This is a genomic window from Streptomyces sp. NPDC101191 (assembly GCF_044767915.1).
Classification (GTDB): Bacteria; Actinomycetota; Actinomycetes; order Streptomycetales; family Streptomycetaceae; genus Streptomyces.
On record NZ_JBIWOU010000002.1, the window covers coordinates 850,750 to 966,092 of the forward strand.

Genomic DNA, 115,343 nt, shown 5'->3' on the forward strand with positions numbered 1-115,343 from the left:
GAGCGGCCCCGCGGCCCATCTGCACACCGCCGTCTCGTGGTTCGGGGTCCCGGTGGTGCCCACCGACCGGCTGTTCGCGCGGGCGCTGCCCGTCGACGGGGCCGGCACCACCCCGGGCGTCGCCCTGGTGAACGGCAGCCGCCCCGACTGGCTCGTCCCCTGCCCGGCCGACCGGCTGCGCATCTGGCTCGCCCACGCGCTGTTCCAGAACCTGACCCTCGACCTCTCCGAGCTGCTCGCCCTGCGCGCCCTGCTGAGCCCCGACACCGTCGCCGAGGCACACCGCGAGGCCGCCCGCGAGGGCTGGGCGTCCGGCAGCGGGCGGGCGCTGGAGGCGGCGCTCGCCGCGATGGCGCGGCTCGACCGGGGGGAGCCGGTGCCGCTGCCGCTGCCGCTGTCCGTGGGGACCTCCCTGCGGGTCGGTGCGGAGCACTCGGGTCATCTTCTCGGCCAGGGGCGGGTGCGGGTCGCGGCCCGCGAGGCGTCGCTGCGGGTACCGCTCGTGGTGGCCAAGCACGTTCGGAGGAGCGAGTCATGAGCCGCCCGATGAGTGGACGCGACACAGGCGCGCGGCGGGCGCCGCTGCTCGTGGCGGTCTCCGGACCCGACCACACCGGGAAGTCCTCGCTGGTGCGCGCCCTCTCCGGGCGGCTGCGCCGACGCGGGTTCGCGGTGGTGACGGTCCACTGTTACGGCTGTGTGTTCTGCCGCTGGTTCCCGGTTCCCCCACGGGTGAGGGAAGAGGGGGAACCGGGCGGGACGGGGGCGGGTGAGTGGGTACGGCGGTCCGCGCGTCCCGAGCGCCGGGGATCGTGGTTCCGCCGTGCCCACGCCGTCGTCGACGCGGGCGAGCTTGCGCTGCGGATCGGGGCCGCCCGGCTGGGCGTCACGGTCCTGGCCGGTGGCCGGCCCGCCGTCGTGGTGACCGACCGCGGTCCGCTGGACGGGCTGGTGAAGTTCGACCTGCCGCCGGGCCGCGGCGCCGCCGAGCGCTTCGCCCGGATCGCCGAGCGCTACGACCTGACACTCCTCCCGGAGACCCTGCCGGCCACGCTGAACGGGCGCGGCTGGGAGACCGCGGCGGGCTCGCCGGCCGCCTGGTGGGCGCGGCACCGTGCCTGGGCGGCCCGACTGCCCCGGGTGTCCCGGATCGACGGCGAGGGTCCGCCCGAGTCGGTCGCCGCGACGGCCCTGGAGCGCGTCCTCGCCGCCGTACCGCCGTCGCCGGAGGCCGCACGGCGCGGCTCATCGCGCTATCACGAGCGGGAACTCCCCCCGTCCACCGTCCCCGAGCGGCAGAAGCGGGTCGTCGTCTCCATCTACGACGACGCCGAGAACTCCGACTACCGCGGCGGCGGCGCGCTCGTCGTGGAGAAGCTGGCGCGGCGCCTCGCGGAGCACTACCAGGTGACCGTGGTGACGGCGGGCCGCAAGGCCGGCTCCGCGGAGCGCCACGGCATCCGTTACGTGACGCTGCCGGTGTGCCGGGCCGGGCCGCGCGCCGGGCAGCTGCTGTTCCTGGCGCTGCTGCCCCTGGTGGCCCGGCGGATCCGGCACGACGTGTGGCTGGAGAGCTTCACCCCGCCGTTCTCGACCAGCTTCCTTCCGCTGGTGTCCCGCTCCCCCGTCGTCGGCATCGACCAGGGCCGCAGCGCCGAGGCGCTCTGGCGCCGCTACCACCTGCCGTTCTTCCTGGTCGAGCGGATCGGGCTGCGCTGCTACCGGCACATCGTGGTGCTGAACGAGGCGGATGCCTCGGCGGTGCGCCGGCTCAGCCCGCGGGCCTCGGTGCACGTGATCGCCAACGGCGTGGAGCAGCGCCGTCTCGACGACGCCCGGCTCGGCAGCGGGGACTCCATCCTCTTCCTGGGGCGGATCGACACCTGGATCAAGGGACTCGATCTGCTCCTGGACGCCTACGGCAGCGCCCGGCCTCCGATGGAGCTCGTCCTGGCCGGCCGGGGCACCGCCACCGAGGAGCACCGGCTCGATCAGCTCCTGGCGGAGCGGGGCGACGGAGTGCGCTGGGTGGGGTACGCGGACGAGGAGCTGAAGCAGCGCCTGCTGCGGGACAGCGCCTTCCTGGTGGTGCCCTCGCGCCACGAGACCTTCGGCCTGGTCGCGCTGGAGGGCATGTCGTACGGGAAGCCGGTGCTCCACTTCGACCTGCCGGCGCTGCGCTGGATGCGCGGCGGCGGCGACGTGGCCGTACCGCCCTTCGACGCGGCGGCGTTCGGGGAGCGGATGACCGCGCTGGCCTCCGACCCGGTGCTGCGCGAACGTCTGGGGCGGCAGGCGGGGCTGGCCGCGCAGCACTACACGTGGGACGAGATGACGGGCGCCTATCTGGCACTGACCCGCCGCCTCGTCGACCGGCCGGCCGCGCGCCGGCGGCCGCGGAAGGACCGGAGAGTGCCATGGCAGTCGACCCGCTGACCGCGCTGTCCCGCTCCGGCGCGCTGCTGGTGCTCTCACCGCATCCGGACGACGCCGTGCTGTCCTGCGGCGCGCTGCTCGGACAGCTGCCCGACCGGTCGGCCGTGACGGTGATGACGGTCTTCACCGAGGCCGCGCCGCCGCCGCACACGCTGTCGGCCCGCCAGTTCCTGCGGCAGACGGGGGCGGCGAACGCCGAGGAGCTGTACGTGGAGCGACGGGCGGAGGACCAGGCGGTGCTCAAGCAGCTCGGCGTGGACCGCTTCCACGGCGGATTCGTGGACGGTCTGTTCCGCCGCCTGCCCGCGCCGAAGCGCTGCCGCCGGCTGGCGGCCCGGCTGCTCCCCGAGCTCGACCACGTCTATCCCACCTACCGGCTCCATCTGTCGCGCGGCCGGGTCTCGGCCCGGGACGCGGAGACCGTCCGGCAGGTGACCGACACCGTACGGGAGCTGCTGCCGCGCGGCCGCGGGCTGCTGCTGGCGCCGCTCGGGGTGGGCGGGCACGCCGATCACGTCCTGGTGCGTACGGCCGCCGCGCGCAGCGGACTGCCCGTCGTCTACTACAGCGACTTCCCCTACAACCTGCAGGCCGCCCCCGACCCGGACTTCACCACCGGACTCCGGGCGACCGAGGCGTCCTGGGACCGCGGCCTCGACACGAAGGCCGAACTGATCCGGGGCTACCGCACCCAGGTGAGCGCCCTCTTCCCCGACGGCGTGATCCCGCGCGTCCCCGAGGTGTACCTGCTGCCCGCCGGAGTGCCCGACGGCGCGGCCCGCCCGCCCGGAGGTGCGACATGACCGTCCCCGGCGCCTCCGTCGCGCCCGCGGCCGAACGGCCGGAGGAGCGGCCCGGCCCGGCGCGCCGCCTGTCGGTGGAGTCGGTGCCGACGGCGGCGTACGCCCTGGTCGCGGCGGTCCTGACGGTGCTTCTCCGACTGATCCAGGTGGGCCGGGCGAGCGACCTGTTCGTGGACGAACTGATCTACCAGGAGCTGGGGCGCAGCGCGGAGCGGGGCGGCTTCCCCAGCACGTCCGACGGTCTGTTCTTCCTGCATCCTCCCGGCTTCTTCTATCTGGAGGCCGGCTGGATGCGCCTGTTCGGCGAGCACCAGGACGTCATCGCGCAGGTCCACTCGCTGCGGGTGCTCAACGCGCTGCTCGCCGGGGTGACGGCGGCCCTCGTCGTGTTCCTGGTCGCGCGGGTGCGGTCGCGCACGGCCGGTCTGGTGGCCGGACTGGTCTTCGCGCTCGACCAGTTCTGCATCCGGCAGAACAACTGGGTGCTCCTGGAGACCGCGACGATGATGTGGGTGATCGCGGGCTTCCTGGTGCTGCTGCCCCTGTGCCGGGCGGAGCCGCCGGGCCGGCCGCGGCTGCGGGCGGTGGCCGGCGGGCTGCTGCTCGGCCTCGCGGTGCTGACGAAGGACCACTCGGCGCTGATCACGGTGCTGCCGCTGCTCCTGGCGCTGGCGCTGGGCTGGGGGCCGCCGCGCCGGCTGACCGCGCTCGCCGCATCGGCCGCCGTGGTGCCCTACACGGTGTACGTGACCCTCGTCGTGGGCTTCGGGCACTGGGAGTCGTTCTGGGACCAGAAGACGCACGGCCTGGACCGGCTGCTCGGCATCGTGCAGGAAACCGGCTTCAACGCACCGGGCCGGCCGTCGCTCGCGGGCCGGCTCACCGCGGAACTGCCCGAATTCGCCATCACCTACCTGCTGCTTCTGCTGACCCCGGTGGCGCTGTTCCTGCTGCTGCGCCGGAAGGAGCCGGTCTACCGGCTGCTGGCCCTCTTCGAGGCCTGCGCGATCGTCACGCTGGCCTACGCGCTCGGCATCGGCACCCTGGAGGAGCAGGCGCTGTACCTGTTGTTCGTGCCGAACCTGGTGGCGCTGGCCGTGACGGTACCGGTGCCCCGGCGGAGCCCCGCGCTGCGGGCGGGCGTCGTCGCCGTGCTCGTGGCGGTGCTCGCCGTGCCGGCGGGCGTCTACGCCCGGGACCGCGGGACCCCTGATGACGGGTTCGTCGGCATGCAGGCGTACCTGCGGCAGCACGTGCCCGCCGGCAGCGGCATCGTGACCGTCGACGGGCAGCGGACGGCCGGCGTCACCTACTGGACCTTCGAGGACGACTACCGGCTCGGCCACTGGGTCACGCCCGGTGAACGGGCCGCGCACCAGGCCCGCTACGTCATCGTGCCGTGGAAGGTGATCGAGGAGGGCTACGGCCGCTCGCCCCTGTCCGAGGTGCGCGACCTCATCCACGGCGCACGGCTGCTGTACGCCTTCCAGGGTCCCACGTACGGGACGCTGGCCCTGTACGAGCTGCCGCCGCCCCAGCCGTCGGCCGGCCCGCGATGAGCACCACCCCGCGCCGGCCGCGCGTCCTGCTCCTGACCAGCAGCCCGCTGGACGGGGCGGACGGGGCCGACGTACGGCTCGCCTCCGACGTGCTCGGAGCGCTGCCGGACATCGAGTTCACCTGGTTCACGCAATGGCCGCACCGGCGTGGCCGTCCGCCGCCGAACGGGCACGGCGGGCACGCGGTGCGCATCCTCTCCCGGGACGGGGTGCCGCACGTGTCCGAGCGGGTGCAGTCGGCGCTCGCCGGCGGGGTGCACGCACGCCGCTGCGACCTGGTGCACGCGTTCCTGACGATCGGGCGGACCTTCCCGGCCTTCTCGTGGCTGCGTCCGCTGCTGCTGGGGGCCCGCCCGGTGGTGCACACGGTGCCCGGGGTGATGGACGCGCGGCTGCTGCCGCGGACCCGGCCGCTGGGCACCACGATCGCCCTGTCGGAGTCGATGGCCCGCCGGCTGCGGGCGGCGCACTTCGGCGACGTACGGGTGATCCCGCCGATGATCCCGCTGGAGGAATGGCCGCCCCGGCCCCGTCCGCCGGGCCTGCCCGTGGTCCTCTATGCCGGGCACCACGACGCGCAGGGCGGGGCGGAGGCCGCGATCGACGCGGCGGCGGAGGCCGTGCGGGCGGGCGTCCGGTTCCGGCTGGTGCTGGCGATGCGCGGGCGGCCCGGGCAGGACCTGCACGCCCTGGAGGAGGCGCTGCGGGAGCGGGCCGCGGCGCAGGGTCTGGTCGACACCGAGGTCCTGGGCTACGTGGACGACATGCGGGCGCTGATCACCTCGGCGCACGTCTTCCTGTTCCCACCGTCGGCGATCGGCGGGAAGGCCGACATCCCCCTGACGGTCCTCCAGGCCCTCGCCACCGGCCGGCCGGTGATCCTCAGCGATCTGCCGCAGTTCGCCGACTTCGGCAACGCGGTGCTGCGGGCGCCCGCGGGGGACGCCCGCCGCACGGGTCAGCAACTGGTGTGGCTGCTGGGCCAGCCGCGCTCCTGGGACGTACTCGCCGAGCGGGGCCGGGCCACCGTGGAGAAGCAGTTCGGCCCCGAGCGGTTCGCCGCACAGTACGCGTCGCTGTACCGGGAGCTGCTGTCGTGAGGCCGGTCCGGCTGCCCGTGGTGCTCGGACTGCTCGCCGTACTGACCCTCGTGGCGGCCGCGTTCGGGCCCCTGCGCCCGGACGGACAGCCGCCGGCCCCGCTGTTCGGCACGCTCCAGACCGACCCGGAGCGGGCGGAGACGGAGTACGCGCACGGGCTGCGGATCGCCCATCTCCAGGTGGACTGGAGCCGGTTCGAGCCGGAGCAGGGACGGTACGACGAGGCGTACGCGCGGCAGGTGCGCGAGCGGCTGCAGTCGTTCCGGGACGCCGGCCTGCGGGTGGAGGCGGGACTGGGACTCAACCACCCGCCGGACTGGCTCCGGGACGCCTACCCCGAGTCGGTGTGGGAGAACCAGCACGGCGAGCGCTCCACGAGCACCCCGAACATCGTGTTCAGCGAACCGGTGCGGGCCGAGGTCGCCTCGTACGTGCGGCAGGTGAAGGAGCGGATCGGCCTGGACGACGTGTGGGCGGTCCGGCTCGGGATCGACGAGAACGGCGAGTTCGGCTATCCGCGGGCGGTCTCGGACGGGCGCGCCGGCGGCGAGTTCTGGGCGTACGACCGGCACGCCCAGGCGGCGAGCCCGTACCCCGGCTGGCGGCCCGGCGAGCACACGTACCGGGGCGCGCCGTTCACGGAACGCCAGGTGCGGCGCTGGTACGACTGGTACCTGGCCTCCCTCGCCGACGCGGTGAACTGGCAGATCGACCTGTACGCCGGGCTCGGCCACCGCGGCCCGCTGAAGGTGCTCGTACCGGGGGCCGGTTTCTATCCCTCCGACCGGGAGGCGGCCGTGGCCGCGTACCTGGACGGCCGCACGCGGGGGGCGCGCCTGATCGGCCAGGGCGTCGGCTTCTTCGCGACGCTCGGGCTCGTCCAGCACCGGGACCAGGTGCAGATCGTCACCACCGCCCTGGTCGACGGCACCGGGCGCCCCGTCGACAGTGGCTGCGCCTCCGGTGACGCGGGGAAGGTGGCCACCGCCCCCGACGCGACCCTGCGGTCCTGGTCGTCGGCCCGCTGGGTGGTCGCGGTGGCCCGGGCGGAGGGCTTCCGGCACGTGGCCGGGGAGAGCGCGGGCCCTCAGGTGGCGGCGTACCGGCCGGGCACTATGGAGGCGGCGTTCCGCCAGGTCGACACGTGCGGTCTGGAGGACCTGATGTGGGCCTTCGACCACCATCTCTACGACGGGACGCCCGGTTCCTCGCTCGAGACGTACGCGGAGCTGATCAGGGGCCGGGACGCCGGGCGGTGAGCAGCAGCACCCCGGTGTCCCCGTACTCGGGCAGGGTGCGGTCCTTGGCGAGGCGGGAGATCCGCAGGTCGGCGGTGCGGGGCCCGAAGACGGCGCGCAGCGCGGACTCGTCGACCGGGCAGGCCGGCCAGACCGGTCCGTGGCCGATGCGGTAGCTCGGCATGCGCTCCATGAAGGCGGCGACGAGCCCGCCGCCGGGCCGCACCGCGCGGGCGAAGGCCGCGCACAGGGCGGTGAACTCGCCGAAGTCCTCCGTGACGCTCTCCGCGACGAAGTTCATCGACGCCGCGTCGTAGTGCCCGTCGACGAGGTCGCCGGCGTCGCCCTGCACCACGTGGACCCGGGTGAGGGCCTCGGTGAGGGTGGGCGGCAGGCCCGGGTCGAGGGCGCGGGCCAGTGCGTAGAAGGGCTCCCAGCTGTCCTCGGGGCCGTAGGTCAGCTGGCGTCGCAGATAGGCACGACTGGCGGCCCCGGGTTCCAGGGCCTCGACGCGGCGGGCGGCGCCGGTGGCCAGCATCAGGGGGTAGAGGTTGGGGCCCGCGCCGAGTTCGAGGGTCCGGGCGAGGGAGCCCGGGGCGAACTGCCGGAAGAAGGCGCAGTGGTGGTGGATGACGCCTCGGTCGCACGGGTGCATCTGGCGGTAGTTCTCGGCCAGGTACTCCGCGACGGGCCACGCGTTCCAGTCCGCGTCACGGTTCCTGCGCACCGCCCGCCGGGTGGTGGCCATCATGCCTCCGGGGAGCGGCCGGCCGGGACGGCGCCGGGCTGGGCGGCGGTGCGGCGCTGAAGCGCGAAGCGCGCCGACAGGGCGGTGACCGTGTCGTTGAGCTGCTCGATCTCCTCGTCGGTGTTGGCGGCGGTGATCTGGACGCGGAAGCCCACCCGGTCGCGCGGCACGAGGGGATAACTGGCGAGCGTCACGTAGATGCCCCGGTCCCACAGGAACGCGGCGACCGCCTCCAGCTCCGAGGCGTCGCCGAGCGGGATCTCGATGATCGGCAGCCCGTCGGTGTTGGGGGTGGCGATGCCGAGGCCACGGACGTGGTCGAGGACGCGGGCGGTCTTGCGGTGCAGGTCGGCCCGGATGGCGTCGCCGCGCTCGTCGTTGACGTCGAGTCCGGCGAGGGCGGTGGCGAGCGAGGCGGTCGGCGAGGGGCCGGAGTAGAGGTAGGGGGCTGCCGCGACCTTGAGGTGGTCCTTGAGGCGGCTGGGCAGGGCGAGGAAGGCGAGCAGCGAGGAGTAGGCCTTGGAGAAGCCGCCGACGAGGACGATGCCGTCGTAGGTCTCGCCGAGGTGGCGCACGATGCTGTTGCCGCGGGAGCCGTACGGGCTGGTCTCCCCCGGTCCGCGTTCGCCGATGACGCCGAAGCCGTGGGCGTCGTCGATGTACAGCAGGGCGCCGTGCTCACGGCAGATCCGGGCGGTGGCGCGCAGGTCCGGGAAGTTGCCGGTCATGCTGTTGACACCGTCCATGCAGACGAGCCGGGCGCGGCCGCGGGGCGCCTCGCGCAGCAGCGTGTCGAGCTCCCAGGGCTCGTCGACCCGGAAGCGGTGCAGCTCCGCGCCCTGTCCCCGGGCGACGACGCAACCGTCGTAGATGGTGCGGTGGGCCTGGGACTCGACGAAGATCTGGCCGCCTGCGGCCAGCAGCGGGATGACCGACTGGTGGATGAGGGTGATGGTCGGCAGCAGCAGGGTGTCGGGGGCGCCGAGGAGTTCGGTGAGGCGTTCTTCGATGCGCGGGTAGAGCCGGGGGCTGCCGATGAGCCGGGACCAGCTGGGATGGGTGCCCCAGGTGCGCACCTGGGGATCGATGGCGGCCATGATCTCGGGGTCGAGGTCGAAGCCGAGGTAGTTGCAGGAGGCGAAGTCGATCAGCCAGTGGTCGTCGACGCGGAGCCTGCGGCCGTCGATCTCGTCGATGACGGCGTCGCACATGGGGCTGGTGCGCTTGAGCCGCTCCAGGTCCCGCCAGCGCATGTCGAGCTTGGAGGCGCGGGGGGCCCGGGGTTCCGTGGCGGGTGCGCCGGCGCGGGCGGCCCTGGCGGTGCGGACGGTCCTGGCGGTACGGGCCTGCCCGCCGGCCGGCCGGTGCAGGAAGGTCTCCGCCTGGTGCGCGGTGAGGGGGCGGGCGAACAGGTAGCCCTGACCGAAGCGGCAGCCCATGTCGGCGAGGAGGGCGCGCTGGTCCTCGTTCTCAATGCCCTCGGCGACGACCTGGAGCCCGAGGACGTCGGCGATGCGCACGATGCCCTCGACGAGGGCGACCTGCTGGCGGTCGGTGGTGATGTCATCGATGAACGACTTGTCGACCTTCAGCACGTCGATGGGGAACTCGCGCAGGTAGCTGAGGGAGGAGTACCCGGTGCCGAAGTCGTCGATGGCGATGGACACCCCGAGGTCCTTCAGGGCCCGCATGGTGGAGCCGATCTGCTCGTCGCCGTGCATGAGGACGGACTCGGTGAGCTCCAGGACCAGGGAGTCGGGGGCGAGCCCGGAGGAGCCCAGGGTGCGCCGGACCACGTCGAGCAGGCCGGGGTCGCGGAACTGGCGCGCGGAGACGTTGACGTTGGCGCACAGCGGCGGCGTCCGGCGGTGGGCGCGCTGCCAGCGGGAGATGTCATGGGCCGCGTGGTCGAGCACCCAGGCGCCGAGCGGCATGATGTGGCCGCTCTCCTCGGCGATGGTGATGAACTGTTCGGGCGGGACCATGCCCCGGCGCGCGTGCGGCCAGCGGATCAGGGCCTCGAAGCCGGCCAGAGAAGCGTCGTCGACCTCCACGATGGGCTGGTAGCGCACGGCGAAGGAGTGGTCGGCGATCGCGTTGTCCATGCCGGCCTGGAGCTCGTGGCGGGCGACGAGCCGGGAGTGCAGCTCGGGCCGGAAGCGCCGCCACCGCTTCTTGCCGGCGGCCTTGGCGGCGTACAGGGCGAGGTCGGCGTGGCCGAGGAGTTCCTCGGCGTGGGCGCTGTCGAGGACGGTGGCGACACCGACGCTGGTCGAGACGGACACGGCGCCGTCGGTGAGCTGGAAGGGCTGGCTGAGGGTGTTCACGATCTCGGCGGCCAGCACCTCGGCGTCGCCGGGCTCGCGCGCGCCCTCGATGAGCACGGCGAACTCGTCGCCGCCTAGCCTGGCGGCGGTGTCGGTGAGCCGGAGCACGGAGGTCAGCCGGCGGGCGACGGCGACGAGGAGCTCGTCGCCGACGGAGTGGCCCATGGTGTCGTTGACGACCTTGAAGTCGTCGAGGTCGACGAAGAGCATGCAGGTGAGGGTGGCCTCGCGGCGGCCGCGCAGCAGGGCCCGCTCGATCCGCTCCAGGAGCAGCACCCGGTTGGGCAGCCCGGTGAGCGAGTCGTGGAAGGCGCGGTGGGTGAGCTCCCGCTCCAGTTTGCGCTGTTCGGTGACGTCCCGGAGGGTCAGCACGAGGCCGTGGACGGTCTGCTCGTCCCGCAGGTTGCTGCACCGGACCTCGACCTCCAGGTCGGCGGCGCCGCCGTGCAGCAGCTTCCAGTCGTCGCGGGCGTCCACGTTCCCCCGGGCGCGGACCCCGGAGAGGATCCGCAGGGCGCTGACGGAGTCGCCCGGGGCGAGGAGTTCGGTCAGCGGGGTGCCGGGCAGCAGCGAGTGACCGAACATGCTCTCCGCGGACGGACTGGCGTATCGGATGGTGTCGTCGTCGTCGACGATGAGGATGACGTCGGACGTGTTGTGCACCAGGGTGCGGAAGTAGGCCTCGCTGGTGCGGCGACTGACCTCCTCGCTCAGACCGAAGCGTTCCAGGGCGAGCGCGGCCTGGGAGGCGAGGGACTGGGCGGGGGCTGAGATCTCGGACAGCTTCTTCTCCGTCCCGGCGAGGAGGAGCGCGCCGAGCAGCTGCTCGCCGGCGGCCGGTGCCTGGAGGGCGAGCGGGCAGAACAGGGCGTGCGTCTCGGGCGCGACCGCGGCCGCGACGGCGGGGTCGAGCGCGCCGACCGGGAGGAGTCGGCTGCCGTCGGCGAGGAGCTCGGGCCAGGGGACGCCGTCGGATCCGTTGGCCCCGGGCCCGGTGACCTCGACGGCCTGGAGGTTCCAGGGCCGGCGGCCGGTGGGCACCGCGGCCAGCCGGCCGCGGCGGTCACGGGTGAGGAGCATCGTGTGGTGCGGGGTGCCGGCGCCGAAGAGCGTGGCGGCGGCGGTCTCGACGGCGGCCGCGACCTCGCGCGGGCTCAGCGCCGCCACCAGGGACGCGGCCGCGACCCGCAGGCTGCGCTCGCGGGCCTCGGCCTTGCGGTGGTCGGCCATCATGCCCCACAGGCGGATCAGGACCAGCAGGAACATGAGTGCGGAGAAGATCGCGATGATGCCGATGTCCCGGTCGGGGTCCTGACGCAGCGACTGGAAGAGCAGCAGCGCCGGGGCGATGAGGGACGCCATGGCGAGGAGGAAGAGCCGCCGCTCGGCGATCCGCGGCGCGGGCTCGGGCGCGAGGTCGGTGAGCCCGGTCATCGAGGGGTGCAGGGCGGCGAGGCCCCAGGCGGTGAAGAAGACCACCCAGCCCAGGTCCCAGGGGGTGCCGACCTGCCAGGTGCCGTCCAGTTGCTTGACGCCGTAGACGACGTCGGAGAAGAGGATGCCGCAGGTGCCCAGGGTGAGCAGCTGGACGGAACGGGAGCGCAGCCCGCCGGGTACGAGCAACCGGGCCAGCATGGCCAGCATCAGGACGTCGCCCAGGGGGTACGCGATCGAGATGGCGCGCTCGACCCACGTCATGTCCGGGGAGACGGCGAGCGGATTGATCAGGTTGACCCAGGCCAGCAGCGCGAGGCCGGAGGTGAGGATCAGCGCGTCGAGCGCCACGGCCAGGTCGCGGCCCGCGGCCCGGCGGCGGATGAAGCCGTAGAGCCCGATCGCGAAGAGGGGGTACGTGACGAGGTAGAAGGCGTCGGCGAGGGAGGGGAACGGCCGGTTCTGGTGGAAGAAGGCCTCCAGCGCGTTGTACGTGGTGTCGCCCGCGACGAAGGTGAAGTTGGCGGCCGCGAGCACCAGCCAGGGCCAGCGGCGGGCGGGCCGGTGCAGGTGCACGCCGGTGAGGATGGCGGCGACGCCGCTGAGACCGATGAGCGCCCACAGGACCGTGTGGCGGGACGGCACTTCCAGATAGGCGACGGTGACACCGGCGACGAACAGCAGGTAAAGAAGAGTCCAGCGGCGCAGTGGCCCGGACAGCTGTCGCAGCGGCATCCTCGACCGCCCCCTCACGCACGTTCCGGGTATTCGTCCAGTCTGTCGGGTACACCGAGCCGTCGCACCCGCGCGTACCGGGGGTGAGGGGCTGGACACGAACGGCGCACGGAGGGGGCGACGGGGAGGGCTCCCTGGCCTGGTCGGCAGGGCTCCCGGAGGGTCGAGCGGGACCGGGGCGAGCGGGACCGGGGCGAGCGTGGCGGGGTCGAGCAGGACCGGGTCGAGCGGGACCGGGGCGAGCAGGACCGGGGCGAGCAGGACCGGGGCGAGCGGGACCCATCCGGGAAGCGGTCGACGGCGGGCGGTGGCCGCTAGCGGGCGAGTTCGCCCATCGGTCCCCAACCCTGCTGCGGCACCTCGACGTTGATGATCTCGGGCGTGGCGGCGATGGCCTCGCCCATGACCTCGAGACCGGCCTTGAAGTGGGCGGAGGCGACGTGCGCCGCCCCGGCCTCGGCGTCGGCGAAGGCCTCCAGGAGGACGTACTGACAGGGGTCGTCCACGCTGCGCGACCAGTCGAAGAAGAGGTTGCCGGGCTCCTCGCGGGTGGCGTTGGTGAAGTCGGCGACGCGGTCGAGCCAGGTGTCCGCGTACTCGGGGCGGGCGGTGAAACGCACGGCGATGAAGATCATGCGTCCACGGTGCGCCGGTCCGGGCGCGCGGGCCAGCCGGCCGGGTCAGGATTCCGGCAGGGTCGGAATCGGGACGGCGGCGGCCGTGAGAGCGGCGGCGCCGTCCGGCAGGGCCTCGGCGAGCAGCGGGAGGGCACGGGCGAGGGCGGCCCGGACCTCGCCGTGGCGCCGCCGGAAGTCGGTGGTCGGCAGGGAGACGGACAGCGCGTGCACGCTGCCGTCCCGGCGCCCCGGGAGCGCCGTCGCGAGGCAGGTGTACGCGGGGTCCGCCTCACCCACGGAGACGGCGAAGCCCCGGTCGCGCACCCGGGCCAGCTCGGCCTCGAAGAGCTCGGGGCTGGTGATCGTGCGGTCGGTGAACCGTGCCATGCCGTGGGTGTCCAGGTAGCGCCGGCGCAGCGCCCGGGGCAGCCCGGCGAGCAGGGCCTTGCCGTGGGCGGTCGCATGGGCGCGCGCCTCGGGCCCGGGGGCGAAGGGGTGGGCGGTGTCGGTGACCGGTGCGGTGGTGTCGACGACCGTGATCCGGCCGTCGCGGTAGGCGGTGAAGTAGGCCTCGGCGCCGGAGGCGCGCCGCAGCTGGGCGAGCAGTCCGGCCACGGGCGCGCCGAGCCCGTGGTGCCGTTGGTACGCACGGTGCAGCGCGGGCACGCGGGGGCCGGGGGCGTATCCCTCGGAGGTCCGTACGAGAAGGCCGCGGGTGATCAGCGGGCCGGTGAGGTGGTAGACGGTCGACAGGGCGCAGCCGAGCGTCCGGGCCAGCGCTTTCGCCCCGACGGGCCGGTCGGCGTCGGCCACGGCGTCGAGGAGGGCGAGCGCGCGGTCGACGGACCGGGGGCCCGCGGACCGGGAGTTCGCCTGCTCGGGATCTGCCTGCTCAGGGCCTGCCTGCTCAGGTCCTGCCTGCTCAGGACCCGATTGTCGAGGGCCCGCTTGTCGAGGGCCAGCCTGCGGGAGGTCTGCTTGCCGAGGGCCTGCCTGCGGGAGGTCTGCCTGCCGAGGGCCTGCCTGCGGGAGGTCTGCCTGCCGAGGCCGAGGGCCTGCACGCCGCGAGTCGGGGGAGGAAAGCGGCGTCTCAGGGGAGGACGGAGGCACCTGTGGGGAGGACGGGGACACCCGGTCACCTTAGTTCGCCGGGGATGAGAGGAGCGTCACCATATGAATAAAAGGGATCATCTGGAACTATCACCGCCATTCGGCGTAACGTCGAGGGATACCCCGTTCGACGGAGGGCACCGCCGCCCCCTCACGGGCGTCCTCTGACTCCTCACCGCCCTGGGAGGGTGTGTGCGCCGCTCCACGACCGACCACGCTGCCGCGGGCCCCCACGGGCGCCGCGGCCACATACGCAAGGCGGCGATCGCGACCGGTGCGGTCGCGGCCGTCGCGGGCGGACTGTACGTGGCAGGGCTCGTCGCCACCGGCGACGACATCTCCGACGGCACGCGCGTCAACGGCATCGACATCGGCGGCCTGAGCCGCGCCGAGGCCGCCGCCCGGCTCACCGCCGCGGCCCCCGCCTCCTGGAAGGACCCGGTGCGGGTCACGATCGGTGGCACGGCCACCACGGTCGACCCCGCCACGGCGGGGCTCACGGTCGACGTGGCGGCGACGGCGGACCGGGCGGCCGACCCCTCCCGCGACCCGTTCACGGTCATCGGCCGGCTGTTCTCGTCGGAGGACCGTGACATCGAGCCGGTCGTGTCCTTCGACGACGCCAAGGCACGCGCGGCGGTCGCCGCGCAGGCGAAGCAGCACGACCGTACGGCCCGCGAGGGCGCCGTGGCCTTCAAGAACGGCAGGACGGTCGTGACCGAGCCGCGCGACGGCCGGAAGCTGGACACGGCGAAGGCCGTCGACGCGCTGCGCGCCGCCTACCCCGGCACCGGCGGTGCGGGCCCCGTGGTGCTGCCGGTGTCCGTGACCCAGCCGACGGTGAAGGCGGCGGAGGTCGACCGCTTCGTGAAGGAGTTCGCGACCCCGGCCATGTCGGGCCCCGTCACGCTCACCTCGGGCGACAAGCGGCTCGCCATCCCGGCGGCGACCCTCGGCGAGCACCTGAACGTGAAGGCCCACGGCGGCCGGCTCACCTCCTCACTGGACGCCCGCACCCTGATGCACGACCCTGCGGTGTCCCGTCCGCTCGACTCGCTCAGCGGTGCGCCCGTCGAGGCGAGCCTCGGGGTCCGCGACGGCAAGGTCGTCGTGGAGCGCGACGGACGCCCCGGCCGCGAGGTGTCGCCCGACGCCCTCGGGCGCGCGGTGGAGCCGCTGCTCACCAAGCAGGGCGCGGCGGCCCGCACCGCGCCGGTGCCCGCCAAGCTGACCCAGCCGCAGCTGACGGCGGAGAGCCTGGCGGCGCTGGGGATCACCGAGCAGATGTCGACGTTCACGGTGCACTTCCCGGCCGCCCCGTACCGCACGACCAACATCGGCCGGGCCGTCGAGCTGATCAACGGCTCCGTGGTCCAGCCGGGCGCGGTGTGGAGCTTCAACCGCACGGTCGGCGAGCGCACCGAGGCGAACGGCTTCGTCGACGGCACGATGATCATGGACGGCCAGTACCAGAAGGCCCCGGGCGGCGGCGTGTCCGCGGTCGCCACCACGGTCTACAACGCGCTGTTCTTCGCCGGCGTCAAGCCGATCGAGCACGGCGCCCACTCGTTCTACATCGAGCGCTACCCGGCCGGCCGGGAGGCGACCGTGGCCTGGGGCACGCTCGACCTGCGCTTCCGCAACGACTCGGGCCACCCGATCTACATCAAGGCGAGCTCGACGGACTCGTCGGTGACCGTCAGCTTCCTCGGCACGAAGAAGTACGACACGGTCGAGGCGGTCGCCGGCCCGCGCACCAACATCACGCCGCCGAAGGAACGCAAGGACCCGAGCGACAAGTGCGAGGTCCAGGAGCCCCTGGAGGGCTTCGACATCAAGGTGGACCGGGTCTTCAAGAACGGCGGCGTCGAGGTGAAGCGCGAGACGTTCGGCACGCACTACACGCCACGGGACAAGGTGACGTGCGTGAAGCCCGAGCAGCCGGACGCGGGCCAGGACGGCGCGGCACGGTCGCGGTGACCCGGTAGCCCGGCCACCCCGGCGGTCCGCCGCTCCCTCGGCACGCGGAAGGGCCCCTCTCCTCGAGAGGGGCCCTTCCGCGTCCTGGTGTCCTTACGTGCTCACGCGTGGCGTGCGGGGCGGTGGTGCTGGGGTGTCTTACGTGCTCACGCGGGGCGGGGGGTGCGGGGAGCGACGGGATCAGACGTCGGCTCAGACGTCGGCGCGGACGGACGCGTCCACCGGAGCCGGGGCGGCGGTCTCCGCGACGTCGGAGAGGTCGCGGTGACGGGTCTCGCGGGCGCAGGCGATGGCGACGACCGTGAGGAGCGCGGCGGCGATGACGTAGAGGGCGATCGGGGTCGAGCTGTCGTAGTCGGCGAGCAGCGCGGTGGCGATGAGCGGCGCGGGGGCGCCGGCGGCGACCGAGGAGAACTGGGCGCCGATGGAGGCGCCGGAGTAGCGCATCCGGGTCGCGAACATCTCGGAGAAGAAGGCCGCCTGGGGGGCGTACATCGCGCCGTGCAGGACGAGGCCGACGGTGACGGCGAGCAGCAGGCTGCCGAAGGTCCCCTGGTCGATGAGGGCGAAGAAGGGGAACATCCAGAGCCCCACGCCGATCGCGCCGATCAGGTAGACGGGCCGGCGGCCGAGCCGGTCGGACAGCGCGCCCCAGAGGGGGATGACGGCGAAGTGGACGGCCGAGCCGACGAGGACGGCGTTGAGGGCGGTCTGCTTGGAGAGGCCGACCTGGGTGGTGGCGTACACGAGGATGAAGGCCGTGATGACGTAGTACGAGATGTTCTCGGCCATGCGGGCGCCCATGGCGACGAGAACGTCGCGCCAGTGGTTCTTGAGTACGGCGACCAGGGGCATCTTCTCGGCCTGGTCGGCGGTGGCCTTGCGCTCCTCGGCGGCGGCGAGGGCGGCCTTGAAGACGGGCGACTCGTCGACGGAGAGCCGGATCCACAGGCCGACCATTACGAGGACGCCGGACAACAGGAACGGGATCCGCCATCCCCAGGCCCCGAAGGCGGACTCGGAGAGCAGCGCGGTGAGTGCCGACAGCACACCGGTGGCGAGCAGCTGCCCGGCAGGCGCTCCGGTCTGCGGCCACGAGGCCCAGAACCCGCGCCGTTCGGCGTCCCCGTGCTCGGACACCAGCAGCACGGCGCCGCCCCACTCACCGCCCAGTGCGAAGCCCTGCACGAGCCGCAGCGCGGTCAGCAGCAGCGGAGCCGCGGACCCCACGGTCGCGTGCGTGGGCAGCAACCCGATGGCGAAGGTCGCCCCACCCATCAGCAGCAGGCTGAGCACCAGCAGCTTCTTCCGCCCGAGCCGGTCGCCGTAGTGTCCGAACACGAGCGCGCCCAGCGGCCGCGCGGCGAAGCCGACGGCATACGTCAGGAACGAGAGCAGCGTTCCGACCAGCGGATCCGACTCGGGAAAGAACAGCTTGTTGAACACCAGCGCGGCGGCCGACCCGTAGAGGAAGAAGTCGTACCACTCGATGGTGGTGCCGATGAGACTGGCGGCGACGATGCGCTTGAGGGAGCCGGGGGGCGTGGGAGCGTGTGTTGCGGCGGCCATGTGCACCACTTCCGAGCGGGTGAGGGGGACGTGTTCGTGTCGCCACACCGTAGGAACGGGCAGGTCAGGCGCGTATGTGGTGGGACACCATAGTTCGGGGCGCGGTCATCCGCCCGGTCACCATGTCAGGCAGGAGAGGGCCCGACAAGGGCCGCTGAACGCCCCCCACACGACAGAAACCTGGTCCGGGAGCTGACGCACCCGTCGCCTGGGGCGTTCTCGATGGTTCAGCACCCCGCGTGCCTACTCGGATTGACACCACGGGGTCAGGCTCGTTCCCCGCTCGACCCACTCCGCGAAGAACACGGGTCGACCGGCCCGTCTCAGGGGGAGGATCTGGTCGCAGGTGGCGCGGCCGTCGAACCACATTTCGCCGCGGTGAGGGCCCGTGACGACGAGGAGGGTGGAGAAGCCGCAGCCGCCCTCCTGGAGGTACACCGCACCGGCCGTCTTACGTTCCTCCAGAACCCCGCACTCGTCGTCCCACTCCTCCCATGCCTCCGTGTCCTCGCGGGGCGGCTCGCGCTCGTCGAGGTCGTCGTCGGCGGCGCGGTAGGAATCGGGGTGCGGGAACGGCTGGGTCAGTAGGTCGTAGTTGGTGTGGGTGTCGCCGTACCAGCCCCAGCCCTGCGGGCCGCGCCACAGCCGGTTGAACCCACTTTCGGGGTTTCCCTGCCGCAGGAGGTGCTCGCGGTACTCGGACGGAAACGTGATCCCCAGCTCCCCCTCCGCCTCCCGCAGGTCCGTCTCGCTGAGCCTTCGTTCCACCGGGAAACCGTCGCGCCGCATGACTTCCGGGTCGAAGAACCCCCGGCGACGGCCCCCCAGGAGGCGGAGGTACTCCGCCCTCCAGTCGATCTTCATGCCGCGAGTTTAGAGACCATGCGCGGGTGAGGACGGTCCCGCCCGGTTCAGCGGGTTCGTCACGGCCCGGATCTCTCCGTGTCGGACAGCCCTGAGCGCGAGAATCGGTCGACGCCCCCCGAGGCGGCCGGAGGCCGGCTGGCGGGTGCCCTCGCCGAGCCCTCCAGAAGGTGATCCGGGTCACTTCATGTCACAGGGGGCGGTGGTCCGGTGTCTTGTGTCCGATCGCCTGATGCTGAGGAGGAAGCCATGTCCGACAGGAACGGCACGAAGCACCGCGTCGTGGTTCTGGGCGCCGGTTACGCCGGGGCCTACGTCGCCGGGACCCTGGCGCGGCGGCTGGCGCCGTCGGAGGTCGAGGTCACCGTGGTGAACGCCGAGCCGGACTTCGTACAGCGGTTGCGGCTGCACCAGCTCGCGGCCGGCCAGGAGATCGCGACCCCGCGGCTCGCCGATGTCTTCGCGGGAACCGGGATCCGACTGCTCGTGGCCCACGTCACCGGCATCGAACCCGAGCGCCGGGTCGTCACGGTAACCAGCACCGACGGTGAGGTCGGCTACGACACGCTCGTCTACGCACTCGGCAGTCACGGCGGCGACCACGGTGTCCCCGGCGCCGCGGAGCACGCCTTCGACGTGGCCGCCCGGCCCTCCGCGCTGCGGCTGCGGGAGCGCCTGGACGGTCTGGAGGCGCGGGGTGAGGACGGGAAGGTGGTGGTCGTCGGCGACGGGCTGACCGGGATCGAGACCGCGACCGAGGTCGCCGAGTCCCGGCCCGGCCTGTCGGTGACGCTGATCGCCCGCGGCGAACTGGCCGCTCCTCTCTCCGCCGGGGCCCGCGACCACGTGCGCCGGGCCTGTTCCAGGCTCGGCGTCACCGTCCTGGAGCACACCAGCGTGCAATCCGTCGAAGCGGGGCGGGTCCTCTGCTCGGACGGCACCGTCCTGCCGTCCGACGCGACCGTGTGGACGGCCGGGTTCGCGGTCGCCCCGATCGCCGCCGCCGCCGGTCTTCAGGTCACCGACGACGGCCGGATCGTCGTCGACCGCACCATGCGCTCGGTGTCGCACCCGCACGTGTACGCCGTCGGCGACAGCGCCCACGCCCTCGGCGACAACGGCCTTCCCCTTCCCATGTCCTGTGCCTCCGCCGGCTACACCGGCCGACAGGCGACGGCCGCGATCGTGGCCCGCCTGACCGGCGGCAGGGTCAAGCAGACCGGGCTGGAGTACGTGGGCAACCACATCAGCCTGGGGCGGCGCGACGGCATCCTGCAGATGGTCGACCACAACGCCCAGGCGAAGCCCACGTACCTGGGCGGCCGGAAAGCCGCGCGGATCAAGGCCGGCATCCTCGGCATGTCGCTGTGGACCACCTCCCACCCCACCTTCGGCCTCCCCACCCGAAGGCGGCGCCTGCCCGGGACGCCGAAATCGAACGACCAGGCGACGACCCGTCCAGTAGGAAGCGGAGAAGCCGCCCGCGGCTGACCCGTCCCGTCATACCTGCCAGGAGACAGGCCCTGAGATGACCGACCACACCACCGACCTGGCGACGCAGGCGTTCACCGCCCACCGGAACCTGCTGTTCACCGTCGCCTACGAGATGCTCGGCTCGGCGGCCGACGCCGAGGACGTACTTCAGGAAACCTGGCTGCGCTGGGCCACCGTGGACCTCGGACGGGTGAGCGACCGGCGGGCCTACCTGGTGCGGATCACGACGCGCCAGGCACTCAACCGGCTGCGCACCGTGAAGCGACGCCGCGAGTCCTACGTCGGCCAGTGGCTGCCCGAGCCGCTGATCACCTCGTCGGACGTGACCGAGGACCTCGAACTCGCCGAGAGCATGTCGATGGCGATGATGCTCGTCCTGGAAAGCCTCGCTCCGACCGAGCGGGCGGTGTTCGTGCTGCGCGAGGTCTTCGAGGTCGGCTACGACGAGATCGCGGAGGCCGTCGACAAGAGCCCCGAAGCGGTCCGCCAGATCGCGCACCGCGCCCGCAAGCACGTCCAAGCCCGCCGCCCCCGCACCACGGCATCGCCCAGCGAGGCCCAGGCAGCACTGGAGTCGTTCCGGCGCGCCATCGAGACCGGCAACCCCCAGGACCTCCTGGATGTCCTCGCCCCCGACGTCGTACTGCTCAGCGACGGCGGCGGCCTCAAGAAGGCGGCCCTGCACCCGGTCGTCGGCGCCCAGAAGATCGTCCGCTTCTACCTCGGCGGCACGGCCAAGCTCCAGGCCGCCGTCGCCTGGGTACCCACCGTCGTCAACGGCAGCCCCGCGCTCGCCGCCTACCTGGACGGCGCACTCGACGGCGTCATGGCCGTCCGCGTCGAGAACACCCGCATCACCGGCCTCTACTTCGTCCGCAACCCCGAAAAGCTCACCCATCTCGACTCCGAGACCCCGCTCACCCGCTAGGGGCCGAACACCCCGGCGCCCCGCCGACCGCAGCACAGGCCCCGGCGCCTGTACGCGGACCGGCGCTGCGACTTCGCCAAGTACCGCCGCCTGCTGCGGAAGCGCGGCATTGAACCGCGCCCGACGCTGCGTCGCCCACCTTCCACGGGCAGAAGCCTCGGGCCGGCGGCTCCACTTCTCGCCTTCCGATACGCGGCCCGCTCGCTGAGCTTCCACCGGGATCCGGCGGGCCATGGGGAGCAGAGAAAGCAGGGATCGCCCTGATGCGACAGCCGTGGCCCCCCGACAGTGGGTGAGTGACCACAGCGGGGCTGGAACCTCGGGGCCCAGCTCGATCGGGAGGCCGGTCGCACCAGCCGGCTGGGGGCTATTCCTCCGCGGTGACGTCGGTGATGACCGCACCGCAGTGGCCCTCGATGACCGAGTCGAATCGAAGGTGAGAGATGCGGCTCTGAGCGGTGAAGGTATAGGTCGCCACTCTCCAGTTCGGGTTGGCCTTGTCGGGCGTGCCGGCGTTGATCAACCGCTCTGAATCCGGGCCCGCTCCGGAGACGGTGAAGCGCAGGCTCTTGGTCGTGTCACAGCCCGTCCACGTCTCCGTTCCGTAACGGAAAGTGACGGAGATGGCGCGTCCGGGAGTGGTCGGAAGAGCCTGGGAGATGCCTCCCATGCTGCTTCCGTTGAGGCTGACCGCCTGGGAGGCGGAGCCGGTCTTCGCCCACTCCGCGGACTCCACGTCCACCGTCCCGGTAACGGTCCACCCGGGGATGGTGGAACCCCCCGGGCCCACGCCCAGGTAGCCGCTCGCGAGCTGCGGCTGGTTGAACGAGGGGTTGGTCAGCGGCAGGTACTGGTGGTCGGGTGCGGCGTGAGCGGGAACCGCAGCGGTCGCTGTGAAGGCCGACGCAGCCGCGGCTGCGATGAGCCCGTGCTTGATGGTCTGGATGGACGGCATCAGTGTCTCTCCGTTCCCCCAGCTGTTCATCGCCACGATGGCGGCGCTGGGCACGTTCTGGGTGAGGCGGACGTATCCTTGCCACGTCGTCACCCTCCGTGAACGCGACAGGTCACGCTGTCATCCGAAAGAAGGCCTACCGCAAACGGTGCAGTCACCCGCCACCGTCTCCCCGCCCTCCACGTCTCCGCCTCCGCGGCTTCACCCCACCGCAGCCCCTCCTTCATCACCGGCTGAGTGATCACTTCGCAGCCGAGCCGGTGGGCCTGGGCTCAGTAGGCCGTTCCGTCGGCGTGCCGACCGGGCGAGCTGGTCAGCGAGCTGATGGTGTTGTGCTTGGCCCAGCCGCCGGTCGCCGAGCCGTCGGGGCTTCGGTTGATGGACACGCCGTCGGAGTTGGCCTGGCTTGAGGTATAGGTCATCGACTGGACCGTGGCTCCGGTCGGATCCCGAAGGATGACCTGGTCGCCGCCGTTGGACAGGTTGAGGTCGCCGGTGCTGGCTCCTACTGCCGTGATGCCGGCGGGGATCGCGGAGCTCGCGCCGAAGACGGTGATGGCCTTGCCGGGCTGCAGCGTCGTGCCGGCCGCGAACGTGTGCCGTACCGCCGAGCCGTCCCGGATCGTCCAGCCGGAGATGTCGGCTGCCGTGCCGCCGGTATTGACGATCTCTACGGCCTCGCCGGCGGTGCTGCTGCCGGGTTCGTTGGCCAGCACCTCGTTGACGATGACGTTGGCGTGTCCGCCGCCGCCGCCGGCGGTGACGGTGACGTTCTGGGTCGTGGTGCGGGTGGCACCCCCGTTGTCCGTCACGGTCAGCGAGACCGGGTAGGTGCCGGCCGATGCATAGGTCACGGTCGGGTTGGTCGCCGTGGAGGTCTGGCCGTTGCCGAAGTCCCAGCTGCGGCTGACGACGGCGCCGTCGGGATCGGTGCTGCCGTCGGTGAAGGTGCAGGTGAGAGCCGCACAGGAGTGGGTGTACGAGGCCGTGGGCTGCTGGTTCGAGCCGCCGCCACCGCCGATGACGAAGTTGTAGCGGGCCAGCACCGGGTAGTGGTCGCTGGTAGTCGTCGCGTAGTTCGGGATGTAGGGCTGGGGCTGGAAGGCGGTCGACGAGCCGGCGACGTACTTGGCCTGCACCTCGTTGGTGGTGAGCTGGTGGTCGATGAAGTCCGGGTAGCCCGCCGTCGACGACACGCCCGCCAGCGACAAGGCCCGCGTCGGGAACGTGTAGCGCGCCGCGTCGTTCACGAAGTTGGCGTACGGCGACGCCTTCCCGGACGTGATGGAGGTGTCGACGTCGTCGTTCCAGTCACCGACGACGAAGACGTTCTGCGTGGGGTAGGTCGTGTCGAGATAGGACTTGAGGGCCTGCGACGCGGGGTTGCGCAGGTTCCATGCATCCTGGGCGGAACCGGACTTCGCGTGCAGGACGATGAAGACGAGGTCACGGGTGACACCGTCGAACGTGCCGCGCAACGTGAACTCCACCGGCGGGCGGCCGGCGAAGTTGCTGTTCTGTTCGGTCAGAATCACCTTCGCGCTCACCAGGGTGGCCATGCTGGAGCGCCAGACGAGGGCGACCTTCTGCTCGGTGTTGCCGAAGTCCGAGTAGTACTGCGCGCCGTTCGTCACGATCGGGTCGTTGGCCACCACCCCGGTGTACCCGGGCATGCCGGCCACGAGGGTGTCGAACGCCGAGGTGCTGACGACCTCGGAGAGGCCCCACACGTCCATGTCGGCGCCCGCCATGACCTCGCGGACGTTCTGCTGCTGCAGCGCCTCGTCGGTCGGGCCGAAGTCCGGCGCCCCGAACCACTCGACGTTCCAGTTGCCGACGTCGAGCTGCGTCGGCGATCCCTGCGACGGGATCGCGGGGGCGGCGTTGGCCACGGGGGCGGTGGTGAGCATTGCCAGCGACGTGGCGGCGGCCAGGCAGGCGATGCCGAGCGCGGCGGTGCGGCGGGGGCGTCTGGCAGGTATCGGACGGGACGACATGAAGGTGCCTTTCGCGAGCGGTTGGGGACGGTTCGCGGAGCACCGCACCGGGGCCTGTGGGGGGACACGCCGTGGCGGCAGGGCAGTTCTATGCGGGCCGGATTGCGCGCGGGGGACCGGAGGGTTTCCTCCGGATGTCACTTCTACGCGCGTTGCACAGTGTGCACCGGGCGCGGGTGGGGCGCCATATCTCCGACAAGGAGCTTCTGTGAGGCGCCCCGCGGCCGGCACCGGGACCCACCCCCGAGGTCTTCGCCGCCCCCGAGGCCGCGACCCGACTCACGACGTGCGCCGCCGAAGCGGCGCGCCGCTACCGTCGGTGCCGATGACGTGAGCTGGCAGCCTCCGATTCAGTCGTTGAAGCCCCCGGCTCCTCCGTGAGAACCAGCGCTTCTGATCTCTGTGCTGGTCGAGTGCTGACGGGCACCCGTGGGACGCAGTTCGCGTTCGAGGGCGGACAGGGCGAACGCGTGGGCGGAGGTGTGCTGCCAGCGGGAGCGTCCGAACATCACGTCTTCGGAGAGCCCGCTCAGCATGGCCACGGCCCGGATGGTGAACTCGGGGATGTCCACGTCGGCGAAGTGCCCCCGCTCCCGGCCCTCACGAAGGATGGCTTCCAGGCGCTCGTCCCAGCCGTCCAGCAGCTCGGTGAGGATCTGCCGGCCTGCCGCGTCGTGGCGCTGGGCCAGTACCTGCGTCCACAGCGCGTAGCGCTCGTCGCCTTGATCGGTGGGCAGGTAGAAGCGGACGAACAGGTCCAGCTTCTCGGCAGGAGACGCGGCCTGGTCGGCGGCCTGCTGGAACCGGGTCCAGAGGTCCTCCTGGCTCCACGCGAGGACTTCGAGCAGGAGCCGGTCCTTCTTGCCGAAGTGGTAGAGGATGTGCCCGGTGCTCATGCCGGCCCGCGCGGCGATGTCCGACATCCGCAGGGCCGCCGTGCCCTTCTCGGCGATGACGCTGATGGCGGCCCGCATCGCCCGCCCCCGCGCGTCGTCCCCGCTGGGCTGACGCTTCCTCTCGATCGGGACCCGTGCCGCGGGCGGCGAGGCGGCGCCGGCCTCCGCGCCCGCCGACCCGATCACGCCCTTCGACGGGGAGAGGCGGTCGGGGAGCGCGGGCCCGGTCTCTGACGTCGGCATGAGCTCACTTTCGGTTCCGATGATCCGGGTCACCAGTCTAGGTTCCGAGAATCTAGACCGTTAGTCTAGACTGAAAATCTAGTCAGTGCGATGGGGTGTGTGACGGCCTGCTGTGGGCAGGTCGCCCCGACGGCCAGCGGCCCGCCTGCCCTACTCACCAGCCAGGAGACACCCACATGACGCGCGGATTCGATGTCGTGGAGACCTGTATCGCCGACCTGCGGACAGCGCTGGAGAAGGGCGAGACGACCGCCGTCGGCCTGCTCGACGCCTACCTCGCGCGGATCGACGCGTACGACCGGCCCGGCACGGCCACCGCCCTGAACGCGATGGTCGTCATGAACCCGCACGCCCGCGCGGAAGCGGAGGCCTCCGACGCCCGCCGCGCCCGCGGCGAGACGCTGGGCCCGCTGGACGGCATCCCGTACACCGCCAAGGACAGCTACCTCGCCGAAGGGCTCACGGCCGCGTCCGGTTCCCCGGCGTTCGAGCACCTCGTCGCCCAGCGCGACGCCTTCGCCATCGAGCGGCTGCGCGCGGGCGGCGCGGTCCTCATCGGCCTGACCAACATGCCGCCGATGGCGAACGGCGGCATGCAGCGTGGCGTGTACGGCCGCGCCGAGAGCCCGTACAGCGCGGACTGGCTCACCAGCGCCTACGGCTCCGGCTCCTCCAACGGCTCCGGCACGGCGACGGCGGCGTGCTTCGGCGCGTTCGGCCTCGGCGAGGAGACCTGGTCCTCGGGCCGTGCCCCCGCCTCGAACAACGCCCTGTGCGCCTACACCCCCAGCCGCGGCGTGATCTCGGTCCGCGGCAACTGGCCCCTCGTACCCACCATGGACGTCGTCGTCCCGCACACCCGCACCATGGCCGACCTGCTCGAACTGCTCGACGTCATCGTCGCCGACGACCCGGACACGCGCGGGGACCTGTGGCGTGCCCAGCCGTGGGTGCCGCTGCCCTCCCCGTCGCAGGTCCGCCCCGCCTCCTACCCGGCCCTCGCACCCGCCGACGCCGAGGCCGCGTCCGACGCACTCGCCGGCAAGCGCGTCGGCGTGCCCCGGATGTACATCAACGCGGACCCGGCCGCCGGAACGAACCCCGACGGGGGCATCGGCGGCCAGACCGGGCAGCGCATCGACACGCGCCCCTCCGTGATCGCGCTGTGGGAAGCCGCGCGCCACGACCTGGAGGCGGCCGGCGCCGAGGTGGTCGAGGTCGACTTCCCCGTGGTGTCCAACTACGAGTCCGACCGCCCCGGCGCGCCCTCGCTGCTCACCCGCGGACTGGTCAGCCGCGAGTACCTCACCTTCGAGATCGAGGACCTGTCCGCCTGGGCCTGGGACGACTTCCTGCGCGCCAACGGCGACCCGGCGCTCTCCACCCTGGCCGACGTCGACGGCACCCGCATATGGCCCAAGCAGGAGGGCGAACTGCCCGACCGCTACGAAGGCTTCGACGACACCATCGGCGACTACCCCCGCCTCGTGCGGGAGCGCCCGTACGCGTCCCTCACCGACATGCCGCACCTCGAGCAGGGGCTGCGCGGGCTGGAGGAGACGCGCCGCGTCGACCTGGAGCTGTGGATGGACGAATCGGGCCTGGACGCGGTGCTCTTCCCCGCGGTCGCCGACGTGGGCCCCGCGGACATGGACGTCAACGTGGCGTCCGCCGACCTCGGCTGGCGCAACGGCGTCTGGGTCGCGAACGGCAACCTGGTCCCCCGCCACCTCGGCATCCCGACCGTGACCGTGCCCATGGGCACCATGACGGACACCGGCATGCCCGTCGGACTGACCTTCGCGGGCCGCGCCTACGACGACAACGCCCTGCTCGCCCTCGCCGCGGCATTCGAGAAGACCGGCGACCGGCGCACCGCACCGCCGCGCACGCCGCGGCTGTCCGCAGAGTGACCTGACGGAGGCCTGCGGGCGGACGCGGCAGCCGGCGGAGGAAGCGGTCCGCCGGCGGAGCTGTGCCGCACCTCCGCCCGGCGCGACGAGGAGAAGCGGGCGAGCCGGTGAGCCGTGTCGCCCGCCTCGGCCAGCCGGTGAGCCGTGGCGCCCGCCTCAGGCCGAGCTGACGCCGCTACGGGCCAGGGCGAACACCCCGACGACGATCAGCGCGATGCCCGCGAGCTGGGGAAGCAGCCACCAGCCGGTCCGGAGGTGCTCCCCGTAGAGCAGCACGCCGAGGGTCAGGCTCACCGTGGCGTCGCCGAGGGTGAGGGCGGGCTGCGAGGCGACGAGCGGTCCGCCCTGCATGGCGTGCTCGAGCAGCAGCACGGCCGCGACTCCGGCGACGCAGAAGGCGTAGGTCTGCCAGGACGTCAGGAAGGCGCCGAGACCGCCGTCTCCGAGGATGTGCATGGACGTCTTCATCAGGGCGGCGGTCAGCGCGTAGCAGATCGCGGTCGCGGCGCCGAGGCAGCCCGCGCGCGCCCGGCCCGGCGGCCGGCGCAGCCCGGCCGCCGCGAGGACCACCACGGCGACGGCGCAGGCGACGAGCGCCGGCACCCAGCGGTCCAGCTCGACACGGGTACGGTTCCCGGAGGGCGAGGCGGCCAGCAGTGCCGCGCCGAGCCCGCACACCACGGCGGCGACGGCCGCCCACAGCCACCCGGACAGGCGCTCGCGGGCCAGTACGGAGGCGATCAGCAGGGCGAGCGGCAGTTCCAGCACGAACAGCGGTTGCACGAGGGACAGCGCACCCGTCGCCAGGGCCGCGGCCTGCCCCACCCCCGCGACGATCACGGCGAGGATCCCGGCGAGCCACACCGGACGCCGCACCAGGTCCAGGATCAGCCCGGGCCGGAAGGAGTCCGACCGGGGCACGGTCAGCGCGGCACGCCGCTGGAGGACGGTGGCCAGCGCATTGCTGAACGCGGCACACATGGCGAAGAGAACCGGCAGGACGACGCCCATACCGGCACATTCTCCGCGAACCGCCACCCATCGAACGACGACACCAGGGTGGTGTCGCGCTCTCGTGTCCCGGGCGACCTCCACCGGTCACACCGAGCGGCTCGCTGGACGCGGGCCCGGGCGGGACCCCCTGGCGGCCGTGCTCAGAGGCCGCCGTCCAGGAACGCCCGGAACTCGGTGCTCGACATCGGCCCGCTGCCGTGCGCCACCGCCTGGCCGTCCTTCAGCAGGGCGTACGACGGCGCTCCGGTGATCCCGTAGCGCTCGGTCGCGGCCGGGCAGCGGGTGATGTCGGCACGGACGACCGTGAGGCGGCCCGCGTACTCGTCGGCGATGCCGCCCACGACGAGGTCCGTGGCCCGGCAGGGCTCGATCGCCTTGGGCCATGTCCCGATGAAGTACGCGAGGACCGGCGCGTCGCTCATCCTGAGGATGAAATCGAACTCCGCGTCCTCACGGGGTTGGTGCACCCGCTTCACCATGGAAGATCCCGACCTCGCGTTCCGTCATTGCGTCATTCGGTCCCCATCATCCCTCACGCGGTGCTGCAGAACGTCCGGCGGCGGCTCGGCGCCGGTCCGCGAAACACGTGACGGAGGAGGCGCTGCCACGGAAGGCGGGGCCAGAAGATCGACAACCAGGGGCCGGAGATGCACGAAGGGTGCCTGCCCGGAAGATCCGGGCAGGCACCCTCGAGGGTGTCTCAGCTCATACGGCAGGTGTCACCGGCCGGCGGCTCCCTCACCACCAGGCCCTGCTTCACCGGCGCCCTTCCTCTCCAGCTCCTCGGCTCGCGCTTCCAGCACTGCCGCGATGTCGTCCCAGTCGGGACCGAAGTTGTAGAGGTCGGCGCCCGCTTCACGCAGGAGATCCGGGTCGTCGGGACGCTGCAGGCAGGCGAGGCGGTACGACAGGTTGCGTGCCCAGGGGGGCAGCGCCATCCAGTCGGCCTCGATCACCGTGTTCAGCATCGCCAGGATCTCGCCGGCGTCCGCGAACGTCACGCACTCGACGAATCGCCTCTCGGCTTCGCGAATGGTGTCGGCGTCACCTCGTGAAATGGCCTCGACCATCTCGTCTGCCAGCACCGTGAGCCTAGACACTTCTCATCCTCAGTTGTTGTGCCAGTAGGTCGCCACACGCATCACGCCGTCGTGTGCGGTGTACCCGATCCGATAGCCGACGTCGTAGCCGCGCACCATCACACTACGTGTGAGTTCCTTGGTTCCCTTGCCGAGGGCGGGAATCGTTCCCCCCTCGTTTCGGAAGGCATGGACGTCGTTGACGATAGCCTGCTCGATCTCGTCCGGTGTCAGGTCCGTGTCCCGCTCCAGGGAGTTCTCCTGAGGAGTGCCCTCCTTGTGCGGTCGGTAGTAGCCGTGGCCCGTGTTGAACTGCCACTGCTCACCGTTGGAGGTCTCCGCCGTACGACGGAGATCCCTGCCCGACTTTCCGTTGTCGCTGTAGGACCCGAGGGTGCAGTTGTGGACCAGCAGCGGCGTGGTCCCCGCCAGCACGTAGTACGTGTGGGTGTTGGAGACCGTCAGGTTGTGGACCGTCGCGCCCGGGGCCGTCCAGCGCTTGATCGCGCTCACCTGGACGTGCGTGCCCGAGCTCGTCCGGAGCCACTGGCCCGCCTTCAGGCCGGTGGCGTCGACCCACTCACCCAGTTCGGGGACCCAGAACGGGTGGGCATCGGTCGCCGTGACCTGGGCCGTCTTCGACCCCGCGCTGCCGTCGGTGTCGATGGTGACGGTGACCAGGTTCTTGAGACCGTGGCCCTTGATCGCGGCGGTGACCGTCTCGATCCGGGTCTCCCCGGTCTTCGGGTCGGTCGCGACGACCTTGTCGCCGGCCTTGACCTTCTCGATCCGCTTGGTCGAGCCGTCGGCCATCTTCACCTTCGTGCCGGGCACGAAGCTGTTGTTGACGGGGCAGGAGCCGCTGCCTTCCTCGACCTTGCCGGAGCCTCCGCTTCCGCTGGATCCGCCCTTGCCACGGGAGGAACCGCCGGAGGAGCCGCCGGGCTTGCTCAGGTTGGCCTTGCCACCGCCGCCCTTGCCGCCGCCCTTGCCACCTGCGTGAGAGGAGGCCTTGGGCGCGGCCTTGGCCTGCGCCTTCTTCTGGACCGGGTTACCGGTCTTCTTCTTCGCGGCAGCAGCTCTGTCGGCCGTTCTCTTCGCCTGCTCGGCGGCCTTCTTCTTGGCTCTTTGGGCGGCTTCCTTCTTCGCCTTCTCGATGGCCAGCTTCTTGGCCCGTAGCGCGGCTGCCTCGGCGGCCTTGGCCGCCTTCAGGACGGCCTCGGCCGCCCGCTTGGCCGCCTTGAACGCCTGGATGGCGTCGATGGTGCGGTTGATCGCCTTCAGGACCGACGGGATCTTGCCCAGCTTCGTCCACGGAATGGCGTCCAGGATGATGCTGCCGCACGACCACATGTCACCGCCGAAGCAGGCCATGGCGTCGTTGATGCCGATGAAGTCCTTCAGGGTCTCCCACGCGACCGCGAGGATCACCGAGGTGAGGGATTTGCCCTGCATCGCCTCGGCCTGCGCGACCTGCGCGGCGGACAGACCCGCGCCCGCGAGGGCCGCCGCCCGCTCGGAAGCGGTCAGGCTGATGGACAGACCCGTCGGGTCGGCCATCGTCACCGGGTTGTTGTGGGCGTACGCGTACCCGTTGGACTGCAGGACGTCGTCCAGGTCCAGGATCGGGTCGGCCGACAGGAAGCGCCCGACCAGCGGGTCGTAGAGACGGGCGCCCAGCGGCAGGAATCCGGAGGCGTCGTCCCTGGTCTTCCCCAGGTATCCGCGGTGGGTCTGGAGGTTCTGACCCACCGTGTCGGCGCCGCGCTGGTTGCCGAACGGGTCCTGCTTGCGCACCCGGACCGGCATGCCGCTGTAGAGGGCGACCTCCGCGTAGACACTGCCCTGGTGGTCCATCGCCAGGGCGACCAGGGCATCGCCGCCGGTGCCGTTGGCGTAGCGCAGTACAGCCCCACCGGGGGCGGAGTAGGTGCGCTCGCTGCGGACCAGGACGCCGCCCTGCTGAACGGTGACCTGGGACTCGCCCAGGTCCAGCGTGGCCTGCTTGCCCTGGATGGTCAGCAGACGCTCACCGTCCGCGCCGTAGACGTGGCGGGTGTCGTTCTGTGCCAGCCACTGCTGGGCGGCCTGGGCCGCGTCACAGGTGCCGAGCACGATCGCGGTGCCGTTCACGTTCGCCGCGCCCTGCACCGCGAGGCACAGGCCGGAGGCGACATGGGTCAGCTGACCCGAGGCGTTGCGCTTGAGCTGCTGCGCTGCGGAACCGTTGCACTTCTGCAGCTGGGCGGCCGAACCCGCCGTGTTGGCGGCAGGCTGGACGCACCAGGTGTCGTACACCTCGAGCGTGCCGAGGTTGGCGTCCGCCTGACCCGGTGCCGGGTCGAAGTGCCACGCCTGTGCCACGGTGCCGTTGCAGCCGTACAGCTGGATCGCGTTGCCCGCTGCCGCCAGACCGGACTTGAGGTCGATGCACTTCTGGCCGAGACCCACGTACGGGGTCCTGCCGTTCGAGCCCTGACCGTTGATCCGGTCGACCTTGCCGTCGTAAGTCCAGGTCAGATCCTGCTTGTCACCGTTCTGGATCGAGGTGACGGACTTGGTCTCGCCGGTCAGCTCGTAGACGCGCTGCGCCTCAGCGGTCACCTGGGCGCCGGCGGGGGTGGTGTACTTCTTCGCCACCTTGGTCAGCGTGTGAGGCTGGTCCTTGGCGACGCCCTTGCCGTACTCGTAGGTGCTGACGGCGTCCTTGTTGACGTCGCCGGTGAGGTCCTTCTCGGTCAGCTTGGTGCGGTTGCCGAGGAGGTCGTACTCGTACTCCTGCCAGTAGCCGGAGCCGTCCTGCCCCGAGGCGACGTTCAGGGTGCCGTCGGTGTTCTTCGGGGTGGTGCAGGTCGCCTGGTCCTTGGAGGTCCAGGCCGACTTCAGCTGGCCCAGCGGGTCATAGGCGAAGCACTGGCGCTCCTCGATCCCGACGGACTTCTCCTGGATCGAGGTGACGTTGCCGGCCGGGTCGTAGGTGTACCCACGGTTCGAGACCAGGTTCCCGCCCACGAGGCTGGCGGTGTTCTGCTCCCGGTAGACCGACTGCTCCTTGAGCTCACCGCTGCCTTCGTCGAACGAGCTCTGCGTCCACACCCGGTAGGGCTGCGTGCCGAGCGTCGAACGGAGGACCTGGCCGTACGGCGAGTAGACGGTCTCCGAGCTGTACCAGTCCTTGCCGGAGATGGAGAGCGGCTTGCCGTCCTTGTTGTACCGGACGACCATCCTCTCGGCCGCCAGCTTTCCGACCGCGGGAAGCTGTGCCTCGTCGAGCTGGCCCGTGTCCGAATACGTGTAGCCGTACGTGTAGTCCTTGGCGAAGCCCCATGTGTCGACGAGCGACTGCGGGAGCGACAGGGTCGTCGAGGTCGGCTGGTAGTCCTTCGTGTAGCCGTTGACCTTCTGGGTGTACGGCAGACCGTCCGTGTAGCGCGTGGCGGTCGCGGGCATGCCCTTGCCGCCGGGGACGGTGTCGTACGTGAAGTCGGCCAGCAGGGTGCCGCCGGCGTCGTTCAGACGCTGCTGAGTCGGGCGCGACAGTTCGTCGTAGCCGTTCCACACCTTGACTCCGCGCGCGTTCAGCGTGCTCTGCACGCGTCCGCGGGCGTCGTACTCCGTGCGCGTGGTGCCCGTGTCAGGGTCCGTCGCGGTCTCCGTGCGACCGAGGTGGTCGTACGTCCACGACCAGGGGTGCGTCGGATCGGCGGAGTTGGTCGCCTTCACCATCTGGCCCCGCGTGTCGTACTGGTACGACATCGACGTGTAGCCCTTGGGCGCGGCCGGATTGAAGGTGTCCACGCGTGCGGTGCGCCCCAGCGCGTCGGTGTAGACGCGGTAGGAGGAGACGCCCGCGGGGTTGACGACCTTGGACCAGTCCTGGCCGTACTCGTAGCGGATGGCCCGCTCCGGGTACGCCTTCGAGGACGTCTCCTTGGTGACAGGGTCCACGTACTTCATGTACGGGGTCTCCTGCACGACGCGGCCGAGACCGTCGTAGGTGTAGCGGGTGATGTTGGGGATCGCGGTGTCGGCGAGCGGGGTGAAGAGCTCGCCGGGCTGGGCTTCCCTGGTCAGGTAGGCGTTGTTGGTCTGCCACACCTCACCGGAGCTGTTGTAGAGGGTGTCCGTGACGAGGTAGCCGGCGCCGTTGTCGGCCTCTTCCATCGACTGGCGCTCACGGCCGAGACCGTCGTAGAGCGTCACCGAGGTCTCGACCCGGTCCTCGTAGCCACGCGCGTACGTGGTGACGAACGGAGGCTTGCGGATCTTGAGCGACGAGTCGTTCGGGTCCGTCTCCTCGGCGGGGATGGTGTACTCGGCCCGGAAGTCCGGAACGGCACCCGCGGCCGGGGTACGGCCGGGCGCCCACGCCTCGGCGAGACGACCCAGCGGGTCGAACTTCGCCTCGCTCACCAGTCCGTTGGCGTCGGTGGTCCTGAGCGTGGTCGCACGCCCCGGCTCGAGCTCCTGCACCTGCGAGTGTCCGAGCGAGTTGCTCTCGGTGACCTTGAAGACCTGGCCGGCGGGCGGGTCGAAGGCGACCGTGGAGGTCTTCTGATCGGGGTTGGTCTGCCGGACGACACGGCCGATGGCGTCGAAGCCGGTCGTGCCGTTGGTCTGGAAGCCGGTGCCGTCTCCCTTCAGCGACCACGATTCCGTGGCGAGGCCACGCGACGTGTCGGCGAGGGCCGCACCGTAGGTGCCGCCGTCGTACGCCGTGCGGTTGGCCCCGGTCAGGGTCGTGAGGTCGGTCCAGTTCGCGTTCGCGCAGGTCGTCGGCGAGACGAGGACCTGCTTCGAGAGGCCGATGAGGTTCTTGGTGGTGTGGTGCACGTACTCGGACTTGGTGCAGGACTCGTCACCGGTCCGCCCCGTGTCGCCCAGCGACTCCACCAGGGTCGGCAGGCCGTACGTCGACTCGTAGGTCGTCTTCGTCCGGACCTCGCGGACCGTGCGCGGGTCGTCCTCGTTCGTGCCCGAGGACTTCGTGTACGCGATCTCCTCGGGCTCCGTGACGCGCCAGGCCTTCAGCGGGTCCAGGCCGTCGTCGCGGTTGCGCCGGGCCAGTTCGGTGGCCTCGGGGATCGTGGTGCTCCGGGTCAGCCAGTCGGTGTCGGCGTCCGTCGCGTTCGTGTAGCTGAGTTCCTCGGAGACGCGGCCGGCGAAGGCCTCACGGTCGTAGACCGTCGAGCCGTCCGACGCCTTGATCACGTTGCCGTGGACGTCCTTGACCGGGACGGTGTCGCCCATGCCGCGGAAGTAGCGGGTGACGGCCTTGGACTGCTTGCTGCCGATCGCCGGGTCCTCGACACCCGTGATGACGGTGGTCTGCTCGGCGCCGGCGAACTGCGACCACGTCCGGGTCGACTTCTTGGTGAACTCGGCGTCGGCGAACTTCCAGGCCGGGTTCTTGTACTCGTACGCCGTCTTGGTCGCGTACGCGCCGTCGACGTTCGGGAGCTCCTCGATCGACTGGACCACGTACTTGTGGAACCAGTCGATGTCCTCGACCTCGGGGTCCGGGTTCCAGAACGACGGGTAGCAGAACTCGCTGTTCGCCTTGAGGCCGGCCTTGTCCGTCTTCAGCGGCAGACCGGCGCCCGAGAGGCACTTGCCGGTGATCGGCTTGTACGTGACGACGGTCTCGCCGCCGTACTCGTTGATGACACGCGCGATGCGCAGCCGGGAGAAGCCCGGGCGCTGCGGGTTGACCGCCTTCACGCGGTTCGGCATGTCCTCGCTGTTGGACTCGAAGCGGACCGGGTTCAGCGAGACGCTCGCGTCGGTGGAGCCGTTGCGGGCGTAGCCGGTGCGCTGGATGGACTCCAGCCACAGTGCCGTGTTCGGGCCGGTCTTCAGCTCCGCGAAGGACTGCTTGAGCTGGTACTCGTCGACGACCTGGCGGGCGGTGGTGTCGGTCCGGCGCTGCGCCGAGGTCGTGATCTTGTCGAGGCGCTTGCGGGTCCAGAAGGTCGGGCCGGCGTTCCAGCACTTCTTGCCGGACTCGCAGCGCAGGTCGGCCGGGGTGTCGAACCAGGGCCGGTACTGGCCGGGGTCCTTCGACTTGAAGTTGTCGTCGGTGCAGGTGACCGAGCCGACGGTGTAGCAGCGCTCCGCGACGGTGAAGCCGATGCGGGCCGGGGCCGTGGCGCTGAAGATGTTGTCCTTGCGCTGGCCGTAATAGATGTGCGACAGGTATCCGTCGCGGTCGTAGACGACCGGAGCCTTGAAGTTGAAGTTCCGGGCGTAGTAGTTCTGGTCCTTCTTCCACCACAGCGACATGGCGTTGCCGTGGACGTCCTCGACGTAGTCGAGGCCCCAGCGCCAGCCCTGGGTGCAGAAGGAGTTCTTCCAGTCGTTGGTGGTCGAGCCCTTGTAGCAGTCCTCGCCCGGGTGGTTGCCGTAGACCGGGACCGTCAGGACGGAGTCCGTGGTCGGGTCGTCGGCGGCGGTGCCGTTGTCGGACCAGTTCGGGAGCTTGTTCAGACCGAAGTGGTAGCGGGTGCCGTCCTTGGTGGTGACGACCCAGTACTCACCGTCCTTGGCGCCGTTGCCGGTGGCCTGGCCGGTGATCCGCTCGACCTTCGAGCCGTCGCCGTTGGCCGTGAACCACTTGCCCTTCGCCTCGTCCCAGACCAGCTCGGTGGTCGTGCCGCCGAGGGAGAGCGTGGCGTTGTCCGAGCCCCAGCACAGGTCCGCGGTCTTGTGCGTGGAGTTGTTGGAGCCGGCCTTCTTCGAGTCCTGACGGCAGTTGACGTACGTACGCGTGATCGAGCCCGCGTTGTAGTCCCAGCCGTCACCGATCCACGAAGCCTGGTTGTTCGACGACGAGGTACGGCCGTCGACCGACTGCGAGGAGTAGGACAGGTTGACCTTCGGCATGAGACCGCCGGCGGTCTCCGGGGTCTGCACCTGGTACGAGTACGTGAACGCACCGGACGAGGAGCCGGAGGACCAGGAGCCGGAGGACAGCAGCGGCGAGGCCGTGAAGTCGCCCTGTACCGAGGAGCCGGTGTCGAGCATGCCGACCGCCGAGCCGCCCGCCGCGTTCGCGACCGGCTGCACGCCGTCACGGTACGAGGCCTTCGTCGGCGTGGCCGTGAAGCCCTCGCCCAGCAGGCTCGCCACCGGCACGGTGCCGGTGATGATCTTGCGGGTCGCGGAGTTCTTCGCCGCGGTCGTCCTGGTCGGCGCGTCCTTCGCGGGCACCGTCTCGACGGTGGAGCTCAGGCGCTCGAACTTGTCCGTGTCGTCCTTGCCGGACATCGGGGTCGCCCCCGCGTCGTCGGCGCAGTCGCCCGTGGTCGGCGACGAGTAGACGCACTCGGGCAGCAGCACCAGACCGAAGCGGTCGGCGGCCTGCGGCCCGTAGAGGTCGGCGAACCCGGTGGTGTCGACCGTCAGCGCGACCTCGGCGGCCGGGTCGACCGTCGTCGGCGGGGTCACCTTCATGACCAGACCGGAGACACCCGCGTCCTGCGAGGTGGTCGGCGGCGCGAGGTCGACCTTCCAGTCACCGGCGACGGCGGCCGGATCGGCTCCCTCGGGCACACCGAGGGCGATCGGCAGACCGTTGGTGACGGGGACGGTGGTGCCCGGCGTGGTGCTCGCCGACAGCGTCGCGTTACCCGTGCCCGACGTCCACGCGGCGGTGGCCTTCGGGTCGTAGTTGTCGACCGGGACCTCGGGCGCCGTGCTCAGCGTCTTCTGCGCCTCGGCGTCACCGTCGAGTTCGGTGCTCTTGGGGATGTCCGGGAGGTCGACCGTGGTGGTCTGCTCCTCGCGGTTCATGCCCGGGCCCGGGATGGCGAGCGCCTGCCCGCCGAGGCTCGTCACGGTCAGTGTCGAGGACAACAAAAGGACGGTGGCCGTGCGGCTTCGCCGCCGGCGCCGTCGTTGTGACTCCGTCATGGCTGGGCGTCCCCGCCCCAGCCATGACAGCGGACCTGAAGCACGCATGCGCGTCGACTCCCACCCTGGCAATTCAGACATCGTGTGAGGTGCGGAAACACCAAAAAGCACACGCCTCGATCAGGCGCGTGCGTGCGTACTTTGTTTCATGAGCAGCAAAAAGAGCAAGGTCGGCGGTTTCCGGTTGCGCACGTGCGAAGTGAAGTGGGTCACGCCCAGTTCGCCGCAGACGATCACCGGTGCTGATCTTTGCGATACATAAGTCAAACCGGACATCGACTGCTGCGAAGTACCCCAAATCCCCGCAAGGGGGGCCCGGGTGACGAGAGGTCAAGCCCTTCTCTACAGCGAGTAACGGTCTTATAAAATTCTCATGTGTGGACGCCCTGTGACGACTGTGTGATCGTGTGTCCGCTCTCTGCCCCGCGGCCTGCCGTCTGGGGCTGGTTGTGCTGTCCTCCATCCATCTGGTTCACACGGGAGTAGACCGCCGTGTCCGCGCCGCCTTATCTCAGCCCCTTCGTGCGCACGCGCACGCGGCTGTCCTTGACCATCGGCCTCGTACTGGCCGCCCTCACCGCTGCCCTTTTGCCCTGGTGGCAGCCCGATTCCGCGCCCGTGACGGCCGGTGGCAAGGCCACCGAAGCCAAGCAGGCCTCGACCGGCCCCAAGGACGAGGCCGCCGCAAGGGCCGAGGCCGTTCGCACGGGCAAGAAGGTCCTCGTCGACACGGCCACCACGGCCACCTCCCTGACCTGGGCCCTGCCCAACGGGCAGATGCGTTCGCAGACGCACGCGCTTCCCCAGCGGGCGAAGAACGCCGCCGGCAAGTGGGCACCCGTCGACAACAAGCTCACGCGCTCCGCCAAGGCGCCCCGCGGGCTCGGCGTTTCGCCCGCGAACGCCGTGTACCCGGTGCGCTTCGCCAGCGGCACCGAGCAGGCGTCCCGTGCGGACCGTTCGTTCGCCCGCGCCGAGACTCCGGGTCAGTCGCTGCTCGCCGAGGTGGAGTTCGGTGGGCACACCATCGCCTACACCTGGCCCGGCGCCCTGCCCGAGCCGGTGCTCGACGGCCCGCGTGCCCTCTACTCCGAGGTCCTGCCCGGCGTCGACCTGCTGCTCGTCGCGCGCGAGGAGGGCGGCTTCGCCCAGGTCCTCGTCGTGAAGACGCCGGAAGCGGCGAAGCAGGAGGCACTCAAGTCCGTCTCGTACGGGCTGCGCTCCGCCACCGCGACCTTCCAGCACGACACCAAGGCCAACCGCGTCCTGGTGCTCGACAAGGCCGGCAAGGAGATCGGGTCCATCCCGACCCCGTTCGCCTGGGACTCCAGCGGCCGTGACCCCGAGCTGCCCGAAGGCACCGTCGCCCGCACGGCGACCGCCACGTCGGCCGACGTGCTCAAGCTGTCGGGTCTGACCGGTATCGAGCCGGGTGCCAAGTCCGCACAGCTGCCCGTCGAGCTGGAGGGTGACAAGACCGGGACGGCCCGCCTCGCGCTGAACGTCGCGGCCACCAAGCTCCTCGACGACAAGCAGGTGAAGTTCCCGCTCTTCGTCGACCCGACGATGAACTCCGGCTGGCAGTCCTGGACGACGGCGTACCGCCCGTACCCGAACTCCAGCTTCTACAACGGCACCAACTTCTCCTCCGGCACCTCCGACGCCCGCGTGGGCTACGAGTCGGACACCGGCGGTCTAGGCCGTTCGTTCTGGCGCATGAACTTCGACCCCAAGATGAAGGGCGCCACCGTCACCTCGGCGGCCTTCAAGGTCCTGAACAACCACTCCTGGTCCTGCACCACACGTGAGTTCAAGTTCTACCTGACCGGCGGCATCTCCACCGGTACGACGTGGAACGCGCAGCCGTCCTGGACCACGCACCTGCAGTCGAAGTCCTTCGCGCACGGCTGGTCCTCGACCTCCTGCCCGGACGACTACGAGACGTTCAACAACTCCGCCGTCGTCTCCGCCGCGCAGCAGGCCGCCACCGGCGGCTGGTCCAACATCACCTTCGGCATGCGTGCGACCAGCGAGTCGGACACGCAGACCTGGCGCAAGTTCCGCGCCACCTCCGCCACGCTGGAGGTGGACTACAACCGTCCGCCGAACGAGCCCACCAGCGGCACCTCCACCCCGGGTGGCGCCTGTGTGCTCGGCCCGGGCGCCGGTGTCACGGTCGGCAAGACCAACATCGTCCTCAAGGCCTACGCCTCGGACGGCGACGGGAACCTCAAGGGCCTGCGCTTCAAGTTCTGGAAGGCCGGCACGACCGTCCCGGCCGGCACCCTGGTGACCAACCTCTCCTCCGGGTGGGCCTCGACGACGATCGCGTCGACCACCCTCGAGGACAAGGCCACCTATTACTGGGCCGTACGTGCCGAGGACGCCGTCGGCGCCGTCTCCTCCTACTTCCCGGCCAACACCGCGGAGAACTGTGCCCTCACCGTCGACGGTTCGGCCCCGCCGCCGCCCACCGTCGACGAGGACACCACCCCGTTCAAGCGCGCCACCTCCGACGGCGCCACCTGGGCGAGCGTGAAGTTCGGCGAAACCGGCAACCTCTCCATCACCTCGCCCGGGGCCGCGAAGTTCCGCTGGGGCTGGGAGGGCATGTCCTACACGGACGTCGCCGCGGTCAACGGCGCCCTGACCCTCACGGGTCTCAAGCCGCCGCACGCCGGCCCGAACTGGATGCACCTGTTCGCCCTGGACGCCGCCGGAAACGTCAGCGCCCGCACCGACTACGCCACCTACATCCCGCCCCGCGACTCCGCGGACGGCCCCGGTGACGTCGGCGGCGACGGGATCGCCGACCTGATGATCATCGATGCCAACGGCAACCTGTTCTCCTACCCGGGCAGCCCGGGCGGAGAACTCTACGGCGGCCTGATCGGCTCCTACACCAAGGGCGCCGACGGCAAGGCGGTCCTCGCGCCGAAGACCCCGTGGTGGAACGGCACCAAGGCCGCGCTGATCTCCCACTACCAGGACGTCTACCCCGGCGACGGCACGACCGACCTGTTCGCGGTCGACCCCGACGGCACGTTCTACCTCTACCCGGGCGACGGCTACGGCACCTTCAACGTCGACGACCGCCTGAAGGTCCGCCTTCCCTCCAACGCCCCGGCACCGTCGACGTGGACCGAGATGAAGGCCGTCGGCGACATCACCGGTGACAAGCTCACCGACGTCGCCGTCACCACCGGCACCCAGTTCTGGATCCTCTCCGGCTACACCGGGGCCAGCTTCCAGACCGCCACGCTCATGGAGGGCACCGCCTGGGGCCCCCGCGACATCGTCAACATCGCGGACATCGACCTGGACGGCGCCCCCGACCTGCTGTGGCGGAGCCTGGACTCCGGCACCATCTACATCCGCCACGGCAAGCCGGGCCCGGTCGCCGGCAGTGTCGACCTGAACTCCATCAAGGTCGCCGCGAACTCCCGTGAGGGCGTGGACACGTCGTACGGCAGCAACTGGACGACCACCAACATCACGGCGGTCATCGGCATCCCGGACGTCAACGGCGACAAGATCCCCGACCTCTGGGTCCGCTACGGCAGCGACGGGACGATGAAGGTCTACTACCCGTCCGCCACCAACACGAATGCGGCTGCCAAGACAGTCCTGTCGTCCAACTGGGCGGCCATCAAGTCCTTCGGGTGATCCCGGAGGATCCAGGACGGTCCGACCGTTTCCGCAGGGTGAGCCCCCGGCGCCGCGAGGCGCCGGGGGCTCACCCCTTTCCCGCGGCCCGGCCCCCGCGCCCGGTGTCAGTCACGTGACGTGGCCGGCGGCCGCCTCGCGGTGGTGGCCCCCCTCAGCCCACGTCGAGCGCGTTGCGCAGGCCCAGGCGGTAGCGCAGGCGGTCGTGGCGTTTGAGGCCCTCCAGTTCCGGGGCGCGGAAGAGGGGCTGTACGGTGCAGCGCGCTGCGGGCGAGTCCGTTCGGTCGAGGAGGGCGTTGACGGCCTGGCGGGCGGAGGCGTTGGCGCCCTCCATCGTGGCCAGGTCGATGTCGACGGCGACGTAGTCGCCGGCCAGGAAGAGGTTGGGGATCCTGGTGGCGGCCTTCGGGCGGTTGTGGAACGTGCCGACCGGGTGCACGAGGAGCTGGTCCTCGTTGGTGGGGTTCGGGGTGCCGAGGCCGTCGACGCCCGGGTCGAGGAACCAGGAGTGCAGCGCGCTGTCCTTCAGGACCGTGCGGCCCGTGTCGTTGAACGCGGCCTTCAGCTGCGCCCACACCTCCCGGGCGACCTCGGTGCGGGTGCACTGCTTGGCCGTCTTGCCGTAGAGGATGCCGGGCCGGTCCCATTCCGAGATGTCCACGGAGAGGCAGTCGACGGCGGCTCCGTCGCCGTAGTCGGCGGAGAAGTCGCGGGACGGCCAGTGGCGCGCCTGCTGGATCGCCGTCAGGGACCAGGGGGAGTCGATGCAGTTGGCGTGGCCGGCGAGCAGCGGCGCGTGTTCGGTGAGGTAGAACTGGATGCCGGTCATCCAGTCCGTCTCCAGCCGGTCGCACCGTGCCAGCTGCGGGTCCGCCGCCCGGAGCGCCGCACCCCAGGTCCGCCGGGCGTGCTCGACCGGCATCGCGGAGACGTAGTGGTCGGCGGTCACCGTGCGGCGGACCCCTTGCGGATCCTCGGCGACGACCGCGCCGATCCGCCCCGATGCGGAGTCGTAGGCGAGCTCCCGCACGGTCCAGCCGATCCGGAACTCCACACCGAGGCCGGTCAGATGAGCTGCCCAGGGGTCGATCCAGGCCTCGTTGGTGGGCAGGTTCAGGATCCGGTCGAGGGGCCCGTCGGCGCCACGCCCCAGGGCGTTGAAGGCGAAGGCCTCCAGGAGGGTGGCGACGGTACGGGTGCTGGCCTCCTCGGCCTTGGTGGCGACGATGTTGCGGGTCAGCCCGACGGCCAGGATGCGCTGGTAGTCGTAGCTCATCCGGTCGGCCCGCAGGAACTCCCACCAGGGCGTCCGCTCCCATGTGTCGTCGCGGCGCTCGTCGCAGCTGGTGAGGAAGACGAGGAAGCGGTCGACGAAGTACGCGGCCTCGTGGAGCGGGATGGAGCGGGCGGTGTCGAGGAGGGCGGTCAGCGCGCGGCGGATCTCGTCGAGGGTGAGTTCGGCGGGCCGGTGACCGGGCCACGGGAGCGGGATGCGCAGGTCCTCGCGGCCGGTGCGGGCGAACGACATCTCGGCGGGGGCGACGAGGTTGTCCCAGACGCCGTTGGCGTTCCCGGGGAAGGGGATGCGCCGCATCGTGTCGGGGAGGTTGTGGTAGATGCCGGGGATGAACCGGAAGCCGTGCTCGGCGGGGAGCGGGCGCCGGCTGCCGCGCGCGCTGTCCGGTACGTCCATGGAGCGGGCCTTGCCGCCCAGGGCCCGGCGCTCGTAGACGGTGACGCGGAAGCCGCGTTCGGCCAGTTCGTGGGCGGCGGTCAGGCCGGCGACCCCACCGCCGAGCACCGCCACGGACGGCGCCGAGGCCGACTCCCCGGCCGGCTCCGCGGCGACGGCCGGTACGGCGCCGAGGGCGACCGTCCCGACGGCGACCGCTCCGGTCGCGGCGGCCGCGCCCGCCACGAAGGTGCGCCGTGAGCTGCCCGTACGGTCCATGCCCCAACCCCTTTACCGGCGGTAACCCGATGTCCGACGCAGGAGCATAGGGCCCCTCCCCCGGAACCCGGAAGGTGAGTGCGGGCCCCCGTCGCACATGGCGCGATCCGGTCCCCCGTCCGCTCCGCCCCCGCCCACGCCCACGGAACGGTCGCCGGGCGAGGGGCGGCCCGCGGTGCAAGGCTGAAGGCGCACCGGACCCGTGAAAGGGAATGCGACATGATCACCACGGACTTCGTCCCCGGCTCTCCCTGCTGGCTCGACCTCGGCGCCCCCGACGTCCGGGCCGCCGCGGCGTTCTACGCCGGCGTCCTCGGCTGGGCGTACGAATCCTCGGGCGACGGGAAGGCCGCGGAAGGCGGGATGTTCCGGAAGGACGGCAAGGTCGTCGCCGGTCTCGGCCCCCTCACCGAGGAGGGCGCCCGCTCCGCCTGGATGGTCTACTACAGCGTCCCCGACGCCGATGCCACGACACGGGCCGTCGAGCGCGCCGGCGGCACGGTCCGGGTGGCGCCGAAGGACTACGGCGAGGCGGGTCGGATGGCCCAGTACAGCGACCCCCTGGGGGGACAGTTCGCCGTGTGGCAGCCGGGCACCGTGAAGGGCGCGGAACGGGTGGACGAGCCCGGTTCGCTGTTCTGGACGGAGCTGTACACGCCCGACGTCGCGGCGGCCAAGCGGTTCTACGGCGGTGTCCTCGGCTGGTGGTTCAGCGACATGGAGCTGCCGGGCGGCGGGGGCACGTACTCCCTCGTCACCCCGGCCGGACAGCCCGGGGAACGTATGCACGGCGGGCTCATGCAGATGCCCGCGGAGAACCTCACCCTGGCGCGGGGACACGCGTACTGGCACCCGGTGTTCCATGTCGACGACTGCGACGCCGCGGTCGGCCGGGTGACCGCGAACGGCGGCAGCGTGCAGATGGGGCCGGAGGACGCGGAAGGGGTCGGCCGTCTCGCCGTGTGCCTGGACCCGTCGAATGCCGACTTCGTGGTCCTCACCCCGAGCCGCGACTGAACCCGCCACGGGAGGCGGCCGGCCGCCCGACAGGGCGGACGCGGCGGCGGGCCGCCTGTCTGCGGCGACGACGTCGCCGGTCACGGTGCGTCAGCCCGGCCGGCCCGGGTGGGAGGGTCCGGCTCCGGGCCGGCTCCTCCGCGGGGCGTCATGGGCGGCGAGCGCGGCGTGCAACGTGAGCAGGTCGGCTCCCGGGGCCGGATCGAGGCCCGTGAGGTCCGTCGCCTTGCGCAGGCGGTAGTCCACCGTGTTCGGGTGGACCTGCAGCCGGGCGGCGGCCCGGCGCCGGTCGAGTCCGCACGCGAGGAACGTGCGCAGCGTGTCCAGCAGTTCGGGACGCGCGTCCAGTGGGTCCAGCAGCGCCGCCAGCCCGTCCCTGGCCGGGCTCGGTCTGCTGAGCTGGTACTCCAGGAGCAGGTCGTCGAGCAGATACAGTCCGGGCCCCCGCCCCGCTCCCTCGGCCACCTCGCGCACCTCGCCGGCCAGTCGGGCCGCTCGGGCCACGCCCTCCGGTGCGGCGACGGCCGCCGCCACGAGCAGCTCGGCGCCGCACAACCGCCCGAGCTGTGCGACGAGTCGGGCGAGCCGGTCCCGGTCCGCCGCGCCGAAGTCGGCGGCCGGCGCCTCGTGCGGCATCAGGACCAGACCGCCGTCGGCGGAGAGCACGGACAGCGGGACGCCGGTGCTGTGCCGCTGCAACTCGTTGCGGAAACGGCGGAGTTTGCGGCGCACCACGACGGGCCGGTGCACGCCGGGCAGCAGCTCGTCCGGGTGCGGCTCCATGCGGATGCTCAGCACCAGGTAGCTGGGCGGCAGCCGGATGCCGGCGCGGTCGGCCGCGGCCCGCGGGCTGCCGCCCTCCAGTAGCCGGGAGAGCAGCGACTGCAGGGCGACCTGCTCGTCGCCGAGTGCCGCCTGGCGCTCCTGCACGTACCCGGCGGCCACCGAGCTGCTCACCAGCCGCAGGTAGCCCAGCAGGCGTCGCTGGATCAGCAACACGTCGGCCAGGTCGCCCGGTCGGGCGGCCGCGAGGACATGGGCGGCGCACTCCTCGGCGCCGAGGTGGTAGGCGCCGACGACCGCCTCCAGGGGTACGCCCTCGTCGGCCCGCCGGGCGGCCGACTCGCGCATGGCGGCCTGTTCGGCGTCCCCCGGCAGCTCGCCCGTGCGCAGCACCTCGGCGAAGGCGCGGATGCCGCGCTCCACCTGCTTGGTGATCTCCCCGCGCAACTGTTCCGAGGGCAGCGTCCCGTAGACGGGCAGCTGTTCCACGAGGCGCGCCATGACGGCGGACTCCATGTCCGCCGTGGCCGCCAGCAGACGTTGGCTGACGGGTACGCCGCCGATCTGCGGCGCCCGGCACCCCGCGCCGCCCTCCACCCCGTTGGACACGGTCACAATCCACCTCGCGAATCTCTGTCGTCCGCTCCGGGGACGCGGTCCCGCACGGCCGCGATGATGGTCGGCGGAAGTCCCCTACCGGTTGGTAACACGTCCGGTCGGTGGACCACCAGCCGGGGACGGTTCGCGGCCGCGCCGTCCGCCGGGCCCCCGCGCCCCCCGCTCCGGCCGGAGACACGGGTGCGAGGGGCCCGCGCATGTCCGCTCACCCCCCGCCACGAATCGAGGAAAGCCATGTCCAGGACGGCCGTTCGCATGATCGCCGTAGCCGTCGCCACCGCGGCGGCCATGACCGCCGCACCGGCGGCCTCCGCCGCCGCTGCCGAGGCCACGACGTACGAGGCGACGGGCGCGGCCGGCGACCCCTTCTACCGCTACGACGGCGCCGAACCCCTGGCCTCGTACGCCCCGGGCACGGTCCTGAAGACCCGGACGCTCCCGTACCACCTGCTCGGGATCCCCACCCCGGTGAAGGCGGTCCAGCTGCTCTACCGCAGCACCGACGCCCTGGGCCGCCCGTCCGCCAACGTGACCACGGTGGTGCGCAGCCCCACGGGCGACGGCACCCGGGCGGTGTCCTACCAGTCGTTCTACGACTCCCTCGACCCCGAGGACGGTCCGTCCCGGGCCGTCGCCGGCGACGTCAGCCTGGGCGGCCTGATCCCCCACGTGGAAGTGGCCCTGGTGGCACCGCTGCTGGCGAAGGGTTACGACGTCGTCATCCCGGACACCGAGGGGCAGCGTGCCGACTTCGCCGCCGGACCCGAGTACGCGACGAACACCCTGGACTCGATCCGTGCCGCGACGAGGTCCCCGGAGACGGGACTGGACTCCGCCACCCGGTTCGGGCTCATGGGGTATTCGGGCGGCGCCATCGCGACCGGCTGGGCCGCGGCCCTCGCGCCCGGCTACGCACCCGACGTCGACCGCAGGCTGGTCGGCTTCGCCGAGGGCGGTCTGCTCGTGGCCCCGGCGCACAACCTGAAGTACGTGGACGGTTCGCTCACGTGGTCCGGCGTCATCCCCATGGCGGTCATCGGCGTGGCCCGCTCCTACGACATCGATCTCAAGCAGTACCTCAACAGCTACGGCCTGAAGGTGTACGCGGAGCTCGAACACGGCTCCATCACCGACGCGCTCGGCCACTACCCCGGCCTGACGTGGAAGAAGATGGCGAAGGCCGAGTACGCGGACCCGAACTCCGTGCCCGAGTTCGTCGAGGCGGTCAACCGGGTGAACCTCGGCTCGGCCGCCACCCCGACCGCCCCCGGCTTCATCGCCCAGGGCAACGCGGGCGTCCTGGAAGGGACCTTCGGCAACCCGCCGGGCATCGGCACGGGTGACGGCGTCATGGTCGCCGGTGATGTGCGGACGCTCGCCCGGCAGTACTGCGCCACCGGCAACACGGCCATCTCGTACCGCCAGTACGACCTGCTCAGCCACTTCGGCGCCCCGCTGGTCTGGGCGCCCGCCGCGCTCGAGTGGCTCGACGGGCGCTTCGCCGACCGGCCGGCCCCGTCCGACTGCGGCCGTATCCCCGCGGGCAACTCGCTCGCGCCGGAACGGCCCGCGCCGCGGTCCTGACGACGGCGCCGAGGTCCTGCCGCGGCCGGTCCGCGGCAGGACCTCGCGCGCACGCCCGCACGTCGGCCGACCGGCGTGCGCCTCAGCGGTGCCGCAGCGAGCCCGGCCACCAGACCACGGGACCGATGTCCCGGACGAGGGCCGGGACCAGGAGCGACCGGACCACGAGGGTGTCGAGCAGGACGCCGAAGGCCACGATGAAGGCGATCTGGACCAGGAACGCGAGCGGGATGACGCCGAGCGCGGCGAAGGTGGCGGCGAGGACGACACCGGCCGAGGTGATGACCCCGCCCGTGGCGACCAGCCCCCGGCGGACACCCTCGCGCGTGCCGTGCAGCGCCGTCTCCTCGCGCACCCGGGACATCAGGAAGATGTTGTAGTCGACGCCGAGGGCGACCAGGAAGACGAAGCCGTACAGGGGGACGGACGAGTCGGTGCCGGTGAATCCGAAGACGTGCTCGAACACGAGGGCGGAGACACCCAGGGTGGCCAGGAAGTTCAGCCCGACCGTCGCCACCAGGAGCACGGGCAGCAGCAGGGAGCGCAGCAGGCCGACCAGGATCACCAGGATGATCACGAGCACGACCGGGACGATGAGCATCCGGTCCCGTTCGGCGGTGAGCTGCGTGTCGTACTGCTGGGCGGTGTAGCCGCCGACCACGGCATCGGCGTCCGGTACGGCGTGGAGGGCGGTGCGCAGCCGGGCGACGGTGTCCTTGGCGGCGTCGGAGTCGGCGGCGTCCGTGAGGGTGACGTCGATCCGGACCCGCCCGTCCGCGACGAGCGGCTGTGCGGTGCCGGGCGCGGCGAAGAGGGTCGCGGAGTCGACTCCGTCGACGCCCTCGGCGGTGGTGCGCACCGTCTCGGCGGGGGCGGCGTCGGCGATGACGACGGCGGGGTTGCCCGCGCCGCCGGGGAAGTGCTCGCCAAGGCGCGCCTGGGCGGCGACGGAGGGGGCGTCCTTGACGAAGATCTCGTCGAGCGGGACACCCTTCGAGTCGAGCGTGACGGAGAAGGCGGCGCAGGCCAGCAGCGCGGCGAGCGAGCCGGCCCACACCTTGCGCGGCGCGCGGTCGACGAGGGCCGCGACCTTGCGCCAGACGGGGTGGGCGGCGTCTCCGGTGGTCGCCTTGGGGCGGGCCGGCCAGTAGGCGGCCCGGCCGAGCAGGACCAGGGCGGCGGGCAGGAACGTCAGTGCGCTGATGACGGCGCAGGCGATGCCGATGGCGCCGACGGGGCCGAGGGCGCGGTTGTTGGTGAGGTCGCTGAGGAGGAGGGCGAGCAGCCCGAGCGCGACGGTGGCGGCGCTCGCCACGATCGGTCCGAAGGACTGCCGCAGAGCGGCGCGCATGGCCGGGAACCGGTCCCCGTCGCGCGCGCCGAGCTCCTCCCGGTAGCGGGCGGCGAGCAGCAGGGCGTAATCCGTGGCGGCGCCGATGACGAGGATGGAGAGGATGCCCTGGACCTGCCCGTCGACGCGCACGATGTCGTGGTCGGCCAGCACGTACACGACGGCACAGGCCAGGCCCAGGGCGAACACCGCACCGACGATGATCAGCAGCGGGAGCAGGACGCTCCGGTACACCAGGAGCAGGATCACCAGGACGGTCACGAGGGCGACGACGAGGAGCAGTCCGTCGATGCCGGCGAAGGCGTCCTTGAGGTCCGCCTGCGTGGCGGCGGGGCCGCCCAGCCACGCCACGGTTCCCGGCACGGCGGACGCCGCCGCGTCGACCCGCTCCAGTGTCGCGGGCAGCGCGTCGCCGAGGTCGGGACGGAGCTGGACGATGCCCCGCAGGGCCTCGCCGTCCTGGGAGGGGAAGGCCGGGGAGGGGGCGCCGACCACGCCCTCCACGCCTTGGAGGGTCGACAGGGCCCGGGTGGCGGCGGCCTGCGCCGACGGGTCGAGGCGGCCGCCGGCCTCCGCGGTCCAGACGACCAGGGCGGGAAGGGTCTCTTCCTGGCGGAACGCCTCCTGGGCGCGCAGGACCCGGGTCGACTCCGCGCTGCGGGGCAGGAAGGCGGCCTGGTCGTTGGTCGCCACCTCGCCGAGCTTGCCGGCGTAGGGGCCGAGCCCGCCGCCGACGGCCAGCCAGACGACGAGCATCAGCAGCGGCAGCAGTCTGCTCGCCCACCGCAGAGGTGCGGACATGGAAACTCCCCGGGCATCTCTCGACAGTAAACAATCTCAACGATCGAGATAAATTGAAGCACGAAGCTCCGGGAGCTCGAGCCTCCGGGGTCGGAGGGGTGCCGGCGCTCCCGTCGACCACCCTGCCTTCCGCACGCCGGTACGCCGCGGATGCAGTCGGCGGGAAAAAGGAAGGTGGTGGCCGGCGGCCGCTCAGCGGCGGGGGACGCGCAGCTCGCCGAGTTCGTCGTTCAGCGCGTCGAAGTACCGCAGGACGACCGCGAGTTCGTCCTCCGTGAACCGGCCGCGCGCCCGGTCCGCCGCCTGGGCGAGGGGCATGAAGTAGGCCCGGGCCACCGACTTGGCGCCCGGGACGTAATGGATGCGTACCACCCGCCGGTCGCCCTCCGCGCGGCTGCGCCGGATGTGACCGGCCTTCTCCAGCCGGTCGAGGCAGGCCGTCACGGCGCCCGAGGTCAGGCCGAGGTGCTCCCTGACGAGTCCCGGAGTGGCCGTGTCGGGGTTGTCTAGCACGAAGGAGAGGGCGTGGATGTCCGTGGGGTGCAGTCCCTGGGTGACGGCGAAGCCGTGGACGAGCCGGTTCATCTCCCCGATCGTCCGACGCAGGGCCACCCCGAACTTCTGCAGCTCGACGCCGCTTTCGTCCGCAGCCCCGGCCTTCTCCGTATGCCCTTCACCCACGCGCCCAGCATAGGTGGAAGCGGAGGGAAAGACGGAATCGGCCGCCCTCCGGCTACCCGCCCCGCGACCGCGGGCCGTACCGCCACCGCCGCCCACTGCCCCGTACGGCGGGACCGCCACGCCGCCCCCGCCGGCCCGCCGCCCCCGGAACGCCGGACCGCCACCGCCGGCCAGCACCGACGGACCGCCACCGCCGCCCATCACCGCTGCCCCCTACGGCGGGACCGCCACGCGGCCCGCGCCGGACCGCCACCCCCCGACCTGCACCCCCGGACCGCCACCCCCCGGACCGCCGGACCGCCACCGCCGGAGCCGCCGTCCCCTTCAGCCCCGCCCGACGGGTGCGGCCGCACGAAGGCCCGTAGGTTGGGGAGTGGAGCAGCCGGGGGCAGAAAGGGGTGCCTGCGGTGGCATCGCGGATCGATCACGAGGCGCTCTTCATCGCCACGCCGAGCCCCTACCTGGTGCTGGGGCCGGATCTGGTGATCATCGACGTGAACCGGGCCTACCTGGACGCCACCGGACGCACCCGGGAGGACCTGCTCGGCCGGCACGTCTTCAGCGCCTTCCCGGACAACCCCGCGGACCCCGGCGCCGACGGCGTGCAGAACCTCAACGCCTCCCTGCGCCGGGTCCTGACCAGCCGCAAGCAGGACACCATGGCCCTGCAGAAGTACGACATCCCGGTCATGGGGCAGCCTGGCGTCTTCGAGGAGCGCTGGTGGTCGCCGGTGAACACCCCCGTCCTGGATCCGGACGGGCAGGTGCTCTACATCATCCACCGGGTCGAGGACCTCACCGCGTTCGTCAAGGCCCACCAGGCCACCGCCCCCTCGGGCCCGCCGGTGAACCGGCACCTGAAGGAGACGGAGGCACTGGAGGCCGAGCTGTACGTACGGGCCCGCGAGCTGCAGCGGCTGAACGAGGAACTGCGCCAGGCGCACACCCGTGAGCGCGAGGTCGCCGTCACCCTGCAGGAAGCGATGCTCCACGCTCCCGACCTCGCCCACCACGCCCACGACGTGGCCGTGCGCTACCTGCCCGCCACCGGCTCCCTGAACGTGTGCGGCGACTGGTACGACGTCGTCGACATCTCGCCCGACTGCCTCGCCCTCGCCGTCGGTGACGTCATCGGGCACGGCCTGCAGGCCGCGGCCGTCATGGGGATGCTCCGCAGCGCCCTGTCCGCGGCCGTCCGCGCCCTGGAACGGCCCGCCCAGGCCCTGGAGGTCCTCGGCCTGTACGCCCGCTCCGTGGAGGGCGCCCTCGGCACCACCGCGGCCCAGACGCTCGTCGACAGCCGCAGCCTCCTGATCACGTACAGCATCGCCGGCCATCCCCCGCCCGTCCTGGTGCACCCGGGCCACGGCTGCCTGCTGCTCGACGGGGCCACCGACCCGCCGCTGGGCGCCCGCCCTCAGCACGTGCCCCGTCCCCAGGCCAGCCTCTCCTACCGCCCCGGCGACACCCTCGTCCTGTACACGGACGGGCTCATCGAGCGCCGGGGCGAAGACATCGACACCGGACTGCGCCGGCTGACCGACGTGATCGTCGAGTGCGACCGCCTCGACACCGAGGACTTCGCCGACACGATCCTGGAGCGCCTCGACGTCGCCGGCGGTGGCCGGGACGACATCGCGCTCGTCGTCGCCCGGCTCTGATCAGACCGTGTCGGTCCGCGCCGCGGCCCGCCGCGCGGCCGGGGGAACCGGGGCGGCACCGGGGGCGATGACGATCACCTCGTCGGCCTCGCTCCACGTCCTGGTGTACGCCTTCGGCGGGTTGATCCGTACGCCGTAGTGCGGGGGCTCCCCCGCCCGCAGGGCGGAGCGGTACCCGATCGCGCACCCGCCGCGGCGCGAGGCAGCCTCGGACAGCGTGGCGAACGACGCCCGGCGCCCCGGCCGGACGAAGTCGGCGGCCGGGCAGAGGCGGATCGTGTGGCCGTCGGGGCTGAACAACTCCTCGAAGACGGCCGCGAGTCGGGGGTTCTGCGAGATCTGCGTCATGAGCAGGCCGATCACCTTGCCGCTCACGACGAAGTCGGCGCCCGGAGCGACCGGGGCGATGAGCCGGTTGCGGTCGTCGACCATCTCCGTGATCACGGGCACCCGCACACCGGTCGCCCGCTCCCGGGCCCTGAGGTGGAGCAGAGTGACCAGGGCACGGTCGTCCGGGTCGTCCTGCCCGGGCCGGCGGTCGGGGCCGAGGACGATCACCCCGTAGTAGCCGGCCAGGTCGAGCGCCTCGACGCTCTCGCGCGATGTGGGGTCGCCCGGCCGGTGGACGACCGTGAGGCCGTCGCCCGCCGCCCGGTCGGCGGCACGCAACCCCGCCACCGTGGCGGCCTTGCGTTCCGCCACCACGTCGAGGGCGGAGCCCGGCGGCGCCGACCGGGCGAGCTGCTCCACGATCCGGCCGGCCCTGCGGTTCCAGCCGAGCAGCAGCAGGCGCTCCGGCCCCCCTGCCCGTGACGGGGGTGCGTCGACGAGTGCCGTGGGGTCGTAGGGATGGGCGACCTGCTCCACGCGCGTCGATCCGGTGTCGCGGGCGATGACGACCAGGTGGTCGCCGTCGGCCAGCCGCAGTCCGCCGGGCGGGCCGAGGGCGAGGTCGCCGTTCGCGTGCGAGACGCCGACGGCGGTGGATACGGGGCAGGCCGCGGCCGCCTCCCTGAAGGTCCGGCCGGTCAGTGCCGGGTCCCGCACGGTGGAGAACTCGTCGCCCGCGTAGTCCAGGAGTTCCTGGTGGACGAGGGAGAGGCCGGGGTGGCGGGCGCACTGCACGAGCAGGCGGGCGGAGACGTCGTCGATCTCCAGGACGGTGGCCCCGGGGCCGCCCGCGAGGCGGGCCGCCGCGAGGTAGCGGTCGTCGCGCACGGCCGCCACGACCGGTACCTCGCGGCCCTCGCCGACGACCGCGCGCAGCGAGAGCAGGGTCTTCACCACCTCGGCGTCCTCGTCGGGGGCGTCGCGCGGCAGGACCACGACCGCGGCGGCGGTGGCCGGGCTGACCCGGGCCAGCGTGGCGGGGTCGGTGGGGCGGCCGCTGCGGAGGACCACGCGCGTGCGGCCGGTGTCGCCGACGTCGGCCCGTAAGTCCTCCTCCATCTCGGCGGGATCGCGGTCCGCGAGGACCACCACGACTCCCGAGCGCCGGACGGCGTTCGCGGCGACCAGCTCGGAGACGACCGTCGGCAACTGCTCGGACCAGCCGAGGACCACCGTGTGCCCGGTCTCCAGGACGGTGGAGTGGCCACGGCGCAGGGCGATCAGCCGGTCGGTGATGCCCGCGGTGATGAGACTGACCAGGGTGGACACGTAGAAGAGGGCGACCAGGGCGAGGAGGACCGACAGCACGACCCGCAGCGGCGGCCCCACCTCGCCGCCGAGCCGCATGGTCTGGCCGGTGCTGCGCCACACCGCGGCGATCTTCGACCCCATGGTGAGCGGAGCCCGCCGGTCGGTCCAGACGAGGGCCGCGCTGACGGGGATCACCACCGCCAGGCAGGCGAGGGCGAGCCAGCCGACGAGGGCGTACGTGCCGCGGGCCAGGGTGCTGTCGAACCAGTACCGGAAGCGGGCCTCGACGCTGCCGGGCCGGTCGCCCGGACGATGCCGGTCGCCCGGACGCCCACGAAGGACGGGGGGCCGCCGGGCGGGGGGCCGGGGGCGTTCCGGCATGGCGGCCCGCTGCCGGGGAACGCCCGTATCTCCTGCTTTGCGCACATCGGAAGCGTGCCGGGCGGCCACGCGCGCCGGGGCCGCGTCGCCGCGGATTCATCCCTTCGTGATCGTCTGCGCGGAGTCCGTACGAGCGGCGCGCCACCCCCATGAGCAACGAAAGGTTGCGCATCCCGGCGGACAGTCTTACCGTTATATGCAACCAAAGGTTGCGAGAGACCGGGAGAGCGACATGGCGAGCGGCACGGAGCGCGGCAGCATCGAGCGGGAGATCCACATCGACGCGGGACCCGAGGTGGTCTACGAGGTCATCAGCCGGCCCGAGCATCTGCGGGAGTGGTGGCCGGACGAAGCGGAGTTCAAGCCGGTGCCCGGTGCCTCAGGAGCCATCACGTTCGGCCACGGCACCTCGGCGGAGGCGACGGTCGTCCCGCTCACCGTGGTCGAGGCGGACCCGCCCCGGCGCTTCTCCTTCCGGTGGGTCCACGACCAGGGCGAGGCCGCGACGCCGGCCAACTCGCTTCTGGTGACCTTCGACCTGATCCCGGCGGGCGAGGGCACGCTGGTGCGCTTCACCGAGACGGGGTTCCGGGAGAAGGGCTGGGAGGCCGCCGTGCTGGAAGAGCAGTACCGCGAGCACGTGACCGGCTGGGACCACTTCCTGCCGCGCCTCGTCGCCTACGTCGCGCGGGTGGTGTCGAAGCCGTGAGCGCCACCGTCGACGACGAGCTCTGGACCGCGGTCGGCGACCCGACCCGGCGGCGGATGCTCGACCTGCTGCTGGCCGGCGGCGGGACGGCGACCACCCTGAGCGAGCAGCTGCCCATCACCCGGCAGGCGGTCGCCAAGCACCTCGGCGTACTGCACCGGGTCGGCCTGGTCCAGGTGACGCCGTCCGGACGCGAGCGCCGCTACGAGGTGGACGAAGCCCAACTCGCCCGCGCCGTGGCGCAACTGGCAGCGGTCGGGGCCGCCTGGGACGCCCGGCTCCAGCGCATCAAGCGCATCGCCGAGGCGATCCAGCGCAGCCGGGAGAGCTGATCCCGAACCACGCGCCTCCCCGTCCCGACGAGCGGAGGACAACCACGCCCGCACGCGGGCGCCCATCCGAGAAAGAGGTGGCGAGATGATGGACATCCTGCACAGGATCGGAGTCCTGTCGGCCCCCGACGCCGTCTACGCGGCCCTGACCACGGTCGAAGGGCTGGCGGACTGGTGGACCGAGAACACCGAGGGCGACACCGGGATCGGCGGAGTGATCCGCTTCCGGTTCGAGGCCGGCGGCTTCGACATGAAGGTCCTGGAGGCCCGGCCCGACGAGCGGGTGGTCTGGGAGGTCGTGGACGGCCCGGAGGAGTGGATCGGCACCCGGGTCCGCTTCGACCTCAAGGAGGAGGACGGCTTCACGATCGTCCTGTTCCGGCACGAGGGCTGGAAGGAGCCGGTGGAGTTCATGTACCACTGCAGCACCAAGTGGGCGATCTTCCTGATGAGCCTCAAGCGGCTGGTCGAGACCGGCAAGGGCGAACCCGCGCCGCGCGACGTCAGGATCGGCAACTGGCACTGAGGCGCTCCGAGCCCGTGAGGCCCCCTCGCCGTTCGCCGGCGGGGGCCTCACGGGTGTTCCGCCCGACCGGGCGAAGCCCGGCACCGGCGTGGCGATGAGTCCGGCGTCCCCGGCGGGTCTACCTCTTGACGGAGACAACCAACGCGTCGGGAGTACGTCATGGGCCTCATCCACATCGAGATGTTCACGACCCTCGATCTCGTCGGGCAGGCGCCCGGCGGGCCCGAGGAGGACCCGTCGGGGTTCCCGTTCGGCGGCTGGCAGGCGCCGCTGCTGGACGAGGTCGCCGGGGCGCAGATCGACGCCGCGTACGAGGGCACGGACGCCCTCCTCCTCGGCCGGCGCACGTACGACATCTTCGCCGCCTACTGGCCGCACCAGAAGGGCGGCGAGGACGGCGACATCGCCGACCTCTTCAACAGCGTCCCCAAGTACGTGGCCTCGCGCGGCCGGCCCGACCTCTCGTGGGCCGGGTCCACGCAGCTCGGCCCGGACCTGGCCGGGGCGGTGCGCGAGATCCGGGACCGGCACGAGAACGTGAAGGTCGTCGGGAGTCTGAACCTGGTCCAGAGCCTCCTGCGGGAGAAGCTCTTCGACCGCATCGACCTCTGGGTGCACCCGATCGTGCTCGGTGTCGGCAAGAAGCTGTTCGAGGACGGCACGGTGCCCACCAACCTCACGCTCCTCGAACCCCCGGTCGCCAGCGCGAAGGGCACCGTCTACCTGCGCTACGGGCTCGCCGAGGGCACACCCGCCACGGGGGACATGAGCGCGCCAAATCGCGGACTCGGCGACGAGGCCTGAGCCACCCGCCCGGAGCGGGCCCGCCCCCCGAGCCGGGCGGGCCCGCTCCGGCATGCCCCCACGCCCCCTTACCGGCCCCTGACTCCCCACCGCCCCAAGCGCCCCCACACCCTCCTCCCGCGCCCTGCCCCCGCCCCTGCCCCTCCACCGCGCCACGTCCCCCTCGCCCGCCCCTGACGTCCCACCGCGCCTCGCCCCCCACCGCGCCTCGCCCCCCACCGCGCCTCGCCCGCCACCGCCCGTCCCCCGCCGGGCCGCCCCGACGCCGCTCGCACCACCGGCCGAAGAGCGGTCCGGCGCAGTCGTCCCCCGCTCGCGGGTGTTCCGGCGCACGCGGGCGAACACGGCCGGCGCACGCGGGCGATCAGGGCCGACTCTCCGGGCGCGCGGGTCCGCGCTCACACATGCGTGTGACAGGGGCCCGCCGGGCCGCGCACGGCAGAGGGCCTGGTAGCGAGGAAAGAGCGGCGGGCGGCGACCTCCAAGATCGGCCGAACGGCGCAGTCTCCGGAATTGCCTCCACGAAAACAGACATGTACGGACATACGATTTTGCCGAGTTTTCCGGGAGTTTCGCTTTTGTCGGCTCTTCCGATCGGCATTCCGGCCGTTCACGCCAACCCGGTGTGAGGCCCTTTCCGCTTCTCATTCCTGGAGAAACACATGCGCGTTGCCGTCACCGGTGGCGGTGGTTTCCTTGGGTCGCATCTGTGCGAAGCGCTTCTGCGGCGCGGCGACTCGGTGGTGTGCCTCGACGACTTCTCGACGGGCGACCCCGAGAACATCGCCCCGCTCCTGTCCCACCCGGGCTTCGCCTTCCAGCACACCGACGTGAGCGAGTCGATGGACGTCGCGGGCCACATCGACGCCGTGGCCCACCTCGCGTCCCCCGCCTCGCCGCCCGACTACCTGCGCCGCCCCCTGGAGACCCTGGCGGTCGGCAGTCGCGGCACGGAGAACGCCCTGCGGCTGGCCCTGCTGCACGACGCGCGCTTCATCCTCGCGTCGACCAGCGAGATCTACGGCGACCCCCTGGTGCACCCTCAGGAGGAGGCGTACTGGGGCAACGTCAACTCCATCGGCCCGCGCAGCGTCTACGACGAGGCGAAACGATACGCCGAGGCGGTCTCCGCGGCCTACCGCCGCACCTACGACGTCAATGTCGGCATCGCGCGCATCTTCAACACCTACGGACCCCGCATGCGCCCGCACGACGGCCGGGTGGTGTCGAGCTTCATCACCCAGGCCCTGACCGGGGAACCCCTGACGATCTACGGCGACGGAAAGCAGACCCGGAGCTTCTGCTACGTCGACGATCTGATCCGCGGGCTGGTGGCGCTCCTCGACTCCACCGAGATGGGTCCGTTCAACCTGGGCAACCCGGTCGAGCGCACCGTCTCCGAACTCGCGGAGACCGTCCTGGCGATGACGGGATCGACCTCCGAGGTGAAGCACCACCCGCTGCCGGTGGACGATCCCGTCCGCCGCCGGCCGGTGATCACCCGGGCGCAGGAGGTCCTCGGCTGGCAGCCGGAGATCGACATCACCGAAGGCCTGCGCAGGACCGTCGCGTACTTCGCCGCCCGGCCGGACCGGCTCGGCGCCTCGGCCGCCGCCATCCGCGGCGGCCAGGACATGACGGTGCCGCTCGCCGCCGTGACCGGCACGCCCACGGCGGCGCAGACGATCCCCGGGCCGGCGGTCGCCGCCGCCGGCATGACCTCCGCGACGGCCTCCCGCCCGGCCGGCTCGGGCGGCTGACCTCCGGTCACGCCACGCCTCCCCCGCGGTGCCCGCCGCGCACCGTCCCGCCGCCCCACCCCCGCGGTGCCCGCCGCGCACCGTCCCGCCACGCCTCCCGCGGCCACCGGCGGCCGCGGGTTCCCGTCGCCGTCTCCGTATCCACCGCCCCCGCAGACGCACCGCCTTGGAGAACTCGCCGTCATGACGTCGTTGGAGCAAGGTCCCGCGCCGGGAACCGGCACCGTCCGGGATCTCCCACCCCTCGCCCCCGCCCCCGGCTCACCGGAGGAATGGGAGGCGCTGGGTGCGGAGATCCGAGCCCTCTCCGGCGGCTCCGTGGCCTCCATCGGCCCCGACGGCCCGGTGCTCGCCGGCCCGCCGCGGCGGCTGAGGACACTCCCGTCGAGCTTCGTGCGGGCCTTCTCCCGCTTCGACCGTGTCGTCGTCGTCCTGCTGTCCCTCGGCTGGCTGGTCAGTCTGGTCTGGTTCTGGACCTGGTGGCTCCAGCCCTCCCACCGCATCGGCTGGCTCGGCCTCCTCGTCAACAGTGCCCTGCTGGTCTATCTGACCTATCTGCCGGTGCACTTCCTCGTCGCCCTGATCCGGATGCGCCGCTTCGATCCGGCCGTACGGGTGCCCTCGCTCCGCACGGCCTTCGTCGTCACCCGCGCCCCGTCCGAGACCTGGGACATCGCCCGCACCACCCTGGAGGCGATGCTCGACCAGGACTTCCCGTACGACTACGACGTCTGGCTGTGCGACGAGGACCCGACCACCGAGATCCTCGACTGGTGCCGGGCCCACGGCGTCTCCGTCTCGTGCCGTCGCGGCCGCGCCGACTACCACCGCGCCGAATGGCCACGACGCACCCGCTGCAAGGAAGGCAATCTGGCCTTCTTCTACGACCACTGGGGCTACGCCCGGTACGACGTGGTGGCCCAGCTCGACTGCGACCACGTCCCCGGCCCCCGGTACCTCACCGAGGTCGTCCGCCCCTTCGCCGACCCGGCCGTCGGCTACGTCGCCGCGCCCAGCGTGTGCGACTCCAACGCCGCCGAATCCTGGGCGGCCCGCGGCCGGCTCCAGCGCGAGGCCATGTTCCACGGGCCCGTACAGCTGGGCCACTCGGGCGGTCTCGCTCCGGTGTGCATCGGCTCGCACTACGCCGTCCGCACCCAGGCCCTGCGGGACATCGGCGGCCTCGGGCCCGAACTCGCCGAGGACTTCTCGACCACATTCCTGCTCAACTCCGCGGGCTGGGACGGCGCGTTCGCGATCGACGCCGAGGCGCACGGCGAGGGTCCGATCACCTTCGGCGCGATGATCACCCAGGAGTTCCAGTGGTCCCGCAGCCTGGCCGTGATGCTGCTGGGGATGCTGCCCCGCCACCTCGGCCGGATGCCCCTCAAGCTGCGCGTCCGCTTCGGCGCCGCGCTGATGTACTACCCGCTGCTGGCCGCCGCCACGGTCATGGGCATCCTGCTGCCGCCGATCGCCGCGGTCACCGGTACGCCCTGGATCAACGTCAACTACGGTGAGTTCCTGGCGCACTTCTGGGGCATGTCCGTCTGGCTGATCCTGCTGACGCTGCTCTGTCGCCGCCGCGGACTGCTGCGCCCCCACGACGCCCCGGTCCTCAGCTGGGAGATCTGGCTGTTCGGTCTGTCCCGCTGGCCCTACGTGGCCTGGGGCGTGCTCGCCGCGGTACTGCAGAAGCTGCGGCCCCGTCAGATCACCTTCAAGGTCACGCCGAAGAAGCGCGACGGCCTGGAGCCGCTGCCCCTGCGCACCGTCGCCCCGTACCTGCTGATCACGACCTTCCTGTCGGGCTCCGCGCTCGTCGGCCAGTTCACCGGCCCCGCCGTGGGCTACGTCTTCCTCTGTCTCCTCGGCGCCGCCTCGTACGCCGCCGTGACGCTCGTGATCGGCACGCTGCACGTCAAGGAGACCGCGCGCGCGACCGGCGCCCCGTTCCTCCGGGCACTGCGCACGGCCGCGCTGCCGCTCTTCTGCGGGCTGCTGTGCCTGCTCCCCCTCGGGCTCGCGGTCACCGTCTTCCCCACCTACCTCACCGGCTTCTACGCATGGTGACGGTCCGGCCCGCGTGGCCGGTCGAGAAATGAGGTTCCCCGTGCCCCGTACCGTCCTCGTCACCGGCGGCGCCGGATTCATCGGCAGCCACACCTGCGTCGAACTGCTCGGCGCCGGCCATGAGGTCGTCGTCCTCGACGACCACTCCAACAGCTCCCCCGAGGCCCTCGAACGCGTCGCCAAGATCGCGGGCCGACCGATCGCGGCGGCCCACGTCGCGGATGTGCGGGACCGCAGGGCCCTGGACGCGGTCTTCGAGGCCCACCCGATCGACGCGGTGATCCACTTCGCCGCGAAGAAGGCCGTCGGTGAGTCGGTGCGCATTCCGCTCACGTACTACGACATCAACGTCGGGGGCACCACGGCCCTGGTCTCGGCCATGCACGCCCACGGGGTGCACCGGCTGGTGTTCTCGTCGTCCTGCTCGGTCTACGGCGACACGACGGAGGTCCCGCTGACCGAGGAGTCCCCGGCCGCGCCGACGAACCCGTACGCCACCAGCAAGTGGACCTGCGAGCGCATCCTCGCGGACATGTGCCGGCACCTGCCCGAGCTGCGGGTGCTGGCCCTGCGGTACTTCAACCCCACCGGCGCCCACCCCACCGGTCTGCTCGGCGAGGACCCGCACGGCGTGCCCGACAACCTCATGCCGTACCTCACCCAGATCGCCGTGGGCCGCCGCGACGAGCTGAGCGTGTTCGGCGACGACTACCCGACGCCCGACGGCACCGGGATCCGCGACTACATCCACGTCGCGGACGTCGCCGAGGGGCACCGTGCGGCCCTCGACCACATCGACGACGAACCCGGCATGCGGGTCTTCAACCTCGGCACCGGGCGCGGCGCGTCCGTCCTGGACCTCCTGCGCACGTTCGAGGAGGTGTCCGGGCGGTCGATCCCGCACCGCGTCACGGGGCGCCGCCCCGGCGACGTCGCGGAGCTCGTCGCGGATCCCTCGAAGGTCACCGCGGCCTGGGGCTGGACCGCCCGGCACGACCTGGCCGCGATGTGCCGCGACGCCTGGCACTTCCAGCAGCAGAACCCGCGCGGCTACGCCCCCTGACCGTGCGCACGCCCGCCCGCCCCCTCCATCCCCCATCCAGACAGGAGCACATCGCATGCGGTTGACCGTTATCGGCACGGGATATCTGGGAGCCGTGCACGCCGCCTGCATGGCCGAGATCGGACACGACGTCCTCGGCGTGGACGTCGACCCCGCCAAGGTGGCCGACCTCGCCGCAGGCCGGCCCCCCTTCTACGAGCCGGGATTCGAGGACGTCCTGACCCGGGCACTCGACTCCGGACGGCTGCGCTTCACCACCGACCTGCGTGAGGCGGCGGTGCACGGCGAGGTGCACTTCATCTGCGTCGGGACGCCGCAGCAGGCCGGGTCCCAGGCCGCCGACCTGCGGTACGTCGACGCCGTCGTCGACGGACTGGCTCCTCATCTGTCCGCGCCCTGCCTGATCGTCGGCAAGTCCACGGTCCCGGTGGGCACGACCGCCCGCCTGGCCGCCCGCGTCGCCCGGCTGGCGCCTCCGGGCGCGCGGGCGGAGCTGGCCTGGAACCCCGAGTTCCTGCGGGAGGGTTTCGCCGTCGACGACACGCTCCGACCGGACCGGATCGTCGTCGGCGTGACCGGCCCGGAGGCGGACGAGACGCTGCGCCGCGTCTACGCCCCCATGCTGGCGGCAGGCGTCCCTTACCTCGTCACCGACCCGAGCACGGCGGAGCTGGTCAAGGTCGCGGCCAACTCCTTCCTCGCCACGAAGATCTCCTTCATCAACGCGATGGCCGAGGTCTGCGACGCCACGGGCGCGGACGTCGTCACGCTCGCCGACGCCCTGGGCCACGACACCCGGATCGGGCGGCGCTTCCTGAACGCCGGCCTCGGCTTCGGCGGCGGCTGCCTGCCCAAGGACATCCGCGCGTTCTCCGCCCGCGCACGGGAGCTCGGCGTCGGACCGGCGGTGGCGTTCCTCGACGAGGTCGACGAGATCAACCGGCGGCAGCGGAGCCGGACCGTCGCCCTCGCCGAGCGGATGCTCGACGGTGACCTGACCGGCCGGCGGGTGACGGTGCTCGGCGCCACGTTCAAGCCGGACAGCGACGACGTCCGGGACTCGCCGGCCCTGGCCGTCGCGCTCGAGCTGCACCGACGGGGCGCCCAGGTCCGGGTCCACGACCCCGAGGGCGCGGCGAAGGCCGGACTCGCCCACCCGGAGCTGCACTGCGGCACGGACCTGCTGACGGCGTGCCGGGGCGCGGAGCTGGTGCTGCACCTGACCGAGTGGAGCGAGTACCGGGAGCTGGATCCGGTGAAGCTGGCCCGCCTGGTCCGCACCCCGCTGCTGATCGACGGGCGCAACGCGCTCCCGCACGACGAGTGGCGCGCGGCCGGCTGGACGGTGAAGGGGCTGGGCCGCCCGGCCGCGCCGCCGGAGGCGCAGCGGTCCGCCGCGTCGGCGCCGGAATCCCTGCGCGCCCTCATCGTCTCGCCGGCGGCCGCCGGTCCGGAGGCCTCGGCGGTGCCGGTCGGTCCCGCCGCCCGGACGTAGTTCGGATACGCGCCGCACGACGTGACGCTGCCCGGCCCACCGGTCCCCCGACCGGCGAGCCGGGCAGCGTCACGTCGTGCCCGGCCGCCCCCGCGACGCGCGGCGCCCGGGTCAGTCGGTGGTGCGGGGCTGGACGGCCCCGACCACCGGCGTCCGCGGCACGTCGTTGCCGAAGTAGTCCATGGGTCCCGGGTCGATGCCGAGGGTCCGCGGATCGAGGCCGAGGGGCACCTGGCCCTCGCAGCGGGGCACCAGGTTCTCGGCCCCGGCTCCGTCCGTGACCGGGGCCGTCAGACCGCTCAGGCACGGGTCGTCGCTGAGGCCGGTCGGTCCGCCGTCCAGCGTCTCCTGGCCCGAGGCGGTGCGCCAGCCGTCCAGGGACGTGTAGCGGTTCAGGCCCCACTCCACGGCCCAACCGCCGGTGCTGTAGTAGTCGTTGCCCTGGAGCTTGACGGTGGCCCGGCCGTACGACGACTCCGTCGAGACCAGGGGGCCGCCGTCGGTGGCGAAGATGTTGTTGGCGACGCGTACGCCCGCCATGCCGTCGCGCAGCCGCAGGGCCGGGGGCCGGACTCCCGCGGCGGCCGCGGATCCGAGGCTCCGGGTGCGCATCACGACGGTGTTGTGGTGGATGTCCAGGCTCTTCATGCGGGTTCCGTAGGCGACGATGCCGCCGTATTCCGGAAGCTTTCTGGCGTCGTCCCAACTCATGTTGAAGCGGACGACGTTGTTCTTGTGGGCACCCGTCGGCATACCGGAGTAGACCAGGAAGCCGGGGCCGTCGTTGCCGTAGGCGAGGTTGTACTGCATGACGGACGAGGACACGTTGTTGTCGAGGCCGAACCCGCCGCCGTCGACCCGTGAGCCGGTGCGGTTGTGGTAGGACCTGTTGCGTTCGAGGACCACGCGCGAGGAGTCGTAGACCCAGATGCCCTCGGGCCCCTCCTCCGCGTCGGCGGCGGACTTGGCGCCGTTGTCGTGGGCCACCGAGTTCACGACCTTCGCGTCGAGCACGCTGCCCAGCGAGATCCCGCTGCCCGTGTTGCGCTCGTCGCTCCGCGGGTCACCGGAGTTGGCGTACGCCCGGACGCCGTCGATCCGGAGCCCCGTGTGGGCGTAGGCGGGACGTTCGGCGCGGAACTGCGGCCCGTAGACGACGAGTCCGCTCTCCAGGTTGTCGTGCAGGGAGACGTCGGCGATCCGTACGTCGCTGAAACCGGCGACGGCGTCGTCGTCGGCGCCGACGCTGATCCCGTTCTGGAAGCCGCGCGCCTCCACGTTCGTGATCGTGACGTGACTGAGCCGGCGGTTGTCCGACAGGCTGTTGCGGAGGGCGATGCCGACCCCCTCGCGCCGCGAGGTGCGGTCGCCGACCAGCGCGATGCCCCTGATGTCCACGCCGGCGGTGTTGCGCACCGTGATGCCGGACGTCCCTCTCGGGGCGATCGTCGCCCGGCCGACGCCGTACGAGTCGATCACGACGGGCTTCGTTCCGCTGCCCGCCTCTCCCTCGTCCACGGTGATGCTGCCGGCGAACCGCTCGCCGCCCTTGAGCCGCAGGCGGTCGCCCGGCTGGAACCGTGCGCCGTCGGCGTGGTCGAGGGTCCGCCACGGCTTGTCCGGGGACATCCCGTCGTTCCTGTCGTCGCCGTCGGCGCTGACGTAGAACGTGAAGGGACCTCCGCCGGCCGGGCGGGCCGGCCGGTAGACCCCGGGTACGTCGCAGCCGGTGAGCGACAGAAGCACCGCGGCCGAGACTGCGGCAGCGGCCCTCAACGTCCGGCTCCGGTTCTCCGCGTTCACGCATACCCCTTAAGGACTGTTTTCACCTGACATGCCCCCACAGGCGGACAGACTGCCAGAAGGGGGACACGCGAAACGCCGACGACGACACGGCAACCGAGTCACGTCCGGGGTGTCGGTCGGCATCGCCCGGCGGAGCTGCGGCGATTCACGGGGGGTTCCGTGGTGCGGACGCCCGCCACAGGTCCACGGTGCGCCGACGTCGCGGTCCGGCCGGGAAGCCGCGGACGTGTCCGCTCGCCGCCGCCCGGTCGGACCCGTGCTCGGCCTCGCCGCGGTTTCCGGTCGCTGTGCGCGGGCGCCTACCGGACGGGCTGCTGCTGGGTGACGCAGTGGATGCCGCCGCCGCCCGTGCCGAGGCGGTCGATGTTCAGCTGCTCGATGACGCGGTCCGGGTAGAGCCTGGCCAGGGTGGCGCGGGCGGCCGCGTCGGCCTGGGTGTCCCCGAACTGGCCGGAGATGACGGCCCCGTTGCACAGGTAGTAGTTGGCGTAGGAGGCGAGGAAGTCCCGGTTGGTGGAGCGGATCTTGTAGTAGTCCGGGCCCTGGAGCCTGCTCACCGCCATCGGGGCGCCGGTGGACGTCGTGGCGGCGGACAGGACGCTGTACTGCTGTCGGGCGTCGCGCGCGTAGGCGTCCGTGTCGGTGGACAGCGGCATCTGCACGAGCGCCTTGCCGGGGGCGAGGAAGCGGGACGTGGCGTCGACGTGGTCGTCGGTGATGTCCTGGCCGCGGACGCCGTCGAACCAGATGACCTTCGTGGCGCCGTAGGCGGCGCACATCGCCTCCTCGATCTGCCGCTCGGTCATCCCGGGGTTGCGGTTGCTGTTCACCAGGCTGCTGCGGGTGGCCATGAGGGTGCCGGCGCCGTCCTGCTCGACGGCGCCGCCCTCGCCGACCAGGTCGGCGTAGGTGAAGGGGACGCCGGCGTAGGAGGCGATCCGCTCGGCCACGAGGGCGTCCCTGGCGTGGGTCTGCTTGCCGCCCCAGCCGTTGAAATTGAGGCCGACCGCGTCGAGGCCGCCGCTGCCGTCGGTGCGGAAGACGGGACCGGTGTCGCGCATCCAGCAGTCGTCCACGGGGATGGAGCTGATGACGGTCACCGTGGAGCCGCACAGCGAGCGGGCCTTGGCCGCGCTGCCCGAGTTGGCGCACATCACGACCGGCTCGTACTTCGCGATCGTCCGGGCGATCAGGGCGATGTCCGCCTGGACACCGCTCAGCTTGCCGCCCCAGATCGAGGTGCTGTCCGGCCAGGCCATCCAGGTGCGGGTGTGGCGGACGTCCTCGATCGGGACGGCGAAGGCGCCCGCCACGGCGCTCCGGTCCGCCGGTGACGCGGCGCCGGCGCGCGCCTCCGTGGCGGCCAGGGCCGTTCCGACCGCGGCCAGTCCGGCGAGCTTCAGGAACCGGCGCCTGCCCGTCCCCGCGGTGTCGGCGGGGTGGCTCTCGGCGTGATCGTTCACGTGTACCTCCTGGGTCAACTTCCCGCGGTACGTCCGCGGTTGGCACGAAAACTAGAACTGACCGAGCGCTCGGTCAATATTTTGGACGCGTACGGTCCCCGAACCGGCGGACACCCTGGCGCGGCGATCCCCGGGAAGCGCCGAACCCCCAGGTGGCGGGCGGGAGGCCTGATTAGAGTGAGGCCATGGCTGCATCCGCGAAGGACCCCCGGAACCTCACCGCTCCCCCGCCCAGGACGGGCACGACAGCGCGGACCCGCTCCTCGGCCAAGGGCGAGCAGACCCGCGCGCGGCTGATCGCGGCGGCCCGCACCCTGCTGGCGGGCGAGATGAGCGAGCGGTTCACCACGCGCAACGTGGCGGCCCTGTGCGGGGTGTCCCACGGAATGTGCCACTACCACTTCCAGGACCGGACCGATCTGATCCTGGCGGTCATCACGGACATCCGCCCCGAGTGGATCTCCCCGCTGGAGGAGACGGTCGCCGCCCCCGGCACCTTCGCCGAACGCGCCGAACGCGTGCTGGACCTGCTCGGCAGGCCCGAGGGGACGGACCTGGCCCACCTCCATTCCGCGCTGCACTGGCACGCGTTGAACGACGACCGGGTGCGCGAGTCCCTGGAGGCCGAGTACCGGCGCTGGCGCGCCTGTTTCGTCGCGCTGTTCCAGGTGCTGGCGGACGAGCGCGGCGGGGACCTCGACCCGCGCCCGCTCGGCGAGGCCGTCGCCGCGGCCGTCGACGGACTGGCCGCCCTGGACTCCCTGGACTCGGAGGTCGACACCGGGTCCGTCCTGCGGGTCCTGGTCCGCACGCTCGCCGCCGGGGCCTGACCCGGCCCCGCCCGCTACAGCGCCCGGCGGGCAGCCGCGATCCGCTCGGGGTCCCAGCCGGGCCTCGGTACGGAGTCCAGGAGGAGCCGGGTGTACGGGTGCCGGGGTGCGGCGAGCACCTCGGCGGTGGCCCCGGCCTCGAGGACGGCGCCGTGCCGCATCACGACGACCTCGTCGGTGACGCAGCGGACCACGCCGAGGTCGTGGGTGATGAACAGGTAGCCGATCGAGGTCTGTTCCCGGATGTCCGCGAGCAGGTTCAGGATCTGCGCCTGCACCGACACGTCGAGGGCCGCGACCGCCTCGTCCAGCACGAGCACGGCCGGCTCCACGGCCAGGGCCCGCGCGATGGCCACGCGTTGGCGCTGTCCGCCGGAGAGCTGACGCGGCAGCGCCTCGGCGGCGTGCGTCCCGAGGCCGACCTGGTCGAGCAGTTCCCGGATCCGTCCGGTGTGGTCCCGGTCCGGGAAATGCAGGCGCAGGGTCTCCCGCAGGGCCGCCTCGACGCTCGTCCGCGGGTCGAGCGACAGGAGCGGGTCCTGGAAGACCATCTGGACCTCGCGGGCGCGGGCGAGCCGGTGTGCCCGGCCCCGGCCCCTCACGGTCCGGGACCGGCCGCGGACGAGGACCTCGCCCTCGTCCGCCCGCTCCAGGCCGACGACGATCCGGGCCGTGGTGGTCTTGCCGGAGCCGGACTCGCCCACGATGCCCAGGGACCCGCCGGGCGGCAGGGCGAAGGACACGTCGTCCACGGCCCGTACGGCCCCGAAGGTCCTGCGCAGTCCCTTGACCACCAGGACGTTCTCGGCGGTCCCGGCGCTCTCGCCGTGCCGCACGTTCTCGACGATCTCGGCGTTCTCAGGCATCGACCGCCGTCCTTCCGAGCCGGTCACTGTGGTGGCAGGCCGCCAGGTGTTCGGGAAGGCCCGGGGCGGGGAGCGGCGGCGGGGCCTGCCGGTCGCACAGCTCGGTGGCCAGCGCGCAGCGGGCGGCGAAGGCGCACCCGGTCAGCGCCACCCGGAGGTCGGGCGGATGGCCGTCGATCGCGGCGAGCCGGCCCCCGGGGTCCTCCATGCGCGGGGTGGACGCGAGAAGTGCCGCCGTATAGGGGTGCCGGGGGCGCTCGAAGATCTCGTCGGCGGGTCCGCTCTCGGCGATCCGTCCGGCGTACATCACGTACACGCGGTCGCTGATCGCCGCCGCGAGGTCGAGGTCGTGGGTGACGAAGAGCAGTCCGGTGCCGAAGCGCTCGCGCAGCCTGCCGAGCAGCGCGATGACCTCGGCCTGCGTGGTGACGTCCAGGGCGGTGGTGGGCTCGTCGGCGAGGAGCAGGGCCGGGTCGCCCATCAGCGCGGCGGCGATCATGACGCGTTGCAGCATGCCGCCGGACACCTGGCCGGGATACCTCGTCAGGGCGGAGGCCTCCAGGCCCACCGCCTCCAGGAGCTCGACGGCCCGGGCCCGTGCCTGAGCCGGCGTCATGGTCCTGGTCAGGCAGACGCTCTCGGTGAGGAAGTCCCCGATGCGCCGCAGCGGGTTGATGGCCGCCCGCGGGTCCTGGAAGATCATCGCCACGGTGCCCGTGCGCAGCGCGCGCAGCCGGTCGGCGTCCAGGGTGAGGACGTCGTGACCGTCGACGAGGACGGTCCCTTCGGTGACGGCCCCCGGCGGCAGCAGCCGCAGGGCGCTGCGCGAGGTGAGGCTCTTGCCCGAGCCGGACTCGCCGACGAGCGCGACGGTCTCGCCGACGGCGACGGTGAGGTCGATCCCGTCCAGGACGGGGCGCGCGGTACCGGGCAGGTCGATCCGGAGACCGCGTATCTCCAGTGCCGGCTGGTCGGATGTGTTCATCGGTCTCTCCTGGCGACGCGGTCGGCCCAGCGTTCCCCGGCCACGTTGAACGCGACCACCGTCAGGACGATGAGGACACAGGGCAGGATCGCGGACAGCGGGTAGCCGTGCTGGACGGCGGTCTGCCCGTCGAAGACCATGCGGCCCCAGTCGGGCGTGAGGGCCGGAACGCCGAGGCCCAGGAAGGACAGGCCGGCGAGGTCCATGAGGGCGTAGCCGAAGTTGATGGTGGACTGGGCGAGGACGACGGGGGCGATGTTGGGCAGGACGTGGCGCAGACAGATCTGGAGCGCGGAGTGGCCCTGGACCTGATAGGCGCTCACGTAGGGGCGTTCGCGCTCGGTGAGGACCAGGGAGCGCGTCAGCCGGCTGACATAGGGCAGGTAGGCGACGGCGAGCGCGATGACCGGCGCCGACAGTCCCTCGCCGTAGGTCGAGATGACGAGGATCGCCAGCAGCATGCCGGGGAAGGCGAAGACCAGCTCGGTGCCGCGGGAGAGGAGCGAGTCGAGCCAGCCGCCGCGCCAGGCCGCGGCCATGCCCACCACGATCCCCGCCACGGTGGAGAAGAGGACGACTCCCAGCGGGCCCAGCAGCGAGGTTCGGGCGCCGAGCAGCAGGCGCGACAGGGTGTCGCGGCCGGCCGCGTCCACGCCGAGCAGATGCTCGGCGGAGGGTCCGGCGAGCGCGTTGCCGAGGTCGACGGCGTTGGGGTCGTACGGCACGACGAGCGGGGCCAGCAGCGCTCCGGCCACGACGAGGACGACGAAGCCCACGCAGCACAGATGGAGGGGGGACCGCGCCGTACGGATCCTCGCGAGGCCGGGTCGGCGGGTGAGGACTGCGGTCATGCGGAGGACCTCCTCGATCCGAGGGTGATCCGCGGGTCGACCAGCGGCAGCAGGAGGTCGACGATGAGGTTCACGATCATGAACAGGGCGACGATGATCAGGGAGATGGCCTGGACCGTCGGGAAGTCCTTGGTGGAGGTGGACAGTTCCAGCAGCTGACCGATGCCGCCGATGCTGAAGGCGGTCTCCACGAGGATCGTGCAGACCAGCAGCGTCGAGACGATCAGGCCACCGGTGGTCAGGACGGTCCCCAGCGAGTTCCGGAACACGTGCCGGCGGATGACCTGACGCTCGGGGACGCCCCGGCTGCGGGCCACGGTGACGTGCTCGCTGTCGAGGGCCTCCAGCATGGCCGAACGGGTGACCCGCGCGAGCATGCCGATCAGGTACAGGGCGAGAGCGATCGCGGGGAGGGTGAGGTGCCGGACCTGGTCGAGGAAGCCCTCTCCCGCGCCCCCGCTCGGGAACCAGCCGAGCTTCACCGCGAACAGCGCCTGCAGGAGCACCGCGGCCACGAAGGAGGGGGTGCCGACGGCGAACGTGGTGGTGACCAGGACGGCGGAGTCGGTGGCCCCGCCGCGCACGGCCGCGATCCGGCCGAGCAGCAGACCGACGGCCACGACCACGACCAACGACATGGCGATCAGCAGCAGCGTCGTGGGCAGCCGGTCGGCCAGCAGCCGGGAGACGTCCGTTCGGTAGGTGATCGACCGCCCGAAGTCGCCCTGCACCATGTCCCCGAGCCAGCGCAAATAGCGGACGGAGAACGGGTCGTCCAGGTGGTACTGGGCGTTGATCGCGGCCAGCGCCTCGGGCGAGGCCGAGCGGCCCGAGAGCAGGAAGCTCGCGGGGCTGCCCGGCGCCAGGTACATCGCGCCGAAGACGACGAACGACGCGCACAGCAGGGTGGCGGTCATCTCCGCCAGCCTGCGTACGGCGAATCTCGTGAAGCTCACGGCGCGGCCCCCACGTCGGCGGCCCACGGGTAGTACATGTACGAGATCGTGGTCGGGGCGCCGGTGATCCTCTTGTTGAGGAAGACGGCGGTGGGCCACTCGGCGACGGGGATCCACAGCAGCTGCTCGGCGGCGTGCTTCTGCAGCTCCGCCTCGATCGCCAGGCGCTTGTCCGGGTCGTACTCGGCCGCGGCCCGCTCGATGCCCGCGTCGTACGTCCTGTCGCTGTAGCCCGCGAAGTTCAGGTACGCGCCCGTCCTGAAGTTCGTGAGCAGGTCCAGCGGGTCGGTGATCGAGTCGTAGTAGGTGAGCGGGAACATGTCGATGCCCTCGCGCGCCTCGGGGTCGGTGAACAGAGCCGTGAAGGCGTTGGGCGCGATGGTCTTGAGCCTGATGTCCAGACCGATCCGGGCCCCGGCGGCCTGGACGGCCGTGGCGAGGAGCGAGACGTCCTGGCCGATCGAGCTGGTGGCGACGGTGAGCGTCTTCCCGGTGGCGCCGGCCTCCTTGATCAGCGCCTTGGCCTTCTCGATGTCGGGCCGGACCGGCGGGAGGCCGCCGAGGGCGTTCTTCCGGGTCTGTTCCGAGGCGCCCGCCCAGGCCGCGCGGGTCGTGAGCGAGTGGGTGACGGTACCGGCCCCGCCGAGGCCGGCCGCGACGAATCCGGACCGGTCCAGCGCCAGGGACAGCGCGCGGCGGACCCGCAGGTCGCCGAGGGGGCCCTTCATGTCGGTGATGCTGACGTTGACCGTGCTGAGGCCCTCGCCGAAGTAGAGCTTGCCCACGCCGCTGTTCCTGAGGCGGTCGTAGCTCTCGGTCGGGATCAGGTAGCCGCCGTCGGCGTCACCGCTGAGCATGGCGTTGGTACGGGCGGAGGGGTCGGTCATGAAACGGAACAGGACCTTGCCCGACTTGGCCTTCCTGCCCCAGTAGCCGTCGAACCGGTCGAGCTCGACGGACTGTCCCTTGTTCCAGGTGCCCAGCTCGAACGGGCCGGTGCAGGCGAGGCCCCCGGTGGTGCCGTAGTCCTTGCCGGCCGCCTCGACCCCGGCCTGGGAGGCGACGACGCCGGCCGCGGTGGCCATGTACTGGGGGAACTGGGAGTCGGGCTTCCTGAGCTTGACGGTGACCTGGAGCGGACCGGTCTTCCTGACGGAGGCGACGTTCTGGAAGACCTGTGCCCATGCGGCGGCGTTGTCCGGGTCGGTCTGCCGGCCCAGGCTGAAGACCACGTCGTCGGCGGTCATCACCTTGCCGTCGTGGAAACGCACTCCGGGTCGCAGGTCGTAGACCCAGGTCGTGGCGTCGGGGCTCGACGCCTTCCGTGCGAGGCCGGGCTCGAGGGTGAGTCCGGGCGTCCAGCGCATCAGGCTCTCGCAGACATTGGACAGGATGGTGTTCTGCGGGTAGTCGAAGGCGACCGTGTAGTCGAGGGTGGGCGGCTCGGCGTAGACGGCCCAGCTGAAGGAGTCGATCTCGCCCCTCGCGGCGGGCGTACCCGGGGAGAGGGTCAGGCCACCGGAGCCGCTTCCGCCGCTCCTGGGCGGCCCCGAACAGGCCGCGACCAGGGCCGCGGAGGTCAGGAGGGCGGCCGCGGCGGCGAGGCGCCGGGCGGCCGGCCCGCCGCGCCGCCCGCCGGCGCGTCTCCTCCTGAGGGGTACGGGTGTGATCATCGTCGCGCTCTCTTTCCGTACGGGGTGTGCGTACGTGATGGGGGAGGCTGCCGGACCGGGGGGACGGTCCGGTAGGAGCGGGCGGGTCCGGTGCGGGTTACGCGCCCGGGCGGGCGACGGGGACCTGCTGCGTGATGCAGTGCACTCCCCCGCCGCCGAACGCGATCGCGGCGGCGCTCACGCCGACGACCTTGCGGCCCGGGTAGGCCGCGGCGATCACCGCGAGGGCTTCGTCGTCCTGGGGCACGCCGGCCACCGGGACGACGACGCCGCCGTTGGCGACGTAGTAGTTCAGGTAGGAGACCTCCACCTCGCGGCCGGCCACGTCCGCGTACGCGACCTGCGGGACGTCGACGATCTCGAAGGGCCGGCCCTCGGCGTCGGTCGAGACCTCCAGAACGGCGCGGTTGGCCCGCATCCGGGCGTAGTCGGGGTGCGCGGCGTCGTCGGGGAGGGACACGACGACCTTGCCGGGGGAGGCGAACGCGCACACACCGTCGACGTGACCGTCCGTCTCGGTGTCGAGCAGTCCGCCGTACGGAAGCCACACCACCTTCTCGACGCCCAGCTGGGCCTTCAGCTCGGCCTCGATCTCGTCCCGGTTCATGCCGGGATTCCGGTTGGGGTGCAGCAGACACTGCTCGGTCGTGATCAGGGTTCCCTCGCCGTCGACGGTGATCGCCCCGCCCTCCAGGATCATCCCGGACGGGATGCGCTCCACGGCGAGGTGCTCCAGGAGCAGGGCGCTGACGCGGTCGTCGGAGTCGTAGGGGTGGTGCTTGCGTCCCCAGGCGTTGAAGCGGAAGTCGACGCCGGCCCGGTGACCGTCGCCGTCGAGGACGAACAGCGGCGCGGAGTCGCGGAACCAGGAGTCGTCGAGGGGGAGCTCCACGACGGTGATCTCCGCGCCGCAGCGGGCCCGGGCGTCCTCGCCGTGGCCCGGCGGGGCGACCATCGTCACCGGCTCGAACTCGGCGATGGCCCGGGCGACGTTGGCGTACTCCTCCTTGACGTCGTTCAGCACGTCGCCCCACAGGTCGGATCGGGTGGGCCAGGCCATCAGGCAGCCCTCGTGCTCGGACCACTCGGCGGGCATACGGAATGCGGTCATCTGAGATCTCTCTTCTCTCGCCAGAGGTACAGGTCCGCGGTGGGCGCGTCGGCGCAAGGCCGAATCGAGCCGAGGACGGGTACGTGGTGGACTGGAATCTTCCTCTCGACTGAAAATTCAGTCAAGAGATGGGACAAGGTCGTTCACTCGCGGAATGGGAGAGGTGGGCAGGACCGGGGAGGTGTCATGGTTGCGTTCCCGCACCCCGAAGGGATGGCGACGGCGGCGAGTCGCGCACCGTCCTCACGGACGGCCTCGGCCTGGATCCCGGTGACCACACCCACCGCGCCGGGCAGCAGGCCGTCGGGGCCGAGGACCGAGGAGCGTCCGCACTCGAGGGCCTCGGCCCGGCGGACCCCGCCACAGGCCGCCTCACGGACGGATGTCCGCGACCAGCACGCTCGGTCGCCTCGGGGATGGCCTCACTCTGGCACTGACTGAAAAAACAGTCAAGGTTGGGAGCCCCGGGCTCGCCAAACGGTAGGGCCGGGTCCGCGGCAGGCCGCGGCAACCAGTCAGAAGGTGGGGGCGGGTCCGCGGCAGGCCTCGGCCGCCGTCAGAAGCCACCAGACGGTGGGGACGGATGGCGGCCGGTGACGCGGAGAGCCGCCACACCCGGGTTCAGCGAAGTCCGGCCAGCTCCGCGTCGATCGCGCCGCGCATCAGGGCACGCGCGTGGTCGATCTGGATCCCGCCGCCGAGCCAGCGCATGCTGAGCCCTTCCAGGAGAGCGGTGAGCCTCTCCCCCGCCGAGGCGAGCGCCGCCGCACTCGCCATGGGCTGCACCTGACCGAGCAGGGCCGCGACTTCCTGGGTCCAGATCAGCGTGGCCCTGGCCAGGTCCTCCCGCAGCAGCTCGTCGAAGACGGCGCTGGCCCGGAGTTCGCCCCAGGCCGCGCTGTTCTCCCTCACCTCGACGGTGTCCTGGAGCTCCAGGAGGAGCGTCTCCTCGAGTTCTTCCCGCGGGCTCAGCGGAGGCGCTCCCGGGTCCCGTTCCGTGGTGTAGCGCTCCGCGCGGTCGTTGATGTACTCCAGCGTGCGGCGCAGGATCCCCGAGCGGTCCTTGAAGTAGTAGTAGATGAGGGCCGTGGAGACCCCCGCCTCCCCGGCGAGCTCCTCCACGCGCAGCCCGCGGATGCCGCGTCGGGCGATCACCCGCGCAGCCGCTTCCAGGATCTGATCACTGCGGGACGCCATGCCCGCACTCTACCGGGCCCCTTTCGGCACCCATCCGCCCCGTCACCGGCAGGGCCCGGCACCCGGGCGGCTGGGCGGCTGCGCGGCCGGGCGGCTGGGCGGCGGGGCGGCCGGGCGGCTGCGCGGCTGGGCGGCGGGGCGGCTGCGCGGACGAGTGCCCGGCGGTTCATCCCTCGCGGCGGTGCTGCTCCAGAGCGATCGTGACGGCGCCCCCCTCCGGAGCCACCTCGACCAGGCGGGCGAGCACGATCTCCTTCCGGTCCGCGCTGCGCACACAGAAGGGGCGTTCGCCGGCGAGCTCGGCGAAGGGCAGTGCCGTCACCGGCCGCCTCTCGATCCCGCGCACGCAGTCGGCCACGCCCAGCTCGTCCCCGGTCGCGACGAAGGCGTCGCTCTCCTCGGGCAGGACGAACGAGTCGGCGCCGCGGGCGAGGTACCAGGACGCCGTGTCCGCGGGGACGACCTTGCCCGCTCCGAGGTCGAACTCGTAGGAGGTGTCGGGCGAGGTCAGTTCGACGTTCGCGTAACCGGGTGCGTAGGGGACCGCCGTTCCGGCAGGGGGCGAGGCGGGGCCGGACGGCCCGACGGTGACGGTCGGGGGAGCCGACGGCGATCGTCCGGCGTCCGGCGACTCCGGCTCGCCCTCCGGGTAGTCGAGGTAGTAGACCGCCGCCCCGCCCAGCAGCAGCGCGACGAGCACGAGAAGGGCGACGAGCGGCCCGCGCGTGCCCGGTCGGCTCGACCTGCGCGACGGCGACGGCGACCGCGGCGCCGGCGCCGCGTCGGCGTCCTCGCCCGGGCGCGGGCCGGGGCCGCCGGCGGGAACCGGGCCCCCGAGGCCGACGGGGAGCACGGCCCGACGGCCGGGCGGCTCGTAGGGAAGCGCGGTCGCCGAGGCGGTGACGGTGGCCTGGACGTGCGTCGGCGCCCGGCCGGCGTCGTGCCGGGTGATCTCGTCGCCGACCTGGTGGGGCAGCCAGCCCTCGGCGAACTCGGGCCGCCCGCCGACCACGGGATGGGCGTGGACGGCAGCGATCAGTTCGCCGGTGGTCGGGCGGTCCTCGGGCCGCTTGGCCAGACAGCGCCCGAGCAGGTCGCGCAGCTCGGCCGGGACCCGGACGAGGTCGGGCCGCTCGTGCACCACTCGGTACAGGGCCGCGGACTCCGGCCCTTCGCCGAAGGGCGGCGCGCCGCATGCCACGTACACGGCGAGGGCGCCGAGGGCGAAGACGTCGGTCGCCGCGGTCGCCTGGAGGCCGAGTGCCTGCTCGGGTGCCATGAAGGCGGCGGTCCCGATCCGCAGCCCGGTCCCGGTCAGCGCGGCGGCGTCCGCCGCCCGCGCGATCCCGAAGTCGATCACCTTCGGGCCGTCGGCGGCCACCAGCACGTTGGCCGGCTTGAGGTCCCGGTGGACGACGCCCACCCCGTGGATTCCCTGGAGTGCCTCGGCGATGCCCGCCACGAGCAACAGCACCGTGCGGACGGGCAGCGGGCCGTGCCGCCGGACCACCTGCTGGAGGGTGGGCCCGGGGACGTAGGCCGTCGCCAGCCACGGCGTACGGGCGTCCACGCCGAAGTCGACCACCTGCGCGGTGAACAGCCCGTGGATCCGGGAGGCGCTGGCCACCTCCTGGGCGAAGCGCTCACGGAACTCGGGGTCCGCGGCGAACTCCTCGCGCACGGCCTTCAGGGCGATGGGACGCCCTCCCGGGGTGTAGGCCAGGTACACGACGCCCATGCCCCCGGCGCCCAGCCGGGCGTGGAGGCGGTAGCCACCTATCTCCCAGGGGTCGTCGGAGGACAGCGCCGTCGGGGCGGGCTGGACACCCGGAAGCTGAGCGGACATGTGAGGGCTCTTTCGGCGAGGTGGACGGGACTCACGCGGAGTGATGCGCTCCGCATCGTGGCCCTAACTAAAGTTTCAGTCAACATGAGACCATGGCTCACGCAGACCACAGAAGGGACCACGCGGTGACGGACCGCAGAGCGGCGATCCTGGAGGCGGCCGCCCGCCTCATCGCGCGGCGCGGGGTGCGCGGGCTCCGCATGGACGAGCTGGCGACCGAGGCCGGCGTGTCCACGGCCCTCGTCTACTACCACTTCAAGGACCGGGCCGGCATCCTGCGGCACACCCTGGGGTTCCTGACCGACCGGGCCCGGCGGTACAGCACCGCGCGGGACGGACACGAGCCGACCGAGCCCCTCGACAGCCTGGAGGAGAGCCTGCTTCTGGAGTTCCAGGACCGTGCCGACCTGCGGGAGAACGGCATCGCCTGGGGCGAGCTGCGCGCCGGCGCGATCTTCGAACCCGAACTGCGCGGGCCGGTGGCCGAGGCGGGCGGGTCCTGGATCCGCGAGGTCACGGACCTCCTCGCGCACGCCCGCCCGGCCGCCGCCGGCACGGACCTGGCCTCCTCCGCCGAGCGTCTGACCGCGCTCCGCGAGGGACTCAGCGCGCGTCACCTCAGCGGCGCGCTGCATCCGGAGCATGCCCGCACACTGATGAAGGAGGCGATCGCGATCGAGATCGCCCACCTGGACCAGGCTTCGCCCCCGGGCGTACGGCAGCACCCTCCGCCCCGAGAGTGCCTGAATCGACGGCCCCAGTGAATTTGACTGAAATTCCAGTCAGTGTCATCGTGCTGGACACGAGGCCGTGCCGCCTGATGCGGCTACCGGCGTCCGCGGCGCCGGCCAGGCACTCTTGTCCACAGGACGCGCATCGCGCCCTGCGCGCGTCTCCCCCTCGCGCCGCGGCCGGCCGCCTCCGTCCTGTCAGTCCATGATCGGAGCCCCACGTGACCTTCCTTCCCTCCCGACGCGCCGCCCTGCGCTCCCTCGCCGGAATCGGCGCGGTCGTCCTCGGCGGCTCCGCCTGCGGCCCCTCGGATCCCGGCCCGGCCGGCGCGGCGAGCAGCTCGGGCCCGGGCACCGGCAAGGGCGGGGAGCGCCGGCTGGGCGCCGAGTGGGAGAGCCACACCCGTACCTTCATGTCCTGGCCCGCCCTGGACTCCGTCTGGGCCGAGGACCTGCCGTATGTACGTGAGGACATCGCGCGGATCGCGCGGGCGGTGGCGGAGTACGAAGAGGTCGTCCTGATGGCCAGGCCGTCGCAGCTCAAGGCCGCGCAGCGGGCGTGCGGCTCCCAGGTCGAGGTGATCCCCCTGGAGGTCGACGACCTCTGGGCCCGCGACACGGTGCCGGTCTTCGTGGAGGAGGACGGCGAGGTCGTCGGCGTCGACTTCAACTTCAACGGCTGGGGCGACAAGCAGCAGCACGAGAACGACGCCCTGGTCGGCGAGACCCTGCTGGCGAAGTACCGGATCCCCCGCGTCGAGGCCCCGCTCGTCGCCGAGGGCGGCTCCTTCGAGACCGACGGCGAGGGCACCCTCCTCATCACCGAGAGCTCGATCGTCAACGACAACCGCAACCGCGGGAAGAGCCGGGACCAGATCGAGGACGAGCTCATCGAGACCCTCGGCGTGGACAAGGTGGTCTGGCTGGCGGGCGTCCGCGGCGAGGACATCACCGACGCCCACGTCGACAGCCTCGTCCGCTTCACCGCCCCCGGTGTGGTCCTGCTCGACCAGGCCTTCCCCGGCACACCCCCGGACTCGTGGTCGCGCTCCGCCGACCAGGCCCGCGCCGTGCTGAGCAAGGCCACCGACGCCCGCGGCCGCCGCTTCGAGATCGTCGACCTCCCCCAGCCCGACCTCGACAGGATCACCGGCGAGGGCGACGACTTCGTCTCCACGTACGCCAACTTCTACATCGCCAACGACGCGGTCTTCATGCCCAGGTTCGGCGACGCGAAGGCCGACAGCCGGGCGAAGAGCATCCTCCAGGAGCACTTCCCGAAGCGGGACGTCGTCCCGGTCCGGATCGACACCATCGCCTCCGGAGGCGGCGGCATCCACTGCTCCACCCACGACCAGCCCGGCAAGCCGGCCGCCTGACCTCACGCGACACATCGGAGCCGCCGCGTCCGTGTCCTCGGCCGGCCGTTCGGCACCCGGCAGGTACGACGTCAGGGCCATCGTCCGACGGGCGTCGACGTCATCTGAACTGAAAATTCAGTCAATCATGAGACACTGCTCGAACCGCAGGCGCTGCGGACGACCAGAGGGGGCGACATGACGACGGACCGCCGCACGGCAATCCTGGAAGGGGCCGCCCGCGTCATAGCCCGGCGGGGCGTCCGCGGACTGAGGGTGGAGGAGCTGGCGGCGGAGGCCGGGGTGTCGACCGCCCTGGTCTACTACCACTTCAAGGACCGGGCGGGCATCCTGCGCCACACGCTGGAGTTCATCAGCGACCGCGCCGAGCGCTACACCGCCGACGAGGAGGGACCCACGGGGCCGTTCGACCCACGCCAGGAGCTGGAGCGGTCCATGCTCCTCGAGTTCCAGGATCGCCCCGAGGTCCGCGAGAACAGCACGGCGTGGGGCGAACTGCGCGCCAGCGCGGTCTTCGAGCCGGAGCTCCGCTCGGAGTTGGCCCGCGCCGGACTGACCTGGGTCCACGAGGTCGCGGCGCTACTGGGACAGGCGTGCCCCCAGGTGCCCGCCCCGGTGCTCACGGCATCCGCGGAACGCCTGACGGCGCTCCTCGAAGGGCTCAGCACCCGCTGGCTGAGCGGCGCCCTGACCTCGGCCCGCGCCCGCGAGCTCATGCGGGACGCCGTCGCCGTCGAGATCGGCCACCTCGCGCGCCGGTGGGCCGTCCCCGAGGACGCCTCCTGGTACGGCGGGCACCCCTGAGGGGCGTCCGCCCTCCAGGCAACGACGGGGTCCGACGACAGGACCTAGGAACGGGTACCGGTGATGACGTAGTAGTCGAGGAGGCCCTGCTCCCAGGCGTGCCGGAAGTTCCTCGGCCAGGTGCCGGGCTTCCACTGGGCGGACAGCCAGTGGTCCCAACCGGGCCAGACCGAGGCGCCGATGGACTCGCAGCGCACGTCGGCCATCCCCGACCGGGCCAGGGCCTCGGTCAGTTCGGAGGGCGGGCGGGCGATGTCCAGACCGTCCGCGAAGGTGTCGAGCAGCTCGGCCAGCCGGGGGGCGGCCGCAGGGTCCGGGGCGAAGAAGCTGGTCACCGCGGCCCGCCCGCCGGGCCGTAGCACCCGGGCCGTCTCCGCCGCGAAGAGCGCCAGGTCGTCGAAGTGCTGGGCGGCCTCCACGCTGTAGACGAGGTCGAACTCGGCGTCCTCGAACGGCATCCGCTCGGCGGACCCGCGCACCAGCCGCAGCCGCTCGGAGCCGGCGCCGTCCAGCAGGCGCGCGTTCGCCCGGCGGGCCCGCTCCAGCTGCTGGGGGTGGATGTCCATCCCGGTGACCCGGGCGGGCCCGTACTCCTCCAGCGCCAGCGCACAGCCCACGCCCAGCCCGCACCCGACCTCCAGCAGCTCCGCCCCGCCGACGGGGCCCGCCGAGCCGAGCACCCGCCGGTAAAGGTCCTGCTGGCTGCGGATCCTGTCGTCCACGGTGGGCGGGCCGTCGAGGTCCTCGGGGCGCCAGTACCCGAAGTTGATGAAGCCGCCCGCGAAGACGGGAACGGCGCTGAGGTCGGCGGGGCCGTACGTCTCCTGTACAGCGGCCCGCATGCCGTCGGACCGGTCGGCCTGGGTCATGAGCACACCTCCGGGCCCAGTGTGTCGGGGTGGTGACGTTCTGTCGACGGCGCACCGGTGCCCGGCGCGTCGGACGTGCGCCACGTGCCGGCCGCCTCCCGGATCCACGAGGCCGCGGCTCGGCCGGATCCCGTCGGCCTTGGTGGCCGATTCCGGTACGAGATCGGGACGTTGCCGTCACGTCGCGGGGCTGGACCTCATGGCCGGGAAGTGGCTCAGTAGGAGCAGCCCCGTCGTCCCGGGCGGCTTCCGTGCCGACGCGGCCTGTTCCCATCGCGCAGCAGGTGACCACAGGGGGAGTTCGCGCCATGAGTGACGGCAGAGGTGAGCCGGACGTACCTCGTCCGGAGGACGACGCGGCGGCACACGCACACGGGACGAGCACGGATCCCTCGGCGGCGGACCGCCTCGGGGGCGAGCAGACGGCGAGCCCGTCCCACGGGACGACTCCGGGCCACGACGGCGGCTTCACCGACCCGGCCCCGGGCGGGGACGGCAGCGGCATCATCGTCCAGGGAGGGCGGACGGCTCACGGCCCCCAGGACCCGACGCGGGCGATCGGCCCCAAGCAGGACGACCCCCGCGCCATCGGACCCAAGCAAGACGACCCCCGCGCCATCGGACCCAAGCAAGACGACCCCCGCGCCATCGGACCCAAGCAAGACGACCCCCGGGCGGTGGGCCGCGGCATCATCGTGCAGGGTGGGCGTACCGGGCACCCGGGCACGATGGCGCGTCAGAAGCGGGACCGGAAGAAGATGAAGACCATGGCGCTCGTCATCGGGGGCGTCATGGTGGTCGCCGCGGGTGGGGCGATCGTGGGACGGCAGTGGGGTCATGACCCGGCCACCGTCCTGCCGCAGGCAGCGGCGACGCCCGCCGCCTCCGCTTCGGCCGAGCCGTCCGGCGCGGTCACCCCCACCCCGACGTCCGGTAGCGGCAGCCCGTCCCCCACCGCCGGCGAGAGCACTCCGGCCACGCAGGCGGACTCACCGACGCCCGCCGCCTCCGACCGGCCCACCCGAGGTGACAGCAGCCCCTCGCCGGTCCCCAGGACCCCTTCCGCGCGGCCGACCCGGTCGAGCCCGCCCGCTCCGGCTGCGGCGCCCGTGCTGTCCCTGGGACCGACCCGTGTCCAGGAGTACTGCGCGAACGGCGAGTGGCCGGACGCTCTGGTCATCCGGAACAGCGGCGGCGGCGAACTGAACTGGTCGGTCGGCCCGTTGCCTTCCGGGGTCACGCTCAGCACGGGCAGTGGGTCCCTTGCCGCCGACGCCTCGCAGGAGATCACGCTGGGCGGGCGCGCCGAGCAGCAGCCCGCGAACGGCAGGTTCACGATCGGCTTCTCCAGCAACGGCGGCAGCGGCCAGGTGACCGTCGTCTGCGCCTGACGGGAAACGGCGCCCCCGCCTGAGGCGTGGGCGCCGTCGCGTGTCCGCCGCGCCCTGTCGCCGCCGCCGCCCGCGTGCGCGGACCGCCGTCCTTCTCGTTCCGGCCCGCGGAAAATACCGGCGCGCCGATTCGACCGGTCCTGTTACGGTGACGCCGGCTCGCAGGGTGCGGGCCGTCTGACCGGGCCCGCGTGCCCCCAGGAAGAGTGTTTGATGCCCCGGACCGCGCCGAGCGCGCCTCGCCGCACCGCGTAACACCGTCCGTTCCCTCTCCGCCGTGTCGTGGAATCCGCGGCTGCGTGCCGCCCTCCCGCGTGGCGACCGGACGTGAGCCTCCGGTGCCTCGAACCGCCCGTACCCCCACGCCTTCCTGTCCTGCGCGTGGTGTGTCCGTGCGTCCTCGGTCGTCGAGACCGCTCGGCCTGCTCTTGCTGTCGTTTCCCTCTTCCCAGCAAGGAGCACCCGGGTGTCCAGCAACTCCGGCAACACCTCCGCTCGCCAGAGCGACCCGTACAACACCCTGAAGATCGGCACCTTCACCTGCGCGTGGTGCGGTCTGACCGTGTCGGCCGCCGCCGACGGCGGCCTCCGCGACCACTGTCCGTCCTGTCTCCACTCATTGCACGTCACCGACCACGTCGAAGGCGGGGCCACTGACTGCCACGGACGGATGTCGCCGATCGCGATCGCCGTGCTGCGCACCGGCGACTGGATGCTCGTCCACCGCTGCGTGCGCTGCGACGAGCTCACCTCGCACCCCGTGCGTTCTGACGACAACCAGCTCGTCCTGATGCGCATGGCCGTCCGTCCGCTCGCTCAGCCGCCGTTCCCGCTCGAAGCGCTCGGCGCGCTGTGACTCCGGGCCGTGAAGGAGAACGCTCACATGCCCCGACGCAACACCTCCCGCTCGCGGTCGGCGGACCGGCGCCGGCCGCAGCGCCACAAGGACGTGCTCCACGAGCAGGGCGAGGACCGCTCGCGTACCTTCCGGTGCGCCGGCTGCCGTCTGGACGTGCCCCTGGACGCACCGGGCACCGGACACCGGAACCACTGCCCGCAGTGCCTCGTCAGCCTGCACGTCGACGCCCGGATGCCGGGCGACCGCGCCTCCGCCTGCCGGGGACGCATGGAGCCGCTGTCGCTGTCCGCCCGGGCGGACGGGGAGTGGATGCTCATCCACCACTGCCTGAGCTGCGGCGAGCTCAGCGTCAACCGCATCGCCGGTGACGACAACCCGCTGCCCCTGCTGCGTCTGGCTCTCAGGCCGCTGAGGGAGAGGAGCACGCAGCTCGCCCACCGCGTGCTGCTGACGCTGTGAGCGCAGCGGGCCACGGGACCGTGGGCCCCCTCCACGGTCCCGTGGCCCGCACGCGCCGCGCGCGCCGGCGCACGTCCGTCGGCGCCCGCCCTCTCCAGGGTGCCCCCGCCCTCTGTCCGGCGTGCGGCGCCCCGGCCTAGGGTCCCTTCCATGGGTCACCCTGTGCGCACCGACGACGGCCGGCTCCTGGTGGCCGAGGAATGGGGGGACCCCGCGGGGACCCCGGTGATGCTCCTCCACGGGACACCCGGTACGCGCCTCGGCACCCTGCTGCCGGGGCTGGTCGAGGAGCACCCCGGGTTCCGGTTCCTGGCCTACGACCGGCCCGGCTACGGGGAGTCCGAACGCGCGCCGGGCCGCCGGGTCGGCGACGCGGCCGGGGACGCGGCCGCGGTCGCCGACGCGTTCGGCGTGGAACGGTTCGCGGTGGTCGGCCGGTCCGGTGGTGGCCCGCACGCGCTCGCGTGTGCGGCGCTGCTTCCGGACCGGGTCCGGGCGGCCGCCGTCCTGGTGGGGCTCGCGCCCCCGGACGCGGCCGGTCTGGACTGGCACGCGGACATGACCCCGTTCAACGTCCACGAGTACGGTCTGGCCCGCGCACATCTGGACGGGCGGGACCCCGGCGGGCTCGAACGGGATCTCGCCGCCCGCGCCGTCGCCGTGCGGCGGGACCCGGTGCGACTCCTCGACGACCTGGGCGCCGACCTCTCGCCCCACGACCGGCCGGTCGTGGCGGACCCCCGCGTCCGGACCGTGCTGCTGCGCACCTACCGGGAGGCGCTGCGGGTCTCGCACCACGGGTGGCTGGACGACTGCCTGGCCTTCGTGCGGCCGTGGGGCTTCGACGTCTCCTCCGTCACCGCGCCGGTGCTGCTGTGGCACGGTCTCGACGACGCCTTCTCACCGGTGGCGCACACCCGTTGGCTGGCCGGCCGCATCCCCGGCGCCGAGCCCGTCCTCGTACCCGACGCCGGTCACTTCGCCGCGCAGTACGCGCTGCCCGACGTGCTGCGCTGGCTGGACGGTCAGGTCACCGGACGCTGATACGAGGTCGAGCGGGCGCCCTTGAGGGCGTCGAGTATCCGCTCGTGGCTGTCCCCGACGACATCGACGACGCGGACCCTGAGGTGGAGCGCGTCGACCTCGTCGACGAAGCGCTGGGAGAAGGCACCGAGCATCGCCGTCTCGTACGAGCCGGTGCCCACCAGCGGGAAGTTCCCCATGGTGACCAGCTGGAAATCCTCGCCGACGGTGAGTCCGGCCCCGGTCAGCACGCCCGCCGCGCCCTGGACGTCCGTCCACGGGGAGACGACGGGCTGCTCCCCCTCGCCCCGCAGCACGACCTGGCACTCGTACGTCTCGACGACCACCGTGTGCGACCCGCCGTTGAGCAGCCCGACCTGCCACTCGGGAACGCCGCCCCGCAGGTGCCCGGTCTTCCAGTCCGCGCGCCAGCCGAGCAACGGCCTTACGGTGCGCGCGTACTGGGCCCGGGCGAGGACCGCACCGGCCGCGACGGCGAGCAGGCTGCCGAGCGGCTCCATGTCCAGCAGCTGCAGCCGCCACGGCCATTCGGCCCGTGCCGCCTCCGTCATGTTCGCCCGGACGATCTCCCAGCCGAGCACCGCCGTCAGGACGACGAGCAGCATGATCGGCACCGTGAAGAGCAACGGGCTGCGGCGCACCCGCCGTTGGGCATCCGATGCGAATCCCGGCCGACGACGCCTGAACCTGACCACTGCCACTCCCCCGGTTCGCGAACAAGGGTCCCCCGACCGCACGGACGGCCGGGGGACCTCGGCTGGGATCATGGTGCCCGAAGCGGGTGCGACCGACCAGGGGCCCGTCCTCGGGATCAGGCCGGACACCGCGAGCCCTGCACGCTCCGGGGCGCGGCCGGGCAGACGGGTGCCTCCGGAGGGTCGCCACGAGCACCCGCGGGTCGCGTCCCGGCCCGTGCCGGTCTCCGCAGCGTGGGGCGCCGCGCGCCGGTCGCCGGAGCGACCGCCAACGGCCCGGACATGACCGGACGGGGCCGGATGAGGTACGAAGGGCCTCGTGAGTGATCAGTCCTTCGACGCGACCGTCCGCGTGTTCATCGCCCTCGCCCCGCCCGACGAGGCGAAGGAGGAGCTGGCGGCGGCGCTGCGCCCCGCCTACGACGCGTACCCCGGGCTGCGCTGGAACCGCATCGAGGACTGGCACATCACCCTGGCCTTCCTCGGTGAACTCCCCGTCGCGGCCGTCCCGCCGCTGCGGGACCCGCTCGCCGTCCTCGCGGCGACCCGCCGGCCACTTGAGCTGGCCCTGAACGGGGGCGGCCACTTCGACGAGCGGGTCCTGTGGAGCGGCATCGACGGCGACCTCGACGGCCTGCACCTCCTCGCGACGGACGTCCGGGCCCTCGTGAAGGAGTGCGGCATCCCCTTCGAGGGGCGGCCGCTGCGCCCGCACCTGACCCTGGCCCGTGCCCGCCGCGGCGACGCGACCGCGATAGCCGACGCGGCCGCGGGTCTGGCCGGCTTCTCCGGCCGCCGCTGGCCCACGGCCCGCCTGCACCTGGTCGGCAGCAACTTCGGCCGCGGCCCGGCCCCGATCCGCTACCGGGACATCGCGTCGTGGCCGTTCGCGGGGGCGGGCGGCTGAGCAGGGACGGATGCCCGGTCACGCGCCGGGTCCGCCCGCACGACGCGTGCGGGCGGCCGGACCGGGTAGTCGCAGCGGACGGAAGGGAGGCGGGGTCGATGAGCACGGTGCACGAGACGATCAAGGTGGCGGCCCCCCTGCGCGCGGTCTACGGGCAGTGGACCCGGTTCGAGGAGTTCCCCCGCTTCATGGACGGTGTCGAGGAGGTCCGGCAGATCGACGCCCGCCGCTGCCACTGGCGCACCCGGGTGGGCGGCGTGTCCCGGGAGTTCGACACCGAGATCGTCGACCAACTGCCGGACGAGCGGATCTCATGGCGCACGGTGGGCGGCGACGTGCACCAGAAGGGCGTCGTGACGTTCCAGCGCCTCGACGACCTGCACACCCAGGTCAGCTTGGCCATGGACGTCGAGCCGCAGGGAATCGTGGAGAAGGCCGGTGCCGCGCTCGGCATGCTGGAGGACCGGGTCCGGGACGACCTGGAGCGCTTCCGGCGGTTCGTCGAGGACGGCAGTGCCGCGGATCCCGGCTGGCGCGGTCGGCTCCGTCCGGCCGACAGCACGGGCGAGCCGCCGCCGGCCGCCGCGCCGCCGCCCCCGCCCGAACGGCCGGGCCCCTATCCCGGCCCGCTCCCGGACGACCCGAGCGACGCACCGCGCGCCTGACGGCGCCGTCCGACGGCACCTGACCGTGCGTACGGCGCGGCGGCCGCGCCGCCGACCGGCCGGGCGACGATGCCGACGGGGCCCACGGCGCCGGCCTCCTGGCCGGGGCGAGAATCACCCACGGTCCGGCGGCCGCCTGCGCCACGCGCGCGGAGGAGAGGCGTACGGTCGGGCAGGGCGCCATCTCGGTCTCGACTGCCGCTCGCGGTGCTGCGCGGGTGCGCCGGTCCCGCGGAGGAGCCGCCGGGAGGACCGGCGTCGGAGCCGAGCACCGCCGTCCCGCGTCGCCGAGCACCGCCGCCCCGCGTCACGGACGCCCGAGTCACGCAGAGGAGCCGCCGAGATGGCCGAGCGCGTCGTCCGAGCGGAGGACGTCACCTTGTGCACCGAGTCCTTCGGCGACCCCGCGGATCCGCCCCTCCTGCTGGTCATGGGCACAGGGGCCTCGATGCTCTGGTGGGAGGAGGGCTTCTGCCGGATGCTGGCCGAGGGCGGGCGCTTCGTGATCCGTTACGACCATCGCGACACCGGACGGTCGGTCACGTACGAGCCGGGGCGTCCGGGCTACACCGGGGTGGACCTCGCCGAGGACGCCGTCCGGGTGCTCGACGCGTACGGGATCCCCGCCGCCCATGTCGTGGGGGTCTCGGCCGGAGGGGGCCTCGCGCAGGTGCTCGCGCTGGGGCACGCGGACCGGGTCCTGTCGCTCGTCCTGATCAGCACGTCCGCCGCCGTTCCCGGTGTCGACCACGAGCTCCCTCCGCCGGAGGAGGCGTTCCTGCGGTTCGTCTCGGAGGCGCGCGTCGACTGGGACGACACCGACTCGGTGGTCGCGTACCTGGTCGCCTCCGCGCGCGTGCTCGCCGGGGGCTGGAGGCCGTTCGACGAGAGTGCCGCCCGGAGTCTGGTGCGCCGGGACGTCGGGCGTGCGCGCGACGTCGGCGCCCTGCGCAACCATGACGCGCTCCCCGAGGGCGCGCTCCCGAAGGGGTCCCTCGCCTCGATCTGCGTGCCCACGCTGGTGATCCACGGGACCGCCGATCCGCTGTTCCCCCTGCCGCACGGTGAGGCACTCGCGGAAGGGATTCCCGGGGGCAGGCTCCTCGTCCTGGAAGGCGCCGGGCACGGGGTCGAGCGGGCCGACTGGGCCGTGATCGTCCCGGCGGTCCTCGACCACACGACGGGAGGGGCCCGTCAGGGTTAGGCCGTGGGCGTCCCGACGCGCGGTCGACGAGGGCCCGTGCGCGCGGTCGGCGCCGCCCCGTGAAGAGGGCGACGCCGACCGCGTGCCGTTCACCGCTCACGCGGTGGTGCCGGTCACATCCGGGCGTAGGCGCCCTGGGCCGTGACCGTGTCGAAGGCCAGCCGGACCGCGGTGCCCGGGTCCGCCGGGACCGGGGTGTCGGCGGAGCGCAGTGCGGTCAGCTCGGTGTCCGACAGGGCCCGGCGGACGAGCCGGAACTCGTCCAGCGAGCCGTGCAGGCGGTCCACGGTGCCGCCGTCGGGGCGGGCGCCGAGGAGGAAGCCGCGGACGTCGAAGCCGTCGTCGTACGTCACCGAGCCGGCCGGGGCCTGCTTCGTGGCGGCGGTGCCGTCGACGGACAGGGTCAGGCTGCCGCCCTGGCGGCGCAGGACCACCAGGCGCCAGGTGTCGTCGCCGAAGACGGTGCCCTGCGGGGCGACGACGTCCAGTGTGGTGGTCGCCGCGTCCGTCTGGAGCAGGGCCGTGACCTTGTTCTGGGCGGGTACGGCGCGGATCCACAGCTGGCGCTCGCCGCTGCCCACGCCGTAGGCCCAGGCGAGCACGGGGGTGGTGTTGTCCGCGGACGTGAAGCGCACCCAGGTGGACAGGGTGAAGTCGCCCGCGCCGAGGGCCTTCGCGTCGCCGTAGGGCAGTTCCACGGCGTCGTCGACGCCGTCGAGGGTGAGCGCCCGGCCGTACTTGGCGCCGGTGGACGTGGGCGTCGCGCCGCCTCGGACGTACGCGTGCCCGCAGTGCGCGCCCGCGTCGGGCGTGGCCCGGGTGGTCGCGTCGTCGAGGGGGCGCGTCACGAGGTGCTGTTCGGTGTTGCCGGGCTCCATGGACCACCACAGGTCGGGGTCCTTGGGTGCGGCCCAGCCGCCGGCCGGGGTGTCCAGGATGTCGGCGATGTCGGCGGTGCTCAGGGCGCGCCGGTAGTAGCGGAAGTCGTCGAGTTCGCCGGTCAGGACGTCCGTGCCGGTCGGCTTCGAGCCGATGCGGAAGCCCTCGGGGTTGACGACGCCGTCCGTGAAGGAGCCGGTGAGGCCGTCGGCGGTGACCACGTGCGCACCGGCGGCGCCCGCGTCGGAGCCGTCGACGCCCATCGTCAGGCGGGAGCCGGGGGCCTGGCCGGCGGTCCGGGTGAGGGTGAGCAGGTGCCACCGGTTGTCGCCGAAGGCCCTGCGGTCGGTCTCGCCGGCCTGCTGGGTGTCGGGGAGGTCCATCTCGACCGCTCCGCCGGCGGTCTCGGCCCGGACCGTCAGCTTGTCGAGGCCGGGCTTCGCGCGCACCCACAGGGACGGTTTGCCGGAGGTGGAGCCGTACGCCCACATCAGCGCGGAGTCCTTGGTGGCGCTCGTGGCGACGTAGCGGAACCACAGGACGAAGGTGAAGTCGCCGGTGCCGTTGTCGAGGGCGGGCACGAACGGCACCTCCACGCCGGGCAGCCCGGCGTCGACGACGAGGGCGCCGCTGCCGATCCGGCCACCGGTCACGGCGCTCTCGGAGGAGGTGGTGCCGAGGAGGGTGCCGTCGGCGCAGTGGCCGGAGACGTCGTCCTGGATGCGGGTGGTGCGCAGCGCGGCCGTGTCCGCGGTGTCGACGACCTGGAACGGCAGGTGCGCGGCGAGCCGGTCGGCGGCCACGCCCGCGGCGCCCGCCCCGCGGAGCAGGGCGCGCTGGTCGTCGGGAAGCGCGGTTTTGTAGAGCCGGAACTCGTCGAGGACGCCGGTGAATCCGTCGGCGGGCGCGCCGGGCGGGTCCTCGACGGGCTTGTCACCGATGCGGATGCCGAGCCCGGTCGCGTCGGTGCGCGGCCCGGAGAGCGCTCCGGAGACCTGGCCCTGCTGGACGCCGGTCCGGCCGTCCACGTCGAGGGTGACGGTGCCGCCGCTGCGGACCAGGGTGAGGTGGTGCCACTGACCGTCGCCGAAGGCGGGTCTCGCCGGGTCCGGTCCGGCCAGGCCGGCCGTGGCGGTGCCGCCGGTGCCTTGCACCCAGGCGAGGATCCGGTTCTGGCCGGGCTGCACCCGCACCCAGACCTGCGGCTTGGCCGAGCCCACGCCGTACGCCCAGAACAGCGCCTGCTGCGGGGTGCTCGTCGTGGCGTCGTACCGGAAGAAGAGGGAGTACGTGACGTCGCCCGCGCCCGGGTCGAGCGACGGGGTGTACGGCAGGTCCGCGCGGCCGTCGACGCCGTCGAGGACGAGGCCCTGCCCGAAGGAGGTCGAGGGGCCCGTGGACGGGTAGACCGCGCCGGAGCCGAGGGCGGCGCCGGTCGAGAGGTAGCCGTCGTTGGCCTCCGCGGTGGTGTCCGGGGTCGTCCGGCCGGCGGCCGGGGTGGGCTGCGGCAAGGCGGAGCCCTGGTGGGTGACCGAGGCCGGGAGCTGGAGGTCGGCGGCGCGGAAGCGGTTGAAGTGGATGTTCTCGGCGGAGAAGCTGGGGCCGCCCTCGTAGAGCAGGCCGAACTCGCCCTCGGACAGCTCGGCGAGGTCGGAGTAGCCCGCCCGGTCCGTCGCCGCGGTGCTCACCAGACCGCCGGGCGCGTTCGTCCAGGTCGCGCCCCTGTCGGTGGAGTACCGGATCCGCATCTCCTGGCGGTTGGCCGGGTGCGCCGGGGCGGACATGAGCAGCAGGTCGCCGGGGGTCTGCCGGTAGGTCCGGGCCGGGGCGAGGACCGAGCCGTTCACGTCGGGGCCGGTCCAGCCGGCGGTGAGACCGAGTTTGGGCACGGTGGCGCCGCCGTCGGCGCTGACGGTGTGCATCCGGTGGCCCGCGGGGTACGGGCTGCGGGCGCTGATGTACACCTCGCCGCCGGGGAGTTCGGCCACCGCGGGCTCGCCGGGCTTGGCGGTGGGGTTGCCGCCGGCGTCCTCGGCGTAGGAGTTGACGGTGGGGCTGCGCTGCCAGGTCGCCCCGTGGTCGTCGCTGTAGAGGATGCCGACGCGGGCGTCGGTGCCGCTGGGCCGCTCGTACGCGCCGACGAGGAGGCGTCCGGCGTGCGGGCCCTCCTGCAGCTGGATGCCGTGGCTCGGTCCGGTGCCGAACCAGCCGGTGCCGTTGGTGGTGAGGCGCGGGGCCGGCTGGGGGGCGCCCCAGGTGAGGCCGTCGTCGGAGCTCTTCTGGACCCACGACTTGCGGTACTCGCCGTTCGTGGGAACGGCCTTCTCCGAGTTGGAGAGGAGGAAGACGTCCCCGGTGCGGAGATCGGCGATCGGCGAGGCGTTGCCGCGGACGTACGGAGCCTCGGGGTCGGTCTCGCTGCCGGAGAGCACCACGCGGACCGGGCCCCAGGTGCGGCCGTCGTTGGTGGAGCGGCGGACGACGGTGTCGATGGGGCCCCGGTCGGCGCAGGAGGGCGAGGTGCGCGCCTCGGCGAACGCCAGCAGCGTCCCGGGCTTCGTGCGCACGAGCGTCGGTATCCGGAAGCAGCCGTAGCCGGCCGTGCCCGAGCGGAAGAGGATCTGCTGGGTGCCGATGCGGTTGGCGTCGGACGGCGCCGCTCCGCTCGCGGTGGCGGGCGGTGCGGCCGCGAGGCCGAGGAGGGAGCCGAGGGAGGTCAGCGAGGCGAGGAGTGCCCCGGCGCGCAGCCAGGGCCGTGATCGTGTTCTCATCATGATCCGAGCTAATCAGGCGTCAGATCATGCTGGTCACCGCCCCCTTGTGGCATCCGCTCCGCCCGCGCTTCAGGCGGAGTGCTCCCACCCGGCGTTCGCCGGGAGGCCACCGCCCGGACAACCGCGCCGCCCGGGACCGCGGCGGGGCGGGGCGGCGGCGGGGCGGGGCCGCCGGCGGCTTGGTGACGGGCGGGGGTGCACGCCGTCCGGTGGTCGGCCGACGTGCCGTCGGGGAGCATGGAGGGGAGGGCGACGGAGCCCCGGGCGCGTGCCGTGAGGCCCGCGGTGACGCGAGACGTTTCCCGGGTCTTTACGCGAGTGGAGCTTCAACGATGGCATGTTCACGCCTACTCTTCGGCTGCACCGCCCCCTGTCACCCCCCTCAACCGGAGGTAGCCGTGCCCGGCGCGCCCTCACATCGCCGCACCGCTCTTCTTTCCGCCCTCGGCCTCGCGGCCGCGTCGATCGGCCTCTGGGCCGGATTCGGCGGTACGTCGTCCGCGGCGCAGGCCGCGGCGACGGTCCCCACGCCCGACCACGTGGTGGTCGTCGTCTTCGAGAACCACGCCTACAGCCAGGTCATCGGCAGCTCCAGCGCGCCGTACATCAACTCGTTGAAGTCCGGCGGCGCCAACCTGACCGGGTCGTACGCCGAGACCCACCCGAGCCAGCCGAACTACTTCGCGCTGTTCTCCGGCTCCACCCAGGGCATCACCGGCGACAGCTGCTACACGCCCGGCTTCTCCTCCGCGCCCAACCTGGCCTCGGAGCTCATCGCCGCGGGCAAGACCTGGGCGAGCTACAACGAGACGCTGCCCAGCCAGGGTTCGACCACGTGCAGCAGCGGCAAGTACGCCCGCAAGCACAACCCCTGGTTCGGCTTCTCCAACGTCCCGACCTCGTCGGCGTACACCTTCGCGCAGTTCCCGACCGACTTCACCACGCTGCCTCAGGTGTCCTTCGTCGTCCCGAACCTGTGCAGCGACATGCACGACTGCTCGGTCGGCACCGGCGACACCTGGCTGAAGAACAACCTCGGCTCCTACGCGACCTGGGCGAAGACCCACAACAGCCTGCTCGTCGTCACGTTCGACGAGGACAACCGGCTCGCCGGCAACAGGATCCCGACCGTCCTCTACGGCCAGCCGGTGACCCCCGGCGCGACGTCCTCCACGACGTACAACCACTACAACCTGCTGCGCACGCTGGAGGACATGTACGGCACGGCGCACGCCGGCCAGGCCGCCGGCGCGACCCCGATCACGGGCATCTGGGCCTCGTGACGCGTCCGTAGCGGACGCTCGCGGCACCTCCGCGACGGCCGCGCCCGCCGCCCGGGGCCCCGGTCCCGGGCGGCGGTCCGCGACCACCCCCACGCCTCCGAGGGAAGGCCCGCATGACCCTGCGCACCAAACTGCTCGTCCTGCTCACGGCGCTCGTGGTCCTCGGCGGCGTGGCCACCGCCTCGCTGCTGCACGCCGCGGACCGGGCAGCGGAGAAGGACCGCCCCCAGGCCGGCGGCCCGGCGGTCACGACCGGCCGGGTGTCGCTCGCCTCCGGCGCCACCCGCCGGATCGTCTTCCGCAACATGGCCTGGGGCCCGCACCGGGACGAACTGGTCACGGTCCAGGCCGCCGCCCCGACCGGTCCGCGCACCGCGTCCGGGGTCCGGTGCCTGCGCTTCCACGCGGCCGGGGGCACCGGGATCTGTCTGCAGGCGGAGCACGGGGCGGTGGACGACACCTACCGGGCGGTGGTCCTCGACTCCGGCCTCCAGGAGCGGGCGCACTACCCGCTGCCCGGCATCCCCACCCGCGCGAGGGTCTCGCCCTCGGGCCGGCTCGTGGCCTGGACGGTGTTCGTCGGCGGCGACTCCTACGCGGGCGCGGACTTCTCCACGCGCACAGCGGTCCTCGACACCCGGACCGGCCGTCTCACCAAGTCCCTGGAGGAGTTCCGGGTGCTGAAGGACGGCAGGGTGCACCGCGCCACCGACATCAACTTCTGGGGCGTCACCTACGCGCGCGACGACCGGCACTTCTACGCCACGATGGCGACCGGTGGCCGGACCTACCTCGTACGGGGCGATCTCGCGGAGCGGACCGTGACCACCCTCCACGCGAACGTCGAGTGCCCCTCGCTGTCACCGGACGAGACCCGCGTCGTCTACAAGAAGCGGGTGACGGGCGCGCCCGCCGACGCGCCCTGGCGGCTGTACGCGCTGGACCTGGCGACGATGCGGGAGACGCCGCTCGCCGAGACGCGCAGCGTCGACGACCAGGCGGTCTGGCTGGACGGCCGTACGGTCGCCTACGCGCTGCCGGGTGACTTCGGCGCCGACCTGTACACGGTCCCGGCCGACGGCTCGGGGGCGGCGACCCGCCTCCTGGGCGCGGGGCTCGCCCCCGCGCTCCTCGGCTGAGAGTCCCGCGTCCGGCTCAGCCGGCGTTCTCCATGCCCGGCCGCAGGCGCTCGAGGAGCGCGTAGAGCGTGCCGCTCTCGGCCGGGGTGAGGGTGTCGAGCGCGCCGTGTGTGGTCTGCATCTCCTCGCGGAGGCGCCGGACGGTCTCGCGGCCGTCGTCCGTCACGACCACGTTCTTCACGCGCCGGTCGTGGGGAGCGGGCTCGCGGCGGACGAGGCCGCGGGCCTCCAGACGGTCGACGATCCCGGTCACGTTGGACGCGTCGCACACGAGGAGGGTGGCGAGGGCGCGCATGGGCAACGGGCCGTCGAGCTGCGCGAGGAGCTTCGCCTGGGTGGGGGTGAGTCCGTTGCGGGTGGCGGCGGCCGCGAAGTCGCGCCACTGGGCCGTGCCGATGGCTGCGAGCAGCTCCAGGAGCTGGGGCTTGGTCGGGATCGCCGGGGTGGTCGCGCTCATGCCTGGAGCGTACTCAAGGTGCTTCACATTATCAATTGTTTACTTGACTGCCTCAAGTATCTCCGCCTAACGTCTCGAAGTACTTGATGACATCAAACATCTAGTCCCTGAAGCACCGAGAAGGTCCGCCCCCTCATGAGCAACACCACTCCGCCCTCCGCCGGGCAGCGCCGCGAGACGGTCGTCGTCTTCGCGCTCAGCCTGGCCGCCATGGTCGTGTCGATGATGCAGACCCTGCCGGTCCCGATCCTCGGCCTCATCCGTGCCGACCTCGGCACCTCGGCCGCGAACGTCAGCTGGGTCACCACCGCCACGCTGCTGTCCGCCGCCGTCTTCACCCCGCTGCTCGGCCGCTTCGGCGACCAGCACGGCAAGAAGCCCACCCTCGTGGCCGTGCTCGGCGTGATGGTCGTCGGATCGGTCGTCGCGGCCCTCGCGACCTCCCTCCCGCTGCTCATCCTCGGCCGCGTCCTGCAGGGCGCCGCCACGGCGATCTTCCCGCTCGCCCTGTCCGTGCTGCGCGAGGAGGTCCGCCCGCAGAAGCTGCCCGGCGCGATGTCCCTGGTCAGCGGCACCCTCGCGTTCGGCAGCGGCCTCGCGCTCGTCGCCACCGGCCTGCTCACCTCGGGTTCGGACGCCGACTACCGCTCCGCCTTCTGGATGGCGACCGGTTTCGCCGCCCTCGCCCTCCTCGCCGTGGTCTTCCTGGTCCCCGCCACCCGCCACAAGACCGGCGGGCGCACGGACTTCCTGGGTGCCCTGACCCTCGGCCTCACCCTGCTGCTGCTCCTGCTGCCCATCTCGCAGGGCCACGAGTGGGGCTGGACCTCCGCCCGCACGCTGGGCAGCTTCGCCGGCGCCGCCGTCATGACCGTCGTCTGGGTCTTCACCGAACTCAAGGTCCGCGAGCCGCTCGTCGACATGCGCATGTTCGTGCACCGGCCGGTGCTGATGGCCAACCTCGCCGGCGTGCTCGTCGGCTTCGGGATGTTCGCCAACTTCCTCGGCGTCTCGTACCTGGTCCAGATGCCCGAGGCCCTCACCGGCTACGGCTTCGGCGCGTCCATCCTGCGCGCCTCGGTGGAGTTCCTGCTGCCGGGCGCCATCGTCTCGCTGCTCGCCTCCCCCGTCGGCGGCCAGCTCGTCCGTCATCGCGGTCCCCGGGCGGCCCTGGCCCTCGCGGCGGTCCTGGGCGCCGTCGGCTTCGGCTGGCTCGCCCTCGACCACGGGCACACCGCTTCGGTGATCGGCGCGGGTGTCGTCGTCGGCGCGGCCGTCAGCTTCGGCTACGCGGCGATGCCCGCCGTGATCATGGCGAGCGTCCCGCACCACCAGAGCGGCATAGCCAACGGCATCAACTCCATCTCCCGCTCCACCGGCAGCGCCATCGGCAGCGCCGTGGTCACGACGATCCTCGCCTCGAAGACCGTCGAGCACCTGCCGGCCGGCGTCCCGGCCCTACCCGCGGAGTCCGGCTTCACCCTGACGTTCGGCGTGGGCGCCGTGGCCTTCGCCCTCGTCGCGGTCATCGCCCGCTTCGGGCTGCGCGCCCGCCAGAAGGCCCCGGCCGCGGTGCCGGCCGCGCCGGTGGTGGCGAAGACCGCCGAACCGGCGGCCTGACGCGGCACGCGGACCCACGACCGGGGGCCGGGGCGGTCTCCACCGCCCCGGCCCCCGGTCGTGTCCCGGACCGGTCAGACCTGCTCGTCCTCGGGGATGCTGACCAGCCAGCGCGTGTCCTGGCGCGGGCGGAGGTAGAGGGCCCAGTAGAGGGTCGCCACCGCCGTGATGCCGCCGGTCCACAGCAGGTACTCGGTGTCCTGCATGAAGAGGACGTACGCGAGGACGCCGATGAGCAGCACCGGAACGGCCGGCCACAGCGGCATCCGCCACGCCCCGACCTCACGGTGCGCGCCCCGGCGGCTGGACAGCGCCGCCACCGCGACCAGCAGGTACATGCCGGTGACGGAGACGCCGGTGACGCCGTAGAGGGTGTCCAGGTTGACGAAGCACAGGGCCGCGCCGGGCACGCCCACGATCAGGGTGGCCACCCACGGGGAGCCGAAGCGGCCCAGGCGGGACAGCGCGTTGTTGACCGGCTCCGGCCAGGCCTTGTCGCGGGCGGAGGCGAAGAGCACCCGGGAGTTCTGGATGACCATGACGATGCCCGCGTTGATGATGGCCAGCGCCACGCACAGGCTGATGAAGGTGCCCACGGCGGAGTTGGACCAGGCGGTGATCATGCCGCTGATGTCGCCGCCGGTCAGGGTCTCCAGGTCGCCCGCGCCGAGGGTGATGGCGACGACGGGGACCAGGATGACGGCCGTGGAGATGGCCAGGGTGGCGAGCACCGTGCGGGCCACGTTCCGGCGCGGGTTCTCCAGCTCCTCGGAGAGGTAGACGGCCGTCGAGAAGCCCTGGGTGACGAAGAGGGCGATGGCCAGGCCGGAGACGACCAGGGCTCCGGTGACGAGCGAGTGCGTGCCGCCCTCGGCCGCCACCTCGCCGTGCGTCAGCGCGCCCAGGCCGCGCTGCGAGTGGGCGAAGCCGAGGACCGCGACGATGCCGGCCGCGACGACCTCGAGGACGAGGAAGATGCCGGTGATCCAGGCGTTGGCCCGCAGGTCGAGCAGACCGGCGAGCGTGGCGAGGAGCATGACGCCGGCGCCCGCGATCGGGGCGGGGATGTGCACCAGGGGCGCGAGGTAGTCCGCGGTGCCCATGGCGATCACCGGCGGCACGATCATCACGACCAGCAGCGACAGCACGAAGACCAGCCAGCCGGCGAGCCGACCCGTGAGGGTGGAGACGATGGCGTACTCGCCGCCCGCGCTGGGGATGAGGGTGCCCAGCTCGGAGTAGCAGAACGCCACGCCGATACAGAGCAGCGAGCCGATGGCGATGGTCAGGGCGGTGAACGTGCCGACCGATCCGAACAGGTCCGGGACGACCACGAAGAGGGTCGAGGCGGGCGTCACGCACGACAGCGTGAGCAGGGTGCCGCCCACGACACCGATCGAGCGCTTGAGCTTCTGCGGCACGGGGCCGGTCTGAGGGGCCAGCGCGTGCGGTGCGCTGAGGGTGTCGGTCATCAGGCGGTTCCGATCGGTGCGTGCGGTGTTTCCGAGCGGGAGCGGTATCGCCTCCGAGGCGGCCGGTGATCAGGTGGTTCCGTGGCTCCCGGGCCTGAATGGAAGCCCGGACGGATCCGCAGGTCAATGGCCTGACTGCTGCGGAATCCGTCGCTCCGGCACGCGGCGGCGGGGCGGCCGGGCGTCAAGAACGCGTCAATACCCCGGAAACGCTCCATGCGGGAACCGCAGCCGGCCGGGGAGGACTTTTCCCTCGCTTTACCCGTCGCACCCCTGGCATCGGCCCGTCATCCACCTTCCGAGACGGGCCCCGTTCCCGGTCCGGTATGCGCCGGCCGTGCGGCCGGGCGGACCCGTCAGGCCGGAGGATCGGCGGCGACCTGCCACGATCGGCCCGCATTGGCACCCTCTGGACGGGTCGCCACCCGTCGCGGCCCGGTCCCATAATGCGCGGGGACTTAATGCGCGGGGACTCCTCTGATGCGCGGGGACTCCTTCACGACCACGGCCCAGGAGGGCGCGATGACGATTCCGTTCCAGGTTCGGGTCCAGGCGGCGGTCGTACGGGGGGCCTACGCGCTGCCCGGGCCACTGCGGCGACTGCTCGCGGGCGCGCCCGTGCGTCGGGACGGGCAGGAACTCGCCCTCGACGCGCAGCTCCTTCTGCGCCTGCAGCGGCTCTCCGGCGAGCAGCTGGTCAGTCCGCGCGGAGTCCCCCACTCCCGGGCGTCCCTCGACCTGGGGCGGCACCTGGTGAGCGGCCCGCCGATCGAGCCGGTGGGCACGCGGGACGTGGCGATCCCCAGGGAGTACGGAGACCTGCCGGCGACCCTGTACACGCCGGCCGGACTCGACGGGCCGTCCGGACTCCTCGTCTTCTTCCACGGCGGGGGCTGGGTGGTGGGCAGCCGGGCCAGCCACGACAACACGGCGCGCTTCCTCGCCCAGCGGGCGGGCGTCCGCGTGCTGTCCGTGGAGTACCGGCTGGCCCCGGAGCACGTCTTCCCGGCCGCCGTCGACGACGCCCTCGCCGCCTTCGACTTCGCCCACGCGAAGGCCGGGGACCTCGGCGTCGACCCGGCGCGGATCGCCGTCGGCGGGGACAGCGCGGGCGGAAACCTGGCCGCGGTCACCGCCCAGCTGGCGACCCGGCGCGGCGGACCGGCACCCGCCTTCCAGCTCCTCTTCTACCCCGCGACCGACGCCACCCGGCACCGGCGCTCCCGGAAGCTCTTCGCCGACGGCTTCTTCCTCACCAGCGCGCACATGGACTGGTTCTCCGGCCACTACGCCCCCGACGGCGTCGACCGCGCCGACCCCCGGCTCTCGCCCCTCCTCGCCGACGACCTCTCCGGCCTGCCGCCCGCCTACGTCGCCACCGCGGGCTTCGACCCGCTCCGGGACGAGGGCGAGGCCTACGCGCGGGCCCTGTCCGAGGCGGGGGTGACCGTCGCGCTGAGCCGCCAGCCCGACCTCGTCCACGGATACGTGAACTTCCTGGGCATCGGCCGCCGCTTCCGGGAGGCCACCGCCGAGGCCGCGGGCGCGCTGCGGCTGGCCCTGAGCGCGCGCTGACCGGGCCGGGCGACCGCCTTCACGCGACGCGCGAGCCGATCTCCCCGCGCCGGGTCCGGGAGCCGTACGGCAGGGACGAGCCGTACGGCACGGACGCACTGACGGTCACGCTCCCGGCCCTCCGCCGGAGGTGTCGCACAGCGCCCGGTCCACGAGGTCACTGGCGGCCTTGTGCTGGCGAAGTGTCCTGTTCAGGTCGTTGAAGCTGGTGGACATGGAGACGGTGACCGTGCGCCCGCCGTCGTCGGTGGCGCCGTTGAGGGTGATGTAGCCGGCTTCGCCTCCTTCGTGGCTCCAGTAGCTGCCGCCACAGCTCAGCGGGCGGTTGACCAGGCCGAGGCCGTAGCGTCCGCGGGGCCAGAAGGTCTCGAGCCGCTTGTCGACCGGGACGGTGCGGCGCATGTCGGCCAGACGCGCCGGGGACAGCAGACTGCCGCCCAGCAGTCCCCTGAAGAAGCGGTTGACGTCCGCCGTGGTGGAGACGTAGCCGCCGAGGTCGGGGACGATCTGCTCGGTGACGTCGATCCGTTCGCCGGAGGCGAAGACCTGGTAGCCGTCGGCGTGCGGGCGCCGTAGGGTGGGCGTGTTGCCCGCCAGGTAGGTGCGGGTCGTTCCGAGCGGCTTCAGGATCCGGCTCTCGATCTCCGCCGGCCAGGGGCGGCCGGCGGCCTTCTCGACGATCATGCCCAGGACGACGTAGCCGGTGTTGGAGTAGCCCCAGCCGCCGCCCGGCGGGAAGTCCGGACGGTGCCTCATCGCCCGGGCCACGATCTGCTCGGCGCTGTAGGTGTCGTAGCGGTGCCGGTAGTACTGCTGTGGGGTGTCGAAGCCGGGCAGGTCGTCATGGAGGCCGCTGGTGTTCTGCAGGAGCTGCCGCACGGTGATCTTGCGTCCGTCGTTGCCGTTGCCGGCGATCAGGCCGGGCAGCCGTCGGTCGACCGTGTCGTCCAGCGACAGCCTGCCCTCGTCGACGAGCTGCAGGACCACCGTGGCCATGAGCGCCTTGCCGGTGCTGGCCATCCGGAAGTAGCCGTCGCGGGGGACGGGGCGGTTCGTGCCCGCCACGGCGACGCCGGCGGCGGCGACCAGATCCCGGCCGCCGGCGGTGGTCACCCTCGCCTGGACGCCGGTGATCCCCAGCGCGTGGAGGGCGTCGGTGTCGCGGCGCAGGTCGTCGGACCGGTAACCGGTGGCGGAGGAGGCGGGCGCGCCGTCGGCGCCCGGCTGGACGGCTGTGGCCACTCCCGCCACGCAGAGGGCGACCGCCGCAACGGCGGCCGGCCGGCCCGCGATCCGTCGGCGGCGCTGCGGGGAAGGGCGGTGCTGCGGCGCGGAGGCCGCGATCGGTGATCTCATGCGTCCCACGCTAGGGAGGGCACGGGACACAACTCGCTACCCCAGGAACCCTTTTGAGAGCTACAGCTGACTGTAGTGCCGCGGCGCGGCCCGGCCCGTACAGTGACGCGTCCGAGGGGCAGCTCCCCAGCCCGTACGACGGACGAAGGCGAGACCGTGCACGGAGTGATCGGCGGGACCCTCGCACGGTCGGCCCGGACCGCGCGAAGCGGGCGCTATCTGCTCGGCACCCTCATGACCGCGACGGTGACGCTCGTGGCGGCGCCCCTGCTGTGTCTCCCCGCGCTGGCGACACCGTGGGCGGAACACCACCGCCGGCGTGCGGGGGTGCTGCTGGACCGGCCGCTGGGACCGCGCCCGCGCGCGCTCCGCCGCGACCTGGCGTGGCTCGCGATCCAGGTGGCCATCGGCGTTCCGGCGGGCGGCGTCGCCCTGCTGGGCCTGGGCAATCTGCTCCTCACCCTGGTCGTCGGCGTGGCGTGGTGGGCGTTTCCCCCGTCGGATCCGCCGCGGCTGCTCCTGCTCGGCGACCCGGTCGACGGCTGGGTTCCCGCGCTGACGCTCAACCTGGCGCAGTTCCTGCTCCTCGCGGCGCTGGCGGGCCTCGCCCTGCCGCCGCTCGCCCGGGCGCACGCGCGGTGCTGCCTGGCGGTCCTGGCACCCTCTCCCACGGAACGCCTGGCCGCGCGCGTCACCGAGTTGACCCGGACGCGCGCCGACGTCCTCCAGGCGCACGGCGCGGAACTCCGCCGGATCGAACGCGACCTGCACGACGGAACCCAGGCCCGGCTGGTGGCGATCGCCATCCGCCTCGCCGTGGCCGGGCAGAGCCTTCCCCAGGACCCCGACGCGGCCGCCGCCCTCGTCCGACAGGCCCGGGCCGAGACCGAGGAGGCCATGACCGAGCTGCGCTCCGTCATCCGTGCGGTCTACCCCCCGGTCCTCGCCGACCAGGGCCTGCGCGGCGCGCTCGGCACCCTGGCCACCCGGGCCGGCGTGCCGACCCGCATCGACGTCGGCGAACTGGGTGAGGTCCCCGCCGCGGTCGAGGCGGTCGCCTACTTCGCCGTCACCGAGGCGCTGGCGAACGTCGCCCGGCACAGCGGGGCCAGCCGGGCCGCCGTCCGTGTCGCCCGCGAGGGCATGAACCTGTCCGCGGCGATCACCGACGACGGCACCGGCGGGGCGGACGCGGACCGGGGCAGCGGGCTGGACGGAATACGGCGCCGCGCGGCCGCCCTGGACGGCACCCTGAGGATCAGCAGCCCGCCGGGCGGGCCGACCGTCGTCACCGTGGAGCTGCCGTGCGCGTAGTCATCGCCGAGGACAACGTCCTGCTGGCCGCCGGGCTCGAACTCCTGCTGAGCTCCCAGGGCTTCGACGTCGTCGCGATCACGGGCGACGGCCCCGGCCTGCTCGCCGCCGTCGAGACCCACCGACCGGACATCGCCGTCGTCGACGTACGGCTGCCCCCGGCCTTCCGCGACGAGGGGATCCGCGCCGCCCTCCGCGCCCGCCGCGACCACCCGGGGCTTCCGGTGCTGGTCCTGTCCCAGTACGTCGAGCACGCGTACGCCGGACGCCTCCTGGCGGACACCGGTGGCGGCATCGGCTACCTGCTCAAGGACCGGGTGAGCCGCGTCGACGAATTCACCGACGCCCTGCGCCGGGTGGCCGCCGGCGGGACGGCGATGGACCCCGAGGTCATCGCCCAGCTGCTGGCCGTCCGCGGCGATCCCGTCGACGCCCTCACCCCCCGCGAACGCGAGGTCCTGGCCCTGATGGCCGAAGGGCACGACAACGCCGGCATCGCCCAGCGGCTCTTCGTCACCGACAACGCCGTCCACAAGCACATCGGCAACGTCTTCCACAAGCTCGGGCTGTCGGCCGGCGACAGCGGCCACCGCCGGGTCCGCGCCGTCCTCGCCCACCTCCGTCGCCACGGCGGGACCGGATCCCCCGGCGGCTGAGTCAGCCCCGCCCCTCGGTGGAGGCCCGACCCGGTGCCGCGGAGCCCCCGACGGCCCCCCGGACCGTGTCGCGGAGCCAGCGTTGGGCCGGGTCGGCGTCCAGGCGGGCATGCCAGCAGAGGCGGACGTCGAGGGCCGGGAGCGGCGCGGGGACGGGGAACCAGCGCAGGTTCAGGGACCGCGCGTGATGCTCGGCGAGGCGCTGCGGTACGAGCCCGACGTACGGGGTCGAGGCGACCAGGAGCAGCGCGAGGGCGGACGTCGGGACGACGGCGGCGACCTGCCGGGTGAGGCCCTCGGCGTCGAGGGCCTGGTCCAGGGGCCCGCGGGCGTGTCCGCGGCGGGAGGCCGATACGTGCGGGTGGACGCACAGCTGGGCGAGGGTCGGGGCGCGGCGGCGGCCGAGCGGACTGTCGGCACGGACGACGCCGACCATCCGGTCGCGGTAGAGGGGCGCCGTGCGAAGGTCGGGGGCCGTCACGTCGCCGACGCCGACGTCGAGATCGAGGGAGCCGTCGCGGAGGTCCTCGGCGCTCTCGCTGCCCTCGGCGACGAACCGCAGCACCACGCCCGGGGCGACGGCGGCCGTGGCCTCGACGGCCTGGGGCGCGAGGGTCGCGGCCACTCCGTCGTTGATGCGGACCGTGAACGTGCGGTGGAGGTCGCCGACCGCGAACGCGCGGTCCGCGCTGATCAGCGCCGAGGCCTCGTCGAGCAGCGACCGCACCCGGGGTGCGGCACGCAGGGCGAACGGCGTCGGGGCCATGCCGCGGCCCGCCCGGACCAGGATCGGGTCGTTCATCGCCCGGCGGAGCCGGCCGAGTGCCCGGCTGGTGGCCGGGATCGACAGATGCAGGCGCTCGGCCGCCGCCGTGACGCTGTGCTCGCGCAGGAGCGCGTCGAACACGCGCAGCAGGTTCAGATCGAGCTGCTCGGATCCCATGGACACACACTCCCCGTCGTGGCGCGGACTCCCCTGTTGCACTGTACGCAAGTTGTCTTTGCCGAAGTTGCGTAGCGTGCACAGGGCTTCGCTCTCTAGCGTCCTCGTCATGCCTCTGAAACCGACGCCTCTCCGGCGGATCTCCCCGGCCCGCCCCCGATCCGCCTCGCGCACCGTCTCCCCCGCCGCCCCGGCCGGCGGACCCGCTGCCGTGCCACCCGGGCTGCTCGCCGTCATGTGCGCCTGTGTCGTCCTCGCCGTGGGCATGGTCGCGGCCGTCAACCTGGCCGTACCCCTGCTCTCCGCGAGCGAGTTGCGGCCGTCGTCCTCGGCGCTGATCTGGATCGTCGACACCTACGTGGTCTTCTTCGCCTGCCTCGTGATCCCCGGCGGAGCCGCCGGGGACCGGTTCGGGCGCAAGGGCGTCCTGCTGGCGGGGCTGCTGCTGTTCGCGGCGGGCGCCCTGCTGTCCGCGACGGCTCCGGACACCGCGCTGCTGCTCGTGGGGCGCGCGGTCACGGGCGTGGGCGCGGCCGCCGTGCTGCCCAACACGCTGGCCGTCCTGTTGCACGCCGTCCCCGCCGAGCGCAGGGGCGTCACCATCGCGACCTGGGCGTCGATGACCGGCTTCGGCGGGGTCGTCGGGAACGTGGGCGGCGGCGCACTGCTGGCCGGCGGGTCCTGGCGGTGGCTGTTCGCCGCGGCCGTGCCGGTGGCGGGCGTCCTCGCGGCGCTGGTGGGGCGGGTCGCGCCGGTGTCACCCCGCAACGACCGCCGGCTCGACCTGCCCGGCACGGTGCTGCTCGTCGGCGCCTCCGTGGCGCTGCTCGTCGGGATCGTCCAGGGCCCCGAGTCGGGCTGGGGCAGCGCCGTCGTCGTCACCGGATTCGGCTGCTCCGGCGTGCTGTTCGCGCTGTGGACCCTGGTCGAGCTGAGGAGTCGTCACCCCCTGCTCGATCCGCGGCTCTTCCGCTCCCCCGCCCTGCGCAGCGCGTGTCTGGGCATGACGGCGGTCTTCTTCGGCATGTTCGCGCTGTTCTACGTCAACGCCTCGTTCCTGCAGTACGCCAAGGGCTTCGGCGTCCTCGCGACCGGTCTCGGGATCCTCCCGCTGATCCTTCCGCTCGTCCTGGGCGCGCGGCACTCCGGACGCCTCTCCTCGCGGTTCGGCCTCGACGCCGTGCTCGCGGCGGCCTTCGCGTGCGTCGGCTGCGGACTTCTGGGGCTGTCGACGTGCGGGGACGCGACGCCCTACGCGGGGTACGCCGCGTGGCTCGTGCTCACCGGGGTCGGTCTCACGCTCGCGCTGCCCACCCTGTCCGCGGCCATCGCCGTCGCGCTGCCCCCGCACCAGGCGGGTGTCGCGGCCGGACTGCAGGCCACCACACGGGAGTTCGGCAGTGCCCTCGGGGTGGCCGTCATCGGCACCGTGCTCACCTCGCGGTTCGCCGCCGCGCTCCCGCGGGACATCCGGGCGGGCCACGATCCGCACACCGTGGCCCAGGCCCTCGCCGTCACCTCGCCGGTCCGCGCCCCCGAGGTCGTGGGGGCGTTCGTGAGCGCCGCGGGGACGGCGCTGCGGGTGGTCGGCGCGTCCGTCCTCATGCTGGGCACGCTCGTCGTCCTCGAGGCGCTGCTCGTCCGCCGCCGTCGCGCCCGCTCCTGACGCCGACGACGCCGGTCGGTCACCGGTCCTGGTCGTGTGGCCGGTCGGCCGCACGGCCCGGTCCCGTGGTCACACGTCCTGGATGCGCCGGAAGGGCCGCTCGGCCTCCAGCGCGAACGCGAGCTCCAGGAGCGTGCGTTCGTCGCCCGGCCGCGCGGAGAACATGACGCCGATGGGCAGCCCGTCCTCGGTCGTGCGCTCCGCCGGCAGCGACAGCGACGGTGTGCCGACCACGTTGTTGACCGGAGTGAACGCGACGTACGCGAGGATCCGCTCGACCAGCGTCGTGTACGGGACGTCCGGGCTGAGGCGGCCGAGCTCCGGCGTGGTGTGGGCGAGCACGGGCGACAGGATGAGGTCGAGACCGCGGAACCCGGCCGCGTACGCCTCCACCGTGCGCTTCAGCCGCCGCACCACGCCCGGGGTGCCCCGCCAGTTCTCCAGGTACGTCTCGCGCAGCCCGCGGCTGAGGCCGTCCATGCGGTGCCGGTCGAAGCCGGTGCCGAGGGTGCGGCCCGTCACGCCGAGCAGGAAGGACAGCATCCCCCAGTACGTGAGGAAGTCGTCGGTGAAGCGGGGGTCGATGGCCAGTTCCACCGGCTGCACGGTGTGCCCGAGGCCCTCCAGCCGCTGCGCGGTCTCCGTGACGGCCGCCCGGGTGACGTCGTCGGAGCGGACGCCGTTCGGCGAGTCCAGCAGGAGGCCGATCCGCAGGCGCCGCTCCGAGGGGCCCTCGACCAGGCCGAGCGGCGGCAGCTTCGGGTTGCGCCAGTGCGTCTCGGCGGCGGCGAGGAAGGCCGCGGTGTCCCGTACGGAACGGCTCACGACGCCGTCCGTGACGAGGTCGAGCGGGAGTTGACGGCTCTGCGCGTTCGGGACGACCCGGCCGCGGGTCGGCTTGAGGCCGACGAGTCCGCAGCAGGCGGCGGGGATCCGGATGGAACCGCCGCCGTCGTTGGCGTGCGCGATCGGCACCGCGCCGGCGGCGACCAGGGCCGCGCTGCCGCCGGACGAACCGCCGGCCGACCAGCCGGTGTTCCACGGGTTGCGCACCGGCTCGGCGTTCTCGTACTCCGTGGTCGGGCTGAAGCCGAACTCGGGCAGCCGGGTCTTGCCGAGCACCGTGACGCCGCTGCTCAGGAGCTGCCGGGCGAACGGCGCGTGCCGGCGCGCGGCCCTCGGCGTGAAGGCGGCGCTGCCGTGGCCGGTCGGCAGCCCGCGGTAGTCGGTGTTGTCCTTGACGAAGGTCGGCACGCCGGCGAGGGCGCCGCCCGCCGGCCCCTCCTCGTACGGCGCGGGCGCGTCGAGGTGCACCTGCACCGCGTGCAGCCGTTCCTCGACCGCGCGCACGCGCGCGGCCGCGTCGCGGGCGACCTCGGCGGCGCCGACCTCACGGCGCCGGATCGCCGCGGCGAGGCCGACGGCGTCGTGCTCCCCCAGGGCGTCGTCCCGGAAGGCGTGCACCTTCGTCAGTTCCTCGGAAGTCGTCACCGCTGTCTCAGCCCCCGCCGCCGTGTGAAGAGTGGGATCCCCATCATTGCCTACCGTCGAGTAACACGCGAGGGGTTCGCGCGCTTCCTATGATCACCGGAGATCACCACAGATCGTCGGAGACACCAGGGTGCACCCGGGCGAACGACGACCACGATCGGTCGCGGAGGTCCGGCCCTGTCGGTCCGGCCCTCCGCGACCGGCGACCCAGGGGAGGCTCGACCAGCATGGCGGACCAGCGCGTGTACCTCGTGACCGGCGGCGGAACCGGCATCGGCGCCGCGACCGCCCGGCTGCTGACGGCGGCGGGGCACCGGGTGGCGGTCTCCGGGCGCCGGCCGGAGCCCCTGCACCTGGTCGCCGCCGAGACCGGCGCGCTCGCCGTCCCCTCGGACATCGGCGAGCCCGACGCCGTACGCGCCCTCGTCGACGCGACGCTCGACGCGTACGGGCGGCTGGACGGCCTCGTCCTCAACGCGGGGATCGGCCGCGGCGGCGGGGTGGGCGAGGTGAGCCTGGAGGACTGGGACGAGGTCATGCGGACCAACCTCACCGGCCCCTTCCACCTGTTGCGCGCCGCGCTTCCGCACCTCCTCGACGCCCGGGGCGCCGTCGTCGCGGTCGCCTCGGTCTCCGCGTTGCGCAACGGCGTCGGCAGCGCCGCCTACGCCACCTCCAAGGCCGCGCTGCTCCAGCTGTGCCGCTCGCTCGCCGTCGACTACGGCGGCGCGGGACTGCGCGCCAACACCGTGTGCCCGAGCTGGGTGCGCACCGACATGGCGGACCGGCGGATGAACCGCTTCGCCGAGGAGGCCGGCCTCGGGGAGGACGGCCTCGACGCGGCGTACGACGAGGTCACCCGGGCCCTGCCGGCCGGACGGCCCGGCGAGCCGCGCGAGGTGGCCGAGGCGATCGCCTGGCTCCTCTCCCCCGCAGCCTCCTTCGTCAACGGGGCGGTCCTCACCGTCGACGGCGGCGCGACCACCCTGGACCCGGGCACGCTGGGCTTCGCGTTCCACATGGAGCCGCGCGCCCCGCGGGCCTGACGGCCCCGGGCTCCGGGCGACGGCCGGCGCACTACGCCGCGGTGCGCCGCTCGTCCGCGTTCGCCCGCTGGTGCCACAGGCAGGAGACGACCACGACCAGCGGCCACAGCGACTGCATGAAGGTCACCAGGCGTTCGGCGATGCCCGCGGCACCGCGGGCATCGGCCTCGAAGACGAACCAGAGCGCCGCGAAACCCATCGAGCCCGTCGCCGCGAGAGCCGGACCGCGCCGCAGCGCCCAGGGCGCGGGGCGACGGGCGCCCCGGCCCGTGGCCAGGACCGGCCACAGGGCGAGCAGCGCGAAGCCCGTCGCGGCGATGGAGCCGTGCCGCAGCGAGCCGCCGCTGCTGGGGGTGGGAAACAGCGCCACGACCAGGGCCGTCAGCCCTCCGGCGGCGAGCGCGGCGCGGCCCACGGGGGCGGCGGCGCGCAGCCCCCAGGCGGTGCCGAGATGGCACACGCCCAGGGCGAGCAGCGCGCCGGTCATCACCCAGAACCCGGCGGCGCCGTAGGCCGCCAGGACGCTGATCGTCTGTCGGACGGCGTCGTAGGACGGCCCCTGGAGCGCGGCCGCGGTCGTCCAGCCGCCGACCAGCACCACGGGGGCGCAGCCCGACGGCACGAGGGCCCACAGCGGAACGGGTCGCATCGGATCACCGTAGGCGGGTGATCGCCGGTCGGCGACGCAGCACGCCGGGCCCGCCCGACGCGGGCCGGGGAATGGGACCGCCGTCGCCCGGGACGGCATCACCGGGCCGGCGAACGGGCGGCCGCCGGCCGGGACGGCATCACCGGGCCGGGGAACGGGGCCGCCAACGGCCCGGACGGCATCACCGCGGGCCGGGGAACGGGCGCCCCCGCCGGGGCGGCATCACCGCGGGCCGGGGAACGGGGCCGCCACCGGACGCGAAAGCCTCGCCCTCGGCCGGGAACGCCTCCCGGGCCGGGAGCCGGCGCACCGCCGGACGCGAACGCCTCCGCCGCGGGCCGCGGAACGGGACCGGCACCCGCGCTCACCGCGCGCCGAAGACCTGCGTCCAGTAGGGGCCGCCGGACGTGTGGATGCCGATGCCGATCTCGCGGAAGTCGCAGTTGAGGATGTTCGCCCGGTGGCCGGGGCTGTTCATCCAGGAGTCCATCACCTCGGCCGGTGTGCGCTGGCCCTTCGCGATGTTCTCGCCGTACGTCGACCAGCGGTACCCGGCGGCGGTGACGCGCTCGCCGGGGCCGTCGCCGTCCGGGTTGGTGTGGTCGAAGAAGTCACGGGCGGCCATGTCGTCGGAGTGGCCCTGCGCGGCGCGGGTCAGCAGGGAGTTCTCGGTCAGCGGCCCGCAGCCGGCGCGCGCCCGCTCGGCGTTGACCAGGTCGACGACCTCGCGGGAGTCGGAGGTGTCGCCGGAGCCGCTGGAAGAGGCGGTGGGCTTCGGGCGGGGCGCGGGGGTCGTGGTGCGCGGCGGGGACGGCTTCTTCGTCGTCGGGGTGGGCGTCGGCCTGGGCGGGGTCGGCCGGGCGGAGCGGCTCGCGGTGGGGGTCGGCGAGGCGGAGGGCGAGGTCGTGGTGGTCTGCGGCTGCGTGTCCACGGCGTACGTGTCGGGGGCCGCGGCCTGCGTCACGTCGACCGCGTCCGGGTCACCGCCCTCGGGGCCGGTGAGGAAGTGGAAGGTCCCGCCGGCGACGGCCACCATCGCGAGGCCCGCGGCGGCCACGGCCCGGCGGCGTCCCCGCTTGCGCTGCTCCTCCTTGCGGCGGGCGCCCCGGGTGCCGCCCGTGGCGGCCTGCCCGCCCGGCCTGGCGGCGTGCCGGGCCCGCGCGGAGCCGGGCCGGGGTCCGGCCGCGCGGGGCGCGGTCGCGGCGGCGAGCTGCGGCGCGAGTCCCGCGCTCTCGCGGACGCGACCGAGCAGCAGCGCCGCCGGGGGGACGAGGAGCAGTCCGACGAGCAGCCCCTCGGCGGGCACCAGGCCCTGCCACAGGCCGCCGCAGTGCGGGCAGCCGTGGGCGTGCCGGGCTATGCGCTTGCGCCACAGCGCGGAGGGCCGGCCGTCCCAGGTGCCGAGCCCGGAGGCGAGCGTGGGGCACAGGGGCCGGGCGGACAGCGCGCGGACGACCACGCGGGAGGTCTCCAGGCGCTCCTTCATGCGCTGCACCCGCACCGCGGTGTGCTCGGGCGACAGTTCCAGCGCGGCCGCGACCTCGTGGCGGGTCAGCTCGCCGGCGCACTCCAGCCACCACAGGGACAGCAGGGCGGCGTCCTCGGGCTCCATCCAGCGGGTCGCCTCGGCCGTCTCGCGCCGCTGGCCGGACAGCTGCAGCCGGGCGACGGTGAGGTCGACGAAGTCGGCGCCGGGCTGGGCGAGGTCGCGGGCGTCGTCGAGGGCACCGGTGGTCCGGCCGGCCTGCTGCCGGTGCCAGTGGGTGCGGAGGGTGTTCATGGCGATGGCGACGAGCCAGGACCGGAAGCTGTCCGGGGAACGCAGTCCGCCGAGCCCGTCGAGCGCCCGCAGCATGGTCTCCTGGACGACGTCGTCCACGTCGTGGTGCCCGTTCATCGCCCGGCCCACGATGTTGTAGACGAGCGGCAGCCAGGAGGCGACGAGCCGGTCCTGCGCCTCCGCGTCGCCGCTCTGCGCGGCCCTGACGAGCTCGGTGCCGTTCGGTACTGCCATCCCCTGCGTCATGCTGTTCGTCCTGCCTGTTGCCGATGCCCAACACCTGGGAGATCGGGGGGTGGGCGCACGATAACGGAAATCTCCGAAGAGGTTTTCGAGAACTCCGTCGGACGTTCGGACGGGGCGCGCCGCCGGCTTGCCTTCGCGTGCACTCCGACGCCTGGCGTGGGGCCGTCGACGAGCCGAGGGCAAGGGGGCTTCCCTGCGGTACGTCTGCAGTACGTCGAACCGGGCCGGACCGGGGAGCGGCTCACCACCCCGCGGGCGATCCCGCTGACCGGCCCGCGGAGGTGGGAGCGGTACGAGGCAGCCGTGCCGGCCACGCCCGTGGAGTCCGTGCGCACGCACCCGTGGTGCCCACGGGCATGCCTGTGACGTCCGTGGGCACGCCGTACGCGCCCGTGGTGCCGGGCGTGCTCAGGACCGCGCGGGGTGCCCGCCCGCCAGTCGGCGCACGTGGGCGGTGAAGGCGTCCAGGAGGTGCCGGGCGGTGGAGTCGGTGAGAGCGGAGGTGCGGTACTGGAGGACTCCCTGGACGCCGTCGGGGTCGAACTCGACGATCAGGGCCACCTCGAACTTGGCCTGCGGATGGTGGACGCGCACCCGCCGGCAGTCCAGGCCCGGCAGGTCCAGGGGGTGCGGGCCGTCCATGCTCAGGTAGATCTGCGGGAAGTACCGGGGGCGCGGCCGCGCCTCGCGCAGCAGATGACCGGCGACGGCTCCGAAGGGGACGTCCTGGTCGGCGAGCGCCGTCGTCAGCTCACGGCCGCTCGTGCGGAGCAGCTCGCGGTCCGGGCGCCCCGGGCGCCCGTCGGCACGCAGCAGGATGGTGTTCACGAAGCAGCCGACGACGTTCTCGGAACCCGGCGTCCAACGACCCGCCGCGACGCACCCGAGGAGGAACTCCTCCAGGCCGAGCACCTCCCCCACCGCCCGCTGGTAGGCGCCGGTCAGGAGCATCGGCACGGTGACCCGGGCCGCGGTCGCGGCGCGGGCCAGGCCCGGCACCACGCCCGCGTCCTCGGTGAGGACGAGCCGCCGGGACCGCCCCGGGCCGTCCTCCAGGGCGGGCAGGGCCCGCACCGGCAGCGCGCCGACCCGCTCGGCGACGGCGCGGGCACGGGCGGTCGTGTCCGCCGGCGCGGGCGGGGTCACCGGCGCGGGCGCCCCGGTGGGGGCCGCGCCGGACCGAAGGGCCTCCAGGGTGCGCAGGAACACCCGCAGCGACGCGCCGTCCGCGACCAGGTGGTGCCAGACCAGGAGCAGCACGCGCCGCCCCGGCGCGACCGAGAGCAGCAGACAGCGGCTCATCGGCCCACCGGCCAGGGACGGCCCGGTGAGCGACTCGCGCTCCACCGTGCCGTCCAGCTCGTCCGCGCCGACCGTCCACCGCTCCACCGGGACCGCGTGGGCGCCGAACACCATCTCCGGGACCCGGTCCCGTACCCGTACCGCCGCGGTGAACGCCGGGTGGGCGGCGATCGCCTGCTCCACGGTGGCGGCGAAGGCGTCCTCCTCGAGGGGGCCGAGGATCTCGTAGCACGCGTGCTCGATGTAGAGGGTGGGCTCTGCGGACACCTGTTCGTGCATCCAGATGGCCAGTTGGGCCGGGCTCAGCGGCGCGGTCCGCCGCTCCGTCGCCTCGGGCCGCACCTCAGGCCACCGGGCGGCTCGGGTCGGCCGCGAGCGCCGCGAGGGCGTCACGGTGCATCGCCCAGACCCGTTCGAGGCCGGCCTCGTCCCACTGGCCGGTGTCGCCGGTGACGTCGATCCGGAGGTCGTCGTCCACCGCGTCGAGCACCACGTCCACGACGAGGGGGTAGCTCGTCTTGTCCCACATGCGGGTGCCGTCGACCCTGATCCGTCCGCCCGCCCCGCCGCGGTCGCCCGGACCGTGCGGTCCGCCCGTGCCGCCGTCGGACAGGCCGGCCCACAGATGGAAGTGGGCGAAGTTCAGGATGACGTCGAAGAGCGGGCCGCCCGCCTGGTCGCGGATCTCCTGGAGGGGGAACCGCCGGTGTTCGAGGGCGCCGCGTTCGGCGTCGAAGGCCTGCCGGGTCAGGTCCTCCCAGGTCGCTCCGGTCAGCCGGGCGGAGACCGGGAGGATGTTGAGGAACAGGCCCACCAGCCGGTCGGCCCCCGCGGCCTCGGGACGGCCGTTGACCGGCAGGCCCGCCACGGGCCGCTCGGTGTCGCCGAGTTCGCCGACCACCGCGAGATGGGCGGCCACCACCAGGCTCTTCAACGGCACCCTGAGACGGGCCGAGACCGCGGTGAGCGCTTCGCGGAGCCCGGTCGGCACCGACCGCGCGATCCGCAGACGCCCGGCGCTCGGCGCGACGCCGGGCCGGGCCAGCAGGGTCGGCCGGAGGTCAGCGGTACGGGCGCGCCAGAACGCGCGGGTCTCCGCGGACTCCCGCGCTCGCTCCTCCAGACGGACGAACTCCTCGTACCTCAGGGCCGGCCGGCGCGGCGCCGGGTCCTCGCCGGCGAGGACCCGGGCGTAGGCGTCCATCAGGTCGGTCAGGAAGACGGTGTCGCTCCAGCCGTCCATGATCGCGTGGTGGAAGCCGTAGACCAGCCAGAAGCAGTCCTCGTCACGGGCGGCGGCGTACACGCGCATCAGCGGGGCCCGCTCCACGTCGAAGGGCCGCCCGGCCTCGGCGGCGAGCCGCTCCAGTTCGCGTTCGAACGTCTCCTCGTCCAGGCCCCGCAGGTCCACCGCCGTCAGCGGCAGGGCCGGGGCGCTCTCCACCACCTGGTGGGGTCCGCCCTCCGCGCCGATGTCGAAGCGGGTGCGCAGCACCTCGTGGGTGCGGGCCGTCCGGTCGAGGGCGGTACGCAGAGCCGCCTCGTCGAGCCGGGCGCCGACGCGGTGGGCCATGACGTCGTGGTACAGCGACTGGTCCGCGCTCGCCACCGCCTCGAAGATCAGGCCGAGCTGGAGCCGGGTGGCGGGGTAGGACGCCTCGGCCCCCTCGGGGAGCGCGGCCGGCCCACCGCTCGACGGTGCGTCGCCCGGGTGCTCCGCCTGGGGCACGGGCTCCTCGGCCCCGTCGACGGGCACGGGCTCCGTGTCGGGCGGGCACACCTCGCGCAGCACGGGATTGTGGAACATGGCGCCCAGGGACACCGTCACGCCGAGTTCCTCGGCGTCGGCGACGGCGCGGATGGCGAGCATGGAGTCGCCGCCGAGCGCGAAGAAGTCGTCGTCGGGGCCGACCCGGGGCACGCCGAGGACCTTCGCCCAGACCTCGGCCAGGATCGCCTGGTTGCGGCCGGCGGGCACCTCACCGCCCCGCTCGGCCTGGGCGTCGGACGAGGCCGACGAGTCCGGCGCGTCCGACGAGGCCGGCGTGTCCAGCCTGTCCAGCGTGTCCGGAGCGTCCAGCCTGTCCGGCGCGTCCCGCGTGTCCGGCGCGTCCTGTGCCTGCAGCGCGTCCGGCGTGTCCCGTGCACCCGCACCCGCCGGGTCCGGCACGGGCTTCCGACCGGTCAGGGCGCGGCGGTCCAGCTTCCCCGAAGGGCCGAGCCCCAGCTCCGCGGTGAACACCACGCGGGACGGCACGAGATGGGCCGGCAGGCGTTCGCCGAGCGCGGCCCGGAGACGGGCCGGGTCCCGGCCCGCGTCCTCGTCGGCGACGACGTACGCGACGAGCTGCTTGCCGCCGTCGGCGTGCTCCTCGGCGACGACGGCGGCCTCGCGCACGTCGGGCAGCCCGAGCAGCGCCAGCTCGACCTCCTTCGGCTCGATGCGGAAGCCGCGCACCTTCACCTGGTCGTCGGTGCGCCCCAGGTACTCGACGGCGCCGTCGAGGCGCAGCCTGCCGAGGTCGCCCGTGCGGTACATGCGGGCGCCGGGCGCATCGCCCCAGGGATCGGGCAGGAAGGCGGCCGCGGTCGCGCCGGGCCGACCGGCGTAGCCGCGGGTCACGCCGCTGCCCGCGACGAAGAGCTGGCCCTGCTCGCCGTCCGGCACCGGCCGCAGCTCCTCGTCCAGGACGTACACGCGCACGCCGGCCAGCGGGCGTCCGATCGGCAGCCGGTCCCCGGACGCGTCGTCCGGGGTGACGGAGCGGGCGGTGGCGAAGGTGGTGGTCTCGGTCGGCCCGTAGCCGTTGACCAGGACGGCGCGGCGGTCCTGCCCGGCGGCATGGCGCAGGAACTCCCCGGCCCGGGAGGGCGAGAGCACGTCACCGCCGACGACGACCTGGCCGACGCCGTCGAAGACCTCGACCTTGCCCCGTACGAGCTCGTGGAAGAGGGCCGGGGTGAGGAACAGGGTGCTGACGCCGTGCTCACGCACGACCTCCGGCAGGGCCTCGACGGCCTGGTAGGTCGTACCCGGAAGGACGAGGGCCGAGCCGTGCAGGAGCGCGCCCCAGATCTCGAAGGCCGAGGCGTCGAAGGAGGTCGGTGACAGCTGCAGGAACGTCTCCTGCGGGCCGAAGCGGACGTAGTCCTGCCCCTGGACGAGCCCGAGGGCGTTGGCGTGGGTGACGACCACGCCCTTCGGCCGCCCGGTGGAGCCGGAGGTGTAGATGACATACGCGGCGGCGTCCGCCGGTACGGCCACGGGCGCGAGCGGCTCCTCCTCGGCGTCGGTCGCGCCCGCGACCGGCACCACCGGTACGTCGCCGGGCGGTGCGGTCCCCGGCTCCGTCACGACCGCCACGGCGCCGGAGTCGCGCAGCATGAAGTCGATGCGCTCACGGGGGTACTCCGGGGCCACGGGCACGAACGCGGCCCCCGCCTTGAGCACTCCGAGCATCGCGACGATCAGTTCGACCGAGCGCTCCAGGTGGACCGCCACCCGGTCCTCCGGCCGGATGCCCAGGCGGGTGAGCCGGACGGCGAGGGCGTCGGCGCGCCGCCGCAGCTCCGCGTAGCCGATCCGGTCCGGGCCGGCGATCAGGGCGGTGCGCTCGGGCGAGCGGGTCACCACGGCGTCGAACACACCGTGCAGGGAGAGGTCTGGCATGACGTACGTGCCCTTCCTTGAGGCCCGAGCGGTGGCCGGGCGGCCGAGTCGTGACGGGTGGGGCGCCAGGTCGTGTCTTTCGGATCAGGCCGGATCAGGCCGATCAGGGGGCGTCAGACGCGCGTGCCGGACACCACGGGCCCGGCCTGATCCGAAAGACGCGGCCTGGCCGCGGGGGGCGCCGGGGCGCAGGACGACCGGGAGGTGGGCCGGTCCGGAGACGAAGGCCGAGTAGACCGGGCTCGGCGGGCCCGCCGGCTCGATCTCCGTGACCGACTCGCGCAACGCGTCGAGCAGAGCGCCGAGTTCGATACGGGCCAGATGGGCGCCGAGGCAGAAGTGCGGGCCGTGCGCGAAGGTGACGTGGCGGTTGGGGGTGCGGCCCGGGTCGAAGGTGTCGGGCGCGGTGAACACCCGCTCGTCGCGGTTGGCCGAGCCCAGCCAGACGCTGACCACGTCACCGGCGGCGACGGTGTGCCCGTGCAGGTCGACGTCGCGCGTGGCCGTACGGCCGGCGTGGAGCAGCGGCGAGGTCCAGCGCAGGATCTCCTCCACCGCGCCTTCGGTCCCGACCTCGCCGTCCCGCAGCCGGCGCCACTGCTCGGGGCGCTGGGCGAGGGCGTGGACACCGCCGACCATGGAGAGGCGGGTGGTCTCGTCGCCGCCGAGGATCAGGCTGTAGCAGTTGAGGACGAGTTCGTCCTCGCTGAGCCGGCGTGCCCCGACCTCGGCGCGGGCGAGCAGCGAGATGGCGTCGAGCGCGGGGCCGCCGCCCCGTCTGCGGGCCAGCTTCGCGAAGAACATGAGGATCTCGGCCTGGGCGAGGCGCGCCTCCAGCGTGGCGGGCACCGGCTCGTGGGAGCCGAGCGCGACGCTGGTCTGCCGGAGGATGAAGGCCCGGTCCCGCTCCGGTACGCCGAGCAGGTCGCAGATGGCGGAGAGCGGGATGTGGGCGGCGATGTCGTCGGCCATGTCGACCGGCTCGCCGGCCGCGCCGCGTGCGGCGGCCTCCCGCACCACGCGGCGGGCGGTGGCGCGGATCCGCTCGCCGATCTCGGCGAGCGCGCGGGGCGTGAAGGCCTTGCGCATCTCGGCCCGCAGCTCGGTGTGCCACGGTGCGTCGCTGACGACGAGCATGCGGTTGCCCGCCGAGTCGCCGTCGGCGAGCAGCGTGGTGAGCATGTTGCCGCGCGCGGAGGAGAATCCGGCCGTGTCGCGCAGGACGGCGACCGCGTCCGCGTGCCGGCTCACCACCCAGAAGCCGCGTTCCGCGCCGGCCGGGGCCGGGTGCCAGGCGAGCGGCGCCTCCGTGCGGAGCCGGGCGAAGACCGGCCCGAGTTCCTGTGCGGCGTGGCGGCGCGGGTCGGTGAGGTCGACGCCGTCGAGGGCGGCGGCCGGGAGGACGGTGGGGGTGCTCATGAGCGGCCTATCGCTTCCCTGACGCTGCGCGGGCGGATGTCGGGCCAGTGCGCGTCGACCCAGCGCTCGCAGGCCTCGGCGTCCCCCGCGTACCCGGCCTCGTGCCAGCCGTCGGGGGCGGTGAAGTGGGCGGGCACGATGGCGTGCTGCTCCTCGTCGTTCACGAGT

The 115,343-nt window shown here is 72.9% G+C and carries 83 protein-coding genes and 1 pseudogene (2 of these 84 only partly in view); 42 read left to right on the top strand and 42 right to left on the bottom strand.

Features of this window, described 5'->3' with window-relative positions; all coding sequences use genetic code 11:
• The 6 genes in view from ACIRQF_RS10785 to ACIRQF_RS10810 are tightly spaced (each overlapping or abutting the next) and all read left to right on the top strand, a layout consistent with a single transcriptional unit that may run on beyond the window.
• Nucleotides 1-538, top strand: partial view of a lipopolysaccharide biosynthesis protein gene (locus ACIRQF_RS10785; RefSeq protein ID WP_404090840.1) — the end only. 1,910 nt of this gene lie to the left of the window's left edge; 538 of the gene's 2,448 nt are visible here — the last part of the coding sequence; its start codon lies off the left edge, out of view; the stop codon is at nt 536-538.
• Nucleotides 535-2,436, top strand: coding sequence for a glycosyltransferase (locus ACIRQF_RS10790; RefSeq protein WP_376636293.1), 1,902 nt, complete (start codon nt 535-537; stop codon nt 2,434-2,436). Before ACIRQF_RS10785 ends, ACIRQF_RS10790 begins: the two co-directional genes overlap by 4 nt.
• Nucleotides 2,418-3,239: a PIG-L deacetylase family protein gene (locus ACIRQF_RS10795; protein ID WP_376636295.1), complete on the top strand. Its 822-nt coding sequence runs from the start codon at nt 2,418-2,420 to the stop codon at nt 3,237-3,239. The genes ACIRQF_RS10790 and ACIRQF_RS10795 overlap by 19 nt, the downstream gene beginning before the upstream one ends.
• Complete coding sequence (locus tag ACIRQF_RS10800; RefSeq protein ID WP_404090843.1) at nt 3,236-4,798, top strand: ArnT family glycosyltransferase; 1,563 nt, start codon at nt 3,236-3,238, stop codon at nt 4,796-4,798. The genes ACIRQF_RS10795 and ACIRQF_RS10800 overlap by 4 nt, the downstream gene beginning before the upstream one ends.
• The gene (locus ACIRQF_RS10805; protein WP_404090845.1) at nt 4,795-5,898 is read left to right on the top strand and encodes a glycosyltransferase family 4 protein; all 1,104 of its coding nucleotides are present in this window, start codon (nt 4,795-4,797) and stop codon (nt 5,896-5,898) included. Before ACIRQF_RS10800 ends, ACIRQF_RS10805 begins: the two co-directional genes overlap by 4 nt.
• Nucleotides 5,895-7,157 (top strand): beta-galactosidase, encoded by a 1,263-nt coding sequence (locus tag ACIRQF_RS10810; RefSeq protein WP_404090847.1) that lies wholly within the window; start codon nt 5,895-5,897, stop codon nt 7,155-7,157. Before ACIRQF_RS10805 ends, ACIRQF_RS10810 begins: the two co-directional genes overlap by 4 nt.
• Here the strand turns inward: ACIRQF_RS10810 and ACIRQF_RS10815 are convergent.
• The 4 genes from ACIRQF_RS10815 to ACIRQF_RS10830 all read right to left on the bottom strand — a co-directional run bounded on the left by ACIRQF_RS10815 (nt 7,132) and on the right by ACIRQF_RS10830 (nt 14,128).
• Entirely contained in the window at nt 7,132-7,887 is a 756-nt protein-coding gene (locus ACIRQF_RS10815) for a class I SAM-dependent methyltransferase (RefSeq protein WP_404090848.1), read from the bottom strand. The genes ACIRQF_RS10810 and ACIRQF_RS10815 overlap by 26 nt on opposite strands.
• Nucleotides 7,884-12,380 (bottom strand): aminotransferase class I/II-fold pyridoxal phosphate-dependent enzyme, encoded by a 4,497-nt coding sequence (locus ACIRQF_RS10820; protein WP_404090851.1) that lies wholly within the window; start codon nt 12,378-12,380, stop codon nt 7,884-7,886. Before ACIRQF_RS10820 ends, ACIRQF_RS10815 begins: the two co-directional genes overlap by 4 nt.
• A 314-nt stretch (nt 12,381-12,694) precedes the next feature.
• Nucleotides 12,695-13,015: a putative quinol monooxygenase gene (locus ACIRQF_RS10825; protein WP_404090854.1), complete on the bottom strand. Its 321-nt coding sequence runs from the start codon at nt 13,013-13,015 to the stop codon at nt 12,695-12,697.
• Nucleotides 13,016-13,060: 45 nt separating this feature from the next.
• Complete coding sequence (locus ACIRQF_RS10830; protein ID WP_404090857.1) at nt 13,061-14,128, bottom strand: IclR family transcriptional regulator C-terminal domain-containing protein; 1,068 nt, start codon at nt 14,126-14,128, stop codon at nt 13,061-13,063.
• Nucleotides 14,129-14,299: 171 nt separating this feature from the next.
• Between ACIRQF_RS10830 and ACIRQF_RS10835 the strand changes: the two genes are divergently transcribed.
• A complete protein-coding gene (locus ACIRQF_RS10835; protein ID WP_404090860.1) occupies nt 14,300-16,087 on the top strand; it encodes a VanW family protein in 1,788 nt (595 codons plus the stop codon).
• Nucleotides 16,088-16,279: 192 nt separating this feature from the next.
• On the opposite strand, the gene ACIRQF_RS10840 is transcribed toward ACIRQF_RS10835, so the two are convergent.
• Both ACIRQF_RS10840 and ACIRQF_RS10845 read right to left on the bottom strand, forming a co-directional pair.
• Nucleotides 16,280-17,656, bottom strand: a complete 1,377-nt coding sequence (locus tag ACIRQF_RS10840) for an MFS transporter (protein ID WP_404090863.1) — start codon at nt 17,654-17,656, stop codon at nt 16,280-16,282.
• Between the two features lie 243 nt (nt 17,657-17,899).
• On the bottom strand, nt 17,900-18,520 hold the full coding sequence (locus ACIRQF_RS10845) for an SMI1/KNR4 family protein (RefSeq protein WP_404090866.1): 621 nt from the start codon (nt 18,518-18,520) through the stop codon (nt 17,900-17,902).
• 249 nt (nt 18,521-18,769) lie between these two features.
• Between ACIRQF_RS10845 and ACIRQF_RS10850 the strand changes: the two genes are divergently transcribed.
• The 3 genes and pseudogenes from ACIRQF_RS10850 to ACIRQF_RS10860 all read left to right on the top strand — a co-directional run.
• Nucleotides 18,770-20,011 carry an NAD(P)/FAD-dependent oxidoreductase gene (locus ACIRQF_RS10850; protein ID WP_404090868.1) on the top strand — a complete coding sequence of 414 codons (1,242 nt, stop codon included), beginning with the start codon at nt 18,770-18,772 and terminating at the stop codon, nt 20,009-20,011.
• Between the two features lie 37 nt (nt 20,012-20,048).
• Nucleotides 20,049-20,942, top strand: coding sequence for an RNA polymerase sigma-70 factor (locus ACIRQF_RS10855; protein ID WP_404090871.1), 894 nt, complete (start codon nt 20,049-20,051; stop codon nt 20,940-20,942).
• 24 nt (nt 20,943-20,966) lie between these two features.
• Nucleotides 20,967-21,104, top strand: a pseudogene (locus ACIRQF_RS10860) (IS5/IS1182 family transposase); the annotation flags it as partial.
• 205 nt (nt 21,105-21,309) lie between these two features.
• On the opposite strand, the gene ACIRQF_RS10865 reads toward ACIRQF_RS10860, so the two are convergent.
• The 3 genes from ACIRQF_RS10865 to ACIRQF_RS10875 form a co-directional block, all read right to left on the bottom strand.
• Complete coding sequence (locus ACIRQF_RS10865; protein ID WP_404090874.1) at nt 21,310-21,990, bottom strand: DUF642 domain-containing protein; 681 nt, start codon at nt 21,988-21,990, stop codon at nt 21,310-21,312.
• A gap of 179 nt (nt 21,991-22,169) precedes the next feature.
• Nucleotides 22,170-23,894, bottom strand: coding sequence for a lamin tail domain-containing protein (locus tag ACIRQF_RS10870; protein ID WP_404090876.1), 1,725 nt, complete (start codon nt 23,892-23,894; stop codon nt 22,170-22,172).
• A gap of 350 nt (nt 23,895-24,244) precedes the next feature.
• Nucleotides 24,245-25,033 (bottom strand): TetR/AcrR family transcriptional regulator, encoded by a 789-nt coding sequence (locus ACIRQF_RS10875; RefSeq protein WP_404090879.1) that lies wholly within the window; start codon nt 25,031-25,033, stop codon nt 24,245-24,247.
• A gap of 176 nt (nt 25,034-25,209) precedes the next feature.
• On the opposite strand from ACIRQF_RS10875, the gene ACIRQF_RS10880 reads away from it, so the two are divergent.
• Nucleotides 25,210-26,946, top strand: a complete 1,737-nt coding sequence (locus tag ACIRQF_RS10880) for an amidase (protein WP_404090881.1) — start codon at nt 25,210-25,212, stop codon at nt 26,944-26,946.
• A gap of 156 nt (nt 26,947-27,102) precedes the next feature.
• Here the strand turns inward: ACIRQF_RS10880 and ACIRQF_RS10885 are convergent, their stop codons facing one another.
• From ACIRQF_RS10885 to ACIRQF_RS10900, 4 genes are all read right to left on the bottom strand, one after another.
• Nucleotides 27,103-27,957, bottom strand: coding sequence for a DMT family transporter (locus tag ACIRQF_RS10885; RefSeq protein ID WP_376636328.1), 855 nt, complete (start codon nt 27,955-27,957; stop codon nt 27,103-27,105).
• A 143-nt stretch (nt 27,958-28,100) separates the two neighbouring features.
• Nucleotides 28,101-28,439 carry a thioredoxin family protein gene (locus ACIRQF_RS10890; protein WP_404090884.1) on the bottom strand — a complete coding sequence of 113 codons (339 nt, stop codon included), beginning with the start codon at nt 28,437-28,439 and terminating at the stop codon, nt 28,101-28,103.
• A gap of 240 nt (nt 28,440-28,679) precedes the next feature.
• Nucleotides 28,680-29,045: a hypothetical protein gene (locus ACIRQF_RS10895; protein WP_404090887.1), complete on the bottom strand. Its 366-nt coding sequence runs from the start codon at nt 29,043-29,045 to the stop codon at nt 28,680-28,682.
• Nucleotides 29,046-29,069: 24 nt separating this feature from the next.
• The gene (locus tag ACIRQF_RS10900) at nt 29,070-36,830 is read right to left on the bottom strand and encodes a polymorphic toxin-type HINT domain-containing protein (protein ID WP_404091774.1); all 7,761 of its coding nucleotides are present in this window, start codon (nt 36,828-36,830) and stop codon (nt 29,070-29,072) included.
• A 612-nt stretch (nt 36,831-37,442) separates the two neighbouring features.
• Here ACIRQF_RS10900 and ACIRQF_RS10905 point away from each other — a divergent pair.
• Complete coding sequence (locus ACIRQF_RS10905) at nt 37,443-40,616, top strand: hypothetical protein (protein WP_404090889.1); 3,174 nt, start codon at nt 37,443-37,445, stop codon at nt 40,614-40,616.
• Between the two features lie 154 nt (nt 40,617-40,770).
• On the opposite strand, the gene ACIRQF_RS10910 is transcribed toward ACIRQF_RS10905, so the two are convergent.
• Complete coding sequence (locus ACIRQF_RS10910; protein WP_404090892.1) at nt 40,771-42,567, bottom strand: FAD-dependent oxidoreductase; 1,797 nt, start codon at nt 42,565-42,567, stop codon at nt 40,771-40,773.
• A gap of 219 nt (nt 42,568-42,786) precedes the next feature.
• Between ACIRQF_RS10910 and ACIRQF_RS10915 the strand changes: the two genes are divergently transcribed.
• The gene (locus tag ACIRQF_RS10915) at nt 42,787-43,584 is read left to right on the top strand and encodes a VOC family protein (RefSeq protein ID WP_404090895.1); all 798 of its coding nucleotides are present in this window, start codon (nt 42,787-42,789) and stop codon (nt 43,582-43,584) included.
• A gap of 90 nt (nt 43,585-43,674) precedes the next feature.
• Here the strand turns inward: ACIRQF_RS10915 and ACIRQF_RS10920 are convergent, their stop codons facing one another.
• Nucleotides 43,675-44,982, bottom strand: coding sequence for a PucR family transcriptional regulator (locus ACIRQF_RS10920; RefSeq protein ID WP_404090898.1), 1,308 nt, complete (start codon nt 44,980-44,982; stop codon nt 43,675-43,677).
• A 237-nt stretch (nt 44,983-45,219) separates the two neighbouring features.
• Here ACIRQF_RS10920 and ACIRQF_RS10925 point away from each other — a divergent pair, with 237 nt between their 5' ends.
• A complete protein-coding gene (locus ACIRQF_RS10925) occupies nt 45,220-46,569 on the top strand; it encodes a lipase family protein (protein WP_404090901.1) in 1,350 nt (449 codons plus the stop codon).
• A gap of 82 nt (nt 46,570-46,651) precedes the next feature.
• Here ACIRQF_RS10925 and ACIRQF_RS10930 read toward each other — a convergent pair whose 3' ends face one another.
• Together ACIRQF_RS10930 and ACIRQF_RS10935 are read right to left on the bottom strand one after the other, a co-directional pair.
• Nucleotides 46,652-48,721, bottom strand: coding sequence for an MMPL family transporter (locus tag ACIRQF_RS10930; RefSeq protein WP_404090904.1), 2,070 nt, complete (start codon nt 48,719-48,721; stop codon nt 46,652-46,654).
• Nucleotides 48,722-48,913: 192 nt separating this feature from the next.
• Nucleotides 48,914-49,402: a MarR family winged helix-turn-helix transcriptional regulator gene (locus ACIRQF_RS10935; RefSeq protein ID WP_382480216.1), complete on the bottom strand. Its 489-nt coding sequence runs from the start codon at nt 49,400-49,402 to the stop codon at nt 48,914-48,916.
• Between the two features lie 407 nt (nt 49,403-49,809).
• Between ACIRQF_RS10935 and ACIRQF_RS10940 the strand changes: the two genes are divergently transcribed.
• Nucleotides 49,810-51,063, top strand: coding sequence for a SpoIIE family protein phosphatase (locus tag ACIRQF_RS10940; RefSeq protein WP_389759345.1), 1,254 nt, complete (start codon nt 49,810-49,812; stop codon nt 51,061-51,063).
• Here ACIRQF_RS10940 and ACIRQF_RS10945 read toward each other — a convergent pair whose 3' ends face one another.
• Nucleotides 51,064-53,085 (bottom strand): NAD-binding lipoprotein, encoded by a 2,022-nt coding sequence (locus ACIRQF_RS10945; protein WP_404090908.1) that lies wholly within the window; start codon nt 53,083-53,085, stop codon nt 51,064-51,066.
• 232 nt (nt 53,086-53,317) lie between these two features.
• Between ACIRQF_RS10945 and ACIRQF_RS10950 the strand changes: the two genes are divergently transcribed.
• From ACIRQF_RS10950 to ACIRQF_RS10985, 8 genes are all read left to right on the top strand, one after another.
• Nucleotides 53,318-53,794 (top strand): SRPBCC family protein, encoded by a 477-nt coding sequence (locus ACIRQF_RS10950; RefSeq protein WP_382480210.1) that lies wholly within the window; start codon nt 53,318-53,320, stop codon nt 53,792-53,794.
• On the top strand, nt 53,791-54,126 hold the full coding sequence (locus ACIRQF_RS10955) for an ArsR/SmtB family transcription factor (protein WP_376636354.1): 336 nt from the start codon (nt 53,791-53,793) through the stop codon (nt 54,124-54,126). The genes ACIRQF_RS10950 and ACIRQF_RS10955 overlap by 4 nt, the downstream gene beginning before the upstream one ends.
• A gap of 85 nt (nt 54,127-54,211) precedes the next feature.
• Complete coding sequence (locus ACIRQF_RS10960; protein WP_404090912.1) at nt 54,212-54,652, top strand: SRPBCC domain-containing protein; 441 nt, start codon at nt 54,212-54,214, stop codon at nt 54,650-54,652.
• 159 nt (nt 54,653-54,811) lie between these two features.
• Nucleotides 54,812-55,456 (top strand): dihydrofolate reductase family protein, encoded by a 645-nt coding sequence (locus ACIRQF_RS10965; protein WP_404090914.1) that lies wholly within the window; start codon nt 54,812-54,814, stop codon nt 55,454-55,456.
• Nucleotides 55,457-56,118: 662 nt separating this feature from the next.
• Entirely contained in the window at nt 56,119-57,216 is a 1,098-nt protein-coding gene (locus ACIRQF_RS10970) for a UDP-glucuronic acid decarboxylase family protein (RefSeq protein WP_376636360.1), read from the top strand.
• 183 nt (nt 57,217-57,399) lie between these two features.
• Nucleotides 57,400-59,289, top strand: a complete 1,890-nt coding sequence (locus tag ACIRQF_RS10975; protein ID WP_376636362.1) for a glycosyltransferase — start codon at nt 57,400-57,402, stop codon at nt 59,287-59,289.
• A 40-nt stretch (nt 59,290-59,329) separates the two neighbouring features.
• On the top strand, nt 59,330-60,352 hold the full coding sequence (gene galE / locus ACIRQF_RS10980) for a UDP-glucose 4-epimerase GalE (protein ID WP_389759353.1): 1,023 nt from the start codon (nt 59,330-59,332) through the stop codon (nt 60,350-60,352).
• A 55-nt stretch (nt 60,353-60,407) separates the two neighbouring features.
• Nucleotides 60,408-61,847: a UDP-glucose dehydrogenase family protein gene (locus tag ACIRQF_RS10985; protein WP_404090918.1), complete on the top strand. Its 1,440-nt coding sequence runs from the start codon at nt 60,408-60,410 to the stop codon at nt 61,845-61,847.
• 111 nt (nt 61,848-61,958) lie between these two features.
• Here the strand turns inward: ACIRQF_RS10985 and ACIRQF_RS10990 are convergent, their stop codons facing one another.
• Nucleotides 61,959-63,593 (bottom strand): right-handed parallel beta-helix repeat-containing protein, encoded by a 1,635-nt coding sequence (locus ACIRQF_RS10990; protein ID WP_404090921.1) that lies wholly within the window; start codon nt 63,591-63,593, stop codon nt 61,959-61,961.
• Nucleotides 63,594-63,952: 359 nt separating this feature from the next.
• Nucleotides 63,953-65,116: an agmatine/peptidylarginine deiminase gene (locus ACIRQF_RS10995; RefSeq protein WP_404090924.1), complete on the bottom strand. Its 1,164-nt coding sequence runs from the start codon at nt 65,114-65,116 to the stop codon at nt 63,953-63,955.
• 185 nt (nt 65,117-65,301) lie between these two features.
• Between ACIRQF_RS10995 and ACIRQF_RS11000 the strand changes: the two genes are divergently transcribed.
• Nucleotides 65,302-65,946, top strand: a complete 645-nt coding sequence (locus ACIRQF_RS11000) for a TetR/AcrR family transcriptional regulator (protein WP_376636372.1) — start codon at nt 65,302-65,304, stop codon at nt 65,944-65,946.
• 14 nt (nt 65,947-65,960) lie between these two features.
• Here ACIRQF_RS11000 and ACIRQF_RS11005 read toward each other — a convergent pair whose 3' ends face one another.
• The 8 genes from ACIRQF_RS11005 to ACIRQF_RS11040 all read right to left on the bottom strand — a co-directional run bounded on the left by ACIRQF_RS11005 (nt 65,961) and on the right by ACIRQF_RS11040 (nt 75,431).
• A complete protein-coding gene (locus ACIRQF_RS11005; RefSeq protein ID WP_404090928.1) occupies nt 65,961-66,812 on the bottom strand; it encodes an ABC transporter ATP-binding protein in 852 nt (283 codons plus the stop codon).
• Entirely contained in the window at nt 66,805-67,797 is a 993-nt protein-coding gene (locus ACIRQF_RS11010; protein WP_389759322.1) for an ABC transporter ATP-binding protein, read from the bottom strand. Before ACIRQF_RS11010 ends, ACIRQF_RS11005 begins: the two co-directional genes overlap by 8 nt.
• Nucleotides 67,794-68,648: an ABC transporter permease gene (locus tag ACIRQF_RS11015; RefSeq protein ID WP_404090932.1), complete on the bottom strand. Its 855-nt coding sequence runs from the start codon at nt 68,646-68,648 to the stop codon at nt 67,794-67,796. Before ACIRQF_RS11015 ends, ACIRQF_RS11010 begins: the two co-directional genes overlap by 4 nt.
• Nucleotides 68,645-69,604, bottom strand: coding sequence for an ABC transporter permease (locus ACIRQF_RS11020; RefSeq protein WP_404090935.1), 960 nt, complete (start codon nt 69,602-69,604; stop codon nt 68,645-68,647). The genes ACIRQF_RS11015 and ACIRQF_RS11020 overlap by 4 nt, the downstream gene beginning before the upstream one ends.
• Nucleotides 69,601-71,277, bottom strand: a complete 1,677-nt coding sequence (locus ACIRQF_RS11025) for an ABC transporter substrate-binding protein (RefSeq protein ID WP_404090938.1) — start codon at nt 71,275-71,277, stop codon at nt 69,601-69,603. Before ACIRQF_RS11025 ends, ACIRQF_RS11020 begins: the two co-directional genes overlap by 4 nt.
• 97 nt (nt 71,278-71,374) lie before the next feature.
• Complete coding sequence (locus tag ACIRQF_RS11030) at nt 71,375-72,388, bottom strand: agmatine/peptidylarginine deiminase (RefSeq protein ID WP_404090941.1); 1,014 nt, start codon at nt 72,386-72,388, stop codon at nt 71,375-71,377.
• 621 nt (nt 72,389-73,009) lie between these two features.
• Entirely contained in the window at nt 73,010-73,585 is a 576-nt protein-coding gene (locus ACIRQF_RS11035; protein ID WP_376636386.1) for a TetR/AcrR family transcriptional regulator, read from the bottom strand.
• A 166-nt stretch (nt 73,586-73,751) separates the two neighbouring features.
• Nucleotides 73,752-75,431: a serine/threonine-protein kinase gene (locus tag ACIRQF_RS11040; protein WP_404090944.1), complete on the bottom strand. Its 1,680-nt coding sequence runs from the start codon at nt 75,429-75,431 to the stop codon at nt 73,752-73,754.
• 92 nt (nt 75,432-75,523) lie between these two features.
• Between ACIRQF_RS11040 and ACIRQF_RS11045 the strand changes: the two genes are divergently transcribed.
• The 3 genes from ACIRQF_RS11045 to ACIRQF_RS11055 all read left to right on the top strand — a co-directional run bounded on the left by ACIRQF_RS11045 (nt 75,524) and on the right by ACIRQF_RS11055 (nt 78,345).
• Nucleotides 75,524-76,195 carry a TetR/AcrR family transcriptional regulator gene (locus tag ACIRQF_RS11045; RefSeq protein WP_404090947.1) on the top strand — a complete coding sequence of 224 codons (672 nt, stop codon included), beginning with the start codon at nt 75,524-75,526 and terminating at the stop codon, nt 76,193-76,195.
• Nucleotides 76,196-76,383: 188 nt separating this feature from the next.
• A complete protein-coding gene (locus ACIRQF_RS11050) occupies nt 76,384-77,541 on the top strand; it encodes an agmatine deiminase family protein (RefSeq protein WP_404090950.1) in 1,158 nt (385 codons plus the stop codon).
• A 177-nt stretch (nt 77,542-77,718) separates the two neighbouring features.
• The gene (locus tag ACIRQF_RS11055; protein WP_404090952.1) at nt 77,719-78,345 is read left to right on the top strand and encodes a TetR/AcrR family transcriptional regulator; all 627 of its coding nucleotides are present in this window, start codon (nt 77,719-77,721) and stop codon (nt 78,343-78,345) included.
• Nucleotides 78,346-78,389: 44 nt separating this feature from the next.
• On the opposite strand, the gene ACIRQF_RS11060 is transcribed toward ACIRQF_RS11055, so the two are convergent.
• Complete coding sequence (locus ACIRQF_RS11060) at nt 78,390-79,214, bottom strand: class I SAM-dependent methyltransferase (protein WP_382480170.1); 825 nt, start codon at nt 79,212-79,214, stop codon at nt 78,390-78,392.
• 308 nt (nt 79,215-79,522) lie between these two features.
• Here ACIRQF_RS11060 and ACIRQF_RS11065 point away from each other — a divergent pair, with 308 nt between their 5' ends.
• The 4 genes from ACIRQF_RS11065 (at nt 79,523) to ACIRQF_RS11080 (ending at nt 82,967) form a co-directional block, all read left to right on the top strand.
• Nucleotides 79,523-80,605, top strand: coding sequence for a hypothetical protein (locus ACIRQF_RS11065; RefSeq protein ID WP_404090956.1), 1,083 nt, complete (start codon nt 79,523-79,525; stop codon nt 80,603-80,605).
• Nucleotides 80,606-81,071: 466 nt separating this feature from the next.
• Nucleotides 81,072-81,461 (top strand): RNHCP domain-containing protein, encoded by a 390-nt coding sequence (locus ACIRQF_RS11070; RefSeq protein ID WP_376636400.1) that lies wholly within the window; start codon nt 81,072-81,074, stop codon nt 81,459-81,461.
• A gap of 27 nt (nt 81,462-81,488) precedes the next feature.
• On the top strand, nt 81,489-81,923 hold the full coding sequence (locus ACIRQF_RS11075) for an RNHCP domain-containing protein (RefSeq protein ID WP_404090959.1): 435 nt from the start codon (nt 81,489-81,491) through the stop codon (nt 81,921-81,923).
• Nucleotides 81,924-82,073: 150 nt separating this feature from the next.
• A complete protein-coding gene (locus tag ACIRQF_RS11080) occupies nt 82,074-82,967 on the top strand; it encodes an alpha/beta fold hydrolase (RefSeq protein WP_376636404.1) in 894 nt (297 codons plus the stop codon).
• Here the strand turns inward: ACIRQF_RS11080 and ACIRQF_RS11085 are convergent.
• Nucleotides 82,949-83,572, bottom strand: coding sequence for a hypothetical protein (locus tag ACIRQF_RS11085; RefSeq protein WP_376636406.1), 624 nt, complete (start codon nt 83,570-83,572; stop codon nt 82,949-82,951). The genes ACIRQF_RS11080 and ACIRQF_RS11085 overlap by 19 nt on opposite strands.
• A 409-nt stretch (nt 83,573-83,981) precedes the next feature.
• Here ACIRQF_RS11085 and thpR point away from each other — a divergent pair, with 409 nt between their 5' ends.
• From thpR to ACIRQF_RS11100, 3 genes are all read left to right on the top strand, one after another.
• Nucleotides 83,982-84,569 carry an RNA 2',3'-cyclic phosphodiesterase gene (thpR, locus tag ACIRQF_RS11090; protein WP_404090963.1) on the top strand — a complete coding sequence of 196 codons (588 nt, stop codon included), beginning with the start codon at nt 83,982-83,984 and terminating at the stop codon, nt 84,567-84,569.
• Nucleotides 84,570-84,667: 98 nt separating this feature from the next.
• A complete protein-coding gene (locus ACIRQF_RS11095) occupies nt 84,668-85,234 on the top strand; it encodes an SRPBCC family protein (protein ID WP_404090966.1) in 567 nt (188 codons plus the stop codon).
• 343 nt (nt 85,235-85,577) lie between these two features.
• Nucleotides 85,578-86,438: an alpha/beta fold hydrolase gene (locus ACIRQF_RS11100; RefSeq protein WP_404090969.1), complete on the top strand. Its 861-nt coding sequence runs from the start codon at nt 85,578-85,580 to the stop codon at nt 86,436-86,438.
• Between the two features lie 113 nt (nt 86,439-86,551).
• On the opposite strand, the gene ACIRQF_RS11105 is transcribed toward ACIRQF_RS11100, so the two are convergent.
• Nucleotides 86,552-90,091, bottom strand: a complete 3,540-nt coding sequence (locus ACIRQF_RS11105) for a LamG-like jellyroll fold domain-containing protein (RefSeq protein WP_404090972.1) — start codon at nt 90,089-90,091, stop codon at nt 86,552-86,554.
• A gap of 398 nt (nt 90,092-90,489) precedes the next feature.
• On the opposite strand from ACIRQF_RS11105, the gene ACIRQF_RS11110 reads away from it, so the two are divergent.
• Together ACIRQF_RS11110 and ACIRQF_RS11115 are read left to right on the top strand one after the other, a co-directional pair.
• On the top strand, nt 90,490-91,374 hold the full coding sequence (locus ACIRQF_RS11110; protein WP_404090974.1) for an alkaline phosphatase family protein: 885 nt from the start codon (nt 90,490-90,492) through the stop codon (nt 91,372-91,374).
• A 113-nt stretch (nt 91,375-91,487) separates the two neighbouring features.
• Complete coding sequence (locus ACIRQF_RS11115) at nt 91,488-92,513, top strand: TolB family protein (protein ID WP_404090977.1); 1,026 nt, start codon at nt 91,488-91,490, stop codon at nt 92,511-92,513.
• 16 nt (nt 92,514-92,529) lie between these two features.
• Here the strand turns inward: ACIRQF_RS11115 and ACIRQF_RS11120 are convergent, their stop codons facing one another.
• The gene (locus ACIRQF_RS11120; protein WP_404090980.1) at nt 92,530-92,970 is read right to left on the bottom strand and encodes a MarR family winged helix-turn-helix transcriptional regulator; all 441 of its coding nucleotides are present in this window, start codon (nt 92,968-92,970) and stop codon (nt 92,530-92,532) included.
• A gap of 135 nt (nt 92,971-93,105) precedes the next feature.
• Here ACIRQF_RS11120 and ACIRQF_RS11125 point away from each other — a divergent pair, with 135 nt between their 5' ends.
• Nucleotides 93,106-94,590 (top strand): MFS transporter, encoded by a 1,485-nt coding sequence (locus tag ACIRQF_RS11125; RefSeq protein WP_404090983.1) that lies wholly within the window; start codon nt 93,106-93,108, stop codon nt 94,588-94,590.
• 74 nt (nt 94,591-94,664) lie between these two features.
• Here the strand turns inward: ACIRQF_RS11125 and ACIRQF_RS11130 are convergent, their stop codons facing one another.
• On the bottom strand, nt 94,665-96,062 hold the full coding sequence (locus ACIRQF_RS11130) for an APC family permease (protein WP_404090985.1): 1,398 nt from the start codon (nt 96,060-96,062) through the stop codon (nt 94,665-94,667).
• A gap of 522 nt (nt 96,063-96,584) precedes the next feature.
• On the opposite strand from ACIRQF_RS11130, the gene ACIRQF_RS11135 reads away from it, so the two are divergent.
• A complete protein-coding gene (locus ACIRQF_RS11135) occupies nt 96,585-97,637 on the top strand; it encodes an alpha/beta hydrolase (RefSeq protein ID WP_389759294.1) in 1,053 nt (350 codons plus the stop codon).
• Nucleotides 97,638-97,742: 105 nt separating this feature from the next.
• On the opposite strand, the gene ACIRQF_RS11140 is transcribed toward ACIRQF_RS11135, so the two are convergent.
• Nucleotides 97,743-98,993 carry a serine hydrolase domain-containing protein gene (locus ACIRQF_RS11140; RefSeq protein ID WP_404090989.1) on the bottom strand — a complete coding sequence of 417 codons (1,251 nt, stop codon included), beginning with the start codon at nt 98,991-98,993 and terminating at the stop codon, nt 97,743-97,745.
• A gap of 156 nt (nt 98,994-99,149) precedes the next feature.
• Here ACIRQF_RS11140 and ACIRQF_RS11145 point away from each other — a divergent pair, with 156 nt between their 5' ends.
• Together ACIRQF_RS11145 and ACIRQF_RS11150 are read left to right on the top strand one after the other, a co-directional pair.
• Entirely contained in the window at nt 99,150-100,307 is a 1,158-nt protein-coding gene (locus ACIRQF_RS11145; RefSeq protein WP_404090992.1) for a sensor histidine kinase, read from the top strand.
• Complete coding sequence (locus ACIRQF_RS11150) at nt 100,298-100,963, top strand: LuxR C-terminal-related transcriptional regulator (protein ID WP_404090994.1); 666 nt, start codon at nt 100,298-100,300, stop codon at nt 100,961-100,963. The genes ACIRQF_RS11145 and ACIRQF_RS11150 overlap by 10 nt, the downstream gene beginning before the upstream one ends.
• Nucleotide 100,964: 1 nt before the next feature.
• On the opposite strand, the gene ACIRQF_RS11155 is transcribed toward ACIRQF_RS11150, so the two are convergent.
• A complete protein-coding gene (locus ACIRQF_RS11155) occupies nt 100,965-101,906 on the bottom strand; it encodes a LysR family transcriptional regulator (RefSeq protein ID WP_404090997.1) in 942 nt (313 codons plus the stop codon).
• A gap of 109 nt (nt 101,907-102,015) precedes the next feature.
• Here ACIRQF_RS11155 and ACIRQF_RS11160 point away from each other — a divergent pair, with 109 nt between their 5' ends.
• Nucleotides 102,016-103,572 (top strand): MFS transporter, encoded by a 1,557-nt coding sequence (locus ACIRQF_RS11160; protein ID WP_404090999.1) that lies wholly within the window; start codon nt 102,016-102,018, stop codon nt 103,570-103,572.
• Nucleotides 103,573-103,641: 69 nt separating this feature from the next.
• Here ACIRQF_RS11160 and ACIRQF_RS11165 read toward each other — a convergent pair whose 3' ends face one another.
• Nucleotides 103,642-105,063 (bottom strand): amidase, encoded by a 1,422-nt coding sequence (locus ACIRQF_RS11165; RefSeq protein ID WP_404091002.1) that lies wholly within the window; start codon nt 105,061-105,063, stop codon nt 103,642-103,644.
• 227 nt (nt 105,064-105,290) lie between these two features.
• Between ACIRQF_RS11165 and ACIRQF_RS11170 the strand changes: the two genes are divergently transcribed.
• Nucleotides 105,291-106,109 (top strand): SDR family NAD(P)-dependent oxidoreductase, encoded by an 819-nt coding sequence (locus ACIRQF_RS11170; protein WP_404091005.1) that lies wholly within the window; start codon nt 105,291-105,293, stop codon nt 106,107-106,109.
• A 31-nt stretch (nt 106,110-106,140) separates the two neighbouring features.
• Here ACIRQF_RS11170 and ACIRQF_RS11175 read toward each other — a convergent pair whose 3' ends face one another.
• The 6 genes from ACIRQF_RS11175 to ACIRQF_RS11200 form a co-directional block, all read right to left on the bottom strand.
• On the bottom strand, nt 106,141-106,758 hold the full coding sequence (locus ACIRQF_RS11175; RefSeq protein ID WP_404091008.1) for a DUF998 domain-containing protein: 618 nt from the start codon (nt 106,756-106,758) through the stop codon (nt 106,141-106,143).
• 364 nt (nt 106,759-107,122) lie between these two features.
• Nucleotides 107,123-108,772, bottom strand: a complete 1,650-nt coding sequence (locus ACIRQF_RS11180; protein WP_404091011.1) for a sigma-70 family RNA polymerase sigma factor — start codon at nt 108,770-108,772, stop codon at nt 107,123-107,125.
• A 420-nt stretch (nt 108,773-109,192) separates the two neighbouring features.
• Entirely contained in the window at nt 109,193-110,428 is a 1,236-nt protein-coding gene (locus ACIRQF_RS11185) for a condensation domain-containing protein (protein WP_404091014.1), read from the bottom strand.
• Between the two features lies 1 nt (nt 110,429).
• Nucleotides 110,430-113,756 (bottom strand): amino acid adenylation domain-containing protein, encoded by a 3,327-nt coding sequence (locus ACIRQF_RS11190; RefSeq protein WP_404091017.1) that lies wholly within the window; start codon nt 113,754-113,756, stop codon nt 110,430-110,432.
• An 84-nt stretch (nt 113,757-113,840) separates the two neighbouring features.
• Entirely contained in the window at nt 113,841-115,175 is a 1,335-nt protein-coding gene (locus tag ACIRQF_RS11195; RefSeq protein ID WP_404091020.1) for a cytochrome P450, read from the bottom strand.
• Nucleotides 115,172-115,343, bottom strand: the 3' portion of a protein-coding gene (locus ACIRQF_RS11200) for an MbtH family NRPS accessory protein (protein WP_376636447.1). The gene runs 26 nt beyond the window's last position; only the last 172 of its 198 coding nucleotides appear in the window; its start codon lies off the right edge, out of view; its stop codon occupies nt 115,172-115,174. The genes ACIRQF_RS11195 and ACIRQF_RS11200 overlap by 4 nt, the downstream gene beginning before the upstream one ends.

Bases quoted from the DNA above. Each gene is read 5' to 3' on its own strand.
- ACIRQF_RS11030 (WP_404090941.1), bottom strand. From the start codon at position 72,388: ATGACCGCATTCCGTATGCCCGCCGAGTGGTCCGAGCACGAGGGCTGC.
- ACIRQF_RS11175 (WP_404091008.1), bottom strand. From the start codon at position 106,758: ATGCGACCCGTTCCGCTGTGGGCCCTCGTGCCGTCGGGCTGCGCCCCC.
- ACIRQF_RS10800 (WP_404090843.1), top strand. From the start codon at position 3,236: ATGACCGTCCCCGGCGCCTCCGTCGCGCCCGCGGCCGAACGGCCGGAG.
- ACIRQF_RS10910 (WP_404090892.1), bottom strand. From the start codon at position 42,567: ATGGACCGTACGGGCAGCTCACGGCGCACCTTCGTGGCGGGCGCGGCC.
- ACIRQF_RS11055 (WP_404090952.1), top strand. From the start codon at position 77,719: ATGACGACGGACCGCCGCACGGCAATCCTGGAAGGGGCCGCCCGCGTC.
- ACIRQF_RS10840 (WP_404090863.1), bottom strand. From the start codon at position 17,656: ATGGCCGCCGCAACACACGCTCCCACGCCCCCCGGCTCCCTCAAGCGC.
- ACIRQF_RS11115 (WP_404090977.1), top strand. From the start codon at position 91,488: ATGACCCTGCGCACCAAACTGCTCGTCCTGCTCACGGCGCTCGTGGTC.
- ACIRQF_RS10820 (WP_404090851.1), bottom strand. From the start codon at position 12,380: ATGCCGCTGCGACAGCTGTCCGGGCCACTGCGCCGCTGGACTCTTCTT.
- ACIRQF_RS10805 (WP_404090845.1), top strand. From the start codon at position 4,795: ATGAGCACCACCCCGCGCCGGCCGCGCGTCCTGCTCCTGACCAGCAGC.
- ACIRQF_RS11015 (WP_404090932.1), bottom strand. From the start codon at position 68,648: ATGACCGCAGTCCTCACCCGCCGACCCGGCCTCGCGAGGATCCGTACG.
- ACIRQF_RS10850 (WP_404090868.1), top strand. From the start codon at position 18,770: ATGTCCGACAGGAACGGCACGAAGCACCGCGTCGTGGTTCTGGGCGCC.
- ACIRQF_RS10925 (WP_404090901.1), top strand. From the start codon at position 45,220: ATGTCCAGGACGGCCGTTCGCATGATCGCCGTAGCCGTCGCCACCGCG.
- ACIRQF_RS11035 (WP_376636386.1), bottom strand. From the start codon at position 73,585: ATGGCGTCCCGCAGTGATCAGATCCTGGAAGCGGCTGCGCGGGTGATC.
- ACIRQF_RS11000 (WP_376636372.1), top strand. From the start codon at position 65,302: ATGGCTGCATCCGCGAAGGACCCCCGGAACCTCACCGCTCCCCCGCCC.
- ACIRQF_RS10945 (WP_404090908.1), bottom strand. From the start codon at position 53,085: ATGCCGGAACGCCCCCGGCCCCCCGCCCGGCGGCCCCCCGTCCTTCGT.
- ACIRQF_RS10960 (WP_404090912.1), top strand. From the start codon at position 54,212: ATGATGGACATCCTGCACAGGATCGGAGTCCTGTCGGCCCCCGACGCC.
- ACIRQF_RS10890 (WP_404090884.1), bottom strand. From the start codon at position 28,439: ATGGTGAAGCGGGTGCACCAACCCCGTGAGGACGCGGAGTTCGATTTC.
- ACIRQF_RS10970 (WP_376636360.1), top strand. From the start codon at position 56,119: ATGCGCGTTGCCGTCACCGGTGGCGGTGGTTTCCTTGGGTCGCATCTG.
- ACIRQF_RS11060 (WP_382480170.1), bottom strand. From the start codon at position 79,214: ATGACCCAGGCCGACCGGTCCGACGGCATGCGGGCCGCTGTACAGGAG.
- ACIRQF_RS10790 (WP_376636293.1), top strand. From the start codon at position 535: ATGAGCCGCCCGATGAGTGGACGCGACACAGGCGCGCGGCGGGCGCCG.
- ACIRQF_RS11075 (WP_404090959.1), top strand. From the start codon at position 81,489: ATGCCCCGACGCAACACCTCCCGCTCGCGGTCGGCGGACCGGCGCCGG.
- ACIRQF_RS11190 (WP_404091017.1), bottom strand. From the start codon at position 113,756: ATGCCAGACCTCTCCCTGCACGGTGTGTTCGACGCCGTGGTGACCCGC.
- ACIRQF_RS11005 (WP_404090928.1), bottom strand. From the start codon at position 66,812: ATGCCTGAGAACGCCGAGATCGTCGAGAACGTGCGGCACGGCGAGAGC.
- ACIRQF_RS10845 (WP_404090866.1), bottom strand. From the start codon at position 18,520: ATGAAGATCGACTGGAGGGCGGAGTACCTCCGCCTCCTGGGGGGCCGT.
- ACIRQF_RS11130 (WP_404090985.1), bottom strand. From the start codon at position 96,062: ATGACCGACACCCTCAGCGCACCGCACGCGCTGGCCCCTCAGACCGGC.
- ACIRQF_RS10915 (WP_404090895.1), top strand. From the start codon at position 42,787: ATGATCACCACGGACTTCGTCCCCGGCTCTCCCTGCTGGCTCGACCTC.
- ACIRQF_RS11045 (WP_404090947.1), top strand. From the start codon at position 75,524: ATGGCTCACGCAGACCACAGAAGGGACCACGCGGTGACGGACCGCAGA.
- ACIRQF_RS10825 (WP_404090854.1), bottom strand. From the start codon at position 13,015: ATGATCTTCATCGCCGTGCGTTTCACCGCCCGCCCCGAGTACGCGGAC.
- ACIRQF_RS11085 (WP_376636406.1), bottom strand. From the start codon at position 83,572: ATGCTGCTCGTCGTCCTGACGGCGGTGCTCGGCTGGGAGATCGTCCGG.
- ACIRQF_RS11140 (WP_404090989.1), bottom strand. From the start codon at position 98,993: ATGAGATCACCGATCGCGGCCTCCGCGCCGCAGCACCGCCCTTCCCCG.
- ACIRQF_RS10815 (WP_404090848.1), bottom strand. From the start codon at position 7,887: ATGATGGCCACCACCCGGCGGGCGGTGCGCAGGAACCGTGACGCGGAC.
- ACIRQF_RS10900 (WP_404091774.1), bottom strand. From the start codon at position 36,830: ATGAACCGCGAGGAGCAGACCACCACGGTCGACCTCCCGGACATCCCC.
- ACIRQF_RS10875 (WP_404090879.1), bottom strand. From the start codon at position 25,033: ATGCCGACGTCAGAGACCGGGCCCGCGCTCCCCGACCGCCTCTCCCCG.
- ACIRQF_RS10880 (WP_404090881.1), top strand. From the start codon at position 25,210: ATGACGCGCGGATTCGATGTCGTGGAGACCTGTATCGCCGACCTGCGG.
- ACIRQF_RS11125 (WP_404090983.1), top strand. From the start codon at position 93,106: ATGAGCAACACCACTCCGCCCTCCGCCGGGCAGCGCCGCGAGACGGTC.
- ACIRQF_RS11010 (WP_389759322.1), bottom strand. From the start codon at position 67,797: ATGAACACATCCGACCAGCCGGCACTGGAGATACGCGGTCTCCGGATC.
- ACIRQF_RS10930 (WP_404090904.1), bottom strand. From the start codon at position 48,721: ATGTCCGCACCTCTGCGGTGGGCGAGCAGACTGCTGCCGCTGCTGATG.
- ACIRQF_RS11180 (WP_404091011.1), bottom strand. From the start codon at position 108,772: ATGGCAGTACCGAACGGCACCGAGCTCGTCAGGGCCGCGCAGAGCGGC.
- ACIRQF_RS11170 (WP_404091005.1), top strand. From the start codon at position 105,291: ATGGCGGACCAGCGCGTGTACCTCGTGACCGGCGGCGGAACCGGCATC.
- ACIRQF_RS10885 (WP_376636328.1), bottom strand. From the start codon at position 27,957: ATGGGCGTCGTCCTGCCGGTTCTCTTCGCCATGTGTGCCGCGTTCAGC.
- ACIRQF_RS11080 (WP_376636404.1), top strand. From the start codon at position 82,074: ATGGGTCACCCTGTGCGCACCGACGACGGCCGGCTCCTGGTGGCCGAG.
- ACIRQF_RS10795 (WP_376636295.1), top strand. From the start codon at position 2,418: ATGGCAGTCGACCCGCTGACCGCGCTGTCCCGCTCCGGCGCGCTGCTG.
- ACIRQF_RS10855 (WP_404090871.1), top strand. From the start codon at position 20,049: ATGACCGACCACACCACCGACCTGGCGACGCAGGCGTTCACCGCCCAC.
- ACIRQF_RS11195 (WP_404091020.1), bottom strand. From the start codon at position 115,175: ATGAGCACCCCCACCGTCCTCCCGGCCGCCGCCCTCGACGGCGTCGAC.
- ACIRQF_RS10965 (WP_404090914.1), top strand. From the start codon at position 54,812: ATGGGCCTCATCCACATCGAGATGTTCACGACCCTCGATCTCGTCGGG.
- ACIRQF_RS11160 (WP_404090999.1), top strand. From the start codon at position 102,016: ATGCCTCTGAAACCGACGCCTCTCCGGCGGATCTCCCCGGCCCGCCCC.
- ACIRQF_RS11135 (WP_389759294.1), top strand. From the start codon at position 96,585: ATGACGATTCCGTTCCAGGTTCGGGTCCAGGCGGCGGTCGTACGGGGG.
- ACIRQF_RS10975 (WP_376636362.1), top strand. From the start codon at position 57,400: ATGACGTCGTTGGAGCAAGGTCCCGCGCCGGGAACCGGCACCGTCCGG.
- ACIRQF_RS10950 (WP_382480210.1), top strand. From the start codon at position 53,318: ATGGCGAGCGGCACGGAGCGCGGCAGCATCGAGCGGGAGATCCACATC.
- ACIRQF_RS11120 (WP_404090980.1), bottom strand. From the start codon at position 92,970: ATGAGCGCGACCACCCCGGCGATCCCGACCAAGCCCCAGCTCCTGGAG.
- ACIRQF_RS11095 (WP_404090966.1), top strand. From the start codon at position 84,668: ATGAGCACGGTGCACGAGACGATCAAGGTGGCGGCCCCCCTGCGCGCG.
- ACIRQF_RS11105 (WP_404090972.1), bottom strand. From the start codon at position 90,091: ATGATGAGAACACGATCACGGCCCTGGCTGCGCGCCGGGGCACTCCTC.
- ACIRQF_RS11025 (WP_404090938.1), bottom strand. From the start codon at position 71,277: ATGATCACACCCGTACCCCTCAGGAGGAGACGCGCCGGCGGGCGGCGC.
- ACIRQF_RS11155 (WP_404090997.1), bottom strand. From the start codon at position 101,906: ATGGGATCCGAGCAGCTCGATCTGAACCTGCTGCGCGTGTTCGACGCG.
- ACIRQF_RS11065 (WP_404090956.1), top strand. From the start codon at position 79,523: ATGAGTGACGGCAGAGGTGAGCCGGACGTACCTCGTCCGGAGGACGAC.
- ACIRQF_RS11040 (WP_404090944.1), bottom strand. From the start codon at position 75,431: ATGTCCGCTCAGCTTCCGGGTGTCCAGCCCGCCCCGACGGCGCTGTCC.
- ACIRQF_RS11100 (WP_404090969.1), top strand. From the start codon at position 85,578: ATGGCCGAGCGCGTCGTCCGAGCGGAGGACGTCACCTTGTGCACCGAG.
- ACIRQF_RS10985 (WP_404090918.1), top strand. From the start codon at position 60,408: ATGCGGTTGACCGTTATCGGCACGGGATATCTGGGAGCCGTGCACGCC.
- ACIRQF_RS10870 (WP_404090876.1), bottom strand. From the start codon at position 23,894: ATGTCGTCCCGTCCGATACCTGCCAGACGCCCCCGCCGCACCGCCGCG.